The following is a 106,278-nucleotide window of genomic DNA, read 5'->3' as shown; positions in this document are numbered from 1 at the left end:
GGCGTCAACGACGCGGCCGCGCTCGCCCAGGCCGACCTGGGCCTGGCCATGGGCACCGGCACGGACGCCGCCATCGAGGCGTCCGACCTGACCCTGGTCAGGGGCGACCTGCTGGTGGCCGCCGACGCGATCAGGCTCTCCCGCCGGACGCTCGGCACGATCAAGGGCAACCTGTTCTGGGCCTTCGCCTACAACGTCGCCGCCCTGCCGCTGGCCGCGCTCGGCCTGCTCAACCCGATGATCGCGGGGGCCGCGATGGCCTTCTCCAGCGTGTTCGTGGTCAGCAACAGCCTGCGGCTACGCCGGTTCAGGTGACCGCCAGGGCCCTGCGCTGAGCCCATCTGACGGCCGGTGCCATCGCGGCGCCGGCCGTCATGAACGCCAGCCCCAGCAGCAACCAGCCGACGGTCCCGCCGTCGAGCACGAGGGTGGTGAGCACGGCGGGGCCGAGCATCCGCGCCACGGCCGTGCCGGTGCCGAAGAAGCCCTGGTACTGGCCCTGCCTGTCATCCGGGGCCAGGCCGAAGCCGATCTCCCAGGCCCCCGCGGCCAGCAGCATCTCCCCCGCGACCTGCAGACAGCCGGCCGCGATCAGGAAGACCCAGCCGTGCGGGCCGAGGGCGAACACCGCGCAGGCGGCGAACAGCACGACACCCGCCCGGCGGACGGCCGTGGACGCGTCCCGCAGGTCGCGCACCCGGCGGGCCACGCGTACCTGGAAGAGCAGCACACTGCCGGTGTTGAGCACGAGCAGCACCGAGACCATCCAGGCCGGCCCGGACGTGCGCTGCGCGATCCACAGCGGCGCCACGAGGCTGAGCAGCGGCATGTAGAACAGCATCACGGCGTTGATCACCGTGACCAGCGCGTACGGCCGGTCCCTGAGCACGGCCAGCCGCGGCCCCGGCGCGGCGGGCGCGGGCCGCACGGCGGGCAGCCTGAGCAGGACCAGCGCGGCCACCAGGAAGCTCAGGGCGTCGACCGTGAACACCGCCATGTATCCGGCACGGGTGCCGACGGCCAGCGCGACGCCGCCCAGCGCGGCCCCGACGGCCATGCCGCCGTTGAGCGTGGACTGCAGCACCGCCCGCACGACCGTGCGGCGGGCCGGCTCGACCAGCCCGGCCAGCAGCGCCTGCCGGGCCGCCGACAGGCCGGTCTGCGCGGTCCCGTAGAGGCAGGCGACCAGCAGGAACAGCGGAAACGAGCGGACGAACACGAACGAGCCGGCCGCCACCGCGGTGGTGAGCGCGAGCAGCACCGCCACGCCGCGCGGCCCCCGCCGGTCGGCCAGGTGCCCGAGCGGCACCCCCGCCACCGAGCCGACCGCCCAGCCCAGCGTGAGGCCGAGGCCGATCTCGGTGGCCGACAGCCCCACGACGTCGGCGAAGTAGAGCGCCGAGGTGACCAGGTACGCGCCGTCGCCGATGGAGTTGGCGAGCTGCGCGGCGGCGAGCACGCGCTGGGTTCTCATGACTTGTATGACTCCGGGGTCATCCGGGTGGCGACGCCCATCCTGTTCCAGGCGTTGATGGTGGCCACGGCCACGGTCAGCGCGGCCATCTGCTGCTCGTCGAAGTGCGCGGCGGCCTGCGCCCAGACCTCGTCGGTGACGTCGTCGGTGGACAGGCGGGTGGCGGCCTCGGTGAAGGCCAGGGCGGCGCGTTCCTGCGGGGTGAAGAACGGGGCCTCGCGCCAGACGGCCACGGCGTGCAGCCTGGCGTCGCTCTCCCCCGCCTGCTTGGCGTCGGAGCTGTGCATGTCCACGCAGTAGACGCAGCCGTTGATCTGGCTGGCGCGCAGCCGTACGAGTTCGAGGAGGGGCTTGGGGAGGGTGCTCTGGGCCACGAACCGGTCCAGGCCGGCCATCGCCTTGTACGCTTCGCCGGCGAACTTCCCGAGTTCCATGCGTTCGGTCATATGCCCATCTTGGCCGTACTCTTGTCCCGACATAAGCTCCAATTTCCGCCAAGTTGATTGGGCCAAGTTGGACGTTCACATCAGCCTTCAAGGGCGCGGTGACCTGGCCGCACAGGTCTACCGGCAGCTGCTCGACGCCATACTCGACGGGCGTCTGCGCTCCGGCGAGCGGCTGCCGCCGACCAGGGAGCTGGCCGGCCGGCTGGAGATCTCCAGGAACACGGTGGCGGTGGCCTACGACCGGCTGGTGGCCGACGGCTTCCTGGTCGGCCGGGCGGGGGCGGGCACGTTCGTGTCGGCCGAGCCGGTGCGCGGCCGGGCCGCGCCCAAGGGGGTGGTCAGGCCGCGGGCGTTCTGGCGGGAGCTCGGGCAGACCGCCGAGGTGCCGCCCGCCCGGTACGACTTCCGCGTCGGCGTGCCGGACGCGCGGCTGTTCCCGATGGAGACCTGGCGCAGGCTGGTGGCCAGGGAGCTGCGGGTGGGGCTGGCGACGTACGAGCCGTCGTCCGGTTATAAGCCGCTACGTGAGGCTATTTCGCGTCATATCGGGATCAGTCGGTCGGTGCATGCGGGGCCCGACGACGTCCTGATCACCAACGGGGCTCAGCAGGCCCTCGACCTCATCGGACGCGTCCTGATCGAGCCCGGGACGACCGTCGCCGTCGAGGAGCCCGGCTACCCGCCCGCCCGCCGGCTGTTCCGCTCGCTCGGCGCCCGCGTGATCGGCGTGCCCGTGGACGCCGAGGGCCTGGACGTGGCGGCCATCCCCCGCTCGGCGAGCCTCGTCTACGTCACGCCCTCGCACCAGTTCCCGCTGGGCACGCCCATGTCGCTGGCCCGCCGCGCCGCCCTGCTCGCCTGGGCAGAACGCCGCGCCGCCGTGGTGATCGAGGACGACTACGACAGCGAGTTCCGCTTCGGCGAACGCCCGCTCGAACCCCTGCAGAGCCTCGACCGGTCGGGCCGGGTGATCTACGTGGGCTCGTTCTCGAAGACCCTGCTGCCCATGCTCAGGCTCGGCTTCCTCGTCGCCCCCGCCTCGCTCGGCCCGGCCCTGTGCGCCGCGCGACAGCTCTCCGACTGGCACGGCGACATGCCCACGCAGGCCGCCCTGGCCCGTTTCATCGACGAGGGCCTGCTGGCCAGGCACATCAGGAAGGCGACCCGCGAGTACGCCGCCCGGCACGAGCTGGTCACCGCGGCGCTGGCCGGGGACGAGCGGCTGCGCCTGATCCCGTCCGCCGCGGGCCTGCACGTGTGCGCCCGCCTGGCCCCCGGCGTGTCCCTGGGGCCCGTGCCGGACCTGGCCGTCGAGCAGCTCGACGCCTACTGCGGAGAGACCCCGGCGCAACCGGGCCTGGTGCTCGGATACGGCGCGATCGGGCCGCGCGACATCGGCCCCGGCCTGCGCCTGCTCACCGACAACCTCAGGACGGCGACGCCCGGTCAGTAGTCGCGCCGGCTCCAGAACCGCCGCGCCCGGTCCCCCGTCAGCTCCGGATCGTCCGGTGGCGACGGCTGCTGCACGATGACGACGGTCGTCTTGGCGTGCCGGGCGCAGTACATGCTGGTGGAGGGCAGCAGGATCCGGCTCAGCAGCCGCCGCCGGCCCCGGCCGAGCACCAGCAGGTCGCCCTCGCGGGCCAGATCGACGAGGTGGTAGCCGGGGTCGCCGACCTTGCTGAGCGTCGCCACGCGCAGGTCGTCGGGCACGCCCCCGGCGACGTCCTCGAACACGCCCGCGATCACCTCCGCGCAGCGGGACTCCTCGCCCTGCCGGATGGCGTGCTGCACGGGCAGCGCCTCGGGAAAGGGATGGACGGGCGCACGACTGACGTGAACGGCCACCAGGGCCATCCGGTGCAGCCTGGCCGCGCCGATGGCCCAGGCGAGTGCCCAACGCGAGGCCGGGGACTCGTCCACCCCCACGATCAGCCTCACACCGCCAGGCAGATCCTGTTCCACGGTGCCTCCTGGAAATGAAGTACGACCATAGTGCGCCAACCGGCCAGTTACCGGGAGGTGGCACTTTGCGAACTCTGGAGTCCCCCGCGAGCCCGGGCGTAGCATGCGGGGGTGGAACGAGGGTGGGTGCAACCCCGTCCCGCCCTCGACCGGCGGCTCGACGGGGCGCTTACGCACAGGCTCACCACGCTCGTGGCCTCTACAGGCTACGGGAAGTCGATCGCGCTCGCCGGTTGGAGCCACGCCGTGGGCGGCGTTCTGCACCTGCTCGGGCCCGCCGACCGCGACCTGCCGACGCTGGCGGGCTCGGTGGCGTCGGCGCTGGCCGAGGCCGTCCCGGGGTTGCCCGCCGACCTGCTGGCCGCGGCCGGGGCGCCGCTCGGCCCCGACGCCGACGAGCTGTCCAGGGCCGCCGCGCTGGCGGGCGCGCTGGCCGAGGCGCTGGCCCGGCGGCTGACCAGGGGGCTGGCGCTGGTCTTCGACGGCGTCGACGCGATCACCGGCGCGCCCGGCTCGGTGCGTTACGTCGAGACGCTGGTCCGCGCCGCGCCCCGGCACCTGCACCTGGTCACCGCCTCGCGGGCGCCGCTGCCGTTCCCGACGGCCCGGCTGCGCCAGGACCACGAGGTGCTCGACCTCGACGCCACCGACCTCGCGCTCACCCCGTCCGAGAGCGCGGCCTGGGCCAGGGAGCGGCTGGGCGAGCAGGGGGCGGGCATCGCCGCCAGGCTGCACGAGGCGTGCGCGGGCTGGCCGGCCGCCGTCCAGGCCGCCCTCGACGCGCTGGCCCGGGAGGAGCCGGCGAGCTGGCCGCGTACCGCGGCGAGCCTGGCCGCCAACTCGGCCACGCTCGAACACCTGACGCTGGCCGCGTTCAAGGACCTGCCGGCGGGCATGCGGGAGCTGCTGCGCGCGGCGACCGTCCTGCCGGTGCTGACGTCCGGACTGGCCGCCACGCTCGGCGCGCCGCCCGACACGCTCGCGGCCCTGACCAGCCGCGGCCTGTTCATCGAGGCCGACCAGGACGGCCACCGGCTGACCACGACCAGCAGGCACGTCCTGGCCAGGCACGCCCCGCTCGACCGGCACGAGGCCCACGACGTGGCCGCCGTCGCCGCCCGCTGGTACGTCGAGCACGACCAGCCCGAGCTGGCCCTGCGCGCCGCCGTCGCGACCGCCCACCCCGACCTGGCCGCGTCGCTGCTCAACTCCCACGGCCCCCGCCTGGCCGAACGCGGCGACGTGATCGCGGCCCTCGACCTGCTGCCCGAGCAGGCCAGAGGCTCGCCGCCGATGCTCAGGCTGGCCGGCATCGCCGAGCAGAACCGCGGCCACTGGACCCGCGCCCACGATCTGCTGGCCCGCGTCGCCGACGGCCCCGCCTTCGACGCGTTCGTGGCCAGGCGGCTCGGCTTCATCGACCACCTGCGCGGCGACCTCGACGCCGCCATGACGATGTACGCCAAGGGGCACGCCTACGGCTCGCCGCCCGCCGACGCCGCCATGTGCGCCGCCTCCATGGCCTCGGTGCTGTGGCTGAAGGGCGACCGGGCGGGCTGCGCCGAGCTGGCCGACCGGGCGCTGGAGCAGGCCGGCGGGCTCGGCGACCCCGGCGCGCTGGCGATGGCCAACACGGTCCTGGCCATGCTCGCCGCCCTCGACGGCGACCGCCGCGCCAACGACGCCTACTACCTGCGCGCCCTGGAGTACGCCGAACGCGCCGGCGACGTCGTCCAGCTCATCAGGATCCGGGCCAACCGGGCCTCCCGCCACCTGGACGAGGGCGCCTACGCCGAGGCGCTGGCCGAGACGGAGGCCGCGAGCAGGCTGTGCGACCTGGTGTCGTTCGCGCCGTACGCCGCGCTCAACGTGGCCAACCGGGCCAAGGCGCTGGTCGGGCTCGGCCGGTTGGAGGAGTCGGCGATCGACGCCGCCGACGCGGTGGCCAGGTGGGAGGCGATGGGGTCGCGGCTGGTCAGCGTCGGGCTGGTGCGGCTGGGCGAGATCCACGCGCTGCGCGGCGACCGCGGGCAGGCGGCCGCCGTCTACCGCCGGGTGATCGCCGAGACCGGCCCGCTGGGCGAGGTGCAGACCCGCTCCAACGCGCTCAACGCGCTGGCCGAGCTGCTGGCCGAGGACGATCCCGAGGAGGCGGCCCAGGTGGCCGAGCAGGCGCTCGCGTACGCCGGCGGCATCGCCGGGGTCTCCGCGCGGGTGGCCGCGGCGCACGTGGCCCTGGCCGCCGGCCGTCGTGACGAGGCCGCCCGGCTGGTCGGCGAGACCGAGCCGATCGCCGTGGAGCGCAGGGACCACGCGGCCCAGGCCGTGCTGCACGAGCTGCGCGCCCGGCTCGACGGCGATCCCGCGCAGGCGGACGAGGCGGTGCGCAGGTGGGCGGCGCTCGGCGACCCGATCGGGCGGGCCAGGGCCGAGCTGGTGCGGGCGGCCCTGTCCGACCCGGTGAGCGGGGGCGAGGTGGCCGTACGGGTGCGCGAGCGGATGCACGCGATCGGCTGCCGGGCGCTCGACGACCGGATCGACGAGCTGATCGCCCGCGCGGCGCCCGTGCCGGGGGCGGCGGTGGTGATCGAGACCATGGGAACGTTCCGGGTGCTGCGCGGCGCGGTGCCGGTCCCGCGTACGGCCTGGCAGTCGCGCAAGGCCCGCGACCTGCTGAAGATCCTGGTCAGCCGCCGGGGCGGCGCGATCAGCAGGGAGCGGCTGGTGGAGATCCTCTGGCCCGAGCAGCGCGACGACGCGGTCGGGCTGCGGCGGCTCAACGTCATGGTCTCCACGCTGCGGGCGGTGCTCGACCCGGCCCACGAACGGCCCGCCGACGACGTCGTGGTCTCCGAGGAGGGCGCGCTGCGCCTGGACCTGACGCACGCCGACGTCGACGTGGAGCGCTTCCTCGACCTGACCGCCGGAGCCGTGCGGCTGGAGCAGGCGGGCCGCGCCGCCGAGGCGCTGGAGCGGTGGACGGCGGCCGAGAGCGCGTACGGCGGCGAGTTCTGCGAGGAGGACCCCTACGCCGACTGGGCGGTGGGCCTGCGCGAGCAGGCGCGGCTGGCCTACGTGCAGGCCGCCGCCCGGCTGGCCGCGGCGCGCACCCGCGAGCGGCGCTACGACGAGGCCGCCCGCTACTGGCTGCGCCTGCTGGAGCGCGACGGCTACGACGAGCGCGCTCACCTGGGCCTGGTGCGCGCGCTCGACCTGGCGGGCCGGCGCGGCGACGCCCGCAGGCGCTACCACCTCTACGCCGAGCGCATGCGGGAGTTGGAGGTCGAGCCCGCGCCCTACCCCACCTGAACCAGACCTGAACCGTCCGGGGTGATGGTGATCAGATGAGGACGGTCATCGTACGGCTGGTCGAGCCCGAGCAATCCGGCGGCCAGCTCCGCGGGCTGCTCGAAGAGGTGGGGGGCGAGCCGGTGCCGTTCAGCGGCGCCGACGCCGTGATCACCCTGTTGCTGAACGCGGCCGGCCTGAACCGCGATCCCGCCTGAACCTCGCGCGAACCTCGGCTCGCCACCATCTGTGGTGAGAGGAGGCACGATGAGCGAGCAGCTGGGGAGTGGATGGCCGTTCGTCGGGCGAGGGGGATCGATCGCGACCGTGCGCGCGGCGCTGCGGTCGGGAGCGGGCGCGATGATCGCCGGTGAGGCGGGCGTCGGCAAGAGCAGGCTGGCCGCGCAGGCGCTGGCCGGTCTCGACGGGTACGAGGTCGTGCGCGCGCTGGGCACGGAGACCGCGTCGATGATCCCGTTCGGGGCGTTCGCCCATGTGTTGACGGGGCCGCCGCAGGGCGGCGAGAACCTGCTGCGCTGGGCCGCGCGGCACCTGCGCAGGGGAGAGGGAGAGCTGCTGGTGAGCGTGGACGACGCCCACCGGCTGGACGCGGCGTCGGCGGCGCTGGTGCACTACCTGGCCGCGGGCGGGGAGGCAAGGGTGCTGGTCACGGTGCGTACGGGCGGCCCGCTGCCCGCGCCGGTGGCCGCGCTGTGGAAGGACGAGCTGCTGACCAGGGTCGAGCTGCCGCCGCTCGGCCGGGACGAGGTCGGCCAGGTGCTGGCGGGCGCGCTCGGCGGCGAGGTGGCGGAGGGGACCGTCCGGCGTCTGGCGGCCGTCACCAGCGGGAACGTGCTCTACCTGCGCGAGGTCGTCCATGCCGGGCGCACGTCCGGCTGCCTGGCCGAGAGCGGCGGCGAGTGGCGCTGGCGGGGCGAGCTGTCGCTGACGACCCGGCTGCGCGAGCTGGTCGCCGCCCGGATCGGCCACCTGGACCAGGACGAGCGGGAGGTGCTGGAGCTGGTGGCGTACGGCGAGCCGGTGGGCGCGGAGCTGCTGGTCGCGCTGACCTCGCCGCGCGCGGTCGAGCGGGTCGAGGCCCGTGGCCTGGTCACGGTCGCCGGCGACGGCAGGCGCGAGCAGGTACGCCTCGGCCACCCCCTGTACGGCGAGGTGGTCCGCGGCGACTGCGGCACCCTGCGGGCCAGGCGGCGGCTGCGGACGCTGGCCGAGGCCCTGGAGGCCGGCGGCCTGCGGCGGCGCGAGGACGAGCTGCGCGCGGCCGTCTGGCGGCTGGACAGCGGGTCGGCCGCCGCGCCGGAGATGTTGTTGTCGGCCGCGGGCCTGGCCTGGGCCAGGCGTGACCCGCGGCTGGCCGCCCGGCTGGCCAGGGCCGCGATCGAGGCGGGCGCGGGCGTGGCGGCGGTCGCGCTGCTCGGCCAGGTGCTGATGGTGCTGGGCGACCAGGACACGGCGCTGACGGCGCTGCGGCAGGCGGCCAGGACCGCCGTCACCGAGGGCGAGCGCGCCCAGCACGCCTTCAGCCTGGGCATGAACCTCGCCTGGGCGGGCGCGGACGCCGAGGCGTGCCGGGTGCTCGACCTGGCCGCCGGGTCGCTGACCGAGCCGGCCTGGCGGCAGGAGGCGCACGTCTACCGGGGCGTCGCCGACTTCTTCGCCGGCCGGCTGGCCGGAGCCGCGGACGCGCTGGCGCGGGCGCGCGCCTGCGAGCCGACGACCGTGCGCGGCGCGGCGCACGCGGCCGCGCTGGAGTCCTGGACCGACGCCTACGCCGGGCGCACGGAGAGCGCGCTCGCCGTGGCCGATCGGGCCCTCGCGAGCCGGGACGACTGGGATGACGACGCCCCGTACGCGCTCCCGGCGCTGCTGGACGCGCGCTGCGCCGCCCAGGTGTTCTCCGGCCGCCTGGACGCGGCGGCGCGGACGGCCGCGGAGGGCATGGAGCCGGCGGCGGCCGAGCTGTCGGTGTCGGGGTTCGGGGCGTACCGGTCGATGGTCGCCAGGCTGCGCGGCGACGCGGCCGGCGCGGCCCGCTGGGCCAGGCAGGACGCGGCCCGGCTGCCTCCCGGGACGCCGTACCGGGGGCGCTGCCTGGCCGAGCTGGCCCACGCGCGGGCGCTGCTGGGGGAGACGGCGGCGGCGCGGGCCGCGCTGGCCGAGGCCGAGGGGCCGGCCTCGCGGTGGGCGTTCACCCGGCAGCCGGTGTTGCAGGCCGCGGTGTGGGTGACGGCCTCGGCGGGCGACCTGGACCAGGCGGTGAGCCTGTGCCTGACGGCCGCCGGGCTGGCCGAGCGGCACGAGCAGTCCGGGTACCTGATGTTCGCGCTGCACGACCTGGTGCGGCTGGGCACGCCCGCCCTGGCGGCCCGGCGGCTGGCCGCGCTCGCCGAACGGGTGGACGGGCCGCTGGCCGGACTGTTCGCCCGGCACGCGCGCGCCGCGGGCGACCCGGCCGAGCTGCGGGACGTCGCCGCCGAGTTCGACCGGCTCGGCCTGGTCCTGTACGCCGCCGAGGCCCTCGCCCAGGAGTCGGCGGCCCACCGCCGGGACGGCCGGGGCACGCTGGCCAGGGGTGCGCAGACCAGGGCGTGGGCGCTGGCCAGGCGGTGCCCGGGGGTCTCGACGCCCGCGCTGGTCGAGCTGGCCACGCCGGAGCTCACGCCGCGGCAGCGGGAGATCGTCAAGCTGGCGGCGGCCGGGTTGACGAACCGGCAGATCGCCGACCGGCTGACGCTGTCCACCCGTACGGCGGCCAACCACCTGCAGGCGGCCTACGAGAAGCTGGGGGTCAACGACCGCACGCAGGTGGGCCGCCTGCTGGCGGCGCTTTAAATAAGGCTCAGGAGGCCGTCGTACAGGGGCTGGCGGTCGTCGTCCGTCATGGCCCTGTACGGGTCGGCGGCCCGCCGGTTCGTCTCGGCCTCGATCGCGGCCCGGACGGGACCGTCCCTCAGCGCGACGATCCCGGCCGCGGTCAGCCCGGCCGCGCGCCAGGACTCGGCGTGCGCGTCGGCCCGGTGGTAGCGCAGCGCGGCGAGCCGGTTGAACAGCAGCAGGCCGGCGGGGGCGGCGTCCGGCTCGTACGGCGGCGCCATCACCTCCAGGGCGCCGCCCGGCACGCGTACGGCCCGGTCGAGCACCCCGCCCACCGACCCGGCCAGACCGGCCACGTCACGGCCCGCCCAGACGCGGCCGGCCGCCTGGGCGTGCGCGGCGTACAGGCCGTCCACGAAGGCCCGTCCCTCGGGGGTGAGCCGCAACGCCCCGCCGGCGTCCCGTTCGAGCGTGCCCTCGCGCAGGTGGACGCCGACGCCTTCGGTGACGTCGCCGTACCGGTAGACGGCGGCGAGCGCGGCCGTGGTCACCGGGCGCAGCGGGAGCACGAAGCGCAGGTCGTTGAGCAGGCCGCAGGTCAGGCCGGAGCGTTCGGCCAGGTCCAGGACGGCCCTGCCGGCGGCGGCGTGCACCTCGACGTGGGCCGCGTCGATGACGGGGGCGATCGCCGCGGCGAACTCCTCCAACCCCTGAAATTTCGGCATTGAGCGTCATTATGGCGCTGAATCCGTAGCTCATCAGCAGGAAACCGTAATCGCCTGGCTCCAGGGTGAGGTCAACCGTCCGGCGTCCGCCGGTGTTCTTCCACCGCCCGGTTCCTCCCTCCCCTGGAGTCCCTGATGTCCCTCCGTCCTCGCTGGGCGGCCCTGCCCGTGGTGCTGGTCGCGGTGTTCATGACCACGCTCGACTTCTTCGTCGCGAACGTGGCCGTGCCTTCGATCCGCGCCGACCTGGGAGCGGGCGACGCGGCGAGCCAGTTCGTGGTCGCCGGTTACGGGCTGGCGTACGCGGCGGGCCTGATCGTCTCCGGGCGGCTCGGCGACCTGTACGGGCCGCGCCGCCTCTTCGCCGCCGGGCTGGCCCTGTTCACGCTCGCCTCGGCGGCCTGCGGCGGCGCGCCGGACGCCGCCGCGCTCGTGCTCGCCCGGGTAGCGCAGGGCGTCGCGGCGGCGCTGCTCGCGCCGCAGGTCCTGACGCTGATCGGGACGCTGTTCCCGGGCGCGGGCCGGGCCAGGGCGTTCGGCTGGTACGGCACGGTGGTGGGCCTGGCCGGGATGAGCGGCCAGGTCGTGGGCGGACTGGTGGTGGCGGCCGACCCCCTCGGGCTCGGCTGGCGGGCGTGCTTCCTGGTCAACGTGCCGATCGGCCTGGCGGCGCTGGCGCTGACCGGGCGGCTGGTCCCCCGCGTCGCCGGGGCCGGGTCGCGTGCGGGGCTGGACCTGCCGGGCGCGGCGCTGGTCGCGGCAGGACTGGCAGGCGTCGTGCTGCCGCTGGTCCAGGGCCGCGAGGAGGGCTGGCCGCAGTGGACGTGGCCGTGCCTGGGCGGCGCGGCGCTGATGCTGGCGGCGTTCGTCCGGCGGCAGCGGCGGCTGGCGGCGACCGGCCGGGAGCCGCTGCTGGACCTGGCGGTGTTCGGCGAGAAGGGGTTCACGGCCGGGCTGGCGGCGGTCGCGCTGCTGTTCGGCACCTCCGCGGGACTGTCGTTCGTGCTCGCCCTGCACCTCCAGGACGGCCTCGGCCTCGGTCCGCTGGCCGCCGGGGCGGTGTGCACCGCGCTGAACGTGGGCTTCTTCCTGGCCTCGCCGCGCGCGGCCCGGGTGCCGCGCCCGGCCGGTCCGCTGGCGTTGCTGCTCGGGCTCGGGCTGCTCCTGCAGGCGGGGGAGTCGCCGTACCTGGTGGCGGGCGCGCTGCTGGTGGCGGGCGCGGGGATGGGGCTGGTCATGTCGCCGCTGCTGTCGTCGGTCCTCGCGTCCGTACGCCGGGAGCGCGCGGGCGCGGCGGCCGGGGTGCTGGGGACCGTGCAGGAGACCGGCGGCGTGCTCGGCGGCACGATCACCGGCGCGGTGTTCTTCGGCTCCCTGGACGCCGGCTGGCCCGCGGCCACCAGGGCGGCCCTGCTCGTGCTCATCGTGGGCGCGCTGGGCGTCCTGGCCCACTCGGTACGCCGCCACCGCCGCCCCCGCCGCCCCGAGCCGTGCCCGGCGATGTCCCTGGAGCCGAACCGCTGACCGCGGGGGCGTCCGGGGCGTCAGCCGTACCGGCCGGCCGTGGGCGGGCACAGGGCGGCGGCCAGGTCGTCGGCCAGGCGCGGCAGTTCGTCGGGCCGCAGCGTGGAGACCGTCAGCCGCAGCGCGGGCGGCGTGCGGACGCGGTTGCGGGCGCCGGGCGCGGCGGCCCAGCCGAGGCCCAGCAGCCGGGTGACGGCGGTGGTCTCGTCGGCGACCGGGACCCAGACGTTGAGCCCGCTGCGGCCGTGCGCCCGCAGGCCACGCGCGGCCAGCGCGTCGATCAGGCCGTCCCGCCGACCGGCGTAGGCGGCGGCCACGGCCGCGGTGTCCACAGCCTGTGCACGCCACAGGTGGGCGACCGCGCGCTGCAGCAGATGGCTGACCCAGCCCGCGGCCAGCCGCTGCCGCCCGCGCAGCCGGTCGAGCGTGACGGGATCGCCGGTGACCAGCGCCAGCCGCAGGTCGGGGCCGAACGCCTTGGCCGTCGAGCGGGTGAGCAACCAGCGGGTGGTCACGCCGGCCAGGGGATGGAGGGGGAGGTCCACCAGGCTCGCGCCGTGGTCGTCCTCGATCAGCACCACGTCGGGGCGGGTGGCGAGCAGGGCGCGCAGGTCCGCGGCCCGCCGGGCGGTGACGGCCGCGCCGGTGGGGTTCTGGGCGCGGGCGGTGATCACCACCGCTCGCACGCCCGCCCGCAACGCCCGGTCCAGCTCGTCCGGCAGCGGGCCCTCGTCGTCCAGGCGCATCGGGACCGGCCGCAGCCCGAGGGCGGCGACCAGGTCGAGCAGGGCCGTCCAGCCGGGGTCCTCGACGCCGATCGCGTCGCCGGGACGAAGGTGGGCGTTCAGGACGCGTTCCACCGCGTCGAGGGTGCCGGAGGTGATCGCCAGCGGTGCGGCGGGCACGCCGTCCGCGCGCAGACGGGCGGCGGCCAGCGAGAGCAGCTCCTCGTCGTCGCCTGTGCCGTACATGGCCGGACGCTGCTCGTGCGCCCTGGCGGCGGCGGCGAGCGCCTCGTGCAGCGGCGGCAGCAGGGCCGGGTCGGGGTTGCCGTGCGACAGGTCGCGCACGCCGGGCGGCGCCTCGACGCGGATCTCCTCGCGGGTCGTGGTGGCCGGGCGCGGCCGGACCCGCGTGCCGCGCCGGCCCGCCGTCTCGACGATCCCGCGCTCCCGCAGCAGCCGGTACGCGGCCGCGGCGGTGTTCGGGCTGACCTCGGCCGTGGCGGCCACCTCGCGCACCGGCGGCAGGTGCGTCCCGGGAGGCAGCAGGCCCGCGGACACCGCGGCCTCGACGCCGGCCGCGATCTCGCTGGCCGTCCCACCGGCGATCCTGTATGTTTCTGACACAAAGTACATTATGTACTAATACAAAGCTCGGCAGGAGGGTTTCGCGTGCTCATTCATCCCTGGGACGCGGCACGGGACGACGACGAGTGGCGCACCTGGCTCGCCACCCGCGACTTCGGCCAGCTGGCCGCGAACGGCCCCGGCGGCGGTCCGCCCGTCGTCGTCCCCACCCACTTCCTCTTCGACGCCGCCGCCGGGGAGGTGCTGCTCCACCTGGCCAGGCCCAACCCGGTGTGGGCGGCGATCGAGCGCGACCCGGCGGTCCTGCTGAGCGTGCACGACGACTACGCCTACATCCCCGGCGGCTGGCGGACGGGCGACCCTGAGACCGGCGTGCCCACCAGCTATTACGCCTCCGTCCAGCTCACCTGCCGGGCCGAGGTGGTGGACGACCCCGAGGGCAAGGCCGAGATCCTGCGCCGCCAGCTCGCCCACTTCCAGCCCGACGGCGCGCACGGCGTCGTGGCGGCCGGCGAGGGTCCGTACCACCGGCAGTTGCCCGGCCTGCGCGGGCTGCGGCTGGCGGTGGTGGAGGCGCGCGCCAAGTTCAAGTACGACGGCCGCCACCCCGTCGAGGTGCGCGAGCGCGTCGCCGGCCTGCTGGCCGAACGCGGCCTGCCGGGCGACGCCGGAGCCAGGGAGCAGCAGCTCAGGCGGATGGCCGAGCGCTGACCCAGGACCCCGCGGCCGAGGTCGGCCGTCACGGACACCAGCATTGGCAGCTCACGTCTCATTGCTCTTAGTATTTGACGACTCACACAGAGCGATGTCGACGGAGAGGGCCCCACATGCAGTCGCCGGACGGTCCGGGCCGGGAGCGGGTGCTCGACTGGGTCGAGCGGGTGGCGGACTTCGTCTCCGACGAGTGGGGGCTGGCCCCGATCACCGGCCGCGTCCTGGGCTGGCTCATGGTCTGCGACCCGCCCGCGCAGACGGCGTCCGACATCGCCGACGCCATCGGCGCGAGCCGCGCGTCCCTGACGACGACCATGCAGCTCCTCACGTCGATCCGGCTCGTCCACAGGCTGCGCAGGCCGGGGGAGCGCAACGTCTACTACCGGATCGAGGACGACGCCTGGTCGAAGGTCCTGCGCCAGAAACTGGCCGCGTTCACGGCCTTCGACGCGCTGGCCGAGGAGGGCCTGCGGCTCGGCTGGACGGACGAGGCCCAGACCGCCCGCATCCGCTCCGCCCACGACTCCATCGCGGCCGTCGCCACCGCTCTCGACAGCCTGTGGAAAACCGACGAGCCTGTGGATAACTAGCCGTCGGCGTCCGGGTACTGGAAGACGTCGTCCAGGGGCACTCGGAACACCCGGGCGATCTGAAAGGCCACCTCAAGAGAGGGTGAATACCGGCCCTGCTCGATGGCGATGACGGTCTGCCGCGTGACACCCACCCGCTGGGCCAGCTCGGCCTGCGTCATCTCCCCGTGCGCGAACCGCAGAGCCCTGATGGAGTTGGTGACCTTGGTCGGTTTGCCCATGCCTACAGGCCCCTCCGGTAGGCGAGCAGCCGCAGCGGGGTGGCCACCAGAGTGGACAGGACGAGTGCGGCGTAGATGGCGTTGGCGATCCAGAAATGGTCGGCTTCCGCCATGGTCAGGCCAAGGGGGACCATCATGGAGGCGGCGAGGACGACGCCTCCGACATGTTGGGCGGAACGGTTGATTTCCCTGTCTCGCACGTCGCTCTTGTGACTCTCGCTGGGCTTCACGATCTCGACCACGATACGGCCCGCGACGGACAGGACGACGCTGATCCCGATCGCCCACGCCATCGGCGCGACATAGGGGACGGCGCTGAGCGGGCCGTCGCCGGCCCGGCTCAGGATGACGATGACGTAGGCCACGTAGGCGCCGGCCGTCGCCACCAGATAGACCCAGGCGCCCTTTTCCTCGTACGACATCACAAGCAGGCAAGGTAAAACGATCCAGACATCGTGTCAATGATTTCAGACTTGTCCACCACTGTGGACAACTGTCCCCAACCTGTGGATAACTTCTCGCCATCTGTGCGGCCGTCCACGGGAGTCCTTTCCGCAGGAGCCCTTCCGCGCGCCGCGCACCTCGCCGCGGGCGAGGCGCGTCGCCGAGGCGAAAAGCCTCCGCCGGGGCGGGCCCGTGCACCATGCTTGCACCTGTCCCAGGACAGGAGGCCAACCTTGCGCTACTTCCTCGAGGTACCCCTCGACGACGGCGGCACCGTGCTCGTGGAGGTCAACGATCAGCCCGGCGACGAGCCGCTTCCCGCCGGACGGGCCCGCGCGGCCGTCGAACGCATGCCGGAGGCGCTGGGCGCGGGCCTCCAGCGCGTCCAGAGCTTCGCCACCGACGTCCTGCGCCGCATGCGGTCATGCCCGGAGCCGCCGGACGTGGTCGCGGTCGAGTTCGGGATGAAGCTGACCGCCAAGGCCGGCGTGGTCGTCGCCGAATCGACCGGGGAGGCGCACCTCAAGGTCACCGCGGAATGGCGGAAACCGGAAGGCGGCTGACCCGGCCTTCCCGCCAAGCCTGGTCAGGTCACGCCTTGATGGCCGTGCCCTGCGCCGAGACCAGCCGCCAGCCCCCGTCGGGGGCGACGGCGTACACGTGCGTGTACCGGCTGCCGGCGCTGAACGTGCTGCCATCGGGGTTCGTGAAGTTCATCCCCGTACGCCCCACGATGATCCCGACGTCCCCGATCACCCGCACGATGGCCTCGTCCGGGAACGAGTCGATCTTCGGGAACCGCAGGTTTCCCGACTTCACCAGGTCGAGCAGGACGTCCTTGCCGGCGACCGCCCCGTCCTCGACCCCCACCAGGACGAAGTCGTCCGCCAGCAGGTCCGTCAGGCGGTCGTGGTCGTTGGCCACCAGGGCGTCGAAGAAGCTCTGGTCCAGCTCGACCAGGGTGGTGCGGTGGGTGCTCACGGGCGTCGTCCGTTCTCGTCGATGTGCGGGCCACGAGGGTAGACGTTGACGCCGGTGGCAAGGTCAAACCGTCAGGCCGCGAACCGCTTCAGCAGCAGCTCCAGCCTGCGTTCGTGCTGCTCGGCCGGCAGCCGCTTGCCGCGCATGAGCGTGACCAGCCCGTGCAGGGCGGCCCAGTAGGTCTCGGTGAGCAGGGGCAGGTCCTCACCCTCGCTGGCGTGCGGGCGCAGCCCCTCGACCAGCTCGCCGAACGCCGCGTGCAGGGCCGGGGGAGCCTCCGGCGTGGCGAACGGCAGGTCGACGTTCTGGCTGAAGATGACGTCGTAGAGCGCCGGACGCCGCTCGGCGAACGCCGTGTAGGCCGCGCCCACGGCCGCGAGGGCGCTGCTGGCGTCCGGAGCCGCGGTACGGGCCGCGCGCAGCTCGTCCGCGAGGATCACGCAGCCCTCCACGGCCACGGCCGCCATGATCGCGCCCTTGCCCTTGAAGTGGCTGTAGAGCACCGGCTGGCTGTACTCGATGCGCTCGGCCAGCCGCCGCGTCGTCACCGCCTCCCAGCCCTCCGCCTCGGCCAGCTCGCAGGCGGCCGTGATGATCAGCTTCTCGCGTTCCGCACGTTCGCGCTCCCGGCGCGCCTGAATCGACATGCTCCCGATCCTAGCATCGCTAGCGCTTCTGTCATCGTTCTGCTAGCGTCGTCCTCGTTCCTAGCAACGCTAGCTCCTGGAGACGGACATGCTCACCACCCTTGCCTACGGCCTCGCCATCGCCCTCAACCTGCTGGTCGTGCTCATCGGCGCCCGCTTCCTGTTCGTCCCGGTCGCCGCGGCCGCCGGATACGGCGTCCCCGCCAAGCAGGACGGCGACCGCGCCTACCTGACCATCAAGGGGCTGCGCGACGGCACGTACGGGCTGCTCGGCCTGGCCCTGCTGGCCTTCGTCGGCGCCCGGGCCGAAGCCTGGTTCATGCTGATCGTCGCGCTGCTCCCCCTGGGCGACACCCTGATCGTGCTCCGCAACGGCGGCACCAAGGCGGTCGCCTTCGGCGTGCACTTCGCGACCGCCGTCGCCCTCCTCGTCAACGCCGCCCTGCTCTTCGCCGTGTGACCCGGCGATCCCGGAGCTACCCCGCCGTCGCCGTCCGTACGTCCCGCTCGATCTCCCGCCGGGACGTGCGCAGCGGCGAGAACCACATGACCACCGGACCGGCCAGCATCCCGGCCGAGAACACGACCAGCGTGCCGCGCATGCCGATCACGCCGGCCAGCGCCCCGGCGAGGACCGCGCCGACCGGCGTGGCGGCCCAGGTGAGCCAGCGGGACGTGGCCGCCAGCCGTCCCTGCATCTCCCTGGGCGTCAGGAGCTGCCGCAGACTGCGCTGGGTGCTCTGGAAGACGAGCGTGACGATGATCATCAACGTCCACGAGACGCCCACCACGAGCTGCCCGGCCGGTCCCGGCCCCACCAGCCCGATCGACCCGCTGCACACCGGGTACGCGAAGGCGGCCCCGAGCAGCACGCGCGGCATGCCGTACCGGTCGGTGAGCGGCCCCGCGATCGCCCCGGCCGCCAGCCCGCCGGCCATGCTCACCCCGAACACCAGGCCGGTCGCCAGTCCCGACCAGCCGAGCTCCCGTACGACGTAGTTGACCTCCAGCGCGCCCAGCCCGGCGAGGCAGAAGCTGACCGTGGCCATGTAGAGCACCAGCGGCCCGATCACACGATGACGGACGACGTACCGCAGCCCCTCCCCGATCTGCTCGCGCAGCCGAGGGGCCCGCTCCTTCCGCTCCGGCCCGGCCTCCGGCGACCGGATCAGCGCGAGCGCGAGCGCGCCTGCCAGGTAGGACAGCGCGTCGGCGAGCACCGCCTTGGCCGGCCCGAACAGCGAGATCAGCACCCCGCCGACCGGCTGCCCCGCCATCCCCGCCACCGTGACCGTGCTGGTGAGCTTGGCGTTCCCCGCCATCAACCGCTCGGGCCCGAGCAACGTCAGCGGGTACGTCTGGTAGGCGGGCGTGAAGAACACCTCACACGTCGCCACCACCAGCGCCACGGCGTAGAGCTGCCCCAGCGTGAGCCCTCCGGTCACGGCCGCCAAGGGGATCGTCCCCATCGCGCACCCGGACACCAGGAACGTGACGATCATCACCGGCCGCTTGCGCCACCGATCGCTCAGGGCCCCCGCCGGTAACGACGCGAACAACACCGGCAACCGCCGCGCCGCCGCCAGCAGCCCGAGCTCCACCGGCGAGGCGTCCAACATGAGCCCCGCGACCAGGGGTAACGCCAGGTAGGAGATCTCGTTCCCGAACGAACTGGTGGTCTGGCTGCTCCACAGGAGCACGAAATCCCGCTGCCGCCACAACGACCCCGCCCTCGACATCCGCGACATTCTGCCACCGAGCCTGGGGTTCCGGCGCTAACTCGCCAACCACCCGAAGTCCGGCGCCGGGACGTCGAGGACCGTCCCTTCACGGATGTGCCAGCATCGTGCCTGGCCGCGCTCGTCGGTGAGCACGAAGACTCCCCGCGGCCGGTCCCCGTCCTCGTCCACCGGCGGCAGGGCGGCCAGTCGTTCGACCTTGGCCCGGATCTCGTGCAGCGCGCCCTCTCGGACGTCGCCGCCGTAGAACAAGTAGAGCGTCCAGTTGAAGGGTTTCGCCGGCCACGCCCAGCCGCCGGAGTAGGGGTCGTCGTCCCCGATGATGCGCTCGGCGTCCGGCTTCTGAGCGAACCCCAGCTCAACCCACCCTCTGACCGAGACGTACATCCCCATGCAGCCGATCCTACGAAGCGAGCCGCCGTCGATCAGGGGCCGCGTTGCCGTCAATGCTGACTCTGCGGCGGCTTCCAGATGAGAACGGCCCATCTGGCCCCCTTGGGCGCCTCCACCTTGACGCTCCGGACAGCCACGTCGTCGGGGATCGTGCTGACGCGCACACCCCCAGGGCCGGCAGAGCATTGATGAGGAAGCTGAGTTTCGCCGACGCGGACAAATATCGTCCCGCTTGCTCGCACGCAGTCGACCTCCAGGCGAAACGATGTGCCCATCCTGAGTTTCGTGGACCAGCGGTCACTCCGCCCCTCCTCATCGACCTGTCGAAGCAACACCTTGCCTTTGGCGCTTTTCGCAAGGTCTGCGAGCGGGCGATCCACAGGGCGGGGATCGATCACGAAGCGAGGTGACGGTTCTGCCTGCCGTCCCGGAAACGACATCGCACAACCGGCCATGAGCGACGAGACGACGGCAACGGCCACCACGTATGTGCGCATGCCACCCCTCAGTTGATCAAGCCGCGACAAGGCTACGCCAGCACCACCAGCCCCTCGTAGGCAGTGTGGACGTCCACGCGAGGAGGCCGGGTACTACGCGCCGGGCAGGACCATCGTGGCGGCTCATCCCGACGGCGTGCCCTCCGGCGCCTACACCGGTCTCGTGGACGAGGCCATCCCGATCGACGCCGGCATGTACCGGAACCCCGCACGCCTGGACGTGACGCTCCAGAAATACAGCAAGTAGGAGGCGAGTCCGCACGCCCCCGCCGTTTCACCCGAGTAGGTCCTCAGCCGGGTGCGGCCGTGGAGGATCGGGGATCGAGTGACGGACCGTCCGACCCGCCACTATTCAACCCAGCCCGCAATTCCCCACGCCAAGCGCCGCCCGGCTGGCGTCAATGCGAATGGACCCCTGTCACCTGATGATCTCGGCGGCACATTGATGGCGAACACTCAAAAGGCCGTCTCCCGATCTCCGGGAAACGGCCTCTGAACTGAGAAAAACCGTGGGGCTACCAGGACTTGAACCTGGGACCTCTTCCTTATCAGGGAAGCGCTCTAACCGTCTGAGCTATAGCCCCGCGCACACCGAACGGTATCGCATTCCCCTGGGGGAGGCGAACCAGTTGTTCAGACGAGAAAAGCTTACCGTGTCCGACGGGCTGCTCGTGCCGTACCAGCCACCCCGGTACGGCACGAGCCCCCGCCCGAACCTGCTATTCGGCCTCGCTGAACGTCACCTCAACGCCCCCGACCAGGTCGGAGGCGATGTTGTAGATGACCGCACCGAGCGTGGACAGAGCGGTGATCAGCACCACGTTCACGGCGCCGATCAGCGCGGTGTACCCGAGGATGCGCACCGGCTCGAACCACGAGGCGATGTTGATCGGGATCGAGCTCTGTCCCTGCTCACCCTTGCCGAGCTGGTTGACCAGGTCGACGAGTGAGTCGAACACCCCCAGGGCCGACAGCACGCCGTACAGGACGGCCACTGCCACGAAGAGCACCACGAAGCAGACCAGTGACACCACGAAGCTGAACTTCATGGCCGACCACGGCTCGATGCGGCGCAGCACCAGGTGTGCCTTGCGGGGCAGCCTGGACCCCGCGTTGTTCGACGACTTCTTCTTGGGCATCTCGACGGGCGGAGGTGCCTCGCTGGTGAGCGACGGACGGATGCGCACCGTCTCGTTGCCCTCCGCCTGCGGCTCGTCCTTGGAGCGGGGCTGAGCGGCGGCGCCCTTCGCGGGCGTCCTGTCCTGCTCGCCGTCAACCGAACTGAAGATCTCCGGCTCAGCGGACTTCTTCGGCTGCTGTCCGTTACCCGACGCCGCCTGGGCTCTGGCGGTGCCACCCTGGGCGCTCATGACTTACTCTCCTCCCCCGTCTTCCTCATTCTCCACCGGAGTCTCCAACGACTCCGCGTTCCGGGCGAGGGCAACCACGCTGTCGCCTTCGGCGAGGTTCATCAATCGCACTCCCATGGTCTGGCGGCCGGACTGCTTGATCTCGCCGGCACTCGTCCGGATCACCCCGCCGGCGGACGTGATCGCGAAGACCTCGTCCTCTGGGTTGACCATGACGGCTCCGACCAGCTTGCCACGGGAACTCACGATTTTCGCAGTCAGCACGCCCCTACCGCCACGTCCTTGAACTGGATACTGCTCCACTGGCGTCCGCTTTGCGTACCCAGCCTTCGTGGCGATAAGCACATCTTGACCGTCGGCGATGCGATTCATGGCGAGAAGTTCGTCTCCTTCGAGGAACCTCATGCCGATGACACCGCTGGTCGCGCGGCCCATGGGCCGCAGCGCCTCGTCGGAGGCGGTGAACCTGATCGACTGCGCGCCCTTGGAGACGAGCAGCAGATCGTCGGTCTCGGAGACCAGGCGGGCGCCGATGACCTCGTCGTCCTCGCGCAGGTTGATCGCGATCAGACCGCCCGACCTGGGGGAGTCGTACTCGGACAGGCGCGTCTTCTTGACCAGGCCGCTGCGTGTGGCGAGCACCAGGTAGGGGGCGACGTCGTAGTCGCGGAGGTCGAGAACTTCCATGACTGTTTCGTCGGGCTGCATGGCCAAAAGGTTCGCGAGATGCATGCCACGGGCGTCACGCCCGGCATCAGGCAGCTCGTACGCCTTGACCCGGTACACCCGGCCCTTGTTCGTGAAGAACAGCAGCCAGTGGTGCGTCGTGGTGACGAAGAAGTGGTCGACGATGTCGTCCTGGCGCAGCTGGGCGCCGCGGACGCCCTTGCCGCCCCGCTTCTGCGCCCGGTAGAGGTCGGTACGGGTGCGCTTGGCATAACCGCCGCGGGTGATCGTGACGACGATCTCCTCCTCGGCGATGAGGTCTTCGATCGACATGTCGCCGTCGTAGGCGATGATCTCGGTCTTGCGCTCGTCGCCGTAGCGGTTGACGACCTCGGTCAGCTCGTCGCCGATGATCTCGCGCTGGCGGGCCTCGCTGGCCAGGATCGAGTTGTACTCGGCGATCTGGGCCATCAGGGCGTCGTACTCGTCCTGGATGGCCTGCCGCTCCAGGGCGGCCAGCTTGCGCAGCTGCATGTCCAGGATGGCCTGCGCCTGGACCTCGTCGATCTCCAGGAGCCCCATGAGGCCCTGCTGGGCGTGTGAGGCCGACTCCGAGGCCCGGATGAGGGCGATGACGTCGTCGAGCCGCTCAAGGGCCCTCAGCAGGCCGCGCAGGATGTGCGCGCGCTCCTCGGCCTTGCGCAGCAGGTAACGCGTCCGGCGGACGATGACCTCGACCTGGTGGGCCACGTAGTGGCGGATGAACTGGTCGAGCCGCAGCGTGCGCGGCACGCCGTCGACCAGCGCCAGCATGTTGGCGCCGAAGGTGTCCTGGAGCTGGGTGTGCTTGTACAGGTTGTTGAGCACGACCTTGGCGACCGCGTCGCGCTTGAGCACGATCACCAGGCGCTGACCGACCCGCGAGGAGCTCTCGTCGCGTACGTCGGCGATGCCCGTGAGCTTGCCCTCGCGCACCAGCTCAGCGATCTTCAGCGCCAGGTTGTCCGGGTTGACCTGGTACGGCAGCTCGGTGACGACGAGCGCCTGCCGGCCCTTGTCCTCCTCGACCTCGACCACCGCGCGCATGGTGATCGAGCCGCGCCCGGTGCGGTACGCGTCCTCGATGCCCCGGCGTCCGACGATGAGCGCCTTGGTCGGGAAGTCGGGCCCCTTGACCAGCCTGATCGAGGCTTCCAGCAGCTCCTCGTCGTCGGCCTCGGGGTTCTCCAGGTACCACCTGACGGCGGCCGAGACCTCGCGCAGGTTGTGTGGCGGGATGTTGGTGGCCATGCCGACCGCGATGCCGCCCGAGCCGTTGACCAGCAGCTGCGGGAACCGCGCCGGCAGGACGTCGGGCTCCTGCGACTTGCCGTCGTAGTTCGGGCGGAAGTCGACGGTGTCCTTGTCGATGTCGCGCAGCATCTCCATGGCGATGGGCGCGAGCTTGCACTCGGTGTACCGCATCGCGGCCGCCGGGTCGTTGCCCGGCGAGCCGAAGTTGCCCTGCCCGTCGACCAGGGGATAGCGCAGCGACCACGGCTGGGCCAGGCGGACCAGCGCGTCGTAGATCGAGGTGTCGCCGTGGGGGTGGTAGGTGCCCATCACGTCGCCGACGACGCGGGCGCACTTGAAGTAGCCGCGGTCGGGACGGTAGCCACCGTCGTACATCGCGTAGAGCACCCGCCGGTGCACCGGCTTGAGGCCGTCGCGTACGTCCGGCAGCGCCCTGGACACGATGACGGACATCGCGTAGTCCATGTAACTGCGCTGCATCTCGGACTGGATGTCCACCGGTTCGATGCGGTCAGCCGGGGGAGTGGTGTTCACGTCCGTCACAGGTTCAGGTCCTTCTTAAACGTCGAGGAAGCGAACGTCGCGCGCGTTGCGGATGATGAAGTCGCGCCGCGCCTCGACGTCCTCGCCCATGAGCACGCTGAACAGGTCGTCGGCCTGGGCCGCGTCGTCGAGCGTGACCAGGCGCAGCAGTCGCGTCGCCGGGTTCATGGTGGTCTCCCAGAGCTGGCCGGCGTTCATCTCGCCGAGGCCCTTGAACCGCTGGACGTTGTCCCGCGGGCGCGGGTCTGCCTTGCCCTGCGCGATGCCGTCGTTGATGACCGCGTCGCGCTCGGCGTCGGAGTAGGCGTAGGAGGCGTCCTCGCCCTTCCGGTCCCACTTGATCTTGTAGAGCGGCGGGCAGGACAGGTAGACGTGCCCGGCCTCGATCAGCGGCCGCATGAACCTGAACAGCAGCGTCAGCAGCAGGGTGTTGATGTGCTGGCCGTCGACGTCGGCGTCGGCCATCAGGATCACCTTGTGGTAACGCAGCTTGGCGATGTCGAACTCGTCGTGCACGCCGGTGCCCAGGGCGGTGATGAGCGCCTGGACCTCGTTGTTCTTCAGGACCTTGTCGATCCGCGCCTTCTCGACGTTGAGGATCTTGCCGCGGATGGGCAGGATCGCCTGGAAACGCGAGTCGCGGCCGCCCTTGGCCGAGCCGCCGGCCGAGTCGCCCTCGACGATGAACAGCTCGCACTTCTCCGGGTCGTTCCACTGGCAGTCGGCCAGCTTGCCGGGAAGGCCGCTGCCGGACTCCAGGAGCGACTTGCGCCGGGTCAGGTCGCGGGCCTGGCGGGCCGCCAGGCGGGCGCGGCTGGCCTGCAGCGACTTGTTGATGATGTCCTTGGCCTCGCCGGGGTTGCGCTCGAACCAGTCGCGCAGGTGGTCGTTGCAGGCCTTCTGCACGAACGACTTGGCCTCGGTGTTGCCCAGCTTGGTCTTGGTCTGGCCCTCGAACTGCGGGTCGGACAGCTTGACCGAGATGATCGCGGTCAGGCCCTCGCGGACGTCCTCGCCGGAGAGGTTGTCGTCCTTGCCCTCCTTGAGGAACTTCTGCTCGCGCGCGTAGCGGTTGACGATGGTCGTCAGCGCCGCGCGGAAGCCCTCCTCGTGGGTGCCGCCCTCAGCCGTGTTGATCATGTTGGCGAACGTGTAGACCGACTCCGAGTAGGAGTTGTTCCACTGCATGGCGATGTCGACCGCGATGCCGTCGCCCTCTTCCTCGAAGGCGACGATCGACGCGTGCGCCGCCTCCTTCTTGGCGTTGAGGTGCTTGACGAAGTCGGCCAGGCCGCCCTCGTAGTGGTATTCGACCGTGTGGGGCTCGCCGTTGACGTGGTCGGGCCGCTCGTCGGTGAACGTGATCGTCAGGCCCTTGTTGAGGAAGGCCGTCTCCTGGAACCGGCGCGAGAGCGTCTCGTAGTTCCAGGTGGTGGTCTCGAAGACGTCGGGATCGGGCCAGAACGTGATCGTCGTGCCGGTCTCGTCGGTCTCCTCGCCCTGGGCCAGCGGCGCGGTGGGCTTGGAGTGCTCGTAGCGCTGCCGCCAGTAGTGGCCGTTCTGCTTGACCTCGACGTCCATGGCGGTGGACAGCGCGTTGACGACGGCCGAGCCGACGCCGTGCAGGCCGCCGGAGACCGCATAGGACTGGCTGTCGAACTTGCCGCCCGCGTGGAGCGTGGTCAGCACGACCTCGACGGCCGAGCGCTTCTCCACGGGGTGGATGCCCGTGGGGATGCCACGGCCGTTGTCGACCACGCGCACGCCGCCGTCGGCCAGCAGCGAGATGTCGATCCTGGTGGCGAAACCGGCCAGCGCCTCGTCCACCGCGTTGTCCACGATCTCGTAGACGAGGTGGTGCAGGCCGCGCTCACCGGTGGAGCCGATATACATACCCGGGCGTTTGCGAACCGCCTCAAGTCCTTCGAGTACGGTGATTGAGCTAGCGTCGTAGGACAACTGCGAAATCCTCCTGCCGCGGACACGCGGCGGGGGAGGCCGTCAACTTCATGCTGCCCCTACCGTGCCCGTCACCGTCGTGAGTGCCCCGATGCGCGGTCACCCGGGGGAGTCGGCTTACTGCCGGGGTGACACGCAAGCGGACGTGTCCGGAATCCTTTTTCATTCTACCGCTTCCCGGAGCCCGTGGTGGCAATACACGCGCCTGTGATGCGCCCTAGCTCGATTTGCCCCCCACTCAAGCATCCCCCCTTCGGAAAGGGGGCTTATCGCGTCTGCGGCTGTCTGATCGCCCCCGGCGCCTAACCATAGGTGTCGCCGGGGCCCCTGCTTCCGGTCACCCGCAAACCCCCTGTGGGCCGGGGTGCGTTCTGCGGCCCCCTGACCTTGACCTTTGTCACCGAACCGTCACCCAGCTCCTCGTTGAGCCTGCGGATGAGGGTGCGCGCGAGCAGCCTGACCTGCGTCGCCCAGGCCGTGGAATCGGCCGCGATGAGCACCTCGCCCTCGTCGAAGGACTCCGGCCGGGTGTGGGCGGCCAGGTCGGGGCCGACGATCTCCTTCCACCGGCCGAACACCGCGCCGACGGCCGCCGAGCGTTCCCAGCCGCGGTCGGCCAGCAGGTCGGCGATGGCCCGGCCGAAGAGCTGGGGATCGCCGGCCTCCCGGCGCGGGCCGGCCTTGCGCCTGGGCTCGCGGCGCGGGAGCTGGCCGCGCTTGGCCGCGTCGGCCTTCGCCTGCGCGAGCTTCTCCCTCGCCATGGCGGCCCCCCTGGCCGCCGCGTTGTGCTGCTCATCGGACACGGGTCACGCTCCCCTCAGCGACATCGAAACGGGCCCCCGCCAGCTCCTTCGGCACGTCGTCGGGCACGGCGGCGGTGATCAGCACCTGTTCGGCCGGCGCGACGATCTCGGCCAGCCTGCGCCGGCGCTGGCTGTCGAGCTCGGCGAACACGTCGTCGAGGATCAGCACCGGGTCGCCGCCGTCGGCCCGCAGCAGGTCGTAGGCGGCCAGCCGCAGCGCCAGCGCGAACGACCACGACTCGCCGTGGCTGGCGTAGCCGCGGGCGGGCAGGTCGCCGAGGCCCAGGATCAGGTCGTCGCGGTGGGGACCGACGAGGGTGACGCCCCGTTCCAACTCGGCCTGGCGGACCTCCGACAGCCGGTCGCGGAGCTGCTGTTCAAGGGTTTTCCCCAAGTCTGTGGATAACGTCTGCGCCTCGGGAGATCCCCGCTCACCGGCGACTTCGTCCTCCGCGCCGTCCCCACCTGTGGACAACGTGCTGCGGTAGGCCAGCGTCGCGGGGGCGCTCGTGGGGGCCAGCGCGGCGTAGGCCCCGGCCACCAGCGGGCGCAACGCCTCGATGAGCTCCAACCGCGCCCGCAACAGCTCCGCACCGTGCCTGGCGAGGTGGGCGTCCCACACCTCCAGCGTGCTCAGGACGTCGCCGGCGCCCGCCGCGGCGAACGCGGTGTCGCTCTCCGCCCGCCGGGCGCTCCTGCTGCCCCTGCGGGCCTGCGCGGCCGTGCGCAGCAGGGCGCCGCGCTGCTTCAGCACCCGGTCGTAGTCGGCCCGGACCCCGGCGAACCTCGGGGCCCTGGCCACGAGCAGGTCGTCGAGGAAACGGCGGCGCTCCGACGGGTCGCCCTTGGACAACGCCAGGTCCTCCGGCGCGAACAGCACCGTGCGCAGCAGCCCGATGACGTCGCGCGGCCTGGACACGGGGGAGCGGTTGAGCCGCGCCCGGTTGGCCTTGCCCGGGTTGATCTCCAGCTCCACCAGCGCCCGCCGGTCGTCCCTGTGGACGGCGCAGCGCACGATCGCCCGCGCGGCACCCCGCCGCACCAGCGGCGCGTCGTTGGCCACGCGGTGGCTGGAGTGCGTCGCGACATAGCCGAGGGCCTCGACCAGGTTGGTCTTGCCCTGGCCGTTGGGCCCGACGAGAGCCGTGACGCCCGGTTCCAGACCGAGCTCCACGGACGCGTAGGACCTGAAGTCGGTCAGCGAGAGGTGGGCGACATGCACCCCACGAAGGTTAGTCCGCCGCGGGGGCCGCCCGTGTCACCGGCTTGCCGTCCTGTGGAAAACCTCGGGCTTCCCCGGACGGCCTGTGGACCACCGGCCGGACCGACCGGCCGGACCCCGGCTGGGCTGGTCGGCCGGGCTACTCGGCTTCGCGCGGCGGGGCCACGTCGGCGCCGGGCGAGTCGGCGCCCTTGCCGGTGCTGCCCTCGGTCGAGGTGATCGCGTGGCCGCCGAACTGGTTGCGCAGCGCGGCGACGACCTTCATCGCGGGGGAGTCGTCCTGGCGCGAGGCGAACCGCGCGTAGAGGGCCGCGGTGATCACCGGCAGCGGCACGGCGTGGTCGACGGCCGCCTGGACCGTCCAGCGGCCCTCGCCGGAGTCCTGGGCGTAGCCGCGGAGCTGGTCGAGGTGCTCGTCGTCGTCGAGCGCCCGCACCATCAGGTCGAGCAGCCAGGAGCGGATGACGGTGCCGGTGCGCCAGCTGCTGAAGGAGCCCCTGACGTCCTTGACGACGTCGGACGCCTCCAGAAGCTCCCAGCCCTCCGCGAACGCCTGCATCATGCCGTACTCGATGCCGTTGTGGACCATCTTCGCGAAGTGGCCGGCGCCGACGTCACCGGCGTGGACGAAGCCGTCCTCGCCCTCGGGCTTGAGCGTCTCGAAGATCGGCATGAGCCGGTCGACGTCGGCCTGATCGCCGCCGCACATGAGGGCGTAGCCGTTCTGGAGCCCCCACACGCCGCCGCTCACGCCGCAGTCGACGAAGCCGATGCCCTTCTCGCGCAGCTCGGCGGCGTGCTTCTGGTCGTCCACATAGTGTGAATTACCGCCGTCGACGACGATGTCGCCCTCGTCGAGCAGCTCGCCGAGCTCGTCGACCGTCTGCTGGGTGGGCTTGCCCGCGGGAACCATGACCCAGACCGCGCGCGGCGCGGACAGCCGTTCGACCAGCTCCTTCAGGCTGGCCACGTCGCTGATGCCGGGGTCGCGGTCGTAACCGACCACCTCATGGCCGCCGCGGCGCAGCCGCTCGGCCATGTTGCCGCCCATCTTGCCCAGTCCCACCATGCCGATCTGCATGACGCTCCTCTACCCCCTTGTCAGGCTTCCATCATCCCCGATGACGGGATCAGCCCGACAGGCGGATGGGCATGATCAGGTAACGGTAGTCCGTACCTGCGCCTTCGTCCACAGGCTTGCCCCCGGTGAGGATGGCGGGTTTGGTCGAGGTCGTCATCTGCAGGCGCGCCACGTCGGAGTCGATCGCGCCGAGCCCCTCCAGCAGGAACTGGTGGTTGAAGGCGATGTTCATCTCCTCGCCCTCGTAATCCACAGGCAGTGCCTCGACGGCCTGCGCCTCGTCGCCGCTGCCGGCCTCCAGCACGACCTCGCCGCTCCTGAACGCCAGGCGTACGGGGGTGTTGCGCTCGGCGACCAGGGCCACGCGCTTGACCGCCTCGACGAACGGGCCTGTGGACAGGTCGGCGCGCGCGGAGAACTCCGTGGGCAGCAGCGAGCGGTACTTGGGGAACTCGGGGTCGAGCAGCCGCGTCGTGGTGCGCCGGCCCGCGCTGGAGAAGCCGATCATGCCCTCGCCGGTGCCGCCGGCCGAGCTGAGCGCGATCTCCACCTCGGCGCCGGTGGTGCCGAGGGCCTTGGCGGTGTCGGCGAGCGTCTTGCCGGGGATCATCGCGATCGCGGCGAAGTCGGGCTGGCCCGGCTGCCACTTGAGCTCGCGCACGGCGAGCCGGTAGCGGTCGGTGGCGGCGAGCGTGACGGTGTCGCCCTCGATCTCCATGCGCACGCCCGTGAGCATCGGCAGCGTGTCGTCCCGGCCCGCCGCGACGGCGACCTGGCTGACGGCGGAGGCGAACACATCGCTGCCCACCCGCCCGGCGGCCGGCGGCATGGCCGGGAGCGACGGGTAGTCCTCCACAGGCATGGTCAGCAGGGTGAACCGGGCGCTGCCGCACGTGACGACGGCCTTGGCGCCTTCCACCACGAAGTCCACAGGCTGTGCGGGAAGCGCGCGGGTGATCTCGGCGAGCAGCTTGCCCGAGACCAGGACGACGCCCGCCTCACCGGTGTGGAGTTCGAGCGTGACCTCGGCGGAGACCTCGTAGTCGAACCCCGACAGCTTGAGCTGCTGGCCCTCCGTCACCTCCAGGCGCATGCCGGCGAGCACGGGCACCGACGGGCGCGCCGGGAGACTGCGTGCCGTCCATGCCACCGCCTCAGCGAGGACGTCTCGCTCGATTCGGAACATCACGGTGATCAGCCTCCTGGGTTCGTCGTTGATTCAAGTGTTCACTCTCCCGCACCGCGGTTCGGGGAGAACCCCTCTATGGGTCTTTGATTTTCTTAGTAAGAGAGATAAGAGGTCATCACACTAGGGGCTGTGGGAACTGTGGACAACTGATGTCCTCGCAGCTCAGTGCCCCTGTTTTCATCCACCGAGGGTGTGGGTGACGCCTGGGGGAAACTTCGCCGCCTGGGGATGAAGTTTCGTCGCCCACAGGCCGTCCCCAGATCATGGGGTGTTCATCCACCGGTTATCCACGAGGTTTCCACAGGTTGTCCACGGGGTAAGAGGGGGCCTTCTGGAGTCCCAGATCGACTGTTCACAGGCCGTCCACACGTTATCCACGAGTCATCCCCAGGTTCTCCTCAGGATGTCCCCAGATTCGTCCCCAGCCCTTGTGGGTGGATTTTTCCCGGCATTGGTGGTCGTACCGACGCGCCGATTTTGCGTTTCCGCTGGTCCACAGTGTTTTCCACAGGCTGTGTACGACCATCAAGATCCACGCTTGCTCTGTTTGATACGCATTGTCAGCTCGTTGACCTGGTTGTACATCGACCTGCGCTCGGCGATGAGCGACCGGATCTTGCGCTCGGCGTGCATCACGGTGGTGTGGTCGCGGCCGCCGAACTGCTGGCCGATCTTCGGCAGCGACAGCTCGGTCAGCTCGCGCGCCAGGTACATGGCGATCTGCCGGGCGTTGACGAGAGCGCGGCTGCGCGAGGTGCCGCACAGGTCTTCGATGCTGATGCCGAAGTAGTTGGCGGTCTCGGTCATGATGGCCGCGATCGTGATCTCGGTGTCGGACTCCGAGGTGATCAGGTCCTTCAGCACGACCTCGGCGAGCTGCAGGTCCACACCCTGCCTGTTGAGGCTGGCGAACGCGGTCACCCTGATCAGGGCACCCTCCAGCTCGCGGATGTTGGTGGAGATCCGGCTCGCGATGTACTCCAGCACCTCGGGCGGCGCGGCCAGGCCCTCCTGGATGGCCTTCTTCCGCAGGATCGCAATGCGGGTCTCGAGCTCGGGCGGCTGGACGTCGGTGATCAGGCCCCACTCGAACCGGTTGCGCAGCCGGTCCTCCAGCGTGATGAGCTGCTTGGGCGCGCGGTCGCTGGAGATGACGATCTGCTTGTTGGCGTTGTGCAGGGTGTTGAAGGTGTGGAAGAACTCCTCCTGCGTCTGCTCCTTGCCCTCCAGGAACTGGATGTCGTCCACCAGCAGGATGTCGATCGCGCGGTAGCGGCCGCGGAAGCCGTCGGCCTTGTGGTCGCGGATGCTGTTGATGAAGTCGTTGGTGAACTCCTCCGAGCTCACGTATCTCACCCGGGCGCCGTCGTACAGGCTCTGCGCGTAATGCCCGATCGCGTGCAGCAGGTGGGTCTTCCCCAGGCCGGAGTCACCGTAAATGAAGAGCGGGTTGTACGCCTTCGCGGGGGATTCGGCCACCGCCACGGCCGCGGCGTGCGCGAACCGGTTGCTGGCACCGATGACGAATGTCTCAAATGTGTACTTCTGGTTGAGCCGGGCCGGCTCGCTCGGCTTGTTGCTCTTCGCTTCCCAGCGATTCGGCGCCGGCTCCGGCGCTTTCTCCACAGGCGGTGTGTACGGCTGCACCTGTTCAAAAGAGAACGAAGGCTGTGGATATTCGGTGGACGCCGGAGGCTGCTCGGGCTGTGGAGAATAGAACTGCGGGGGCTCGGATGCCTGGTAGTGCTGGGGTTGCACCGGCTGTGTGTAACGCGGCTGGCTATCCACACTCTGGGGATAAGACACATTCACAGGCTGTTGATGGGTGTCCGGCAAAGGCTGTTCGGGAGCCGTGGTGTCGATCATCACGGCCAGCCGCATCGTCATCCCCAGTTCCTGGGACAGCGCGTGGGCCACCAGCGGGCGCAACTTGCCCTCGATGAGGTCCTTGAGGAAATCGTTGGGGACGCCGAGCACGATCGTGTCGTCCGCGAGAGCGATCGGACGGACCATCGACAGCCAGGTGCGCTGCTGGATGGGCACGTTCTCGTTGAGGAAGTTGCCCAGGGCCCTCGCCCATACCGTGCCGAGGTCGACACCACTCATGGTGCGGCTCCCCTCCTTCCTCTCGCGGCCCCCCGCGATCGTTTATCCACATGACTGTGGTCGCCCCGAGCGGTCGGCGACCCCTTCGTCCACAGCGTGGCGGCAGGGCTTCGTACCCAGGTCCTCCACAGGAGATCCACAGGCTGTGCACGGTGTTTCCGGTGGTCCAGAAGGGCCGACAGTATCCATGTGCACAGCTGTGTTCAAGACGTTGTCCACAGCGTAGTGGCACCTGGATGCACAAACTGTGGACGCGGGCCCGGCGGTGGAAAAGTCGCCTGTGGATCAGTGGATAACCCGTTCAGTTTGACCTGGGACGCCGTTGGCCCGTAACGTACGACGGTCGGCTTGCCACGCGACGGCTATTTCGCGTGCCCTCGCTCCCACGGCAGGCCAGCCATGTGTGTATAAGCGCCCCTGGGCGCACCTTCAAGCCTGGAGCCCACCCGTGAGCAAGCGTACTTTCCAGCCGAACAACCGTCGCCGCGCGAAGACCCACGGCTTCCGGCTGCGGATGCGCACCCGGGCCGGTCGCGCCATCCTCGCCGCCCGTCGCCGCAAGGGCCGCGAGAAGCTGTCGGCCTGATCGACCCGCGCCCGAAGTCCGGCCCGTCGGTGTACCTCGCCGACGGGCGTTAGGCGTATACGGTGCTGTCCCGTCAATCCCGCATGCGGCGCGGGGACGAGTTCGAAGCGGCGGTCCGGCGCGGAAAGCGCGCCGGACGCCCCACTTTGGTGGTGCATCTCAACCTTTCTGGGGAAGAGACACCTCTGGTTGGTTTCGTGGTGAGCAAGGCCGTTGGTGGCGCGGTGACCCGGAACAAGGTCAAACGACGGCTCCGACACCTGATGCGCGACCGTCTCGACCGGCTGCCGCGAGGTAGCCTGCTGGTGGTACGCGCCAATCCACCGGCCGCGTCTGCGTGCGTCGAGCAACTGGCCGCCGAGCTCGACGCCGCGCTGGATCGTTTGCTCAGGCGGCGCGAGTCCTCGACGGGTGGACACAGATGACGGAGCAGCCGCAAGGGATGCCGGGCCTCGCCGCCCGGGCGCTGATCATCCCCATTCGGTTCTACCGGGCTTTCATCAGCCCGATGCTCGGTCCACGCTGCCGGTTCTACCCGTCGTGCAGCGCGTATGGGCTCGAGGCGATTGCCGTACATGGGGCATTGCGCGGCACATGGCTGACTGTCCGGCGCATCGGGCGGTGCCACCCATTCCATCCCGGAGGTATAGACCCGGTGCCCCCACGCCCGGTCCGGTCCCACGAAACGCAAGGGAGCTAGCTCGGTGGAGCTGTCCTGGCTCAATTGGCTGTACACGGCCGTCGCCCAAGTCATCACCTGGATCCACCAGGTCTACAGCACTTTCCTCGACCCCAACAGCGGGTTGACCTGGGCGCTGACCATCGTCACGCTGACCGTCTGCATGCGGATCCTCATCTTCCCGCTGTTCCTCAAGCAGATGCGGTCGTCGCGGAAGATGCAGGAGCTGGCACCGAAGGTCCAGGAGCTCCGCAAGCGCTACAAGAACGACAAGCAGCGCATGAACCAGGAGGTCATGGCGCTGTACCAGGGCGCGGGCGCCAACCCCCTCGGTGGCTGCCTCCCCGTCGTGGCGCAGTTCCCGATCTTCATCTCGATGTTCACCGTGCTGCGGGCCATCGCCGCCGACCAGGCCAAGTTCGGCATGTCGCAGGAGCTGGTCGACAGCGCCAAGCACGCGCTGATCATCAACGCTCCGCTGCCCGCCACGTTCTTCGAGGCCCCTGACATCGCCCAGAAGGTCGTCATCGGCTGCTTCGTGGCGATCAGCTCGCTGACCACATTCCTCACCGTCCGGCAGAGCGTGACCCGCTCGATGGCGCAGATGCCGGACAACCCCATGGCGCAGCAGCAGAAGATCCTGATGTACATCTCGCCGCTGTTCGCCTTCTTCAGCCTCAACTTCCCGCTGGGCCTGATCCTCTACTGGGTCACCACCAACCTGTGGACGCTGGGCCAGCAGCACTGGTTCTACAGCCGGCACCCCATGCCGCAGTTCGACGCCAAGGGCAACGCCATCCCCGTGACGCCCAAGCCCGGCCTCGTGGCCAAGATGCGCAAGACCACTCCGGCAGAGGAGGCCCCTCCCGCCGCTCCGGAGCCTAAGATCATCAGGCAGCAGCCCAGCCGCCAGTCCCGCAGCAAGCGCACCGGCAGCAAGAAGTCTTGAACACGAAGGAGAGGCCGGCGATGACCGAGGCCGAGCAGGAGAAGGCTCCTGATCTCAACGCGCTTGAGCAGGAAGGCGAGATCGCTGCCGACTACGTCGAGGGCCTTCTCGACATCGCCGACATCGACGGCGACATCGACATGGACGTCGAGGGCGACCGCGCCATGGTCTCCGTCGTGGGGCTCAAGGGCAACGAGCTGGTCGGGCCCGCGGGGGAGGTCCTGGAGGCGCTGCAGGAGCTGACCCGGCTGGCCGTCCACCGGCAGACCGGGGAGCGGTCGCGGCTCATGCTCGACGTCGCCGGCTACCGCGAGCGGCGCCGGGCCGAGCTGAGCAAGCTCGGCACCGAGGTCGCCAACCAGGTCAAGGAGAAGGGTGAGCCGAAGGCGCTGCACCCGATGACGCCGTTCGAGCGGAAGATCGTCCACGACGCGGTGGCGGCCGCCGGGCTGCGCAGCGAGTCCGAGGGTGAGGAGCCGCAGCGGTACGTGGTGGTCCTTCCCGCCTGAAACGTGCATGGTGAGCCGGTTCGGCCGTCTGTCGGCGCTTGGTTGCGCTGATGGGCGGCCGTTTCCGTATCTATAGCTGTACGTACGGGATGCGGGGGTTGTGTGGGCCGCTGACGGGTTCGCGGGCTTGCCTCCGTGCTTGTGCGGATCGACCCCTGTTCCTTGTATGTGGAGCGGTGTTCGGCGCGTTTGTGCGCTGGCGTTTGGGTTCGTTGCTGTTAGCGGGGAAGCGCGGGGTTTTGTGCGTTGGCCTTGGTGTTCGTCCCGGAAGATGCCTCTGAGTGTTTCTTTCGGGCGATATGTGCTTTATATCGTTTGTAGGGGATTTGGTGTCGAGGGTGGATCAGGAGGGTGCGTGGCGGCGCGCTCGACCGTCCCTCACATGCCAGCCCGCTAGTCTTCCAGTGTGATCTCACATCTAGCCTTGGGTGGACACCGCCCCTAGAACGTCGAGACCTCCACCGTCGAACGCCCACCGGCATCACCGCCGAGCAGGCAACCTGAGTACGAACACCACCTGAAACTGAGAAAGGGCCAGCATCCAGTGAGCGAAGAGCTTCCGGCGCCGCCGGACATAGCGCGGGACGTCTTCGCCGGGGAGGCATGGGATCGCGCGAACGCGTTCGCCGCGCTGCTGGCGGGCCCGGGCGTCGTCCGGGGACTGCTGGGGCCGCGTGAGGTGCCGCGTATCTGGGATCGCCACCTGCTCAACTGCGCGGTGGTCGCCGAGGCCGTGCCGCCGGAGGTGCGGCTGGTGGACATCGGCTCGGGGGCGGGACTGCCGGGACTGGTGCTCGCCATCGTCCGCCAGGACATCGAGGTCACGCTGCTGGAGCCGTTGCTTCGCCGTACGGTGTTCCTGGAGGAGTGCGTCGAGGCGCTCAAGCTGGACAACGTCGAGGTGTTGCGCGGGCGGGCCGAGGATCTGGCGGGGGAGCGGGAGTTCGACGTCGCCAGTGCTCGGGCGGTCGCGCCGCTCGACCGGCTGCTGAAATGGGCCATGCCTCTTCTGCGTGAGGGCGGCGAGCTGATAGCCATGAAGGGGGAGCGAGCCGCCGGCGAGCTCGCCGAGGCGGAGTCCCAATTGCGGGCCTGCGGGGCCCGAACGGCCGAGCTTGTGACCGTCGGGCACGGTAAGGTCGAGCCGCCTGCAACATTGGTTCGGGTGGTAGCGGGTCGCGCGCCGGAGCGAGCCAGGCGGCGACGAAGGAGGTGACGGTTGTGCCAGTCGCGTCTTGCGGTCTTGGCTGGCCGGACAGCCGTCTGTCCGAGAGCCCAACCGGGGTTGGATGGCCCGAAATGGGCGTGTCGCAACAGCAAATTCCCGGCACCGGCACACCACTGGTTGAAAGGATGGCCAACGTGACCCAGACCCCCCTGAACCCCGGTGATTCGCCGTTGGTACGAGAGGCGCTCAGTTCAGTGGTTTCACGTGAAACACCTGCCACCACCCAACCGGCCGTCACCCAGCCGGCCGCCACCCAGAGGGGCGGCACCAGCGGCGACGGCGACAACGCCTGGCCTCGGCCGGCGAAATGCAGAATGATCGCGGTGGCCAACCAGAAGGGCGGCGTCGGCAAGACCACCACCTCGGTGAACATTGCCGCGGCCCTGTCGATGCACGGCCAGCGCGTCCTCGTGGTGGACCTCGACCCGCAGGGCAACGCCTCGACGGCCCTGGCCACCGAGCATCGCGGTGACGTACCGGATGTCTACCAGGTGCTCGTCGACGATCTGCCCATGGTGGAGATCGTCAAGCAGGTCCCCGAGATGCCGAACCTCTACTGCGCGCCCGCCACGATCGACCTGGCCGGTGCGGAGATCGAGCTCGTCTCGCTGGTGGCGCGGGAGGCCCGGCTCCGGCGGGCGCTGGCGGCGTACGAGGCGGAGTTCGACTACATCGTCATCGACTGCCCGCCGTCCCTCGGCCTGCTGACGGTCAACGCCCTGGTCGCGGCGGAGGAGGTCATGATCCCCATCCAATGCGAGTACTACGCGTTGGAGGGCCTCGGGCAGCTCCTCAGGAACGTCGACCTCATCAAGGCGCACCTGAACCCGGCTCTGCGGCTCTCCACGATCGTCCTGACGATGTACGACGGACGTACCAGGCTGGCCTCGCAGGTCGCCGACGAGGTGCGGTCGCACTTCGGGGAGACGGTGCTGAAGACGGTCATCCCGCGTAGCGTCCGGCTGTCGGAGGCGCCCAGCTATGGGCAGTCGGTCATGACGTACGATCCGGGGTCGAGCGGGGCGATGGCGTACATGGACGCGGCCCGGGAGATCGCCCACCGCGCCACCGTGGCCTGACCTCTGGCCGCTTGCGGGTCTTTTTTGGGTACGGCTTGAGGGCGTGGATTCCCATGCCCGTGCTCCGGTGTTCCTCCGCCAGGTTGGTGCGGTGGACTCCGGTGGTGGGTGGTCTCGTTCGGCGCGAGTCGTGAGTTGGGCAGATTTGTAGCCGTGTCGGCGTAAATCCCACAGGACTGTGTGTGGCGTGGCGGCACCCCGCTGGGCCCGCAACGGTAACCTCTCCTGGAGTGACCGGAATCGACCGGCTGGATGAGGAGACGCAGTGAGTCAGCAGCGGCGGGGATTGGGCAAGGGACTCGGGGCGCTCATCCCGACCGGACCCATCGTTGACGGCCCGGGTGCGGCGCCCGCTCCCTCGAACGGTTCCACGGTCGAGGCAGGCCCGAAGCCGATCGCTGGAGCGTATTTCAAAGAGGTCGCGCTGACCGCGATCGTGCCCAACCCTCGTCAGCCGCGTGAGGTGTTCGACGACGAGCGCCTCCAGGAGCTCGCCGACTCCATCCGCGAGGTCGGCCTTCTGCAGCCGATCGTGGTGCGCTCCGTGGGTGGCGGCCAGTACGAGCTGATCATGGGGGAGCGGCGTTGGCGGGCGTGCCAGCAGGTCGGTCTTGACCCGGTCCCGGCGATCGTCCGGAACACCCAGGACACCGACCTCCTCCGGGACGCGCTCATCGAGAACCTCCAGCGCGAGCAGCTGAACGCTCTGGAAGAGGCGGCCGCCTATCAGCAGTTGCTGGACGACTTCCAGGCGACCCACGAGCAGCTGGCCAGCAAGGTGGGGCGCTCTCGATCGCACATCACCAACACGCTGCGGTTGCTCAACCTCCCGCCCGAGGTTCAGCTCCGCGTGGCCGCCGGCACCATCAGCGCCGGGCACGCTCGCGCTCTGCTCGGCCTGAGCAATGCGGAGGAGCAGGTTGAGCTGGCCAAGCGCATCGTGGCGGAGCTGCTGTCCGTGAGGGCGGTGGAGGAGATCGTCGCCATGGGCAGTGCGAAGGCCGCTCAGAAGGCGCCGCGGGAGCGGCCGGCGCCCAAGCCTACGGCTCCTGGCCTGACCCATCTGGCGGACCGACTCTCCGATCACTTCGAGACGAAGGTCAAGGTCGACCTGGGGCGGCGTAAGGGGCGGATCGTGGTGGAGTTCGCGACGATCGACGACCTTGAGCGCATCATCGGGACGATGGCGCCTGAGGCGGCACGGGCGATGCGGGAGCGCGAGGACTGACCTTGCCTGTTTCACGTGAAACCACTCCCCGTTTCACGTGAAACCACTTCGCTTCCTCCGGCCTTCTCTTCTCTTCGGCTCTCTCCTCTTCTCTGTGCGCCGGTGTCCCGTCTTGCTTCGTCTTGCAGGTGTGTCCGCAGGGTTGCGCCGTGGGTGCTGTGGGCGGGGCAAGCGTGATAGCCGGTCAGGCTGCCGCCTTGAGGTCTCGCCAACTCGCTCCAGCTCGCCGGACTCTCTGCCTCTAGCTCCGCGGCTCTCCGGACTCTCCGCCTTCCGGCTTCCGGGCCTTGCGGCTTCCGGGCTTTCCGGCCCTCCGGGCTCCCTGGCCTCCCGGCTCTCTGGGCTGCCCGGTTCTTCGGGCCTCCGGCCCTCCGGGCTCCTCGGCCTCCCGGCTCTTGGGCTCCCCGGTTCTCCGGCCTCCCGGCCCACCGAGTTCCCCGGCTTGCCCGCCCTGGCCTTTCGGCCCCTCGGTTCGGTCGGCTCTCCGGGCTGGCCGGCTCCCCGGATTGTGTCTAGCTCGGTCAGTGTCATGTGATGGCGCCGGATCGCGGCGACCGTCGGATAGCGGGCGAACCCGGCCAGGAACAGTGCCAGCGTCGCCGTCTGCGCGAAGGCCGAGTCCTACCACGCGGGAGGCGGCGTACTGAGAGTCCTTCGCCTGGACGGGCGCGGGCCCCGGAACCTCCGTGACTGGAGCGTGAGCCGAGATCGCCTTCGCCGGCCACCCAGCCACCCAGCCGCCCGGTGGCTCCGGTTACCTCGGAGCGGCGTGGCTGTGGTCGCCCTGGAGGTGTTGTTTGGTCTTGGACGCTAGGGGCCGCTGTTGAGCCTCGGTCGCTTCGCGGGCCGGGGCGTGGGCGGTTGGGCCCTCCACGCCCGCGCCCCACGGCCCGCGCCCCGCGCCCCCGGCCCGCGCCCCACGTCCCGCGCATCCGCTCGTGGATGGGTGAGTGGGCGTGTTTCACGTGAAACGGCGTCGGCGGTTAGAGGGCGGCTGCCTTGTGGAGGGCGGCTAGGAAGCCGTCCACGTGTTCTTCGGTGGTGTCGAAGGCGGTCATCCAGCGGACTGTGCCTGCGGTCTCGTCCCAGTAATGGAAGAGGTAGTTCTGCAGGAGGGCCTGAGAGGTGGCGTGCGGGAGGGTGGCGAAGACGGCGTTGGATTCCACGGGGTGGGTGAGGGTGACGCCGGGGATGTCCGCGAGGCCGTTCGCCAGGCGGAGGGCCATCTGGTTGGCGTGGGAGGCATTGCGGCGCCACAGATCGTCGGTCAGGAGAGCGGAGAGCTGGGCTGAGACGAAGCGCATCTTGGAGGCCAACTGCAGTGACTGGCGACGGAGGTAGGGGACTGCGTCCGTCAGGGACGGGTCCAGGACGACCACCGCTTCGGCGGCCATGGCGCCGTTCTTGGTGCCGCCGAAGCTGAAGACGTCCACGCCGACGTCCGTGGTGATGGCCTTCAGGGAGCAGTTCAGGTGGGCGGCGGCGTTGGCGAGGCGGGCACCGTCCACGTGGAGGCGTAGGCCGGAGGCGTGAGCCGTTTCGGCCAGGGCGGCGATCTCGGTGGGGGAGTAGCAGGTGCCCAGCTCGGTCACCTGGGAGATGGAGACGACCGTCGGTTGGGGCTCGTGGTGCTGGCCGATGAGGTGGAGGTGGGCCTTGATGTCGTCCGGGTGGAGCTTGCCCTGGGGGGTGGGGATCGTTCGCAGCTTCACGCCCAGGAGGCGTTCCGTGGCGCCCGTTTCGTGGGTGGCGATGTGGGCGGTGTCGGCGCAGAGGATGGCGTCGTAGCGTCCGAGCATGAGGGCCAGGCCGACCATGTTGGCGCCGGCTCCGTTGAGTACGGCGAAGCCTTCCGCCGCGGGGCCGAACGTTTCCTTGATTTTGTGCTCGAAGGTTGAGGTCCAGGTGTCGTCGCCGTAGGCGGGGGCGTCTCCCTGGTTGGCGGCGGTCATGGCGTTGAGGATGTCGGGGTGCACGCCTGCGTGGTTGTCGCTGGCGAAGCTCTTCGGGTGGGCGGGATTGATCGGCACACCGTAAGGCTATGCAAGGCGCTGATGCTGAGGCCGGGAGGGGCGGGGGTGCTGGGGATGGTTCTCGCCGTTGCCTCGTGGCCGGGCGCGACCAGGCGGTCGTAGCGGGCGCCGTGCTCCTGCTGTCGTTGGTGGTGGTGGTGCCTCCCGGCGGCATGCGCCGATGCTTCAAACGCTGGCCGTCGTCGGGAGCTCTGGGGCGGTGCGGCTGGGACCGGTCGCCTGTGCGGTACGGCAGCGGATGGTGCGCGGGGGCAAGGGGGGGGCCGGTGGGCGAATCCATGGCTGCTCTTCATGGGGTAGCGGTCGCAGTCAGTCGCGATATCGAGAAAAGGCAGGGACGCCGCGTCGGAGAGGAAGGCGGCCGGTGGGGGAGAGGAAGTGCGGTGACGTCGGAGGCATGCGGTTCCGGCACTCGGGGGGATGGAACAGCACCACGCGGAGCAGGAGAGCGCTCGTTGCCTGGCGGACGACGAGAGCTGTCGTGGGGGATAACGGGAGGCGCAGCACCAGGGACGAGAGAGTAGTAGCTGCCGCAGGGCGGAGGCGAGAGCGGTCGGCTTCTGACGGATAAGGCGGCTGTCGTGCCGCGGACGACGGGCCGCGCCCGCGGCACGACAAGAGGGCAGCAGCCGCGCGGCGGCGAAGAACAGCAGCCGCGCGATGGCGGAGAACAATCACCGCGCGGCGGCGAAGAACAGCACCGCGGTAGCGAAGAACGGCCTCCGCGTGGTGGAGCGGACGCGCAGGGGGAGAAGTGGGCGAGGAGAGGGGTTAGAGGCGGGGGCGGTGGGCGGCGTTTTGGAGGAGGGTGCGGCAGAGGTCGCCGAGGTCGCGCCCCGCTGCCTCCGCCGCCATCGGCAGCAGCGACGTCTCCGTCATCCCCGGCGCCACGTTCACCTCAAGGAAGTGCGGGTCGTCGGACGCGTCCACGATCAGGTCGGTACGGGAGATGTCCCGCAGCCCCAACGCCGTGTGCGCCGTCACGGCCATCCGGGCGCAGGCTTCGGCGGCGGCCGCGGAGAGGCGGGCGGGGGCGAAGAACTCGGTGTGCCCGGCGGTGTAACGGGCGGCGTAGTCGTAGACGCCGGCGTCGGGGACGATCTCCACAGCGGGCAGCGCCACGGGCCCCTCACCGAGGTCGACGACCGAGACCGACACCTCGACGCCCTCGACGTACCGCTCGATGAGGGCGGTGTCGCCGTAGGCGAAGCAGCCGACCATGGCGGCGGGCAGCTCGTCGGCCGTACGGACGATGGACGCGCCGAGCGCCGAGCCGCCGCGGGCGGGCTTGACGAACAGGGGGAGGCCGAGCCGGTCGATGATGCGGCCGAGCACGACGGTGGCGCCGAGGTCGTGGAAGGTCTCCCTGGGGAGGGTGACGGACTCGGGGGTGCGCAGGCCGACCGAGCGTACGACGGCCTTGGCGGTGGGCTTGTCGAAGGCCACGCGGCAGGCGTCGGGACCGGCGCCGACGTAGGGCACGTCGAGGAGTTCGAGCACGGATCGGATCGCGCCGTCCTCGCCCGCGCCGCCGTGGAGGGTGACGAACACCGCCTCGGGCGGGTCGGCCAGGATGGCGGGCACGAGGGAGGCGTCGGTGTCGCGGGCCTCCACGTCGATGCCCGTGGCGCGCAGCACCTCGCTCACCCGGCGGCCGGAGCGCAGGGACACCTCCCGCTCATAGGAGAGGCCCCCGGCCAGCACGAGCACGTGGCCCAGATCGCTCATCACATCTCCTCCGCTGATCGTACGCGTCCAACCGTACCGGCGGCTGGCGGCGAATGGTGTAGGTGAGGCCCGCACACGAGTACGGCCGGCGTCCCCGTCCCCGGGGAGCGCCGGCCGTACCGAGGAAAGCTAGGCCAGTTCGGGCCCCGGCGTGTCAACGCCGGCCCGCTCGGGACCGGAGCCGGTGCCGAACATGTCCCGGAGCTGCATCTCCTGCTCGATCACCCCGGACAGGCGCCGGACGCCTTCGCGGATGCGATCGGGCTCGGGGAAGCAGTAGGACAGTCGCATGTGCCGGGCGCCGCTGCCGTCGGAGAAGAACCCGGTGCCGGGCACGAACGCCACCCGCTCGGCCACGGCCCGCGGCAGGATCGCCTTGGAGTCGAGCCCTTCGGGCAGGGTCGCCCAGACGAAGAAGCCGCCGGCCGGCCGGGTCCAGGTGACCTCGGGCGGCATGAGGGCCTCCAGGGAGTCCAGCATGGAGTCGCGCCGCTCGCGGTAGAGCTCCTTGAAGGACTTGATCTGCTCCCGCCACGGCTGCGTGGCCAGGTATTGGCCCACGGCGAGCTGCGTGAACACCGAGTGCGACAGCACGGCCGACTCCATGGCCAGGATCAGCTTGTCGCGGATGGCGTGCGGCGCGAGTGCCCAGCCGACGCGGAAGCCGGGGGCGAGCGTCTTGGAGAACGACCCCAGGTAGACCACGCCGTCGGGGTTGTCGGCGCGCAGGGCGCGCATGGGCTCGCCGTCGAAGCCGAGCAGCCCGTACGGGTTGTCCTCGATGATGAGGATTCCGGCACGCTGGCAGATGTCGAGCACCTGCTGCCGCCTGGCCAGGTTGAGCGTGACGCCGGCCGGGTTCTGGAAGGTCGGGATCGTGTAGAGGAACTTGACGGGAGCTCCGGCGGTCTCCAGCGCGTAGATGGTCTGGGCCAGCGATTCGGGCACGATGCCCTGATCGTCCATGGCGATGTGGACCACTTTGGCCTGGTAGGCGGAGAACGTCCCGAGGGCCCCGACGTACGAGGGGCCTTCGGCGAGCACGACGTCGCCCGGGTCGATGAAGATCCGGGTGATCAGGTCGAGCGCCTGCTGTGAACCGACGGTGACGACGACGTCGTTCGCCCCGGCCTCGATCCCCTCCAGCCGCATGACCTCGCAGATCTGCTCGCGCAGGTGCGGGTCACCCTGGCCGGAACCGTACTGCAGCGCGACCGTGCCGCGCGTGGTGACCAGGTCGGAGACCAGCTGGCCGACCATGTCGAGGGGGAGCGCCGTGACGTACGGCATGCCGCCGGCGAGCGAGACCACCTCGGGTCTCGACGCGACGGCGAAGAGAGCTCGGATCTCGGAGGCGACCATCCCGGTAGCTCGCGCGGCATACCGGTCGACGTAGGCGTCGATGCGCGACCCTTGGGTCGCGGGTGTCTGACCGTGATCCAGCTCTTCCGTCACGGCCCACCTCCTAGGTGTCATATCGGACCGAAATACCAGATTACGCCAGTCGGACATGTCCTTCGTGACCGGGCTCGACCGTCGTGGTATCCGCTGGCTCCATCTTCACTGAGCTACCATGCCACCAACGGACGCGGTTTTCGCGCGCTTTTCTGGGTCGACGATAGGGGCCGTAGTTGTCGCGCCGGCTGGTCAACATAACCCTGGACAATCTCGAAGATCTGCCTCGCCGCTGCCGGCGGTGCGTGTTCTGGGAGCTCGATCCCGTCAGCGGCGAGCGTGCCATCCATTCCGGCGACTCCGGGCTGGAGAAGGAGGCCTGGATCTCGGGCACGCTGCTGGAATGGGGGAGCTGCGGGAAAATCGTCTATGTCGACGGGGTTCCGGCCGGGTTCGTCCTCTACAGCCCGCCGCTCTACAGCCCGCGTTCGCTGGCCTTCCCCACCTCGCCGGTGAGCGCCGACGCCGTGCTGCTGATGACGGCCCACATCATCCCCGAGTTCTCGGGCGGCGGGCTGGGCCGGATGCTGATCCAGGGCGTGGCGAAGGATCTGACCCGGCGCGGGGTGAAGGCCATCGAGGCGTTCGGCGACCTCAAGTGGGAAGAGCCTAGTTGTGTAGTTCCTGCTGAATACTTGCTTTCTGTGGGTTTTAAGACGGTTCGACCGCATTTGCGATTTCCGCGCCTGCGTTTGGAGCTGAAGAGCGCCATCTCGTGGCGTGAGGACGTCGAGGTGGCCCTCGAACGCCTTCTGGGGTCCATGAGCCCGGAGCGCGCCCTTCGTCCCGTCTGACGGCCCTTGGGGGCCGAAGAAGGGCATACGAAAGCCCCCCGCGGGCATCGCCGCAGGGGGCTCTCACATGAGGGCGACTAGATGATGCCGTCGAGCTCGCGCAGCAGCATGGCCTTCGGCTTGGCGCCGATGATCTGCTTCACGACCTCGCCCCCCTTGTAGACGTTCATCGTGGGGATCTGGAGCACGCCGTACTGGCGGGGAACCTCGGGGTTCTCGTCGATGTTCAGCTTGACGATCTCGAGCTTGTCGCCGTGCTCGTTCGCGATCTCCTGCAGGATGGGCGCGACCTGACGGCACGGGCCGCACCACTCGGCCCAGAAGTCGACCAGCACGGGCTTGTCGCTCTTGAGGACCTCGGTCTCGAACGTGGCGTCGGTAACTGCCTTCACGGTGCGCTCCTTACTTCTCGTTGTTGGCCAGCCAGCGCTCGGAGTCGAGCGAGGCGGCACAGCCGGTGCCGGCCGCGGTGATGGCCTGGCGGTAGGTGTGGTCGACGACGTCGCCGGCCGCGAACACACCGTCGATGTTGGTGGCGGTCGAGGGCGAGGCGACCTTGACGTACCCGTCCTCGTCGAGTTCGACCTGGCCCTTGACCAGGTCGGTGCGCGGGTCGTGACCGATGGCCAGGAACAGCGCGTCGGTGGCCAGCTCGCACTCTTCGCCGGTCTTGACGTTGCGCAGCTTGACCGCCTCGACCTTGGTGTCGCCGAGCACGTCGACGACCTCGGAGTCCCAGACGAACCGGATCTTCTCGTTGGCGAACGCGCGCTCCTGCATGATCTTGCTGGCGCGCAGCTCGTCACGGCGGTGGACGACCGTCACCATGCGCCCGAACCGGGTCAGGAACGTCGCCTCCTCCATGGCGGTGTCGCCGCCGCCCACGACCACGATGTCCTTGTTGCGGAAGAAGAAGCCGTCGCAGGTGGCGCACCAGGACACGCCGTGGCCGGACAGGCGCTTCTCGTTCTCCAGGCCGAGCTCGCGGTAGCCCGAGCCCATGGCCAGGATCACCGACTTGGCGTAGTAGGTGTCGGTGTGGGTCTTGACGACCTTGGGGTTGGCCTCCAGGTCGACCTCGACCACGTCGTCGGCCACCAGCTCGGCGCCGAAGCGCTCGGCCTGCTTGCGCAGGTTGTCCATCAGGTCGGGGCCCATGATGCCGTCGGGGAAACCGGGGAAGTTCTCCACGTCGGTGGTGTTCATGAGCGCACCGCCCGCCGTCACGGAGCCCTCGAAGACCAGCGGCTTGAGTTCGGCGCGCGCGGAGTAGACGGCCGCGGTGTAGCCCGCAGGGCCCGACCCAATGATGATCACGTTACGAACGTCGCTCAACGCTCCCACGCCTTCCTCGTCTGCTGTTTGCTTCGGGCTCAACAGATCCTAGGCCGCGCTGATTCCCGGCCCTGCCCGCGAAACGAAAGAGCCCGCCGAAGCGGGCTCTGACGTGGGCTTTCGATTACCAGCGGCCCAATGTGGGCTTGCGCAGGTTCTTGCAGTTGAACGGGTCGACGATGTCGATGCGCAGCTTCTTGGCGGCCTGGTCCTTCCAGGAGGCCACGATCAGCGCCTCCTGGCCGTTGTACTGGCCCTGGTCGACCGCGAACGTCTTCAGCTTCGAACGGGCCGCCACCTTGCCGACGCATCGGTCGACCCTGGCGGTGTCCGTGGGGCCTTCGAGGGCCGGCGCGGCGCCGAAGTACCCGAGCAGCGGCTGGCGCAGCTCCCGGTCGCTGTAGTTGTAGTTGCTGTCGGTCAGCGCGTAGGCCCTGGCCCGCTGGTGGGGCTTCGACGGTGTCACCGGCTGCGCCACCGTGGGCCCGGACGAACCGCCCGGCCCGCTCCCGCCGGCCAGCAACCCGCCGGAGACCGCCAGCGTGCCGACCACCACCGCGGCCGCCGCCGACGCCGCCACGGCGGGCATGGCCCACCTGCGCCGCCGTGCCGACCTGGTCTGGGCCGGGACGATCGTGCCGTCGTCGGAGACCACGCCGAGACGTACCGGCTCGGGCGTCTCCGCCGCCGGCTGCTCCCACGGGGAGTCCCGCATGAGCCTGTCCCAGTCAGGTGCCTCCACGAGGTCGACGCTCCCTCGGCGGGACTCCGCCTCGGCGGCCAGCGCCTTGTCGATGCGCAGTGCGACGCCCATCGGCATGGCCGGTGTTGGGGTCGCCGCGAGCACCTCGCGAACCGCCGCCAGGTCTGCCAGCAGCTCCCCACAGGGGTCGCAGACCGCGAGATGCTCGCGGACCCGGCGTGCCGTCGCGGCGTCCAAGAGACCCTCTGCCAGCTCGGCTAGGACCTCAAGATCGTAGTGCGTATCACCCGTCACGAAGTTCTGCTCCCTTCGCGGATGAGACGCGATTGAGGTCCGAACGGTTCCGCAGATGCGAAAGAATTGGGGCAAGTTTCGCGCGACCCCTCGCGCATCTGCTCTTCACGGTGCCGCTGGGCACCTGAAGCACCTGAGCTGCGTCTTCGACGGAATACCCCATCATGTCCACGAGCACGAGAGCCGCCCGCTGGTCGGCGGGCAGCAGTTTCAGAGCGGCCGAAACCTCCATCGAGACCTCGCGCTCGACGGTCTGGTCGGGGAGCGGGCTGTCCCGCTCGGCGGCCTCGATCAGTTCGTCGTCGGCCACCGGACGGACGGACTTGCGCCGCATCCGGTCGAGGCAGGCGTTGACGACGATGCGGTGGAGCCAGGTGGTGACGGCCGCCTCGCCTCGGAACGAGGCGGCCTTGCGATATGCGGAGACGAACGCGTCCTGAACGGCGTCCGCCGCCTCGTCAGGGTCACCGAGAGTACGCAGCGCCACCGCCCACATGCGGTCACGGTGCCTTTTGACGATCTCGCTGAACGCGTGTGGATCCCCGTTGATGTGCGCGGTGAGCAGCTCGGCGTCTGTGATTGCCGGCCGCTCCGCTGGTGAGGGTGTCTCGGGTGGGGAGTTCACAAGAGAGATTCCTGATTTATGCCGATCCGGGAGAATGCACCACTACTTCATAGATGGTGCCACGAAACTGGCCCGCATCTGCCGGAACGCGCGTAAACCAGATCAAAACGTACCGACCGCTTGCTGAGTCCTCGGGGGTCAGGGTGGTCTTGCCCGAGGCGCTCTTCTGGGTCGCCACGGTCTTGAGCGAGCCGAGCTCGGGGGAGTCGCCGACCTTCAGCTCGACGCTCGCGCCGTCGGCCTTGCCCAGCGTAGCCACCACGTCGCTGATCTGCATGGACTTGCCCATGTCGAGCAGCAGGCCGACGCCCTTCTTGAGGTTTCCCAGCTCGGCGTTGCCGTAGCTCTGGGTCGTCCAGGCCGTGCTGGGCTTGCCGTCGATGGCCAGCTCGGCGATGTCGGACTTCTCGTCGCCGTCGTCGCCGAGCGGGTCGAAGCCCTTGGCCTTGTCGGCCTTGACGGCCTGGACCGAGGCCGAGGCGGAGGACTTGCCGGTGGTCGGGCTGACCGACGCCTCCGGGGTGGCGGGGCTGCCGAGGCTGCGGCCGATCGTCCAGGCGCCGACGCCCACGGCGGCGATGACGAGCAGCACCACCAGCGTCATCAGCACCCGGTTGAGCACGCTGCCGCCGCCCTGGCTGGGCGGCCGGCGCGGCACGGGCGGCGGGGGCGGCATCGTGCGCTGCTGCCGGTGGGCGATGTCGAGGCCCTCGGTGTGGGAGGCGGAGGCGACCGCCGGCGTCGAGGGGTAGGAGATGGCGATCGGCATGGGCCGGGCCACGTCGGCCAGCGCCTCGGCGACCTCCGACGGGCTCGACAGCGCGCCCTGCCCCTTGCGCGACTCGGGAAGGCAGGCGCGGACGGTGACGGTGTCCAGATAGTTCGGGACGCCGGCGGTGACCTGCCGCGGCGAGCAGAAGTGCCCGTCGATCATGGGAGCGGCGGGCAGGCCGCCCTCCTCCTCGTCACCGGGCCAGTGGCCGGTCAGGCCGGCGTAGAGCAGCCTGCCCAGCCCCTCGGCGTCGTCGAGGGCGGGCTGGTCGGTGGTGAGCCCAGACAGCGCGGCGTCGACGGCCACGCCGAGCACCTTGACCGTGTTGCCCGTCGTCCAGATCAGGTGGGACGGGCGCAGGCACAGGTGGTAGAGCTTGGCCTCGTGAGCGTGCGCCAGCGCCTCGGCGGCCTCGGCCACCAGGCCGGCCGCGCGTTCCGGCTCCAGCGGGCCGGCGGCGAGCAGGTCGGTCAGCGACTCGCCGGTGACCCACTCGCTGACCACGTAGGAGTGCTTGTCGTCCTCGGCCGCGTCGAACACCTGCGTCAGGCGCGGGTCGGTGAGCCGGCTCGCCGCACGGGCGGCGGTGACGACCTCGTGCACGCGCGGGAAGTCGGGGCCGAACGTGTGCACCGCCACCGGGCGGGCGAGGATCTCGTCGATCGCCTTCCACAGGGTCGCGCCGTCGGACTCGCTGACGCGGTCCTCCAGCCGGAAGCGCTCGGCCAGTCGGGTGCCGGGTTCCACGGCCGACGTGCTCACAGGCTCTCTCCGCTAGGCCGATCGGGCGTGCTCATGACTCGACTCACCTGCGTGGTGGTGTCCCACGTAGGCACGCTATGCCGGGTGGATCCGCCCACGCCCCTCCTGCTTCCATTCGCGCGTGTCGGGCACCATGGTAGTGCCGAGTCGATTCCCCCCGCGTTCTTTGCCAACGGGAAACTCGTCAGCCGTCGTGGTCAAGTCCGTCCATATGCCGGATTTCCCAATTACTACCGACCTACGCGTCTGGCGACCATACCAACGAGTGAGTTGACCTCCGCTATGCGCATCCTGTGGGCGACGGCGAGATAGAGCAACAGTCCCAGCCCACCACCCACGGCCAGGACAATCAGCGAGTTGACGAAACCCAGACCACCGAACAGCTGAGTGACCACCCAGACGGTGAGCAGCCCCAGCAGGGCAGTGGGCAGCGACGCCAGGTACATCCTGGTCAGCGCCGTGCCGATGGTCCAGCCGCCCAGGCCCTGGACGCGGCGGCTGGCCAGCGTCCAGGCCAGGACCGCGCCCAGCCCGTACGCGACGGCGTACGCCAGCGCCAGGCCCATCACCGCGTAACGGGCGGGCAGCAGCACGAAGAAGATCACCATGAGCAGCGCGTTGACCGCGGTCGTGCCGGCCCCCACGAACACCGGCGTACGGGTGTCGCCGAAGCTGTAGAACACCCGCAGCAGGAGCTGGAACACCGCGAACGGCACCAGCGCCAGGCCGTAGACCTGCAGCACGTTCCCGATGTAGACGGCGTCGGCGACGCTGTTGGCGCCGTGGCCGTAGATCGGCACGGTGACCGCCGGGCCGAGCACCATCAGCAGCAGCGAGACCGGCACCATGAGCGAGCAGATCAGCCGCACGCTCGACCCGAACTCGCTGCGCACGTCGTCGAGCCGGCCCTCGCCCACCGCCCGGCTCATCCGGGGCAGCATCGCCGTGATCACCGACACCCCGATGATCCCGTACGGAAGCTGGAAGAGCTGGAACGCCAGCGTGTACGGGCTGATGCCGTGGCCGGCCACCTCGTTGCCCGCCGAGCTGGCCAGGTTGGTCGTCAGCATGAACCCGAGCTGGGTGACCACCACGTAGCCGATGGTCCAGACCCCGGCCCTGCCCATCTCGCCCAGCCGGGCGTTGCGCACGTCGAAGCGCGGGGTGAACGAGAACCCCACCCGCTTCAGCGCGACGATCAGCACCACCGCCTGGGCGACGATGCCCGCCGTGGTGCCGAGACCGAGCAGCGCGAGGTCGCCGGTGGTTACCGCCTCGATGTCGGACCCGCTGCCGACCACGGCGTAGGCCACGAACACGCAGATGACGACCAGGTTGTTGAGCACCGGCGCCCACATCGGAGCGCCGTAGCGGTCGCGGGTGTTCAGGATGGCGCCGGCGACCGCGCCGATGCCGAAGAAGGCGAGCTGCGGCAGGATGAACCGGGCCAGCATGACCCCGGTCTCGAACTTGATGCTGCCGCGGTCCCAGTCGGTGTAGAGGTCGATGAGCAGCGGCGCGCCCAGCACGGCCAGCGCGGCCACCACGACCAGCACGGCGGTGGCCAGCGTCAGCAGGCGCTGCTCGTAGGCCCGGCCGCCGTCGGCGTCGTGCTGCTGCGCCCGGACGATCATCGGCACCACGACGCTGCTCAGCACGCCGAGCAGCAGCAGGTCGAGGATGCTGTACGGGATCGCGTAGGCCGCGTTGTAGGAGTCGCCCAGCGCCGCGGTGCCGATGGCGTAGGCCAGCACCATCGTGCGGGCGAACCCGGTGACCCTGGACACCATCGTGCCCGCCGCCATGATGGCGCTGGCCCGCAGCATGCGGCTCATACGGTCTCACTCTCCCGGGATCTGCCCGCTCGCGCGAGCCGTCGCTCCGACCGGCGGCGCAGGATCCGCGTCACGACGGCGGCGAGCATCACCGTCAGCGCGGCGCCCACGATGACCAGGGCGATGCCGGTGTAGCCGGTGGTGCGGATGGTCAGTCGCTCCGGCTTGCCGTAGGGCAGGCCGTCGATCGTGCGCAGTTGCACGGTGACGGTGGCGTCGCCGCTGGTGGTGGCGGTCATCTTCACCTGCAGCGTGCCGCTCTGGTTGCCGCCGATCACCAGCGGCTCCTCCGACACGGGCTCCTCGATCTGCAGCCGCCCGCGGTCGTTGGACCTGACGTCGATGTGCAGGGTGACGGGCTGGTCCAGCGAGTTCTTCACGCTGATGGGCACCACGCCGTTGCTGCCGGCGAGCGTGCGCGGCGCGTCGGTGATCTGGATCTTGTCGATGCGCTCGTCCACGGCCGTGCCGACGAGCTTGGTCACCGCGCGGCCGGCTCGGGTGTTGTTGCGCCAGGCCGACGAGGTGAGCCTGAGCACCGCGGCGTCGAAGGCCGAGGGCGCCTTGGTCCCGGCGACCGAGGCGGTGACGGAGGCGGTGAGCTGCGCCTGCGTGGCCACCTCCTTGACGGGGGCCAGGTACTTGGCGCTCAGCTCCTCCTTGCGGTCCTGCTCGGTGTAGGTGAGCCCGGCCCGTGGCGTGGCCGCCTTGCTCGGCTTGATCGAGTCGAGGGTGGTCATCGAGAGCCACGGCAGCTTGCGCGCGGTCTTCAGCAGGCTGGTGACCAGCGTCGGGTTGGGGTCCCAGCGGCGCGACGGCGCGACGACCAGCGACCGCGGCTCGACCTGCCCGGTCTCGGCGGCGATCATCGCGGTCTCGGCGATGAAGCGCTGCGTGCTGAGCAGGACCGTCGTGGGCGCGGTCGGCTCGAACAGCCGGCTCAGCTCGGCGTCGGCGACCAGCGCCTTGACCGGCCCGGCGACGCTGTCGAGGGTGGCGACGGCGTCGGGCGTGTGGGCGACGGGCGGCTGCGGCGGCAGGTTGGTGGAGTTGAGCAGGACGGTGGTGACCTTGCCGGGGCTGACCGCGAGCAGGTCGAGCGCGTCGGCGTCGAGCACGCCCGCGGGCGGCCAGTTGATCGAGGTCTGCGCGTTGCGGTTGAGCAGCGCCCTGGCGGTCTGGCCGCCGAGCTCGATCGCCCGGCCGGGCTGCGCGTCGAGCCCCTGATGGGCCAGCGCCGCCACGTCGGGGTCGCCGTAGGGGGTGGCGATGACGGGGGAGTCGGCCAGCGCCGTGCTCATGGTGGACAGCCAGGTGCCGGCGGTGTCGTTGGCCGGCTTGCCGTCGGTGGCGTCCTTCGTCTTGACGTGGTAGCCCTTGGTCATCGCCTTCAGGTCGTCGAGCAGCGACGGCTCGACGAACCAGGTGACCTCCTTGGGCGCCGTCTGCGCGATGCGGGCCAGGTCGGCCAGGCGGCCCTTGCCGCTGAGCGACTGGCTCAGCTTGTCGTCGACGAACAACGTCTCGTCGTAGCCCCGGTGGGGCTGGTCGATGACGGGCAGGGCGACGGCCAGCTTGTTGCGCGGCAGCTTCGGCGTGGTGGGCGGGGCATAGGTGAGGAACGTGCGCTGCGCCGAGATCGGCACTTCGTTCTGGGAGACGTCGACGGCGATCCGGTAGACGCCGAACGCGCGGTAGCCGAGCTGGATCGGGGTCGCCGTGAACGTCCAGGTGGCCTGCCCGCCGACGGCCAGGGCCGGGATGTCCATGGCCGAGGTGCGGGAGACGTTCGCGGGCAGCGTGGCGTTGTTCTGGTCGATCTGGTACGCCGCCATGGAGGCGCGGTCGTAGAAACGTTCGCTCGTGTAGCGCAGGCGTACACGGAGGGGGCCGAGCGCGGTTCCGGTGTCGTTGCGGACCGTGCCGGTGAACTTGATCTCGTCGGTCGGGCTGCTCGTCACCTGCGGCGTGATCGAGGTGATGGAGACCGAGAGCGACTCGCGCGCCGCCTCCACCGTGGCAGCAGAGTTCGGCGCCGCCGCCACCATGGGGGCGAGCGACGCGACGGACATCACGGCGAGCAGCGCGACCTTACGGATCACACGCATGCCAGAGCTGGGGTACGACGGCGCACGCCCGCAATGGTACGGGTTCAGTGCCGCGGCGCGACCGCCTCGCGTGTTCCCCGCGGTCGGGGCGTACGCAGGTCGACGGTCTTGCCGGTGAGGAGATTCAGCAGGTCGAGCGCACGAAGACAGAGCGCGGTGTGCCGTTCGCCGGTGGCGGTGAAGACCGCCATGTCGTCGGCGACGAGCCGGTCGTCGATGAGCACCGGCAGCGTCTCCGGCAGCAGCAGCGGGCAGACGAGCCTGTCGGTGTAGTCGGTGGCCGAGTTGACCAGGAAGGCCGGCGCCGGCCGCACCTGGCGGGCGCCCAGCAGGCCCCCGACGACGCCGGGCTGGGGCGGGGTCGCCGCGGTGGCGACGACGGCGACGACGACCTCGCTGCCGATCCTGGTGGCGACGTCGAACACGGTGACCACGACGCACCGCCCGGGCTCCGCGGAGACCGTCTCCGGCAGTTCCTCCGCGCAAGTCATGGGGCGCGGAAGGCGTACGATCTCATGATGGACCTGGTGTGCGAGGAGCCAGCGGTGGATCGCGAGGGCGTCCTTCATGAAGTCCTCCTCCGTCTCGCCCTGTTCCATGGCCCCCGACGGTCCCCAGACCGAAGGTAACCCGGACCTGATGTGGCTCGGGGGATATGTTCCGGAATCGAAGGACCGACAGGGTTTGTCCGACTCAACAATGACCGAAAGCCAGCAGCGGGCGATGCACGACCTGTTCCGCAAGATCGCACCGGTGGCCGACGAGCTCGGCCGCCTGTTCGCCGACCACGGCCACGAGCTGGCCCTCGTCGGCGGCCCCGTGCGCGACATCCTGCTGGGCCGCGTCGGCAACGACCTCGACCTGACCACCGACGCCAACCCCCACAGGGTGCTCGACGTCGTCCGGGACTGGGCCGACTCCGTGTGGACGATCGGCATCGACTTCGGCACCGTCGGCCTGCGCAAGGGCAACTGGCTGATCGAGATCACCACGTACCGGAGCGAGTCCTACGACCCCAAGTCGCGCAAGCCCGAGGTCGCCTACGGCGAGACGCTGGAGGCCGACCTGGAGCGGCGCGACTTCGCGGTCAACGCGATGGCGGTGCGCCTGCCCGGACACGAGTTCGTCGACCCCTACGGCGGCCTCGACGACCTGCGCGCCAAGCGGCTGCGCACGCCCGGCACCCCCGAGCGCTCGTTCGCCGACGACCCGCTGCGCATGCTCCGGGCCGCCCGGTTCGCCTCCCAGCTCGGCTTCGGCGTCGACCGGGCCGCCCTGGCGGCGATGACCGCGATGGCCGAGCGCATCGAGATCGTCTCGGCCGAGCGCATCCGCGACGAGCTCGACAAGCTGATCTGCGGCGCCAACCCGCGCGAGGGCCTGCGCCTGCTGGTGGAGACGGGCCTGGCCGCCCACGTGCTGCCCGAGCTGCCCAAGCTGCGCCTGGAGATCGACGAGCACCACCGGCACAAAGACGTCTACGAGCACACGCTGACCGTCCTCGACCAGGCCATCGCCCAGGAGGAGGACGGCAAGCCCGACCGGATCCTGCGCTGGGCCTCGCTCATGCACGACATCGGCAAGCCCAAGACCCGGCGCCACGAGGCCGGCGGGCGGGTGTCGTTCCACCACCACGAGGTCGTCGGCGCGCAGATGACCAAGAAGCGCATGGCCGAGCTGAGGTTCCCCAAGGACGTCGTGGCCGACGTCTCCCACCTGGTCGAGCTCCACCTGCGCTTCCACGGCTACGGCACGGGGGAGTGGACCGACAGCGCCGTGCGCCGCTACGTGCGCGACGCCGGCCACCTGCTCGACCGCCTGCACAAGCTGACCAGGGCCGACTGCACCACCCGCAACAAGCGCAAGGCGGCGGCGCTGTCGCGCACCTACGACCAGCTCGAAGAGCGCATCGCCCGGCTCGCCGAGGAGGAGGAGCTGGCCAAGATCCGGCCCGAGCTCGACGGCAACGAGATCCAGGCCGTGCTCGGCGTGGGCCCCGGGCCCGTGGTGGGCCGGGCCTACAAGTTCCTGCTCGACCTCAGGCTGGACAAGGGCGTGCTCGGCAAGGAGGCGGCCACCCAGGCGCTGCTCGACTGGGCGAGGTCAAACGGCCTGGGAGCGTGACGCCGACGTCGTGACCATCCGGTAGGCCAGCGCCGCGAGGGGGTAGCCGACCGTGATGATCACGACGGCCGCGTACGACTTGCCATTGGGCGGCAGGATCGCCGCCGAGAGCGCGGCGGCCAGCACGTACATGCCGTTGAAGAGCATGTCGTAGAGCGAGAAGGCGCGGCCGAGATAGGCGTCCTCGACGTCGCGCTGGACGGTCGTGTCGGCGCAGATCTTGACGCTCTGCCCGGCCACGCCCAGCACGAAGCCGGCCACCGGCAGCCCCCACGTCTGGAACGGCAGGACGAGCGCGCCCGCCAGCACGCCGGCCGAGGACAGCGCGATGACCACCCAGGGGCCGATGCCGAACCGCTCGGTCGCGTACGGGGTGATGATCACCGCCAGGAAGTAGCCGAAGCCGGAGGCGGCCACCACCAGGCCGATCCCGCGCAGGGCGGCGTCGGAATCGCCGTCGGTGAAGTAGTAGCGGTAGAGGATGATGCCGAGGGCGGTGGCCATGCCGTACAGGAAACGGTGGGCGGCCATCGCGCCCATGGTCGCCGCCGCTTCGCGGTGGCGCGCCAGGTGGCGGGCGCCGTCGACCAGGCCCACGACCACGTTGCGCAGGGCCTCGCGGGCCTGCGGCTGGTGAGGGTCGTAGGAGGGGCCGAGCAGCGCGCGGTCCATCGTGCGGGCGACCAGGGCGCTCAGCCCGAACATCACGCCGGACACCGCCAGCAGCAGCCCGATGCCCCGGTCGCCGTCGCCGAACACCTCGCGCAGCAGGAACCCGACGCCCGCGCCGACGAACGTGACCACGGTGCCGCAGGTCGGCGTCACCGCGTTGGCCGCCATCAGCCGGTCGGACGGCACCACGTGCGGCAGCGAGGCGCCGAGCGCGGCCAGGAAGAACCGGTTGACCCCGAGCACGCCGAGCGCGGCCGCGTAGAAGACGGGATCGGGCGCGTCGGAGGCGACCAGCGCCGCCGCGACCAGCAGCAGCCCGCCGCGCACGAACGGCGCTGTGACCAGGATCTGCCGCCGCGACCACCGGTCGATGAACACCCCGACGAACGGCCCCAGCACGCTGTACGGCAGGAACAGCACGGCCAGGCCGGCGGCCACCGCCAGGGCCGTCGTCTGCTTCTCGGGGCTGAAGAAGGCGAAGTTCGTGACGCCGAACTGGAAGATCCCGTCGGAGAACTGGGAGACCAGCCGCGTGCCGAACAGCCGTCGGAAGTCACGGCCTTGGAGGACGACGCGGAGATCGGCGACGAATGACACCCCGTCAGCCTAGCCGGGCGCACCGCGGCATAGGATGCGCCGAGGTGGCCGGGCGGGTTCCGAACGCGCATGACGATCTCGTACGCTTCATAGCGTGACGACCGAGGAACACGTTGTGCTGGTCGACCGCGAGGGGCGCGCGCTTGGCACCGCGCCCAAGACGTCGGTGCACGGCCGGGAGACCCCGCTCCATCTAGCCTTCTCCAGCTACGTCTTCGACCCGGAAGGCCGCGTGCTGCTCACCAGGCGGGCCAGCCACAAGATCACCTGGCCCGACGTCTGGACCAACAGCTGCTGCGGCCACCCGCTGCCGGGCGAGGCGCTCGGCAGCGCGGTCATCCGCAGGCTCTCCTACGAGCTGGGCCTGGATGCCGGGAGCGCCGATCTCATGCTGCCCGGTTTCTCCTACCGCGCCGTCATGGGCAACGGCATCGTCGAGCACGAGCTGTGCCCGGTCTACCGCGTCACGGTCGACGCCCCGGTGGCGCCCAACCCCGACGAGGTGGGCGAGGTGCGCTGGATGCCGTGGAAGGAGTTCGCCGAAGGCGTGCGCAGCGGTCTGCTGGCGATCTCACCGTGGTGCAGGGAACAGGTGCCGCTGCTCAGCGAGCTGGGCGCCGACCCGATGAGCTGGTCTCCCGCCTCCGACGACGAACTGCCCCCCGCCGCGCGCGGCTGAAGCCGCGGCCGCGAGGGGCCCACAGGTCAGCGCTCGACCTCGCCCCTGATGAACTTCTCGACGTACTCGCGGGCCTCGTCGTCGGAGTACTGCTCCGGCGGCGACTTCATGAAGTACGACGACGCCGACAGGATCGGGCCGCCGATGCCCCGGTCAAGAGCGATCTTGGCCGCGCGCACGGCGTCGATGATGATGCCGGCCGAGTTGGGGGAGTCCCAGACCTCCAGCTTGTACTCCAGGTTCAGCGGGGTGTCGCCGAACGAGCGGCCCTCCAGGCGCACGTACGCCCACTTGCGGTCGTCGAGCCACGGCACGTGGTCCGACGGGCCGATGTGCACGTCGGCCTTGCCCATCTCGTGCGGGATCTGCGAGGTGACCGACTGCGTCTTGGAGATCTTCTTCGACTGGAGCCGGCTGCGCTCCAGCATGTTCATGAAGTCCATGTTGCCGCCGAAGTTGAGCTGGTACGTGCGCAGCAGCTCGACGCCGCGGTCCTCGAACAGCTTGGCCAGCACGCGGTGCGTGATGGTGGCGCCGACCTGGGACTTGATGTCGTCGCCGACGATCGGCACGCCGGCCTCGGTGAACTTCTCGGCCCACTCGGGGTCGGAGGCGATGAAGACCGGCAGCGCGTTGACGAACGCCACCTTGGCGTCGATGGCGCACTGCGCGTAGAAACGGTCGGCCTCCTCCGAGCCCACCGGCAGGTACGACACCAGCACGTCGACCTGGTTGTCGCGGAGCACCTTGACCACGTCGACGGGTTCCTCGTCGGACTCCTCGATGATCTCGCGGTAGAACTCGCCCAGACCGTCGAAGGTGTGGCCGCGCAGCACGGTCACCCCCGTCGGCGGCACATCGGTGATCTTCACGGTGTTGTTCTCGCTGGCGACGATCGCCTCGGACAGGTCGCGGCCGACCTTCTTGGCGTCCACGTCGAAGGCGGCGACGAACTCGACGTCACCCACGTGGTAGTCACCGAACTTCACGTGCATCAGGCCCGGCACTCGCGCGGCCGGGTCCGCATCCTTGTAGTAGTGGACGCCCTGGACCAGCGAAGACGCGCAGTTGCCGACACCGACAATGGCCACGCGAACCGAACCCATCGCACTCGCTCCCTTACTCATCAGTTGACGTGGTATCTCTCTCGGGCCCTTCCGAGGCCCGCCGCTCCGTGGCGATCAGCTCGTTCAGCCAACGCACCTCGCGTTCGACCGACTCGAGCCCATGGCGCTGCAGCTCCAGCGTGTAGCTGTCGAGCCGCTCCCTGGTACGGGCCAGCGCCGTGCGCACGCTGTCGAGGCGCTCCTCCAGGCGGCTGCGGCGGCCTTCGAGGATGCGCAGGCGCACCTCGGCCTCCGTGTGCCTGAAGAAGGCGAAGTGCACACCGAAGCTCTCGTCCTCCCAGGCTGACGGGCCGGCCTGGGTCAGCAGCTCCTGGAGGCGTTCCTTGCCCTCCGCGGTGAGCTTGTAGACGATTTTCGACCGGCCGCCGACGATCGTGGCGGGAGCGGGCTGCTCCTCCACGATGAGGCCCTGGGCCAGAAGTGATCGCAGACAGGGGTACAGCGATCCATAGGAGAACGCACGGAACATGCCCAGCAGGGCGTTGAGCCGTTTGCGCAGCTCATAGCCGTGCAGCGGCTGTTCGTGCAGCGACCCGAGCACGGCTAGCTCCAGAACTCTGCCTTGTCCGCTGGCCACTGGAACCGCCCCCTCTCGCGTCGATGTATCGAGTCGATACATCCAGAGGATACGTCGATTCGCTATAAGGCCGCAATCAAAGGATTTGCCAAGCCGTTGGGATGAATCGGTAAAACGCCGTAGTCTGGCGCTCATGTGGTCACAGCGGAGGGTGGTGGACTACGGCCTCGCCAAGCGGGCAGCGGTCCGTTCCCTGGAGGTGGGCCGTGCCTCGCGCGGGGACCTCTGTGACGCACAGCCGTACCTCCTTCGCGCGGCCCGCGTGTTCGGCGAGCCGACCGAACGTCTCTGCCCGGTGTGCGAGAGGGAGAACGTCACCAACGTGACCTATGTCTTCGGCGATTCGCTGGGGCGGCATGCCGGTCAGGCAAAGGCCACGTCAGAGCTTGTCGAAATGGCCCATGATTACGATGAGTTCCGGGTGTACGTCGTCGAGGTCTGCCAAGGTTGTTCCTGGAACCACCTGACGGTCTCGTTCGTCCTCGGCAACGGACCGCCAGACCTCGTCGGCCAACCGTGAACACCGAGGGCGGCGAGTCACCTCACGCCCATACGCCGTTTTTATCCGACGACGATGCGAGGACGTGTGAGTAACAGCATGAATGAGGGGACGGCCCGCCCGGGAAGGCGCCGTCGCTCCAACTCATCCCGTTCTGTGCCCCCAGGTTCTCCTCCCCAAACCGGCGATTCCGATTGGGGTGCTTCGCAGCAGCAGCGTCGTCCTGAAGCCGCTTATGAGCAGACGGGTGCGATGTCCGCGCAGCCGTACGGCGACCCCGCCTCCGGGCCGCAGCCCCAGCGCGGGGCGCCCCAGGGGCGCGAGGAGCCGGCGCCGCGCGGCCGCTCCCGGGCCCGGCAGGACACGCGTTCGCTGAGCAACCAGGAGACGATGGTCAGCGACGCGCCGCCCAGGCGTTCGCGCAGGGCGAGCGGGCAGGGCGAGCCGCCCGAGCCGCCGGGCCCGCCCGGCCGGCCCGACGGGAAGCGCGGCGGCTGGCGCCGGTTCGTGCCGAGCTGGAAGATCGTCGTGGCCAGCGTCGTCGTGCTGGCGGCCGGCATCTTCGGCATGATCATGGTCGCGTACAACCTCACGCCGGTGCCCGAGGGCACGCAGGCGTCGGCGGTGGCGCAGCAGAGCACGCTCTACTACCGCAACGGCAAGGTCCTGGCCAAGCTCGGCGTGCCCCGGCAGACCGTCACCATCGACAAGATGGCCCAGACCGTCAAGGACGCCACGGTCGCCATCGAGAACAAGACGTTCTACGAGGACTCCGGCGTCTCCATCTCGGGCATGGCCCGTTCGGTGTGGATGACCGCCACCGGCCAGCAGCTCCAGGGTGCCTCGACCATCACCCAGCAGATGGCCCGCGGCTACTACGACGGCCTCAGCCAGGAGGTCTCCGTCAAGCGCAAGCTCAAGGAGATCTTCGTCGCGGTCAAGCTCAACCAGTCGCTGAGCAAGGAAGAGATCCTCGCCCGCTACCTCAACACCGTGAACTTCGGCCTCGCCTACGGCGTCGAGGCCGCCTCGCAGGCGTACTTCGGCAAGAACGTGCACGCCAAGGACCTGACCCCCGAGCAGGGCGCCTACCTGGCCGCCCGCATCCAGCGCCCGAGCTGGGGCCCCGACGACCCCGGCCTGCGCGAACGGTGGAGCACCACCATCAAGTACATGGCCGAGCAGTGGCCCGACAAGTACGGCGACCTGCCGGCGAAGGCCAAGTTCCCCAAGGTCTACAAGGGCGACACCAAAGAGGTCTACGCGGGCCTGCGCGGCTACATGATCACGCAGGTGCTGGAGGAGCTGAAGCAGCGCAAGCTCACCCCTGACATGGTCAGGAGCGGCGGCTACCAGATCACCTCGACCTTCGACGAGAAGCTCATGAAGGCCGCCAAGACGGCGGTGGAGACCGAGCTGGCGACCAGGTCGAAGGAGTACCACGCCGGGCTGGCGGCCGTCGATCCGCGGAACGGCCGCGTCCTGGCCTTCTACGGCGGCTCGAACTTCCTCACCGACCCGTTCAACGAGCCCTTCGACGCCAACAAGCAGGCCGCGTCGGCGTTCAAGCCGTACGTGCTGGCGGCCTGGCTGCAGGCCGGTTACTCGCTCAAGAGCTACGTGCCGGGCAACCAGACCGTGCCGAAGGTCATCCCCGGCCAGCAGAACGGCGGTTTCCGCAACAGCCACAACGTCGGCCAGGCCGTCGACGTGGTGAAGGCCACGGCCCAGTCCGTCAACACCGCGTACGTGTCGATGGCGTACAAGCTGCCCAGGAAGCTCGACGAGGTGAAGGAGCTCGTGGAGAACGCCGGGTTCGACAAGGGGCGCATGGACCAGGACGTCAAGGAGCACCAGTTCCAGTTCGCCATCGGCAGCGCCCTGGTGAAGCCGGTGGAGCAGGCCGCCGGATACTCGATCTTCGCCAACGGCGGCAAGTACACCAAGTACCACGTGGTCCAGGACGTCAAGCTCAACGGCCAGGTCGTCTACCCTGAGCAGCGGACCTCGACCAGGGTCATCGACGCGGAGGTGGCCGCCGACGCGACGACCGCCATGCAGGAGGTGCTGAGGAGCGGCACCGCCGCCGGCCAGGGCCTCGGCAACCGGCCCGCGGCCGGCAAGACCGGCACCAACAACGACGAGAAGGAAGCCTGGTTCGTCGGTTACACCCCGCAGATCTCCACGGCCGTCGGGTTCTACCGCGAGCAGTGCGTGACCAAGAAGGGCACAGTCGTCCAGCCCCGTCACTCGAACTGTCCCGTGACCCCTGACGAGAAGAAGCCGAGCAAGAAGTACGGCCCGAACAACCCGTACACCAGGGCCAAGGAGGTCTCGCTCGGCTTCGAGGGCGCCGGCCCGCCCACCGCGACCTGGCGGCGGTTCATGCTCGCCGCCCACGAGGGCAAGCCGATCGAGCAGTTCCCGCAGAAGGCCGACATCGGCCTGCCGGAGAACATCGTGGAGCGCCCGGTGCCGACGCCGACGCCGACCGCCACGAACCCGTTCGACGACGGCGCGGACAACCCCTTCGACGACGGCGGTGACCAGAACTGCCTGGCCGCGCCGTGCAACGACGACAGCGGCGACGTCACCGACGACTCGCAGGACACCGGCATCCCCGAGGCCGACGACCACGGCATCCTGAGCGGCGGCGGAGGCGGCCGGGCGCCCGACTCCCGGCCGACGGGCAGCTCGCAGATGAGCGCCCGGCACGAGGAGTGGTGACCACGACCGAGGCACGCGTCCCGCTGGCGGCGCGTGCCGTGCCGTACCTGCCCCTGGGGCTGATCGCCGCCCTGGGGGCCGTCCTCGGCTACGTCGTGCGGCTGCCGTGCCGCACCGGCGGGTGGAACGACCAGGTCCAGACGTACACGAACTTCTGTTACACCGACATCTACCCGCTGTACTTCGACCGGCAGCTCGCGACCCAGAACCCGTACTTCGCCGACGTGCCGTTCGACAAGCAGGTCGAGTACCCCGTGGTGCTCGGCGAGGTGATGCAGGCCATCGCCTGGATCTCGCGGAAGCTGGAGCTCGACCAGGTCGCGCAGGCCGTCCGGTTCTACGACCTCACGGTCCTGCTGCTCGGCGTCTGCCTGGTGGCCGGCGTCCTGCTGATGGCGGCGGTGGCCGGGCCCGCCCGCCGGTGGGACGCGCTGTGGTACGCGATCTCGCCGGCCGTGATCCTGGCCGCGTACATCAACTGGGACCTGGTCGCCGGCGCGCTGTCGATGGGCATGCTGCTGGCCTGGGCGCGCAGGCGGCAGGTGCTCGCGGGCGTGCTGCTCGGGCTGGCGATCGCGACCAAGTTCTACCCGCTGATGTTCCTCGGCGCGCTGTTCCTGCTCACGCTGCGGACCGCGCGCTGGCGGCCGTTCCTGGTGACGGTGGGGTCGGCCGCGGGGGCCTGGCTCGTGGTGAACGTGCCCTTCATGGTCTTCGCCTGGGACGGCTGGCGCCGGTTCTACGTCTTCTCCCAGGAACGCGGGATCGACTGGGGCTCGCCCTGGCTGTTCTTCCAGCGCAAGGGCTGGGGGATCCTCGGCGAGGCCGACGTCAGCACGCTCGGCATGGTGACGCTGGCCGCGCTGTGCCTGGGCATCGCCGTGCTCGCGCTCACCGCGCCGCGCCGGCCCCGGCTGGCGCAGCTGTGCTTCCTCGCCCTGGCCGCGTTCATGATGACGAACAAGGTGTGGTCGCCGCAGTTCGTGTTGTGGCTGGTGCCGTTCGCGGTGCTGGCCAGGCCCAGGTGGAAGCCGCTGGCGTTGTGGCAGCTCGCCGAGGTCTGGTACTTCGCGGCGATCTGGCTCTACCTGCTCGCCCAGCCCCCGCTCAGCAGGGACGACCTGGGCATCGGGGACAACACGTACTTCACCGCCGTCTGGGGACGGGTCATCACCATCGGCATCATGATGGCGTTCGTCGTCCGTGACATCCTGCGTCCGGACCGGGACGTGGTGCGCCAGGACGGCATCGACGACCAGGCGGGCGGGGTGTTCGACGACGCCCCCGACCGGTTCGTGCTGAAGACAAGATGATCACCCGCTCGGCCGCTCGGGACGCGCTGCTGCTGTGGCTCGGATCGCGGGCCGGGCTTCTGCTGTCGACGCTGCTCGGCCTGACCCTGGCCGAGTACGCCGGCAAGTGGCGCCAATGGGACGCCGGCCTGTTCCTCACCATCGCCCAGTACGGGTACGACGGCGAGCCGGGCAAACCACGCGACGACGGCCTGCCCGCGTTCTTCCCCGGCCTGCCGGTCGTGCTGCGGGCGGTGCATCTCGTGGTGCCCGACTGGGCGATCTGCGGGCTGCTGATCTCGCTGGTCGCCGGGGCGGTGGCCATGGTCGCGCTGGCCCGGCTGGCCGAGTTCGAGGGCGCGACCGGCTGGATGGCGGTGCTGGCGCTGCTGCTGTTCCCGATGGCCGTGTTCCTGGCGGCGGGCTACAGCGAGTCGCTGTTCCTGGCCTTCGCGATCCCCGCCTGGCTGGCCGCCCGGCTCGGACGCTGGCCGCAGGCCGTCCTGCTGGCGGCGGGGGCGTCGTGCGTGCGGATCACCGGGCTGTTCCTGGCGGTCGCGCTGGCGGTGGAGTTCGTCAGGAGCAGGGAGTCGTGGCGGCGGGCCGGCTGGCTGGCGGTGCCGTTCCTTCCGCTGGCGGCGTACTCGTTCTACCACTACCGGCGCTCGGGCGACTGGCTGGCGTGGAAGCACGCGCAGGAGGCCGGCTGGGGACGCGACTTCGTCTGGCCCTGGGAGGCGTGGCGCACGACGTGGAACTCGGCCATGGGCACCGACGACTTCGCGGTGGCCTTCCGCATGGAGATCGCCGGGGCCGTGCTGGCGGTGGGCGTGCTGGTGTGGCTGCTGGCGCTGCGCAGGTGGAGCGAGGCCGTCTACTGCGGGTTGCAGGCGGCGGCGCTGATGACCTCGGCGTACTACCTGTCCATCCCGCGCTCGCTGCTGCTGTGGTTCCCGCTGTGGGTCCTGGTCGCCAAGGTCGCGACCAGGAAGCCGTGGGTGATCGTGCTGTACGCGGTGATCTGCGGGCCGCTCATGTACCTGAACGCGGCCCGCTTCCTCACGGGCGCCTGGGCGGGCTGAAATCTCTACCCGTTTCTTCGCCTCGGTAATCCAGGGAAGTTATCCACAGGCTGTGTGTTTTCGGCCGGGAGACGTTCAGAGGTTCTTGCGCAGGAACGCTATGTCGTCGGCCTGGCCCTCGCCCGGCGTCTCCACCACGACCGGCGCGCCCGCCGCCCGGCAGACCGCGAGGATCAGCTCCGGGTCGATCTTCCCCTGACCCAGGTTGGCGTGCCGGTCGGCGCCGGAGTCGAAGTCGTCGCGCGAGTCGTTGCAGTGGACGAGGTCGATGCGGCCGGTGATCGCCTTGACCCGCTCGACCAGGTCGACCAGCTCCTCGCCGCCCGCGTGCGCGTGACAGGTGTCGAGGCAGAAGCCCACGTCGAAGCCGTCGAGCGCGTCCCACAGACGGGCGATGCGCTCCAGCTTGCGGGCCATGGCGTTGCCGCCGCCCGCGGTGTTCTCGATGAGCACGGGGATCGGGCACTCCATGCGCTCGAACACCTTGCGCCAGTTGTCGAAGCCCACCTGCGGGTCGTCGCTCTTGTTGACGTGGCCGCCGTGCACGACCAGGCCCTTGGCGCCGATCCCCGCGGCCGCCTTGAGGTGCTGTTCGAGCAGCTTGCGGCTGGGGATCCTGATGCGGTTGTTCGTCGTGGCGACGTTGATCAGGTAGGGGGCGTGGATGTAGACGTCGACGCCCTCGACCGGCTTGTCCGGCAGCACCGGCTTGGCGTAGCCCTGCGGGTCGCCGAGGAAGAACTGCACGACCTCCGCCCCGACCCGTTCGGCGTGAGCGGCGGGATCGTCCTGGTCGACGTGAGCTCCGATACGCACCATGTCAAGGAGCTTATCCGTTTGGCGCAACGGCCTCCGGGAAGACGCCCGGCACCCCCTACCCCCGAGGAGAGCGCACATGACACGCTGGCGGCTGCGGGCGCTGATCTTATTGGTCTACGTGATCGTCGGAATCTACGTCGCCTGGCTCCACGACTACATCACCCCGGGTCTCCTCCGGGACGTCGCCGAGGCCCTGCTCGCGGTGTTCCTCTGGTTCCTGGTGCTGCTCGGCATCGACCTGCACATCGGCAGGTGAGTCACATATACCCGACGGCCCCGGCGTCACCGGGGCCGTCGGCCGGGTGCGGGGCCCGTCAAGGATGCGGCAGGAAGCCGCCGTGGGCGATGCCGAGCACGGCCCCCACGAACGAGGCCACCAGGCCCACGATGTTGACCGAGCGCTGCGGCGTGGTCACCGAGATGTACTGCGAGTAGAGCCCGGTCCCGAAGCCGAGCGTGCCGATCCAGGACGAGATCACGTGGGCGGCGGGGAAGAACGCGGCGACGAACGCCACGAGCCCGCACACCAGTGTCGCGATCGCCAGGCCGTTCTCCACCGGGTGAGAGCGTCCGTCGGTGTTGAGCGTGAGCCTGAACCGCTCCCTTTCGGAGGGATGAAGCACATGTGGCACAGCCGCCACCCCCTTGGTTTCCTACAGGCCTTCCCACCTACTCGTGGCTGGTAACCTGGGCAGCGCTGCGTTGTGATGGGTGACCCATCGCCCCGGGGCGCCGAAATGGGGCGCCGCGGCCTGACGTCAGCGTCCTCCTGTCACGGCAGAGTGTCGTGACCGCAAAAGTCCAGAGGAGGTTGGAGTCCCGCATGCGTCGTTACGAAGTAATGGTCATTCTGGACCCTTCGCTCGATGAGCGCACTGTCGCGCCGTCCCTCGACCAGTTCCTCACCGTGGTCCGCAACGACGGCGGCACCGTGGAGAAGGTCGACGTCTGGGGCCGTCGCCGTCTCGCCTACGACATCGACAAGAAGTCGGAAGGCATCTACGCCGTCATCGACCTGTCCGCGGAGCCCGCGACGGTCAAGGAGCTCGACCGCCAGATGAACCTCAACGAGGGCATCCTGCGCACCAAGGTCCTGCGCCCGGACGTGCACTAGCCACAGGAAAGCCGCGAAGCGGGCCGTCCCCCCGGGAGGCGGCCCAACGAGCGGGTTTCTTGTTGACGACCACCGGCTTTTTGTCGGAGAGCACCCGTACTCTGAGCCGTAATCCAAGCGAAGGCGTGCAGGAAGGCGAGCGCTAGCCATGGCAGCAGGCGACACCGTAATCACCATCGTCGGCAACCTTGTCGACGACCCGGAGCTGCGCTTCACCCCGACGGGTCAAGCGGTGGCTCGATTCCGCATCGCGTCCACTCCGCGGTTCATGGATCGCCAGACCAACGAGTGGAAGGATGGCGAAAGCCTCTTCCTGACCTGCAACGTGTGGCGGCAGGCGGCGGAGAACGCCGCCGAGAGCCTCCAGCGCGGCATGCGGGTCATCGTGCAGGGGCGGCTCAAGCAACGGTCTTACGAGACCAAGGAAGGCGAGAAGCGCACGGTCTATGAGGTCGAGGTCGACGAGGTCGGCCCGTCCCTGCGCAACGCCACGGCCAAGGTCAACCGCACCACCCGCCAGGGTGGCGGCGGTGGCGGCGGCTTCGGCGGCGGTCCCGCCGACGACCCGTGGGCCTCTGCCTCGCCCGCCCCGCCCCAGGGCGGCGGCTACCAGGGCGGTGGCGGCGGCTTCGGCGGCGGCGGTGGCGGCAACCAGGGCGGCGGCTTCGGCGGCGGCAACGACTTCAGCGACGAACCGCCTTTCTAACACCTGTCCACAAGCCCGAGTCCATTCCCGCCCGAAAGGCGGGGCTCTGAGAGGAGCACCACGATGGCTAAGCCGGCACTGCGCAAGCCCAAGAAGAAGGTTTGCCTGTTCTGCCACGACAAGATCTCATACGTCGACTACAAGGACACGGCGCTGCTGCGGAAGTTCATCTCCGACCGCGGCAAGATCCGTGCGCGCCGGGTGACGGGCAACTGCACCCAGCACCAGCGCGACGTGGCGACCGCGATCAAGAACGCCCGTGAGGTGGCTCTGCTGCCTTACACGAGCACCGCGCGCTAAGGAGGTCTGTCGACATGAAGCTCATCCTCACCAACGAGGTCTCCGGCCTCGGCGCCCCTGGCGACGTCGTCGAGGTCAAGGACGGCTACGGCCGTAACTACCTCATCCCGCGCGGCTACGCCATGCGCTGGACGCGTGGCGCCGAGCGCCAGATCGAGACCATCAAGAAGGCTCGCGACGCTCGCGAGATCCGCGACCTCGGCACCGCCAAGGAGGTCGCCGGCCAGCTCGGCGCCCTGCGCGTGCGGCTGTCCACCCGCGCGGGCGAGTCGGGCCGGCTGTTCGGCTCGATCACCACGGGCGACATCGCCGACGCCGTCAAGGCGGCCGGCGGCCCGATCCTCGACCGCCGTCGCATCGAGATCCGCAACCCGATCAAGAGCGTCGGGTCGCACAAGATCACCGTCAAGCTCCACCCCGAGGTGTCGGCGTCCGTCGACGTCGACGTCGTGGCCGGCTGACGAACGCTGATCAAGCCCCTCTCCGCCAGGAGAGGGGCTTTTTCGTGTTCCGGGCGACCGGCTGCCACGGCGACGCGTTCCCCGGCGGGGCCGGCTGACCTGGTGACCTGCGCACTTAATCCCTATCGGGGCAGCGTAGAATGCCTGCGTTCTTTGTGTGTGTTTCCCCCTGGAGGCTCTGCCATGGCCCGTTCCACGATGCTGCTCGCGATCGGTGTGCTCGCGGTAGGGGCCGTCGCATGTGCCCCGGCCGACCAGCCGGCCGCCACGGCGACCGGTCCCGCCGCGACCGGCTCCACGGCGGCCGACGCCTGCGCCAAGGACCAGCTCAAGCTCGTCAACGGCGGCAAGCTGACGGTCGGCACCGACAAGCCGGCCTACGAGCCGTGGTTCAAGAACGACGACCCGAGCAACGGCCAGGGGTTCGAGAGCGCGGTGGCGTTCGCGGTGGCCGGTGAGCTCGGCTTCGACCGGACCGAGGTGGAGTGGAGCACGGTCAAGTTCGACTCCGCGTTCGCACCCGGGGCCAAGCAGTTCGACTTCGACGTCAACCAGGTCTCGATCAACCCCGACCGCGCCAAGGCCGTCGACTTCAGCAAGGGCTACTACACGGTCAAGCAGGCCGTCGTGGCGATCAAGGGCAGCAAGTTCGCCGAGGCCAAGAGCGTGGCCGAGCTCAAGGACGCCAAGTTCGGCGTCCAGGTGGGCACCACGTCGCTGGCCGGCGTGAAGGACGTCGTCAAGCCCTCCGCCGAGCCCAACGTCTACAACGACCAGGTCGACGCCGTGAACGCGCTGAAGAACAAGCAGGTGGACGCGATCGTCGTCGACCTGCCCACCGCGTTCTACGTGACGGCCGCCCAGGTGGAGAACTCCAAGATCGTCGGCCAGTTCAGCTCGACCGGCGGCACGCCGGAGGAGTTCGGGCTGGTCATGGAGAAGGGCAGCGCGCTCAAGCCCTGCGTCGACAAGGCCGTCGACTCGCTGAAGTCGAAGGGTGAGCTGGCGAAGATCGAGCAGGAATGGCTGGGCTCGGCGGCGGGCGCGCCCGAACTGTCGTGAGCCCGACCAGTAAGCCCGTGAGCGAGCACGTCCCCTCGCAACGGCAGCTTGAGCGCGAGCGCGTCCGCCGATCACGGGCGCGCCGCTCGGCCTCGATCGCGACGGCCTCGACGATCGTGTTCATCGTCCTGGTCGCCGTCCTGGTCACGAACTCGCCCGGATGGCCCCGGGTACGGGAGGCGTTCTTCGCGCCCGAATGGTTCGTCGCCGCGCTGCCCAAGGTGCTGGAAGGGTTCCTGCTCAACATCAAGATGTTCCTGATCGCCGAGCCGCTGATCCTGATCGTCGGGCTGCTGGTGGCGCTGGCCAGGGGCATCACCGCGCCCGCGTTCTTCCCGATCAGGGCCCTGGCCACGCTCTACACCGACGTCTTCCGCGGCGTGCCGACGATCCTGGTCATCTACCTCATCGGGTTCGGGCTGCCCGCGCTGCGGTTGCAGGGCATCCCGACCGACCTGGCGACGCTGGGCGTGATCGCGCTGACGCTGTCGTACGGCGCGTACGTGGCCGAGGTGTTCCGCTCCGGCATCGAGTCGGTGCATCCGAGCCAGATCGCCGCCGCCCGCTCGCTGGGCCTGAGCCACGTCAAGGCCATGCGGTTCGTGGTGCTTCCGCAGGCCACCCGCCGGGTCGTGCCGCCGCTGCTCAACGACTTCGTCTCGCTGCAGAAGGACACCGCCCTGGTGGCCACGATCGGGCCGCTGGAGGCGCTCAGGCAGGCCCAGATCATCGCCACCAGCAAGTTCAACTACACCCCCTACCTGGTCGCCTCGCTGGTGTTCATCCTGCTCACGATCCCGATGGCCAGGTTCACCGACCACCTGGCCGCCCGTACGCGCAGGAGGCGTGGCGCATGAGCCTGCTGACCATCGAAGGGGTGTGGAAGAACTTCCACGGCCACAGCGTGCTGCGCGGGATCGACCTTGAGGTGCAGCCGCACGAGGTCGTCAGCCTGATCGGCGCGTCCGGGTCGGGCAAGTCCACCCTCCTGCGCTGCGTGAACCTGCTGGAGACCGTCGACGACGGCGCCATCCACCTCGACGGCCAGGAGATCACCGACCCCCGCGTGGACGTCGACGACGTGCGCAAGCGGCTCGGCATCGTCTTCCAGGCGTTCAACCTGTTCCCGCACATGAGCGTGCTCGACAACATCACGCTCGCGCCCCGGCGGGTGCTCAGGACGTCCAAGGAACAGGCCGAGGAGCAGGCGCACGAGCTGCTGGCCAGGTTCGGGCTCGCGGCCAAGTCCGGCGCTTACCCCGACCAGCTCTCGGGCGGGCAGCAGCAGCGGGTGGCGGTCATCCGGGCGCTGGCCATGCAGCCCAGGCTGATGCTGCTGGACGAGGTCACCTCGGCGCTCGACCCCGAGCTGGTGGTGGAGGTGCTGGGGATCGTCAGGGAGCTCAAGGAGTCGGGGATGACGATGATCCTCACGACCCACGAGATGAGCTTCTGCCGCGACATCTCCGACACCGTGTGCTTCCTCGACGGCGGGGTGCTGGTGGAGAAGGGCCCGCCGGAGAAGATCTTCGCCGCGCCGGAGCAGCCGCGCACCAGGGAGTTCCTGCGCAGCGTGCTCGAATCCGGACGCCTCTAGCGACGGTGACGGCCCCGGCCGGGTTCGGCCGGGGCCGCCCGCGGGGTGGCCAGCAGGCTGTGGCGGCGGCCGTACAGAAGGTAGACCAGGAGGCCGAAGGCCATCCACAGGACGAACCACGCCCAGGTGAGCAGGCGCAGGTTGAGCATCAGCCACAGCGTGGCGACCAGCGACAGCGCGGGCAGCAGCGGCGAGAGCGGCACGCGGAAGCCGCGTTCCAGGTGCGGCATGCGCCGCCGCATCACGATCACCCCGGCCGCCACGAACAGGAACGCGAAGAGCGTCCCGATGACGACCAGTTCCTGCATGGTGAGCACCGGGACGAACTCGGCCAGCACGATCGCGATGAACCCGATCACCAGCGTCACCCGCGACGGGGTGTGGTACTTGCGGCTGACCGTGGCCAGGCCGCGCGGGATCAGCCCGTCGCGGGCCATCGAGAACAGCACCCGCGTCTGACCCACGATCAGCACCAGGATCACGGTCGTCAGCCCGAGCACCGCCCCCGCGTCGATGACGTGCACCATCCAGTCCACGCCCACGGCACGGAACGCGCTGGACAGCGGGGCGTCCCCACTGATCTTGGTGTACGACACCATGCCCACCATGACCAGCGCGACCGCCAGATAGATGACCGTGGCGATCACCAGGCTGCGGATCATGCCCTTGGGCACCGACTTCGGCGCGTTGACGCTCTCCTCGGCCGAGGTCGCGACGATGTCGAAGCCGATGTAGGCGAACGCGATCGCCGAGGCCGCGGCGAAGACGCCGAACCAGCCGAAGGCCATGCCGTGCCCGGCGAAGAGCTCGATGATGGTCTGCGGACGGACGGGCAGGGCCTTGGGCTCGACGTAGAAGTCGCCGTAGTTGGCCACGTCGATGTGGGTCAGGCCCACGACGATGACCGCCCCGATGGCCAGCAGCTTGGCCGACACCATGATCCACAGCGCCCGGAGCCCCACCCGCGCGCCGACGGCCACGATGCCCGTGAGCAGCACCAGGATGACCAGGACGAGCACGTCGTCCGCGCCCTGAGGCACCCGCACGCCGAAGTCGGCGACCGCCTTGACCGCGATGGACGCCCACGCCCTGGCCACCACCGCGGCGGCGAACTGCAGCTCCAGGATCAGCGCCCAGCCGATGATCCAGGCCCAGACCTCGCCGAAGATGACGTACGTGAAGGTGTAGGCGCTGCCCGAGGTCGGCATCGTGGACGACAGCTCGGCGTAGCACAGGCAGGCGAGCAGGCACGCGATACCGGCGATCATGAACGAGAGGATCACGCCGGGACCGGCCATGGTGTGGGCCTGCTCGCCGGCGATGCTGAAGATGCCGGCGCCGATGATGACGCCGAGCCCGAGAACGACGAGGTCGGCCGGGCGGTAGACCTCGGGCAGGCTGTGCCGGGCGCCGGTGCGTAACCCGGTCGCCTCTGACGGTGGCAGTCGTCGAAGAATCGTGGACACGGAACACCCCGCTCAGGGAACTCGCCCACTCTGTCTCACCACTTGGACAACGGCAAGCACAGGACGATTACGGTGACCCGGCGTCCGGGCGTGCGCAGGGGGGACGCGGCTGGTCGGATCGGCTACGCGCCGGTCACCAGCCAGGCCGTGCCGGCCGCGCGCCGCCCGAGGGTGATCAATCGGGCGATCATCCACACCCCGAGCGCGCACCAGAGCGCGACCACGCCGAACCCGGCGGCCAGGAACGCCGCCGGGAGGTACGCCAGCGTCGTCCACACCCCGGCCCAGGCCAGGTAGCGCTGGTCGCCCGCGCCGATCAGCACGCCGTCGAGCACGAACACCACGCCGCAGATCGGCTGGAACAGCGCGACCGGCCACAACACGGCCAGGAGCTCGCCGGTCACCGCCGGGTCGGCGCCGAACAGGCCGGGCAGCAGCGGCCTGGCCGCCACGACCACCACGCCGAGCGCCAGGCCCGACCACAGGCCCCACTGCATCATCCGCCTGGTCGCGGCCCTGGTGGCCACCGTGTCCCCGGCGCCGAGCGAGCGTCCGGTGATGGCCTGGCCGGCGATCGCGATCGCGTCCAGGGCGAAGGCCATCAGGTTCCACACCTGGCCGGCGATGGCGTACGCGGCCAGTTCGGCCTGGCCCATCCTGGTGGCGACCACCGTGCCCACGATGAGCACGATCCGCAGGCACACCGTACGGATGAGCAGGGCGAAACCGGCCGTACCGGCCTGCCGGACGCCCGCCAGGTCGGGCATGAGCGGCGTGCCGAGCCGTCGCGCGCCCCTGACCACCACGACCAGGTAGACGGCCGCGCCCAGCGTCTGGGCCAGCGTGGTGCCCCAGGCGGAGCCGGCGATGCCCCACTGCAGCCCGAGCACGAACCAGGCGTTCAGCGCCGCGTTCAGCGCGAACGAGCCCACGGCCACCACCAGCGGCGTGACGGTGTCCTGGAGACCGCGCAGCACCCCGGTGCCGGCCAGCACGACCAGCATGCCGGGCGCGCCGAGCAGGCTGATCCGCAGGTACGTCACGGCCAGCGCGGCCTGGTCGGGACCGGCTCCGAAAAGGTCCACCATGGCCGGCGCGAGCGGCCAGCCCAGGGCGATGAGCACGACGCCGATGGACAGGGCGAGCCAGATGCCGTCCACGCCGTTGCGCATGGCCCGCGTGTGGTTGCTGGCGCCGCTCTGCCGCGCCACGGACGCCGTCGTGCCGTAGGCCAGGAAGACGCAGAGGTTCACCAGCGTCGCCAGGACGGCCCCCGCCACCCCCAGCGCGCCCACGGCCGTGGTGCCGAGGCCGTGGCCGACGATGGCGTAGTCGGCCAGCAGGAAGAGCGGCTCGGCGACCAGCGCGCCGAACGCCGGCAGCGCGAGCCGCAGAATCTCCCGGTCCCGGGGTGTAATGGGCATTTGTCTATTATGGCCATTACACGGCGTGTCGGGCCAACTTTCTTTCCTCCACAGTCGGTGGACACTGTTTGCCCAGGTCAGACGATGATCGGTGCATATCCGAAAGAGTTATCCCCAGGCTCGTCCACAGAGCTTTCACACCCTGAGCGCGATAGTGCACAGCTCACCCACAGCGTTGTCCACAGGCCGCGTTGCCCTCACGCGCCGAACGAGCGAAACTGTCACACCGGTCGGCTACAAGTGGGGGTGGTGCGACCGCCTGCAAGGTTGTTCGAGGGGGCGCGGTGAGCATTGACGAAGAGGGCGGCGGAGGCCCCGGTTTCGAGCGCACCCCGCCGCACAACATCGAGGCGGAGCAGTCGGTGCTCGGCGGCATGCTGCTGTCGAAGGACGCCATCGCCGACGTCGTCGAGATCCTGCGGTCCGACGACTTCTACCGGCCCGCCCACCAGATGGTCTACGACGTCATCACCGACCTCTACGGCCGCGGCGAGCCCGCCGACGCCGTCACCGTCTTCGACGAGCTGCAGAAACGCGGCGAGATGGCCCGGGTGGGCGGCGCCGCCTACCTCCACACGCTCACGGCGGTCGTCCCCACGGCCGCCAACGCCGGCTACTACGCCAAGATCGTGCGCGAGCAGGCGATCCTGCGCCGTCTCATCGAGGCCGGCACCCGCATCGTCTCCTTCGGCTACGGCGGCCAGAACGAGGAGGTCGACGACCTCGTCGACCGCGCCCAGGCGGAGATCTACAAGGTCACCGAGCGCCGCACGTCGGAAGACTACGCGCCGCTGGCCGACATCATGCCGGGCGCCCTCGACGAACTGGAGGCCATCGGCAGCCGCGGCGGCCAGATGGTCGGCGTCCCGACCGGCTTCCAGGACCTCGACCAGCTCACCAACGGCCTCCACCCGGGCCAGATGATCGTCGTGGCCGCCCGCCCGGCCATCGGCAAAAGCACCCTTGGTCTAGATTTCGCACGATCTGCGGCGATCAAGCATGGAATGACCACTGTCATCTTCTCGCTGGAGATGTCCCGCAACGAGATCACCATGCGTCTGCTGTCCGCCGAGGCCAGGGTCGCCCTGCACGCGATGCGCTCGGGCATGATGGGCGACGACGACTGGACCCGCCTCGCGCGCAGGATGAGCGAGGTGGCCGAGGCGCCGTTGTTCATCGACGACTCGCCCAACATGTCGATGATGGAGATCCGGGCCAAGTGCCGGCGGCTCAAACAGCGCAACGACCTGCGGTTCGTGGTCATCGACTACCTCCAGCTCATGAGCTCGCCGAAGAAGACCGAGAGCCGCCAGAACGAGGTCTCGGAGATCTCCCGTGCCATCAAGCTGCTGGCCAAGGAGCTGGAGGTGCCGGTCATCGCCATCTCCCAGCTCAACCGAGGCCCCGAGCAGCGCACGGACAAGCGCCCGGCGGTCAGCGACCTTCGCGAATCGGGCTGCCTGACCGCCGCCACCCGCATCATGCGCGCCGACACCGGCGCCGAGGTGTCGATCGGCGAACTGCTGGAGAGCGGCGCGCGGGACATCCCGGTGTGGTCGCTCGACGAACGGCTGCGGCTCGTGCCGCGCACGATGACCCACGCCTTCCCGAGCGGGGTCAAGGAGGTCTTCCGCCTGCGCCTGCGCTCGGGGCGTGAGATCGAGGCCACCGCGAACCACCCCTTCCTGACCTACGACGGCTGGCGGCCGCTGGGTGAGCTGACCACCGGGTCCCGGCTGGCGGTTCCACGTCACGTTCCGGCCCCGCAGGGCCTCCAGGAGTGGTCGGAGGCGGAGATCGTGCTGCTCGCGCACATGATCGGCGACGGCTCCTTCGTCAAGCGCCAGCCGATCCGCTACGCGAGCACGGACGAGGCCTGCCTGACGGCGGTCACGCGGGCGGCCGAGCACTTCGGGATCAGTGCCGTCCGCGACGAGTACGCTGCCGCACGGGTCACCACCTTGAGGTTGCCGGCTCCCCACCGGCTGACGCACGGCAGGCGCAACCCCGTCGCCGCCTGGCTGGACGGCTTGGGGCTCTTCGGGTTGCGGAGCCATGAGAAGTTCGTCCCTGATGGGGTCTTCTCCCTGCCCAAGAAGCGGATCGCGCTGTTCCTGCGGCACCTGTGGGCCACCGATGGCTGTGTGTGGTGGGACGCGAAGAGCGGTCAGTCGAGGATCTACTACGCCTCGACGAGCCGCAGGCTGGTGGACGACGTGGCTCGGCTGCTCCTCCGGTTCAACGTGATGACCCGCGTGAAGGAGGTGCGGAAGGACGGTCACAGGCCCGGATACCAGTTGGCCGTCTACGGTGCCGAGAACCAGCTGCGGTTCCTGGACGAGGTGGGCGTGCACGGCGAGCGGTCGGCGCAGGCGGACGCGTCCGCGGGCCGGCTGCGGGAGATCAAGGGCAACACCAACCTGGACACGGTTCCCCGCGAGATCTGGGACCGCGTGCGCGGCGTGCTGTCGGAGCGCGGAATGACTCACCGGGAGTTCTCCGCCCGGCTCGGTACCCAGTTCTGCGGCAGCACGTCGTGGAAGCACGCGCCGAGCCGGGAACGTCTGGGCAAGGTGGCTTCGATCCTCGACGACGCCGACATGGAGATGCTGGCGACGAACGACGTGTTCTGGGACGAGGTCGCATCCATCGAGAGCCTGGGCGATCAGCCGGTGTTCGACGCCACGGTCCTCGGCACCCACAACTTCGTCGCCAACGGCATCGCGGTGCACAACAGCATCGAGCAGGACGCCGACATGGTCATCCTGTTGCATCGTGAGGACGCCTACGAGCGGGAGTCCCCCCGGGCCGGTGAGGCCGACCTGATCGTGGCCAAGCACCGTAACGGCCCCACTGCCACGGTGACCGTGGCCTTCCAGGGGCACTACAGCCGTTTCGTGGACATGGCCCAGCACTGACCCCGAAGAACCGCGAAAGCCGGGTCAAGGTGTGACAAAGCAGACAGCGCGGAAGGGATGGCGATCGATCACCGGGGCGCTTTACCCGATGACTGAAGCAAAGGGGAGAACGCCATGACCATCCTGATCGCCTACGACGGCTCGGCCGACTCGCGCAGCGCCATCGAGTTCGCCGCCAAGCACCTGGCCGCCCAGCCGGCCGTCGTCGTCACCGTGTGGGAGCCGCTGCTCGTGCAGGTCAGGAAGCACCCGCTGGCGGCGGGGGCGATCTCCCCCGAGACCGAGACCGAGGGGCAGGCCCAGGCCGAGTACTACGCCAAGGAGGGCGCCGAGCTGGCCACCGCCGCCGGGCTGCCCGAGGTGAGCCACCGCGCGGTCGCCGACAACGAGTCGATCTGGAAGACGATCGTCGACGTGGCCGACGAGCTGGACGCCTCGCTCATCGTGACCGGTTCGCGTGGCCTGGCGGGGGTCAGGTCGGTGCTGCTCGGCAGCGTGTCCAACCATGTGCTGCACCACGCCCGCCGGCCGACGCTCATCGTTCCGCCGGCTGCGCAGCCGAAGGCGTGACGCAGCAGACCTTGGGCGGGGACAGCCGGGTGTCCATACGACGGGCGCCCGGTCCCTCCTCGCCGAGCCGGTCGCGGGGGTTGGCCACCGGGCACCGGTCGAGCGACAGGCAGCCGCAGCCGATGCAGTCGGTCAGGTCGTCGCGCAGCCGCTGAAGTTGTTCGATGCGGTCGTCGAGCTCGCCGCGCCAGGCGGCCGACAGCCTGGCCCAGTCCTCCCGGGTGGGGGTGCGCCCGTCGGGCAGCTCGGAGAGCGCGTCCTTGATGGTCGCGAGGGGGATGCCGAGGCGTTGCGAGAGCCGGATGAAGGCGACCCTGCGCAGCGTGTCGCGGTGGTAGCGGCGCTGGTTGCCCGCTGTGCGGCGGCTGGCGATGAGCCCCTTGGTCTCGTAGAAGTGCAGCGCGGAGACGGCCACGCCGCTGCGTTCGGCGAGCTGTCCGACCGTCAGTTCTCTGCTGTTCCAGGCGACCATACCTGAAGCTTACTTGAGGGTTCGTTCGAAGAACGTCTCCAGCACGACGACGGTCTGGGTGCCGGTCACGCCGTCCACCTCGAAGATCTGGCGCAGGACGTCCTGGAGCTCTTTGGTGCTGGACGTGCGCACCTTGAGCAGCAGCGACGCGGGCCCGGCGATGACGTGGGCCTCCTCGACGGCGGGGATGCGCGCCAGCAGGCCGGCGCTGTCGCCCATCCAGCTCGCGCCGTCGACCAGCACGTAGGCGGTCACCGTGCGGCCGAGGGCGGCCTGGTCCACCTCGATCGTGGTGCGCCTGATCACGCCGCGCTCGCGCAGCTTGCGCACGCGTTCGTGCGCGGCCCCGCTGGACAGCCCCACCGCCTTGCCGAGCGCGGCGTACGACTGCGTCGCGTCCTCCAGCAGCAGGCCGATCAGTGTCCTGTCGATGTCATCCACAACCGAATGCTATCTGGCGAAATGTAGTGATGGTCGAATGGCGTATGGTGGCCGCCATGGACACGATCCCCACCGAGTTCGAAGTTCTGGACGAGCGCTTCGCCACGATCGGCGGCGACGACCGGATCGAACGCCTCCACACGGGCACCCGTTGGGCCGAGGGCCCGGTCTACTTCCCGGCCGGCCGCTTCCTGGTCTGGAGCGACATCCCCAACGAGCGCATGCTGCGCTGGGACGAGATGACCGGCGCCGTCGGCCCGTTCCGGCAGCCGTCCGGCTACACCAACGGCAACACCCTCGACCGCGAGGGCCGGTTGATCTCGTGCGAGCAGGGCAACCGCCGCGTCACCCGCACCGAGCCCGACGGCTCGATCACCGTCATCGCCGACCGCTGGCAGGGCAAGCGCCTCAACAGCCCCAACGACGCGGTCGTGCGCTCCGACGGCTCCGTCTGGTTCACCGACCCCCCGTACGGCATCACCAGCAACTACGAGGGCGTCGTGGCCGAGCAGGAGATCGACGGCTGCCACGTCTACCGCGCCGACCCGGTGACCGGCGAGGTGCGCGTGGTGGCCGACGACTTCGTCCGCCCCAACGGCCTGGCCTTCTCCCTCGACGAGAAGCTGCTGTACGTCGCCGACACCAGGGCCAGGCACCTGCGCGTCTTCGAGGTGCGCGAGGACGGCACGCTGTCGGGCGGCCGGATCTTCGCCGAGGGCACCCAGGCCGACAACTTCGACGGCATGCGCCTCGACGACACCGGCCGCGTCTGGGCCGCGGCGGGCAAGGCGCTGCTCTGCTACGACCCCGACGGCACCCTGATCGGCCGGCTCAGGCTGCCGGAGTTCACCGCGAACCTGGTGTTCGGCGGGCTGAAGAGGAATCGGCTGTTCATCGCCTCCTCCTCTTCGCTCTACTCCCTGATGACCAACGTCACCGGCGCCCGCCCGGTCTGGGCCCGCCGCTGACGTCCCTACTCCCACCGGAACAGCCGCACGGCCAGGCCCCCGAACACCGCCAGCCCCGCGGCCATCACCACCAGGTGCAGGAGCTGGGGGCTCTGCCCCGCCCAGGTGTCCTTGAGCGCCTGGGCGAACGGCCCGGCCACGGAGAAGTCGCTGACCTTGCGCAGGGCGTCCGGCATCATCTCGCGCGGCAGCCACATGCCGCCGACGAACATGAGCGGGAACATCACCGCCGAGCCGATCCCCGAGGCCGCCTTCCCGTTGGGCGCCAGCGCCGCGATCACCAGGCCGATGGCCATCAGCGCGGCGGTGCCGAGCAGGAAGACCAGCACGAACCCGAGCCACTGCCTGGGCGCCGACGTCCCGAACGCCGCCATCCCGGCCACGATCAGCACGACCGTGGACACGGCCCCGACGGTCAGGTTGATCAGGAGCTGGACGGTCAGCAGCCGTCCGGGGTGCACCGGCGTGGTGGACATGCGCCTGAGCACGCCCTGCTCCCGGTAGCCGGCCAGCACGGTGGGCAGCACGCTGCAGGCCAGCGTCAGCAGCGCGAGCAGGGTCATCATGGCCGGCATGTGGGCGTCCACCGACCGCAGTCCGGAGGCGTCGGGTTTGGTCATGTCCGGCACGCTGAGCCCCAGCACCAGCAGCAGGCCGACCGGCAACCCGATGGTGAAGATCATGAACGGCCAGTCGCGCAGGTGCAGCTTGGCCTCTACGAGCAGGATCTTCGTCATGACAACTTCCTTCCGGTGAGCGCGAGGAACGCGTCGTCCAGGGTCGCCTGCTCGATGCGCAGGTCGGCGGGGATGATCTGGTGCTGTGCCAGGGCCAGCGTGACCACGTGGGCGAGGTTGCCGGTGCCGGACACCGAGACCTGCCCGCCGTGCCGGACGACCTCGCGCACCTCGGGCAGCGCCAGCAGCACGGCGTCGTCCAGCGGGCCGGAGGGGCGGAACCGTACGTGCTGCTCGGCCTCCACCTGGGCGATCAGCCCCGCGGGCGTGTCGGTGGCCACCACCTTGCCCGCGTCGATGAGCGCGAGCCGGTCGCAGAGCCGCTCGGCCTCCTCCATGAAGTGGGTGACCAGCACGATCGTCACGCCCGAGTCGCGTACCTGCTCGACCAGCTCCCAGGTGTCCCTGCGGGCCTGCGGGTCGAGGCCGGTGGTCAGCTCGTCGAGCACCGCCACCCGGGGCCGGCCCACCAGCGCCAGCGCGACCGACAGCCGCTGCCGCTGGCCGCCGGACAGGCTCTTGAAGGCGGCGTCCCGCTTGTGCGCCAGGCCGACGTGTTCGAGCAGTTCCCGCCAGTCGGCCGGGTCGGGGTAGAAGGAGGCGTACAGGTCCAGGGCCTCCCACACCTTGATCTTCTCCGGCAGCGCGGCGCTCTGCAGCTGCATGCCGAGCACCTGGCGCAGCTCGTCGCGGTCGCGCCGCGGGTCGAGGCCGGCCACGCGTACGGTGCCGCCGTCCGCCGGGCGCATGCCCGCCACGCACTCCACGGTCGTGGTCTTGCCGGCGCCGTTGGGGCCCAGGATGCCGAAGATCTCGCCCTCGGCGACCTCGAAAGACACGTCGTCCACCGCGAGGTGGTTCGGATACTGCTTGCGCAGGTTCCTCACTTCGATCACCTTCATGGCATCGACGCTAGGAGCTGCGGGTTTTCCGGGGAATCTCGGTAGATGCCGAGCAAGGGTGTATCTAGGTGCAATGTCCCCGGCGGGGATGTTGGCGCAGACTAGGGGCATGCTGCAACGGTTCGGGCAGGTCGCGGTCTTGTTCGCGCTGCTGCTGGTCGAGGTGGCGCTGATCCCCTTGGCCGGCGCCATGATCACGCTGTCGTTCGCGCTGGGGATGGTCTTCTTCTTCCCGTGGCAGGCCAGGCTGGTCAGGCGGACGGCCGAGCGCCACCGCCACCTGCTGCGCGCCTGGACCGGCGTCGAGATCGAGGCGCCCTACCTGCCCGAGCCGCCGCCGCCGGTCCCCATGGCCGACGGCCTCTACCGCGTCGACCGCACGCTGTACAAGTCGCCGCGCATGCCGGCCTGGAACGACCGGTTCAAGTGGCTGCTCACCGACCCGGCGACCTGGCGCGACACGCTCTGGCTGACGCTCGACCCGATCGTCAAGATCGGCCTGCTGCCGCTGTTCGTCCTGCTCCCGGCGCGCGGCCTGCGTCTGTACGCCCTCACCGTCCGCCTCCTGCTCGGCGCCACCTCCGCCAGCCGCCTGGCCGTCCAGATCACCCATCTCCGGCAGGTGCGCAACCTGGCCGCCGACTCCCAGGCCGCCGAGATGCGCAGGATCGAACGCGACCTGCACGACGGCACCCAGGCCCGGCTGGTGGCCATCGGCATGACGCTGGGCGCGGTCGAGCAGCTCATCGACGACAACCCGGCCGCCGCCAAGGCCCTGCTGGCCAAGACCAGGGACGCCTCCGCCGAGACCCTGACCGAGCTGCGTACCGTCATCCGCGGCATCCACCCGCCGGTGCTGGCCGAACGCGGCCTCGCCGACGCCGTGCGCGCCCTGGCCATGGACAGCCCGCTGCGCGTCAAGGTGGACGTCGAGCTGCCCCACCGCCTGGAACCCCCGGTGGAGGCGGCGGCCTACTTCGCGATCAGCGAACTGCTCGCCAACGCCGCCCGGCACAGCGGCGCCGAGTCGGTGGCCATCGACATCAGCGTCAACGGCGCGGCCCTGCGCGTCACCGTCAGCGACGACGGCATGGGCGGCGCCGACCCGGCCAAGGGCAGCGGGCTGACCGGCATCGAACGCCGCCTGGCCGCCTTCGACGGCGTGCTGGCCCTGCACAGCCCGCCGGGCGGCCCCACCACCGTCACCCTGGACGTCCCGCACGTCCTTCCCGACCAGGCCGAGCAGGCGAAACTGCCGCCCAGGAAGGCCGCCACGATCGCCGTCCTGTACGCCACGGCCTGGTGCCCGCTGTTCCCCCAGGGCCTCGTCACGGCCATCTTCAAGGCGTTCCACATCGACGAGCGCAGCTGGTTCCTCGCCCTGTACCTGCCCGAGCCCCTGCAGTGGCCGGTGATCGTGGCCAACATCGCCCTCGGCACGCTCATGTACATTGCGGCCATGCGCATCCGGCTCGTCCACAACAGAAGCCTCGTACTCGGCCGCGTCGGCGGTCTGGGGCCCTGCTGATGCAGCGGGTGCTCGTCGCCGAAGACCTCTACCTGCTCAGGGACGGCCTGGTCCACCTGCTGCAGGCGCACGGGTTCACGGTCGTCGCCGCCGTCGAGAGCGGGCCGGAGCTGCTGAAGGGCCTGCTGGAGCTGCGTCCAGACGTCTCGGTCGTCGACGTACGGCTGCCGCCCACGTTCACCGACGAGGGCCTTCAGGCCGCGCTGGCCGCCCGCGCGCAGATCCCGGGGCTGCCCGTCCTGGTGCTGTCGCAGCACGTCGAGCAGCTCTACGCCCGCGAGCTGCTGGCCGACGGCTCGGGCGGCATCGGCTACCTGCTGAAGGACCGGGTGTTCAACGCCGAGCAGTTCGTCGACGCCGTGCGCAGGGTGGCCGAAGGCGGCACCGCGATGGACCCCGAGGTGATCGCCAAGCTGCTGGCCAGCAACGCCAGGAACGAGCCGCTGGCCGCGCTCACGCCCCGCGAGCGCGAGGTGCTGGAGGCCATGGCGGAGGGCCGCTCCAACGCCGCGATCTCCCAGCGGCTCTTCCTCAGCGAGAGCGCCGTCGCCAAGCACACGGCCGGCATCTTCGCCAAGCTCGGCCTGGCCCCCTCCGACGACGACAACCGCCGCGTCCTCGCCGTGCTCGCCTACCTGAACAGCCGCGCCTGATCCCACCAGGCTCATGGTGCACAGGGCGCTCAGCCGTGCCCGGACACAGCCGGAGTTGTCGGTGGGAGCGGCTATTTTCATAGAGGCACGGCGCGACGAAAGGGTGGATCCTCGTGAAGATCCGGGTTAACCGCGATGTACTGGCAGATGCGGTGGCATGGGCCGCCAGAGTCCTGCCCAGCCGCCCGGTGGTGCCCGTACTCTCCGGGTTGTTGCTGGAGGCGGGCGACGAGCTGAGCCTGTCCGCCTTCGACTACGACGTCTCCGCGCGCGCCCTGGTCGACGCCGACGTGGTCGAGTCCGGGAGCGTGCTCATCCCCGGCCGCCTGCTCGCCGAGATCAGCCGCAGCCTGCCCGCCGAAGACGTCGAGATCGTCACCGAAGGCGCCGAGGCCGTGCTGACCTGCGGAAGCGCTGAGTTCGGGCTGATCACGATGCCGGTCGAAGACTTCCCGGCCCTGCCCACGATGCCCCCGAGCATCGGCGCGATCGGCGGCGGCGTGTTCGCCTCCGCGGTGAGCCAGGTCGCGCCCGCCGCCAGCCGCGACGACACGCTGCCGATGCTCACCGGCATCCGGGTCGACATCGAGGGCGAGTCCGTGGCGATGGCCTCCACCGACCGCTACCGCATCGCCGCCCGCGACTTCGCCTGGCGTCCGGCCGCTCCCGACGTCGCCGTCTCGGCCATGGTGCCGGCGAAGGTGCTGGTGGAGGTGGCCAAGTCGCTGCGCGGCGGCGAGGTGTCGGTCGCGATGGGCGACGGCGTGGCCGGGTTCGAGAGCGTCGGCCGCAGCACCACCGTGCGCCTGCTCGACGAGCAGTTCATCGACTACCGGGCCAGGCTGACCTCCGACTGGTCGATCAGGGCCGACGTCGCGGTGACCCCGTTCGTCAACGCGATCAAGCGGGTGGCCCTGGTGGCCGAGCGCAACACCGCGATCCGGCTGTCGTTCTCGCAGGGCCAGGTGCTGATCCAGGCGGGCGGCGGCGACATCGGGCGCGGCACCGAGGTGGTCCCGTGCGAGCTGCGCGGCGACGACATCCAGATCGCCTTCCAGTCGCAGTTCCTGCTCGACGGCCTGACCGGCATCGAGAGCGAGCTGGCCAGGCTCAACATGGAGTCGCCGACCAGGCCCGCCCTCATCCAGGACGTGCCGGGCGACGCCCAGCCCGCCTTCCGCTACCTGGTCATGTCGCTGCGCCTGACCTGAGGTCGCCTGACCCGAGCCGTCACTCCGCCGCGTCCGTCTGCCGCTCGGCGACCAGCTTGAAGACCCTCTTGAACTCCGCGTACGCCTGCTCGCCCACGGCCCGTGCGTGCGCGGCCTCCATCTCGGCGATGATCGCGTCCGACTTCGCCATGTGGTCCAGCGCCTTGTCCGTCGGCACGATCAGCTTGGCCCGCCGGTCGGCGGGGTCGGGCTGCCGCTCCACGTAGCCGAGCGCGACCAGCTCGTCCACCAGCGTGCCGATCACCTGCTTGTGCTGCCCCGACTGCGCGGCCAGGTCGGTCGCCCTGCTGCCCTCCTCGTCCAGGTAGGCCAGCACGGCGCCGTGCCGCGGCCGCAGCCCCGGATGCCCCTGCTCGGCCAGCTTGGCGAACAGGTCGCGCTGCAGGGCGAAGAGCGTGCGCCCCGCCAGGACGCCGAGGTCTGGTTCGTCCTGCTTGCGATGACTCCTGCGCACGGGTGGCCCTCCCAATTAGTCACTGATTTTGACTGTCACTGATTCTTACTATATTGTCGTGCCATGACCACGACAGTGGAACTCACCAGATTCAGAGTGTCCCCGGAACGCGCCGGCCAGTTGCTGGCGGCCCGTCCGGGCATGCTCGCCGACTTCGCGGCCGACCGCGCCGGCTTCCTCGGCGCCCGGCTGGTCCGCCTGTCGGACGACGAATGGCTGGACATCGTCGACTGGCGCTCGGGCGACGACTTCGCCGCCTCCCGTGCCAAGGGCGCAAACCTGCCCGGCATCCAGAAGTTCTTCGACCTGATCGACGAGTTGATCTCCGCAGAAGAGGGGACATTGCGATGACCATCCTGATCACCGGTGCCACCGGCACCGTCTCCGGGGCCGTGCTGAAGTCGCTGGGCGACCTGAGCGACGTGCGCGTCCTGGTGCGCGACGCGGCCAGGGCCCCCGAGGGCGTCGAGGTGGCCGTCGGCGACCTCGACCAGCCCGCCACGCTCGACGCCGCCTTCGAAGGGGTCGACACCCTGTGGCTGCTGACCGCCATGGGCCCCCAGGCGCCCCATGCGAGCATGAACGCCCTCTGGGCGGCCCGGAAGGCCGGGGTGCGGCACGTCGTGCGCCTGTCGGCCATCGGAGCCGCCCACGACGCCCCCACGCGCAACGGCCGCCTGCACGCCCTGTCCGACGTCGAGCTGGCCGCCTCGGGCCTCGACTGGACCGTCATCCGCCCGGCCTTCTTCATGCAGAACCTGCTCGGCTCGGTCGCCGGCGACACCCTCTACGGCGGCACGGGCGACGGCCGGATCGGGCTGGTCGACGTCCGCGACATCGGCGACTTCGCCGCCGCGGTGCTGCGCGACCCGGCGCCGCACAAGGGCCGCATCTACACGCTCACGGGCCCGGCCAGCATCTCGCTGGGGGAGGCGGCCGGCGCCCTGACCGACGTCTACGGCACGCCGATCGCCTACCAGCCGGTCGCCCCCGACGACGCCTACCGCTCGATGCTCGACGCCGGCATGCGCGAATGGGACGCGGCCGTCACCAGGGAATACCTCACGGCGTACGCCGCGAACTGGGGCGACCTCACGACGACGGCCTTCACCGACGTGACCGGGCGCCCTGGCCGCAGCTTCGCCGAGTTCGCCAAGGACCATGCGGCCGAGCTGCGCCCCGCCGCATGAGGGCCGGTCAGGAGTCGGTGAGGGCGATGAGGATGTGCTCCATGCACGCGTGCCCGGCCCGCTCGGCCGCGGTGGCGTCGCCGGCGGCGATGGCGCGGGCGATGGCGTCGTGCGGGATGTAGCTCTTGTTGAACGACGTGCCCGCGGCCGTGATGCTGGCCCGCAGAGCCGCCGAGAAGTCCTCGTAGAGGTCGATGAGCACGAGGTTGTGGGTGGCGTGCGCGACCGCCATGTGGAAGGCGAGGTCGGCCTCGACGAAGAAGTCGGGGTCGTCCAGCTCCCAGGCGCGGTCGCGTTCGGCCAGCGCGGCCTCGATGCGGCGGATGTCCTCGTCGGTGCGGCGGGTCGCGGCCAGCCGGGCGGACTCCACCTCCAGCGCGCGCCGCACCTCAAGGATCTCCAGCTGCTCGGCCTGGCGCAGCCGGCGCAGCATCGCCCCCGACAGCTCACTGGTCGCCCGGACGTAAGTGCCGTCCCCCTGACGGCACTCCAGCAGCCCGGCGTGCGTCAACGCGCGCACGGCCTCGCGAACGGTGTTGCGTCCCACTCCGAGTTGCTCGGCGAGCACGGTCTCGGTGGGGATCTTGCCGTTCATCTGCCACGACCCTGAGGTGATCTGCTCCTTGAGCTGATCGATCACCTGGTCGACGAGCGAAGCCCGCTGCGCCGTACGCAGACTCACAGTCCGCCTCCTCCGGGGAAACCAATCATCCTATGAGTCAATGACTGGTCGACCCTAATTATTCCAGACTCAAAAGTCCAAATCTGGAGCTCCCGGAGGTTCAGTGCGCGACCGTGGCCTCGACCGTCACCCCTGCCAACGCGGAGCGAACTCCGGCAGCTTCAAGGGCTTTACGATATGCGGCGGTCTGCTGTGCCCTCGCCCCGACCCTGCCGTAGAGGTCACCCAGCTCGCGCCAGCAGCGGGCGGCCGGCCTGTCGGACCCGAACACCGGACGGTCGAGCGAGTCGAGCAGCTCGTGCGCGGTACGGAGCTGCGTCATGGCACTGCCGTCGAGGTCGAGCGCGACGGTGGCGAGCACGAGGTTCGCCTCGGCCGGCGTGGTGCCCGAGCCGTCGTGGGCCAGCCCCAGCGCCGTGGTGGCCAGCTCGGCGGCGCCCGCCTGGTCGCCAGCCCGAAGCCGCACCCGAGCATGCGCGACCAGGCTCTCGCCGTGCTCGCGGACGCTGCCGGGGGAGGACGCGAAGGCCCGCGACGCGGCGGCGGCCAGCCGCTCGGCCTCGTCGAGCGGCGCGGTGACCAGCCTCGACCAGTGCATCGCCGCCCGCGCCAGCTGCAGCGCGAGCCGGGACTGACGACCGGCCATGATGGCGTCGTCGGCCAGGCGCACGGCCAGCGCGGAGTCCTCACCGGCGGCGGCGGCGGAGCTCGCCTGCCACAGGGCGTGGATCTCCTCGGAACGGTCCATAACTTCAGGAACGCCGCTGTTGTCCAGCACCCGCTTGACGTACTCGAGCTCGGGGGAGTCGCCCTGACGCTCGCTGCGCGCCTCGACCAGAGCGGTGGCCAGGTCGACCGCGATCTCGCCCTGCGAGATGGACAGCCGCTCGGCCTGCTCCAGCGCGGACGCGGCCAGGTCGCGGGCCCGCAGCCGGTCGCCGGCCCGCTGGTAGCAGCGGCTCAGCGCGATCGTGAGCGGCAGGTCGGCCAACCGCTCGGGATGCGCGGCGGCCTCCCTGCGCAGCCGTTCGAACGCCTCTACGGCCTGGCCGAGACGCCCCTGCGCCTCCAGCGCACGGGCCCGGCCGAAGCGGGCGTGCGCGGTGAGCATGGCGTTCTCCTCGTCGGCCGCCTTCACGATCTCCGTGAAGCGGTCGGCCGCCACCGCGGGGTCGCCGTGCTGCAACTCCAGCTCGGCATGGCGAAGACCCAGCTCGGTGTCGATGCGCTGCCGCGGCTCGATGCCGTGCAGGAGGAACTCGGTGGTGCACCCCAGCCGCTCGGCGAGGAGGCGGGCCACGACAGGAGTCGGCGTGCGCTTGCCCGACTCGATGAGCGAGACATAACTGTCAGACAGGTCGGGTCCGGCCAACTGGGCCTGGGACATCCGCCTGTTCAGCCGCAGTCCACGGACGCGGTCACCGATGGTTCCCTGACTCGGCATCTCATCTCTCAAGGCGGGGAAGGGTCAACAACACGCAATGATTGCATGAAGTAGCCGAATCTGGTATCCCCGCGTGAAGAATTTGCCACGCGGAGTTTAATCGTCGCTGTCGTCCTTGCTGGGGAAAAGCATCTGGCAGACCTCCAGGTAGAGGGTCTCCGGATACGGAATGTACTCGACCGTTGACAGAGCCTGGTCCTGACCAGCGGACTCAAGGATGAACTCGCCGTAACCGAGCATGCGCCCCAGGAGAGACCGCTGGAAGCTCATGTCGGTGACCTTGCCGAGCGGCATCATCGCGACCTTGCGCGTGATCAGCCCGGTGGTGAGCAACATCCGCTTGGACGTCACCACAAAGTAATCGACCGACCACTCGGCGACTTTCCACACGAAGCGCACGAGCAGCAGCAGCCACAGCCACCACACCACGACGAGCGCCGTGCCGCCGGACTCCCCGCCACCGAAGAACTTGCTGAGGAGCCCGGCGATGACCAGGCCGCCGAAGACCTCGGCGACCGGGCGCAGCAGCACGGCGGGATGACGCCGCACCATGATGACCTGTTGTTCGTTGGGGAGGAGGTAGCGGTTGACCGACGACGGAGCAGAGTCCCCGTGGGTCACCAGTCTCATGCGAGGTTGTTCACAAATTGGGCCAGAGAGTCGGCCGCGTTGAACACCGTGTCGAACGCCCCCTTCACCGCGTCTGCGGCATCAGCTGGTCGTGCGAACAGGTAGTACGCCACAAATGCGATACCACCGTATGTGAGGACTTTTTTGACCTGCACTGTCGCCTCCGTGCCACTAACCCACTCCACCCGCCGTATACATTACCCACCCGGTAGCCGGGGTAAAGGTAACTTGGCGGGTTAGTTTCGATCTTGGATTGGCTCTTGCTCAGCCACGTTCGCTGGCGACCAGCGCCAGGACGTGAAGGTGCTTCCGGGCGATGCGCTCCACAAGGCTCGGATGCGCATAGCCGGTGACCTCCAGCGCGCCGTAGTGCGCTGCTTCCACACAGCGCGTTACGGTGGTGGAGGAATGCACGCCGGCGAACTCGTCGCGCAGCGCGGCCTCGACCTCCGCGTACGGGGTCGGGTCGGCCTCGGTGTGCTCGCTCATGCGCCCTCCTGTGCTGGTCGCATGAGACGGGGCGCTGCTGTTGCCGGTCGGTCGCTCGTTCACGAGGACTCCTCGGCACCGGGCATGTCGCTCATCGTGCTTCCCCCACGCGCATGCGGAAGTTCCCTTCCTGTCTCTTCGTACCCACCCAACCACAGTATGTAACGAAGTGACGACCCAGCGTAAGGAGAAGGGGAGCCGATGGAAGGGTCAGACCACGCCGTAGAGGCGGTCGCCGGCGTCGCCGAGGCCGGGGACGATGTAGCCGTTCTCGTTGAGCCGCTCGTCGAGGGCGGCGGTGACCACGCGGATGGGCCTGCCGGAGCCGGCGAACACCTTGTCCATGTACGCCAGGCCCTCGGGGGCGGCCAGCAGGCAGATCGCCGTGACGTCGACCGCGCCCCGGTCGAACAGGAACTGCACGGCCGCGGCCAGCGTGCCGCCGGTGGCGAGCATCGGGTCGACGACGAAGCACTGACGCCCGGACAGGTCGTCGGGCAGCCGGGTGGCGTACGTCTCGGCCTGGAGGGTGGACTCGTTGCGGATCATGCCGAGGAAGCCGACCTCGGCGGTGGGCAGCAGCCGGGTCATGCCGTCGAGCATGCCGAGCCCGGCGCGCAGGATGGGCACGACCAGCGGCTGGGGCTTGGCCAGCCGCACGCCGTGGGCGGGGGAGACCGGGGTCTGGACGGTCACGTCGGTGACCCGGACGTCGCGCGTCGCCTCGTACGCCAGCAGCGTCACCAACTCGTCCGCGAGCCTGCGGAAGGTCGGGGAGTCGGTGCGGACATCGCGCAGCGTGGTGAGCTTGTGAGCCACGAGCGGATGGTCGACGACGAGGGTTTCCATAGCGCCCAACGGTATCCGGTGGACGGAGTGGTGGCATCCCGGGCCTTTGGTTTTGATCACAATTTGGTCGGAGAAGCACACGCCGCGTGGCCTGTTCTGGAACGATTGGGGTCTGGTGCGAACCTGTCGTGTCAGAGGCTCGGGTGGGGATGGCGATGACAGACGAAGATGCGCTCGACTTCGCCATAGTGATTTACCGCGAGGACGAGCGGTGGCACGCTGAGCTGCTGCCCGTCACGCTCACGTCCGACCTCGACGGCCTGATCCAGGCCCTCAGGCAGCAGCCGAGCGAGAGCGGCACCATCGGCCTGATCGCCGTCGGCGACGAGTTCTTCGTGGCGCTGCGCGTGCTCGGCGAGCGGGTCGACGTCTTCCTGTCCGACATCGCCGCCTCCTGGGACTTCCCGCTCGCCCGCCAGGTGCTGCACTACCTCGACGTGCCGGTCCCCGACGAGGAGGAGCTCGACGAGATCCTCCAGGACGAGGAGACCGTGCTGCCGGCGGGAGATCTGTCGATCTTCGCCGATCTCGGATTGGACGAGATGGAGCTGGGCATCCTCTCCGGCGACATCGATCTCCTCCCCGAAGATGTGCTGTCCAGCATCGCCGCGCGGCTCGGCTTCTCCGAGCCGTTCGAGCGTGCCATCGAATCGGTCTTCGGCTGAACCCCCCTGGAGTGCGGGCATGGCGTCCAACACCTTCTCTGCGGCTTTTGTCAGGACTTCCGACGGCTGGACCGGCGCCGAGGTCGATCTGCGCGACGCGGAGATCGTCGACGACTTCGGTGACGCCGTCATCGAGACGCTGGGCCTGACGGGCGACGAGCTGGCCCTGCTCTGCGTCGAGGTCGAGGACGAATGGTTCGCCATCGCCCGCTACCGCGGCGAGGACGAGCCCCGGGTGTTCCTGTCGGACGTGCACGCGATCGCCTCCAACAGCATGGGCGAGCTGTTCGCCGAGTTCGCCGGCGTGGCCCCCGACAAGGAGGGCAACGGGCTCGGCGTGCGGCCCGCCGGTGACTTCGAGCTGCTCGGCGACCTCGGCGTGAGCTCGGAGGAGCTGCTGGAGCTGAGCATGGAGGAGGGCCTGCTGCCCGCCGACGTCCTCTCGGTGATCGCCGAACGGCTGTCGTTCGCCGACGAGCTCGACCGGCTGCGTTGACCCACGAGGAAGCGATGCGGCTGGCCCTGGCCGAGGCCGTCGCGGCCGGCGGCAGGGGCGAGATCCCCGTCGGCGCCGTCGTGCTCGGCCCGCTGGGCGAGGTGCTGGCCGCGGCGGGCAACGACCGCGAGTCCGCCGCCGATCCCACCGCGCACGCCGAGGTGCTCGCGCTCAGGCGGGCCGCCGCGCTGCGCGGGCAGTGGCGGCTGAGCGGCTGCACGCTGGTCGTCACGCTGGAGCCGTGCACGATGTGCGCGGGCGCGTCCGTGCTCGCCCGGGTCGACCGGATCGTGTACGGCGCCGTCGACGCGAAGGCCGGCGCCGTGGGCTCGCTCTGGGACGTCGTGCGCGACCGCAGGCTCAACCATCGGCCCGAGGTCGTCATGGGCGTATTGGCCGAAGAGTGCTCTGCCGTCCTCAAGGAGTTCTTCGCTACTCGGAGAATCCGGTAAGCTCGTCCGCGGTGGTGTCGCCTAGTGGCCGAGGGCGCACGCCTCGAAAGCGTGTGATGGGGCAACTCATCCGTGGGTTCAAATCCCACCACCACCGCCAACGGGCCTCCGACGACCTCGGAGGCCCTTTTCTTTTGCCCTCAGGGCTGCTGGGTGGGCCCGTCGGTCGACGGATTCAGGTTGAGCTGGATGTCCGGCGGGCTGTCCTCGACGACCTGCGTCTGGACCGTCTCGCCGCCGCGGGTCTCCGGACGGCCGTCGTCGGTCAGGACGAAGAACAGCGCGCCGCAGGCGCTCAGGAGCAGCAGCGGCAGCCCGATGGCCAGCAGCACGATCAGGTTGCGATTGTCGAGCGGCCCGGGCTCCTCGACGTACTCGTGCGCCGGCGGCTGCGAGTAGTAGGACGGCGGGCCGTATCCGGGTGGCGGCCACGACCCGTGTGGCGGTGGATACGACACGGCATTCTCCGAATGATGTTGAAAGACGCGGACGTGACACACGGCACGTCGATCAGGTTGACACATGAAAAAGGGAGCCGCGAATGGCGGCTCCCTTTTCCGGCGCGTTTCAGTTGGGCAGATCCAGGACCCTGGCGTGCAGGATCGACCGTTGGTGCAGGGCCGCGCGCAGGGCCCGGTGGAGGCCGTCCTCCAGGTAGAGCTCGCCCTGCCACTGCACGACGTGCGGGAACAGGTCGCCGTAGAAAGTGGAGTCAGCGGCGAGCAGCGAGTGCAGGTCCAGCATGGCCTTCGTGGTGATCAACGAGTCGAGCCGGACCTGCCTGGGAGGGATCTGCGCCCACTCTCGGTTCGTCAGACCGTGTTCGGGATAAGGGCGTCCGTCGCCGACGAGCTTGAAGATCACCCACCTCATTTTAGGAGAGAATTCGACCTGCTGCGTTGTCCGGAGCTATCGGCCCAGCTCAGACTGTTCACAGTCGCCCGGCCGGCCGTTTTGGTAGCCGCGCTGGAAGGCGTTGACGCGTTGCTCGGACGAGCCGTGCGTAAACGATTCGGGATCGATTCTGCCGCTCGTGCGTTGCTGGATTCTGTCGTCGCCCACGGCGGCCGCGGCGTCCAGGGCCTCGGCGATTTCCGTCTGGGTGAAGGCCTTTTCGTAGAAGCCGGTGCGGACGGCGTTGTGCGCCCAGACGCCGGCGTAGCAGTCGGCCTGGAGCTCGACGGGGACCGAGCTGCCGGTGTCCGACTGGAGGGCCCCGCGCAGGTCCTGGACGTGATGGCCGTATTCGTGGGCGATCACGTACGCCTGGGCGAAGGGGCCGCCCTTGGCGCCGAACTGGCTGTGGAGCTGGTCGAAGAAGCTCAGGTCGAGGTAGACGCGCTGGTCGCTCGGGCAGTAGAACGGCCCGACGGCGGAGCTGGCCGCGCCGCAGCCGGTACGGAGGCTGCCGGAGTACAGGATCGTCTTCGACGTCCGGTAGTCGGGGATCTCCTGCTTCCAGTAGTCCTGGATGCTGTTGACCACGCCCACGACGCGGCACTTCTCCGACTGGTCGGCGTCCTTGCCCGTCTTGCACTCCTCGGCGAGTTTGGCCGGGGGTTGCTGCTGCGCCGGCTCGGCGTCGCCGCCACCGCCGCCGCCCAGGTTGTTGAGCACGAACACCAGCACTAAGGCGATCAGGCCGACGATGCCGCCGCCCCCGAGGACCATGCCGCCGGGGAAGCCGCCGCCCGAGAACCCGCCACCGCGACCGCCGACGTCCTCGACCTGCGACGAGTCGAGGTTGACGTCGTCCTTGAAATCCATATCTGACGTCCCTTCTGGGTGCTGCCCGCTAGAGAGCTTCCCCAGGAAGGCCCCTAGATGCCATCCGAGAAGGTGTCACATCTGTCCGGGAGGCCGCTGTCGTACCCGACGCTGAACCACTTCTCGCGTTGCTGGGAGGTGCCGTGGGTGAACGCGTCGGGCGTGACGCGGCCCTGCGAGCGGCGCTGGATGCTGTCGTCGCCGACCGCCGCGGCGGCGTCGAGGGCCTGGTTGATGTCGGACTGCGAGAACGGCTCGCGGTAGAAGCCCGTCTTGACCGCGTTGTGCGCCCAGACGCCGGCGTAGCAGTCGGCCTGCAGTTCCAGGCGCACGGACGCGCTGCCGGCGCCCGGCCTGCTGTTGTTGCCCACCTTGTCCATGGTGCCGAGCAGGTTCTGGACGTGGTGGCCGTACTCGTGGGCGACCACGTACGCCTGGGCGAACGGGCCGCCCTCGGCCCCGAAGTCGCGCTGGAGCGTGTCGAAGAAGGCCAGGTCCAGGTAGACCTTGCGGTCGGGCGGGCAGTAGAACGGGCCCACGGCCGAGTCGGCGGGGCCGCAGCCGGTGTTCACGGCCCGGGAGAACAGCACGGTCTTGGCCGGTGTGTACTGCTTGTCGCGTTCCTTGAACTCCTGCCGCCAGTAGGACTGGATGCTGTTCACCGTGCCGACGATCCGGCAGTCCTCCGACTGGTCGGCGTCGGCGCCCGTACGGCAGCGGTTGGCCAGGTTGCCGCTGGGGGAGAGCTGGCCGGGGGCGCTCGGGTAGCGTCCGCCGCCCTGCTCGCCGCCCTCGTCGCCGCTGAACGGCGTGGGGGCGAGCTTGAACAGGAACAGCCCGGCCACCGCCAGGACCAGCAGCAGGCAGCCGCCGCCACGGCCGCCGATGGGCAACATGCAGCCGCCGCCCGGCATCCCGCCCCAGCCGCCGCCCCGGCCGGGCTGGGGGCCGGAGGCCCGGACGTCCTCGACCTGTGAGGGGTCGAGTGGCGCGTCGTCGTCGAACTGCATGCCCTCTGTCATCCCCCGTAGTCAGGCGATTACGCAAGGCAATATGCGGGACAGTGATTTTCTGCGATTTGTCAGTCAATCTGCCGCTATGACGGGTGGCTTGGTGGGGATCGCGCTGGCGTCCCTGGGGCGGCGCCTCGGTCTTCAGTCGCGTGAGCTGGCGGTCTATCGTCCGCGCCGGCTGTACGCCATGGGGCTGTCCTGGCCGGGCTCTACTGGCTCACCTGGGCCCTGAAGCGCTCGTGGGCCGCCTGCTTGGAGATGCCCATGGCCTCCCCGATCTCCGCCCAGGAGGCGCCGTTGTCCCGCGCCCCGGCGACGGCCTGGTCGAGCAGCGTCCGCTGCCAGCTCTCCACCTGGGACAGCAGGGTGAGCGCCGCCAGCGGCCGGTCGGCCGCGAGCTTGACGACCTGCTCGCACAGCAGGTTCGACTTCGTCACCAGCCAGCTGGGCGGGGCGGCGGCGAGCAGCGGCGGCGTGTGCCTGCTCCACCACCGGTACTCCGCCTCCTTGGCCCCCTCCGGCGTCGCCGGATACCGCCGCCGATCGGTCCATCCGCACGAACAGGCGGCCTGGTACCCGACGAACGTCCTGGTGAAGGCGCTGGACGAGGAGGCCAGCTCCCCGTCGGGCAGAACGGGCGCGACGAACCCCTCGTGCCCGGGAAGATCGGCAATGCTCAAAGTCATGACCGTCAAGATATCCTGACGATTCCAGCTCTCGCCACCTCTTCCGCGGCGCCGGAGGGCCCGTCAGGCTCCGTCGTCGGGGTTCAGCGTCTCGGCCACCTGGCGATGCACCCGGGTGAGGACGACGACCAGCACCACGAGGATGCCGTCCAGGATCAGCACGGACAGCAGCGGCTGCACGCCTGACGCGACCGGCTCAGCGCCCGGGTCGCCTGGCGACCAGCACCTCGGTGGTCAGCCGCTGCTCCCACCGGCCCGCGGGGTTGCCGGCGAGGAGCGCCCGTCGCAGTGCCTCGACGAAGGCGGGCAGACGATCGCCGAGCCTGGCGGGGCAGCTGTAGGAATAGGAGAGCTGGAGCCCGATCAGGCCGTCCACGTCCCACGTCAGCCGTCGGCTGAACACCCGGGACTCCAGGCTGCCGAAGGGTGAGGCGGCGAGCACGCCGCTGTGGTGCTCGCCGGTGGCGTGGAACGAACTGGCGGCGGTGTGGATCTCGAGGCCGAACTCCTCGCACACCCGTCTCTCGATCGGCTGCCACGGTTGCGCGTCGGGCTGCCACGGTTCACCCTGCTGCCTCGCGGGGCCGACCAGCGCCACCACGCCGCCGGGCGGCAGCAGCCCGTCCAGCTCCACCAGCACGGACCGGCGGTCCATCCAGTGGAACGACCGCCCCATCACCACATGATCGAACGGCGGCAAGGCCCTCAGACCGGTCGAGTCACCACGCAGCCAGACGATGTTCCCGACACCCCCGGCCAGCCGCCTGCCCTCCGCCAGCATCTCCCGCGCCGGATCGACGGCGAGCACGGCCTTCGTCCGCCGCGCCAGGGGGATCGCGATCGTCCCGGGGCCGCAGCCGAGATCCAGCACGCGGCTGTCCGCGCCGAACGTCTTGGCCAGGTGTTCCGTCGTCGCCTGCCCGTGGCCGGGACGGTATCTGGCGTAGTACGGCGCAGCACTGCCGAACAGGTCCTCCATGAACCGGACCCTAGAAGACCGGCCGGCCGAGGCGTCCGAAGAACGACAGAAGGGCCATCCCGTTGACCTGGGATGACCCTGCTTTCCAAGTCTGTGGACTTTCGTTCACCGCCGGTCATGGGTTTCCAGCTGCGGCGTCAGCTCTGTTACCGATTTCGGTGCACGTCCCTGTACCAGGGGTGAATTGAGACCGGGAATGAGACTGCGGAACAGAATCCGGCTGTGCATCCAAGCGTCATGACTTGCTCTTTCTGCCATGCAGATGCAGTCACTAGTCTGATCCCGGCCGTTGATCGACATGGATACGAGGTGCGTCCGGTGGGTGCCAGGTCCCTGGTTGTTGGTGCGAGTTTGCTGTTGGCCGTCGGTTCGCTGAACCTGCCGGCGGGAAGCGCGGCATCGGAGGTTGTTCGCGCGGAGGGCAATTCATCTGCGGCTGATATCCCTCCCTTGGGTACGCAGATCGGTGACTCGTTCAAGGGGCACACGGGTCCCGTACTGGCCTTGGCCGTCGGCAAGCGCAGTGATGGCACGCCTGTCGTCGTCTCCGGCGGTTTTGACAAGACCATCCGCATCTGGAACCTGAACACTGGAAAGCCCATCGGAAAGCCCCTGAGAGGGCATCGCCAGGAGGTATACAGCCTGGCGATCGACAAGCGTAGTGACGGCACCCCGGTCATCGTCTCCGGTGGTGAAGAAGACGGCAGCGTACGGATCTGGAACCTGGACACCGGCAAACCGATCGGGAAGCCCCTGGTGTTGGATCGCAGCATCACGTGGGGGGTGGCGACGGGGAGGCTTCGAGACGGTACCCGGGTCATTGCCGCCACGCGGACGGACGACGTATCCGTCGTCGCCCTGTGGAATCTGGACACAGGTAAACACATCAAGAGGACCTTCGACGAGTTCGCCACGACCAATACCTTGGCAACCGGGAAACGTAGCGATGGAACACCTGTCGTCGTCACTGCGAATGCTGAGGGACGGACGCGTATCTGGAGCCTAGGGACGGGAAAACCGCTCAGCGGACCTCTGTACAGCTGTCATGAATGCCAGTCCAGGGCCTTGGCGACGGGGAAGCTCCGGGACGGCACACCGGTTGCCATCTCCGCGAACACCGACTATCCGTTGCCGGATGAAGACACACCCGACGGCCAGATCTGGATGTACAACCTGAACACGGGAAAGCCTGTCGGGAAATCCATCCGAACCCCCGCAACCAGGTTCGCCGGCATGGCAGTGGGGCAGCGCCGTGACGGCTCCACCGTCATCGGGTACGGCGACGACTCTGGCAACATGTCGGTCTGGGACTTGGACACAGGAAAGGCAGTGGGAGAGCCCTTCACTGCTCATTCCGGCACGATCTTCACTGTGGCCTTGGGCAAGCGAAGCGACGGGACCCCTGTCTTGGTCACCGGTGGCTGGGACAGGGCGATACGAGTCTGGAGCCTAGGATCCTAGGCACAAGCGGAGCGCGCCAAGGCTCGCCAGCTCTGGATAGAGGGGGACCGCGTCTTCGCCACTGCGGCTGGTCGTCCGTCACCCCCTGCTCGCTTCCGCCGGAGTCAGGGAGTTCCCTGGCGAACGGTCATGGCCATCATGGGGTGGTGCAGCAGCGGCATGGCGCACCGGTACCAGCACGTCACCGACGGCATCCGGAGCACAGTTGGCCAAGCAGGTTGATGGTCTTCTCTGGGAGGACGAAGGACTTAAGCAACCACTGGCTCTAGCAAGGCGGCTGCGTCAACAAGCGGGATGCAGCCGCCTTGTGATGAGACGGCTACTCCATGACCGAATGGAGTAGACCTACGATTGCGATGCCTGCTGGCACACCCACTGTCGGAGTCGCCCAAATCGACAGGACGGCCCCAGCAGTGGCGGCAAGGCTGAGGATTAGCACCCACCTCTGTTGCAACCGAGGAGGCTCAGCTTTGGGGCTTGACCGGGGAGCGTCCCGTCGCTCGCTAAGCCAGCCCATATCTGGCCTTAATCCCTAAGACGTCTCGCTGTGCATGCGCGCACAGGCGTCTATCCTGCATGTAGTTCTCCTCCCGAGAGTTCATCAGCGACCTTTGGTTGGGGACAAGAGGCCCAGCGATGCACAGCAGGAGTGGCTGCTCCTGCTTCGCTGGGTCTCTTTCGTGCCGCTCGTCATCAACGCGGAGCGGTTGCTCCGGACAGTACTTACGGATGGGGCGCTACGCAAGCAATTCCCATGAAGTTAGTACTACGTACCTCATGTACTTTCCCCATTCGGGCTCAGTATGCTGGCACTGAGCTCGAAGGACGTCTGTGGAGACCTCGATGGAGGAGAAGCGATGGCTGAAGTAAGTGCCGAGGTGATCGCGGCACAGCGTGTCCGGGAGCTTCGTCAGGCGTTCGGTTGGACCCAGCAGTATGTGGTGGAGCGGCTGCGGGCATTCGATGTTGTCCTCGACCAGTCCTCTGTGGCTCGGATCGAGAATGGCTCACGACTGATCCGTTTGAGCGAAGCCATCGCCTTCGCCCGAGTCTTCGACGTGACCATCGAGCGGCTGGTATCCGTTCGGCCCGACTCCGAATCGCTCTCCTCCCTAGAGCGTCGAATCGACGTTCTAGAGGCCGAGGTGGCAGAAGCTGCACGGGCAGCGGAGGAAGCTGCTGAGAGTGTGAGAGCGCATCGAGCTGCGGCAGAGGAAGCAAGCAAGAGGGAGGTCGAAGCCCGATCTCAACTCTCTCTAGCGCAAGGTGCGTTGAGGGCTCTACAGGTTGAACTACGGGCTGTGCATGCTCTACGGGCCGGCGGTGAAGTGCATCTGGTCGGTGATGCCAAGCAAGGCGAGTTGGTGCACGTTGGCACAGGGCAGCTGTTCGTGCACGACTCTCCCGAGACCATCCTCACTCCGCGTGAAGAGGAGGTGCTCAACCTGATCGCGGATGGCCTGACTTACAGTCGGGTTGCGGCCACGCTGGCTGTGTCAGTTCGAACGGTGGAGACCCACGTAGCGAACATCCGCAAGAAGCTCGGAGTCTCCTCTAGGAGAGAGCTCGAACAGGTCGATTACGCCGTAGCGCACCGGGGTGAGAAGGGGGCGCGCTAGGCGGAGCGATGACCTCAAACGGGGCTGGAACGGCGGAAGGGGTGTGCCGTGATCTCGGCACACCCCTTCGGAGCTGGCGGAGGATAGGGGATTTGAACCCCTGATAGGTTGCCCTATACACGCTTTCCAAGCGTGCGCCCTCGGCCACTAGGCGAATCCTCCGCCGACGAGCTTACCGGACTTCCGGCACTGCGGTGACCGCGATTTTTCCAGGACATGCTCAACCCGAACCGTGGAGCGAGCACTGCTGAGGCCGGTTAGACTGTCCAGGGACCCCTCGCGCGGCGTCATCCTGTGAACCTCCCCAGGGCCGGAAGGCAGCAAGGATAAGCGGGCTCTGGCGGGTGTGCGGGGGGTCTCTTCGTTGAGAGCCCCCTCGCAGGCGGGATGGTCGCATGAGCCTTGCGCTTTACCGCAAGTACCGACCCGGGACCTTCGCCGAGGTCAAGGGTCAGGAACACGTCACAGATCCGCTGCGACAGGCGCTGCGTACGGGCCGCATCAACCACGCGTACCTGTTCAGCGGCCCCCGCGGATGTGGCAAGACCTCCAGCGCGCGCATTCTCGCCCGCTCTCTCAACTGCGAGCAGGGCCCGACGCCCGACCCCTGCGGCACCTGCGAGTCGTGTGTGGCGCTCGCCCCGACCGGCCCCGGCCACCTCGACGTCATCGAGATCGACGCGGCTTCCCACGGTGGCGTCGACGACGCGCGTGACCTGCGCGAACGTGCCTTCTTCGCGCCCGTGTCGGCGCGCTACAAGATCTACATCATCGACGAGGCGCACATGGTGACCCGCGAGGGTTTCAACGCGCTGCTCAAGCTCGTCGAGGAGCCTCCGCCACACCTGAAGTTCATCTTCGCGACGACCGAGCCGGAAAAGGTCATCGGCACCATCAAGTCGCGTACGCACCACTACCCGTTCAGGCTGATGCCGCCGGCCACGCTCAAGGCGTTGATGGAGGAGATCCTCACCTCCGAGAGCGTGCCCTTCGAGCCGCCCGCCCTGCCGCTGGTGGTCCGCGCGGGCGCCGGCTCGGCCCGTGACTCGCTCTCCATCCTCGACCAGCTCCTCGCCGGCGCCGAGGACGACGGCATCACCTACGCCAAGGCCGTCTCCCTGCTCGGCTACACCGACGGCGACCTGCTCGACGAGGTCGTCAACGCGTTCGCAGCGCGCGACGGCGGCCAGGTGTTCCAGGCGGTCAACCGGGTGATCGAGGGCGGCCACGACCCGCGCCGCTTCGCCTCCGACCTGCTGGAGCGTTTCCGTGACCTGGTGATCCTGGCCAACGTGCCCGAGGCGGCGTCCAGCGGGCTGCTCGACCGTCCCGCCGACGAGCTGGAGCGGCTGGTGGGGCAGGCGTCCTCGATGGGGCCGGCCGAGCTCACCCGTGCCGCCGAGATCTTCAACGCGGGGCTCACCGAGATGCGCGGCGCCACCTCGCCGCGGCTGCTGCTCGAACTGATGTGCGCGCGCGTCCTGCTGCCGGGCGCCTCGCAGGGCGAGGCGTCCCTGCTCGCCCGGCTCGAACGTCTGGAGCGCGGCGGCACGGTCGCCCAGATGGCCTCCAGGGCGGGCGCGGTGACGATCCCGCGCCCGGCTGCCCCGGGCGGCGGCCACGACGTGCACGTTCCCGTCGCGCCCCCGGCTGTTTCCGTCGGTACGGCGGCGCCGGTCGGCGACGCGGCGGTTCCTGAGCCTGCGACGCCCGTCGCGAGCAACGGTTCCGCCGGTGGTCACGGGCCGGCGGGCGGCGGGGCCGACGACTGGCCCGAGCCCGTACGTCCCGGTTCGGCGGCGGCTCCGGTCTCCGACGCGCCCGCACCCGCTGCTCAGGCACCCGTCGCCCAGGCTCCCGCGGCGGCAGGCCCGGTCGCGGGCGGGGCGGCCGGCATGCAGCAGCAGTGGCCCGCAGTGCTGGCCGCGCTCAAGCAGCGCAGCATCGTGGTCTGGGCCAACGTCAGTACGAACGCCCAGGTCGTGGGCGTCGAAGGCAACCTGGTCACGCTCGGGTTCAGCCAGGTCGGCGCGATGAAGAACTTCACCGGCGGCGGCAAGGACGCCGTCGTGGCGACGGCGCTCGGCGACGTGCTCGGCGGCACCTGGCGGGTCGAGGCGGTGGTCGGTGGCTCTCCGGCGCCCCAGGCCACCCGCGGCCCCGCACGCCAGCAGCCGCCGTCGGGCGGCCACGGCGCCCCGGCCCCGCAGGCGGCCCCGGCCGCCGGCCAGGCGACGACCAGCCCGCAGGGCGGTACGGGCGTCCACGCGACCTCCCAGGGGCGGTCCGGCTCGCACGGCGGCTCCCAGGACGATCAGGGCTCCCAGGACCCGGGCCAACCTCCGGCCGCCGCGCCCGCGCGTCCGGCCACCGAGTCCGCGCGCCCGACCACCGACGAGTCGTGGCCCGACGCGCCCGACGACCTCAGCCCCGGTTCCCCGCCGAGCCCCGACCCCACCCAGACCGTGACCGCCCGGCAGCCCGCCGCCGCGCCGGTCGGAGCGGGGCTGGCCGCCGCGCGGTCGGCCGCCAAGGCGGCCGCTCAGGCGGGTCCGCGCACCCCGGCGTCGCGCGCGGGTGGCACGGCGGCGTGGCCGAGCGCGATCCCCGGCCGTGACAAGGCCGCCGACGCCGACGACGTCGACCCGCTGAACGACGCCGATGCCGACGTCGACGCCGTCTCCGGCATGGCCCTGCTGCAACGCGAGCTCGGCGCCCAGGTCATCGGCGAGATCGACCACACCTGACCGGAGGCTCCCCTCCGGACGGATGTCACGGGAAGAGGCGGGCGCGGGCGGCGGCCGAGCGGGGGTCCGTCGGCGGAAGGGCCGACAGGCGTTCCAGGATCTGGTAGTCGTCGCGGCCGTTGGGGGTCTGGGCGTAGATCCACAGGTCGTCGGCCGAGCCGTGGCGCAGGAGGCAGGCGCGTACCTGGGCTTCGAGCTCCTCGCGTTCGCGCCGGATGTCCGGCGACTCCGAGCGCGGCAGGAGCGGCCCGGGGTAGGCGGCGGCCAGCGCTGCGGTGTCGCCCGAGTCGAGGAGCCGGCGAACGTCGAGGAAGTCCGCCTCGACCGGGCACACCAGCCGGTACGGCTTCGCCGCCAGCACCTCCCCGAGCTGACCGCGCAGCCGATGGATCTCGGCCCGGATGGTGACCGGGTTGCCGTCGTCGCCGTAGAGGTGGAACGAGAGCTGGTCGGCCGACAGGCCCTGGGGGTGCAGGGCGAGGAGGGCGAGGATCTCGGCGTGGCGCAGTGAGAGCTGACGCGGGCGTTCGCCCAGGTCGGCCGTCGGGGTGCCCTCGCCGAGGCAGGTCAGGCGCAGGGTGGGCGGCGTCGCGGACGGCGTGTCGCGCAGGAGGTAGCCCTCGCAGAAGGGTTCGAGGAAGGCGACGCTCCCGTCACGCAGGATCATGCGCTGGCCGGACAGGGGAAGCCGGTCGCCGAGCCGGCCCATGGGATCGCCCGAGATGACCCGGCCCGTGGGCGACAGCAGGATGCCGCCCCGGTTGCGCAGCGACTCGTAGCGGCGGCGCAGGCGTTCGTCGCGCTCGTGCATCTGTACGGCGAGCTGCGACTCGGCGAGCTTGGCCGTCGCGCTGACCAGGGCGACCGTCGCCGGATGCAGGGACCGCGCGATGCCGCTGACGTCGACGCAGCCGATGACGTTGCCCGACTCCGGATCGCTGATCGGCGCCGCGCTGCACGACCAGACGTGCAGCACCCGCATCAGGTGTTCCTCGGAGTAGACGTGCACCGGCCGGCCGGTGGCGAGCGCGGTGCCGATGCCGTTGGTGCCGGCCATGTACTCGCCCCAGTGATGGCCGTCGGCCAGGCCCACCTGGTCCGCATTGCGCAGGATGCCGCCTTTGCCCTCACGCCAGAGCACGCGCCCGTCACGGTCTGTCACGATCATGACGTGGTCGGCTTCGTCCGCCAGGCCGGAGAGCGTCTGGGCGAACAGGGGCAGCAGCGGCCGCAGCGGATGAGCCTCGCGGATCTCGACGACGTCGGCGGACTCGCAGACCAAAGGGGCGCTGCGGCCGTCCGGGTCGATCCCCGCCGCGAGCGATCGCCGCCACGAGGCCGTGATCAGGGTGCGGGGCGAATCGGGCGAGCTCTGCCCGGTAGCCGCCGCTTCGTGTGCTCCGCGTAGAAGGCGGGAGTACGCATCGAGATGGCCGTAACTCATCGGTCACTCCAAGTAGTCAACAACGAGCATCCGTCCTGGCGGCGATATGCGCAAGCTGTTCAGGGGGATTGCGTAGGGTGATTGAATGAACGCAACGTGTGTGCAACGTTGGGCGCACTACCGTTCCGAAACACGCGTCGGCGTGGTGCGGCCGCTCCGTCCGACGTGATGGCCGGGTCTCGGACACTGGAGGGGGGCCGAGATCCGGCCATGACAAAGGTCCGTGACGAATGCCTGGAGGGAAACATGGGGAGCCCTCCCAGTACATGACGCCGCCCAAACACCGTAGGCTCGTGGCAGTCAAGAACCGGAGCCACGAGGAGCGCACGACGGTGAACCCAGGGGATGTCAACCTGCAGCAGCTGCTGGAGCAGGCTCAGCTCATGCAGCAGCAGCTTGTGAGCGCCCAGCAGGAGCTCAACGACGCGCAGATCGAGGGCTCGTCGGGCGGCGGCATGGTCACTGCCGTCGTCAACGGCTCAGGTGAGCTGCTCGAACTCAAGATCGACCCGAGCGTGATCGACGCGGCCGACCCGCAGGACACCGCCGACACGATCGCCGACCTGGTGATCGCGGCCGTCCGCGACGCGGTGCGCGCCGCCGCCGACCTGCAGCAGGAGAAGCTCGGCCCGCTCGCCCAAGGTCTGGGCGGCGGCGGACTCGGACAGCTGCCAGGGTTCTAGGCATGTACGAAGGGGTCGTCCAGAACCTGATCGACGAGCTCGGCATGCTGCCCGGCGTCGGTCCGAAGAGCGCGCAGCGCATCGCGTTCCACCTGCTGGCGGCCGATCCGGCCGACGTCAGGCGGCTGGCGCACGCGCTGCTCGAAGTCAAGGACAAGGTGCGCTTCTGCCGGGTGTGCGGCAACGTGGCCTCCGAGGAGGAGTGCCGCATCTGCCGCGACCCGCGGCGCGACACGCACGTCATCTGCGTGGTCGAGGAGTCGAAGGACGTCGTGGCGATCGAGAAGACGCGCGAGTACCGCGGCACGTACCACGTGCTCGGCGGCGCGATCAGCCCGATCGACGGCATCGGCCCCGACGACCTGCGCATCCGCGAGCTCATGACACGCCTGGCCGACGGGCGGGTCACCGAGCTCATCCTCGCCACCGACCCCAACCTCGAAGGCGAGGCGACCGCTACCTACCTCGCCCGTCTGGTCAAGCCGATGGGCATCAAAGTGACACGACTCGCCAGCGGCCTGCCGGTGGGCGGTGACCTCGAGTACGCCGACGAGGTGACCCTGGGCCGTGCTTTCGAAGGACGGAGGCTCCTGGATGTCTGATATGTGGGATGTGCTGGCCGAAGAGATCGCCGCGCACGCGCAGAACTACGTCGACGGCCTGACCAGGGTCGCCGGCGGTGAGGGCGGCGACGCGATCTGGTCGCTGCTCCTGGTGGAGGTCGCGCAGGTGAGCCTGGCCGGCGCCAAGCTCGGCGCCAACCGCGACGTGATCCTGTCGGGCAACTACGAGCCGCCGATGAGCGAGGACCCCGACATCGACGGCGTGCGCACGGCGCTGGCCGAGCGGCTGGAGGCGGTCGACGACTACGCCGAGGTGTTCGATCCGTACAAGGACACGTCGGTCACGCCGTACCGGCTGTCGGACGACCTGACCGCGGTGGCCGCCGACCTCATCCACGGGCTGCGGCACTTCCACGCCGGCCGTCCGCACGAGGCGTTGTGGTGGTGGCAGTACTCCTACTTCAACACCTGGGGCAACCACGCGGGCGCGGCGATGCGCGCGCTGCAGGCCCTCGCCGCGCACTCGCGGCTCGACGTGGCGGAGGAAGCCACCACAGTGTGATGATCATCCACATAGTGGTATGAACCATCAGGCCCATCAGAGGCCCCCAGTAGACTGGCAGTTCACAGTCCAGACCGGGAGACTCTCGTGGCGCTCGTTGTGCAAAAGTACGGTGGTTCGTCCGTCGCCGACGCGTCCTGCATCAAGCGGGTCGCGCAGCGGATCGTCGCGACGAAAAAAACCGGCAACGACGTGGTCGTGATCGTCTCCGCGATGGGCGACACGACGGATGAGCTGCTCGACCTGGCCGAGCAGGTGTCGCCGCTGCCTCCGGGCCGCGAGCTCGACATGTTGCTGACCTCCGGAGAGCGCATCTCGATGGCCCTGCTGGCCATGGCGATCGCCAATCTCGGCCACGAGGCGCGCTCGTTCACCGGCTCGCAGGCCGGCGTGATCACCGACTCCACCCACGGCAAGGCGCGCATCATCGACGTGACGCCGGGCCGCATCCGTGAGGCGCTCGACCAGGGTCACATCGCGATCGTGGCCGGGTTCCAGGGCGTCTCGCAGGACACCAAGGACATCACCACGCTGGGCCGCGGCGGCTCCGACACCACCGCGGTCGCGCTCGCGGCGGCCCTGGAGGCCGACGTCTGCGAGATCTACACCGACGTCGACGGCATCTTCACGGCCGACCCCCGCATCGTGCCCGTCGCCCGCAAGATCCCCAAGATCTCGTACGACGAGATGATGGAGATGGCGGCCTGCGGCGCGAAGATCCTGCATCTGCGCTGCGTCGAGTACGCTCGGCGGTTCGACCTGCCGATCCACGTACGCAGCTCGTTCAGCACCACGGAAGGCACGTGGGTCGTCTCCGACCCTTACACCGAAGGAACCGAGATGGAGCAGCCGATCATCTCCGGCGTCGCGCACGACCGGAGCGAGGCCAAGATCACTGTTGTCGGGGTCCCCGACAAGGTCGGCGAGGCTGCCTCGATCTTCAAAACGCTGGCCGACGCCGAGATCAACATCGACATGATCGTCCAGAACGTCTCGGCCGCGGCCACGGGCCGCACGGACATCTCCTTCACGCTGCCCACGGCCGACAGCCAGGTGGCGCTGACCGCGCTGAAGAAGATCCAGGGCCGCATCGGCTACGAGTCGCTGCTCTTCGACGACCAGATCGGGAAGGTGTCGCTGATCGGCGCGGGCATGCGCTCGCACCCCGGCGTCACGGCGACGTTCTTCGCGGCCCTCGCCGACGCGGGGGTCAACATCGAGATGATCTCCACCTCGGAGATCCGCATCTCGGTGATCGTCGAGCAGGACGGTGTCGACGCGGCCGTGGCGGCCGCCCACCGTGCCTTCGATCTCGACGCCGACCAGGTCGAAGCAGTGGTGTACGGAGGTAGCGGACGATGAGCAGCAGGCCCAATCTCGCCCTGATCGGCGCCACCGGCGCCGTGGGCACCGTCATGCGGGACATCGTGTCCAGCCGGGAGGACATCTGGGGCGAGATCCGCCTCGTCGCCTCCCCGCGCTCGGCGGGCAAGGTGCTGAGCGTGCGCGGTCAGGACGTCGTGGTCCAGGCGCTCGCGCCCGAGGTCTTCGACGGCATCGACATCGCCATCTTCGACGTGCCCGACGAGGTGTCGGCCGTGTGGGTGCCGATCGCGGCCGAGCGCGGCGCGATCGCGATCGACAAGTCCGGCACGTTCCGCATGGAGCCCGACGTGCCGCTGGTGGTGCCCGAGGTCAACCCGCTCGACGCGCGGCAGCGGCCCAGGAACATCATCTCGACCCCCAACTGCACCACGCTGTCGATGATGGCGGCCATGGGCGCGCTGCACGCCGAGTACGTGCTCAAGGAGCTCGTCGTCGCCTCCTACCAGGCGGTGTCGGGCGCGGGCGTGGCCGGCTCGGCCCGGCTCTACGACGAGGTCGAGGCCCTGGCCGGCGACCGCTCGCTCGGCCAGACGGCCGGCGACGT

At 69.9% G+C, this 106,278-nt stretch carries 107 protein-coding genes, 3 tRNA genes, 1 other RNA gene and 1 pseudogene (1 of these 112 cut by a window edge); 55 read left to right on the top strand and 57 right to left on the bottom strand.

Annotation, left to right across the window (positions count from 1 at the left end; translation table 11 throughout):
* Positions 1 to 315: pseudogene (locus AB0J71_RS06835) on the top strand (heavy metal translocating P-type ATPase); the annotation flags it as partial.
* Here the strand turns inward: AB0J71_RS06835 and AB0J71_RS06830 are convergent.
* Both AB0J71_RS06830 and AB0J71_RS06825 read right to left on the bottom strand, forming a co-directional pair.
* The gene (locus AB0J71_RS06830) at positions 308 to 1,474 is read right to left on the bottom strand and encodes an MFS transporter (RefSeq protein ID WP_364413133.1); all 1,167 of its coding nucleotides are present in this window, start codon (positions 1,472 to 1,474) and stop codon (positions 308 to 310) included. The pseudogene AB0J71_RS06835 and the gene AB0J71_RS06830 sit on opposite strands and share 8 nt — an antisense overlap.
* Positions 1,471 to 1,920, bottom strand: a complete 450-nt coding sequence (locus tag AB0J71_RS06825; protein WP_352328679.1) for a carboxymuconolactone decarboxylase family protein — start codon at positions 1,918 to 1,920, stop codon at positions 1,471 to 1,473. Before AB0J71_RS06825 ends, AB0J71_RS06830 begins: the two co-directional genes overlap by 4 nt.
* 67 nt (positions 1,921 to 1,987) lie before the next feature.
* Here AB0J71_RS06825 and AB0J71_RS06820 point away from each other — a divergent pair, with 67 nt between their 5' ends.
* Positions 1,988 to 3,373, top strand: coding sequence for a PLP-dependent aminotransferase family protein (locus tag AB0J71_RS06820; protein ID WP_352328677.1), 1,386 nt, complete (start codon positions 1,988 to 1,990; stop codon positions 3,371 to 3,373).
* On the opposite strand, the gene AB0J71_RS06815 is transcribed toward AB0J71_RS06820, so the two are convergent.
* Entirely contained in the window at positions 3,367 to 3,885 is a 519-nt protein-coding gene (locus AB0J71_RS06815; RefSeq protein ID WP_364388717.1) for a universal stress protein, read from the bottom strand. The two genes, AB0J71_RS06820 and AB0J71_RS06815, sit on opposite strands and share 7 nt — an antisense overlap.
* A 111-nt stretch (positions 3,886 to 3,996) precedes the next feature.
* Here AB0J71_RS06815 and AB0J71_RS06810 point away from each other — a divergent pair, with 111 nt between their 5' ends.
* Genes AB0J71_RS06810 through AB0J71_RS06800 form a run of 3 tightly spaced genes read left to right on the top strand, consistent with a single transcriptional unit; the run spans position 3,997 to position 10,026 of the window.
* The gene (locus AB0J71_RS06810; RefSeq protein WP_364413131.1) at positions 3,997 to 7,194 is read left to right on the top strand and encodes a BTAD domain-containing putative transcriptional regulator; all 3,198 of its coding nucleotides are present in this window, start codon (positions 3,997 to 3,999) and stop codon (positions 7,192 to 7,194) included.
* A gap of 35 nt (positions 7,195 to 7,229) precedes the next feature.
* The gene (locus tag AB0J71_RS06805; protein WP_185844989.1) at positions 7,230 to 7,391 is read left to right on the top strand and encodes a hypothetical protein; all 162 of its coding nucleotides are present in this window, start codon (positions 7,230 to 7,232) and stop codon (positions 7,389 to 7,391) included.
* Positions 7,392 to 7,440: 49 nt separating this feature from the next.
* Complete coding sequence (locus AB0J71_RS06800; RefSeq protein WP_364413129.1) at positions 7,441 to 10,026, top strand: LuxR C-terminal-related transcriptional regulator; 2,586 nt, start codon at positions 7,441 to 7,443, stop codon at positions 10,024 to 10,026.
* Here AB0J71_RS06800 and AB0J71_RS06795 read toward each other — a convergent pair.
* Positions 10,023 to 10,733: a hypothetical protein gene (locus AB0J71_RS06795; protein ID WP_352324575.1), complete on the bottom strand. Its 711-nt coding sequence runs from the start codon at positions 10,731 to 10,733 to the stop codon at positions 10,023 to 10,025. The two genes, AB0J71_RS06800 and AB0J71_RS06795, sit on opposite strands and share 4 nt — an antisense overlap.
* Positions 10,734 to 10,868: 135 nt before the next feature.
* Here AB0J71_RS06795 and AB0J71_RS06790 point away from each other — a divergent pair, with 135 nt between their 5' ends.
* Complete coding sequence (locus AB0J71_RS06790) at positions 10,869 to 12,257, top strand: MFS transporter (protein WP_364413127.1); 1,389 nt, start codon at positions 10,869 to 10,871, stop codon at positions 12,255 to 12,257.
* Positions 12,258 to 12,277: 20 nt separating this feature from the next.
* On the opposite strand, the gene AB0J71_RS06785 is transcribed toward AB0J71_RS06790, so the two are convergent.
* Entirely contained in the window at positions 12,278 to 13,615 is a 1,338-nt protein-coding gene (locus AB0J71_RS06785; RefSeq protein ID WP_352324573.1) for an aminotransferase class I/II-fold pyridoxal phosphate-dependent enzyme, read from the bottom strand.
* 36 nt (positions 13,616 to 13,651) lie between these two features.
* Here AB0J71_RS06785 and AB0J71_RS06780 point away from each other — a divergent pair, with 36 nt between their 5' ends.
* Complete coding sequence (locus tag AB0J71_RS06780; protein ID WP_364413124.1) at positions 13,652 to 14,278, top strand: FMN-binding negative transcriptional regulator; 627 nt, start codon at positions 13,652 to 13,654, stop codon at positions 14,276 to 14,278.
* A 116-nt stretch (positions 14,279 to 14,394) separates the two neighbouring features.
* On the top strand, positions 14,395 to 14,871 hold the full coding sequence (locus AB0J71_RS06775; RefSeq protein WP_352324571.1) for a transcriptional regulator: 477 nt from the start codon (positions 14,395 to 14,397) through the stop codon (positions 14,869 to 14,871).
* Here AB0J71_RS06775 and AB0J71_RS06770 read toward each other — a convergent pair.
* Positions 14,868 to 15,092 carry a helix-turn-helix transcriptional regulator gene (locus AB0J71_RS06770; RefSeq protein WP_352324570.1) on the bottom strand — a complete coding sequence of 75 codons (225 nt, stop codon included), beginning with the start codon at positions 15,090 to 15,092 and terminating at the stop codon, positions 14,868 to 14,870. The two genes, AB0J71_RS06775 and AB0J71_RS06770, sit on opposite strands and share 4 nt — an antisense overlap.
* A gap of 2 nt (positions 15,093 to 15,094) precedes the next feature.
* Entirely contained in the window at positions 15,095 to 15,514 is a 420-nt protein-coding gene (locus AB0J71_RS06765) for a hypothetical protein (protein WP_352324569.1), read from the bottom strand.
* Between the two features lie 255 nt (positions 15,515 to 15,769).
* Between AB0J71_RS06765 and AB0J71_RS06760 the strand changes: the two genes are divergently transcribed.
* Positions 15,770 to 16,099, top strand: a complete 330-nt coding sequence (locus tag AB0J71_RS06760) for a CU044_2847 family protein (protein WP_364413122.1) — start codon at positions 15,770 to 15,772, stop codon at positions 16,097 to 16,099.
* 28 nt (positions 16,100 to 16,127) lie between these two features.
* Here the strand turns inward: AB0J71_RS06760 and AB0J71_RS06755 are convergent, their stop codons facing one another.
* Positions 16,128 to 16,517 carry a nuclear transport factor 2 family protein gene (locus tag AB0J71_RS06755; protein WP_352324567.1) on the bottom strand — a complete coding sequence of 130 codons (390 nt, stop codon included), beginning with the start codon at positions 16,515 to 16,517 and terminating at the stop codon, positions 16,128 to 16,130.
* A gap of 71 nt (positions 16,518 to 16,588) precedes the next feature.
* Positions 16,589 to 17,164, bottom strand: a complete 576-nt coding sequence (locus AB0J71_RS06750; protein ID WP_364413120.1) for a TetR/AcrR family transcriptional regulator — start codon at positions 17,162 to 17,164, stop codon at positions 16,589 to 16,591.
* Between the two features lie 88 nt (positions 17,165 to 17,252).
* Between AB0J71_RS06750 and AB0J71_RS06745 the strand changes: the two genes are divergently transcribed.
* On the top strand, positions 17,253 to 17,624 hold the full coding sequence (locus tag AB0J71_RS06745) for a DUF4267 domain-containing protein (protein ID WP_352324565.1): 372 nt from the start codon (positions 17,253 to 17,255) through the stop codon (positions 17,622 to 17,624).
* 16 nt (positions 17,625 to 17,640) lie between these two features.
* On the opposite strand, the gene AB0J71_RS06740 is transcribed toward AB0J71_RS06745, so the two are convergent.
* From AB0J71_RS06740 to AB0J71_RS06730, 3 genes are read right to left on the bottom strand one after another with little or no spacing between them, the layout of a single operon-like run.
* Entirely contained in the window at positions 17,641 to 18,903 is a 1,263-nt protein-coding gene (locus AB0J71_RS06740; RefSeq protein WP_352324564.1) for an MFS transporter, read from the bottom strand.
* 36 nt (positions 18,904 to 18,939) lie between these two features.
* Positions 18,940 to 19,296 (bottom strand): hypothetical protein, encoded by a 357-nt coding sequence (locus AB0J71_RS06735; RefSeq protein WP_352324563.1) that lies wholly within the window; start codon positions 19,294 to 19,296, stop codon positions 18,940 to 18,942.
* Positions 19,297 to 19,346: 50 nt separating this feature from the next.
* Positions 19,347 to 19,793, bottom strand: coding sequence for a hypothetical protein (locus AB0J71_RS06730; protein ID WP_364413118.1), 447 nt, complete (start codon positions 19,791 to 19,793; stop codon positions 19,347 to 19,349).
* 115 nt (positions 19,794 to 19,908) lie between these two features.
* Here AB0J71_RS06730 and AB0J71_RS06725 point away from each other — a divergent pair, with 115 nt between their 5' ends.
* Positions 19,909 to 20,040 carry a hypothetical protein gene (locus tag AB0J71_RS06725; RefSeq protein ID WP_352324561.1) on the top strand — a complete coding sequence of 44 codons (132 nt, stop codon included), beginning with the start codon at positions 19,909 to 19,911 and terminating at the stop codon, positions 20,038 to 20,040.
* A 263-nt stretch (positions 20,041 to 20,303) separates the two neighbouring features.
* Here AB0J71_RS06725 and AB0J71_RS06720 read toward each other — a convergent pair.
* From AB0J71_RS06720 to dnaA, 9 genes are all read right to left on the bottom strand, one after another.
* A tRNA-Ile gene (locus AB0J71_RS06720) sits at positions 20,304 to 20,377 on the bottom strand.
* Between the two features lie 135 nt (positions 20,378 to 20,512).
* The gene (locus tag AB0J71_RS06715; protein WP_352324560.1) at positions 20,513 to 21,163 is read right to left on the bottom strand and encodes a DUF3566 domain-containing protein; all 651 of its coding nucleotides are present in this window, start codon (positions 21,161 to 21,163) and stop codon (positions 20,513 to 20,515) included.
* 3 nt (positions 21,164 to 21,166) lie between these two features.
* Entirely contained in the window at positions 21,167 to 23,665 is a 2,499-nt protein-coding gene (gyrA, locus tag AB0J71_RS06710; protein WP_352324559.1) for a DNA gyrase subunit A, read from the bottom strand.
* 15 nt (positions 23,666 to 23,680) lie between these two features.
* The gene (gene gyrB / locus AB0J71_RS06705) at positions 23,681 to 25,624 is read right to left on the bottom strand and encodes a DNA topoisomerase (ATP-hydrolyzing) subunit B (RefSeq protein ID WP_352324558.1); all 1,944 of its coding nucleotides are present in this window, start codon (positions 25,622 to 25,624) and stop codon (positions 23,681 to 23,683) included.
* Positions 25,625 to 25,926: 302 nt separating this feature from the next.
* A complete protein-coding gene (locus AB0J71_RS06700; protein ID WP_352324557.1) occupies positions 25,927 to 26,427 on the bottom strand; it encodes a DciA family protein in 501 nt (166 codons plus the stop codon).
* Positions 26,417 to 27,649 carry a DNA replication/repair protein RecF gene (recF, locus tag AB0J71_RS06695; protein ID WP_352324556.1) on the bottom strand — a complete coding sequence of 411 codons (1,233 nt, stop codon included), beginning with the start codon at positions 27,647 to 27,649 and terminating at the stop codon, positions 26,417 to 26,419. The genes AB0J71_RS06700 and recF overlap by 11 nt, the downstream gene beginning before the upstream one ends.
* A 139-nt stretch (positions 27,650 to 27,788) precedes the next feature.
* Positions 27,789 to 28,730: a phosphogluconate dehydrogenase (NAD(+)-dependent, decarboxylating) gene (gene gnd, locus AB0J71_RS06690; RefSeq protein WP_352324555.1), complete on the bottom strand. Its 942-nt coding sequence runs from the start codon at positions 28,728 to 28,730 to the stop codon at positions 27,789 to 27,791.
* 49 nt (positions 28,731 to 28,779) lie between these two features.
* Positions 28,780 to 29,919: a DNA polymerase III subunit beta gene (gene dnaN, locus AB0J71_RS06685; protein WP_352324554.1), complete on the bottom strand. Its 1,140-nt coding sequence runs from the start codon at positions 29,917 to 29,919 to the stop codon at positions 28,780 to 28,782.
* A gap of 525 nt (positions 29,920 to 30,444) precedes the next feature.
* The gene (gene dnaA, locus AB0J71_RS06680) at positions 30,445 to 32,025 is read right to left on the bottom strand and encodes a chromosomal replication initiator protein DnaA (protein ID WP_352324553.1); all 1,581 of its coding nucleotides are present in this window, start codon (positions 32,023 to 32,025) and stop codon (positions 30,445 to 30,447) included.
* 448 nt (positions 32,026 to 32,473) lie between these two features.
* Between dnaA and rpmH the strand changes: the two genes are divergently transcribed.
* The 8 genes from rpmH to AB0J71_RS06640 all read left to right on the top strand — a co-directional run bounded on the left by rpmH (position 32,474) and on the right by AB0J71_RS06640 (position 38,283).
* The gene (gene rpmH, locus AB0J71_RS06675; RefSeq protein WP_043614899.1) at positions 32,474 to 32,611 is read left to right on the top strand and encodes a 50S ribosomal protein L34; all 138 of its coding nucleotides are present in this window, start codon (positions 32,474 to 32,476) and stop codon (positions 32,609 to 32,611) included.
* Between the two features lie 62 nt (positions 32,612 to 32,673).
* Positions 32,674 to 33,036 (top strand): ribonuclease P protein component, encoded by a 363-nt coding sequence (gene rnpA / locus AB0J71_RS06670; RefSeq protein WP_364388738.1) that lies wholly within the window; start codon positions 32,674 to 32,676, stop codon positions 33,034 to 33,036.
* A 17-nt stretch (positions 33,037 to 33,053) separates the two neighbouring features.
* Entirely contained in the window at positions 33,054 to 33,311 is a 258-nt protein-coding gene (yidD, locus tag AB0J71_RS06665) for a membrane protein insertion efficiency factor YidD (RefSeq protein WP_352322972.1), read from the top strand.
* A gap of 4 nt (positions 33,312 to 33,315) precedes the next feature.
* A complete protein-coding gene (gene yidC, locus AB0J71_RS06660) occupies positions 33,316 to 34,239 on the top strand; it encodes a membrane protein insertase YidC (protein ID WP_352322969.1) in 924 nt (307 codons plus the stop codon).
* 20 nt (positions 34,240 to 34,259) lie between these two features.
* On the top strand, positions 34,260 to 34,748 hold the full coding sequence (locus AB0J71_RS06655) for a R3H domain-containing nucleic acid-binding protein (protein ID WP_352322968.1): 489 nt from the start codon (positions 34,260 to 34,262) through the stop codon (positions 34,746 to 34,748).
* 544 nt (positions 34,749 to 35,292) lie between these two features.
* A complete protein-coding gene (rsmG, locus tag AB0J71_RS06650; protein WP_352322967.1) occupies positions 35,293 to 35,964 on the top strand; it encodes a 16S rRNA (guanine(527)-N(7))-methyltransferase RsmG in 672 nt (223 codons plus the stop codon).
* A 326-nt stretch (positions 35,965 to 36,290) separates the two neighbouring features.
* A complete protein-coding gene (locus AB0J71_RS06645) occupies positions 36,291 to 37,055 on the top strand; it encodes a ParA family protein (protein WP_364413116.1) in 765 nt (254 codons plus the stop codon).
* A gap of 265 nt (positions 37,056 to 37,320) precedes the next feature.
* Complete coding sequence (locus AB0J71_RS06640; protein WP_364413114.1) at positions 37,321 to 38,283, top strand: ParB/RepB/Spo0J family partition protein; 963 nt, start codon at positions 37,321 to 37,323, stop codon at positions 38,281 to 38,283.
* A 983-nt stretch (positions 38,284 to 39,266) separates the two neighbouring features.
* Here the strand turns inward: AB0J71_RS06640 and AB0J71_RS06635 are convergent.
* The 3 genes from AB0J71_RS06635 to AB0J71_RS06625 form a co-directional block, all read right to left on the bottom strand.
* On the bottom strand, positions 39,267 to 40,313 hold the full coding sequence (locus AB0J71_RS06635; protein ID WP_364413112.1) for an aminotransferase class V-fold PLP-dependent enzyme: 1,047 nt from the start codon (positions 40,311 to 40,313) through the stop codon (positions 39,267 to 39,269).
* A gap of 774 nt (positions 40,314 to 41,087) precedes the next feature.
* Positions 41,088 to 42,044, bottom strand: coding sequence for a D-alanine--D-alanine ligase (locus AB0J71_RS06630; protein WP_352322963.1), 957 nt, complete (start codon positions 42,042 to 42,044; stop codon positions 41,088 to 41,090).
* Positions 42,045 to 42,173: 129 nt separating this feature from the next.
* Positions 42,174 to 43,406: a PLP-dependent aminotransferase family protein gene (locus AB0J71_RS06625; protein WP_352322971.1), complete on the bottom strand. Its 1,233-nt coding sequence runs from the start codon at positions 43,404 to 43,406 to the stop codon at positions 42,174 to 42,176.
* Between the two features lie 269 nt (positions 43,407 to 43,675).
* Here AB0J71_RS06625 and AB0J71_RS06620 point away from each other — a divergent pair, with 269 nt between their 5' ends.
* Positions 43,676 to 44,293, top strand: coding sequence for a GNAT family N-acetyltransferase (locus tag AB0J71_RS06620; protein ID WP_352322962.1), 618 nt, complete (start codon positions 43,676 to 43,678; stop codon positions 44,291 to 44,293).
* A 77-nt stretch (positions 44,294 to 44,370) separates the two neighbouring features.
* Here AB0J71_RS06620 and trxA read toward each other — a convergent pair whose 3' ends face one another.
* The 8 genes from trxA to AB0J71_RS06580 form a co-directional block, all read right to left on the bottom strand.
* A complete protein-coding gene (gene trxA, locus AB0J71_RS06615; protein WP_352322961.1) occupies positions 44,371 to 44,685 on the bottom strand; it encodes a thioredoxin in 315 nt (104 codons plus the stop codon).
* A gap of 10 nt (positions 44,686 to 44,695) precedes the next feature.
* Positions 44,696 to 45,628 (bottom strand): thioredoxin-disulfide reductase, encoded by a 933-nt coding sequence (trxB, locus tag AB0J71_RS06610; protein ID WP_352322960.1) that lies wholly within the window; start codon positions 45,626 to 45,628, stop codon positions 44,696 to 44,698.
* A 124-nt stretch (positions 45,629 to 45,752) separates the two neighbouring features.
* Positions 45,753 to 46,625 (bottom strand): zf-HC2 domain-containing protein, encoded by an 873-nt coding sequence (locus AB0J71_RS06605; protein ID WP_364413110.1) that lies wholly within the window; start codon positions 46,623 to 46,625, stop codon positions 45,753 to 45,755.
* Positions 46,615 to 47,250: an RNA polymerase sigma factor SigM gene (sigM, locus tag AB0J71_RS06600; RefSeq protein ID WP_352322958.1), complete on the bottom strand. Its 636-nt coding sequence runs from the start codon at positions 47,248 to 47,250 to the stop codon at positions 46,615 to 46,617. The genes AB0J71_RS06605 and sigM overlap by 11 nt, the downstream gene beginning before the upstream one ends.
* Positions 47,251 to 47,266: 16 nt before the next feature.
* On the bottom strand, positions 47,267 to 48,784 hold the full coding sequence (locus tag AB0J71_RS06595) for a protein kinase family protein (RefSeq protein WP_352322957.1): 1,518 nt from the start codon (positions 48,782 to 48,784) through the stop codon (positions 47,267 to 47,269).
* 230 nt (positions 48,785 to 49,014) lie between these two features.
* Positions 49,015 to 50,619 (bottom strand): murein biosynthesis integral membrane protein MurJ, encoded by a 1,605-nt coding sequence (gene murJ / locus AB0J71_RS06590; protein ID WP_352322956.1) that lies wholly within the window; start codon positions 50,617 to 50,619, stop codon positions 49,015 to 49,017.
* Positions 50,616 to 52,727 (bottom strand): DUF6049 family protein, encoded by a 2,112-nt coding sequence (locus tag AB0J71_RS06585; protein ID WP_352322955.1) that lies wholly within the window; start codon positions 52,725 to 52,727, stop codon positions 50,616 to 50,618. Before AB0J71_RS06585 ends, murJ begins: the two co-directional genes overlap by 4 nt.
* 44 nt (positions 52,728 to 52,771) lie before the next feature.
* Positions 52,772 to 53,326: a YbaK/EbsC family protein gene (locus AB0J71_RS06580; protein ID WP_364413108.1), complete on the bottom strand. Its 555-nt coding sequence runs from the start codon at positions 53,324 to 53,326 to the stop codon at positions 52,772 to 52,774.
* 100 nt (positions 53,327 to 53,426) lie between these two features.
* On the opposite strand from AB0J71_RS06580, the gene AB0J71_RS06575 reads away from it, so the two are divergent.
* Complete coding sequence (locus AB0J71_RS06575) at positions 53,427 to 54,851, top strand: CCA tRNA nucleotidyltransferase (protein WP_352322953.1); 1,425 nt, start codon at positions 53,427 to 53,429, stop codon at positions 54,849 to 54,851.
* Here the strand turns inward: AB0J71_RS06575 and AB0J71_RS06570 are convergent.
* Complete coding sequence (locus tag AB0J71_RS06570) at positions 54,831 to 56,120, bottom strand: MFS transporter (RefSeq protein WP_364413107.1); 1,290 nt, start codon at positions 56,118 to 56,120, stop codon at positions 54,831 to 54,833. The genes AB0J71_RS06575 and AB0J71_RS06570 overlap by 21 nt on opposite strands.
* Positions 56,121 to 56,214: 94 nt before the next feature.
* Between AB0J71_RS06570 and idi the strand changes: the two genes are divergently transcribed.
* Positions 56,215 to 56,799, top strand: a complete 585-nt coding sequence (gene idi, locus AB0J71_RS06565) for an isopentenyl-diphosphate Delta-isomerase (protein ID WP_364413106.1) — start codon at positions 56,215 to 56,217, stop codon at positions 56,797 to 56,799.
* Between the two features lie 26 nt (positions 56,800 to 56,825).
* Here idi and AB0J71_RS06560 read toward each other — a convergent pair whose 3' ends face one another.
* Positions 56,826 to 57,905: an inositol-3-phosphate synthase gene (locus tag AB0J71_RS06560; protein WP_352322950.1), complete on the bottom strand. Its 1,080-nt coding sequence runs from the start codon at positions 57,903 to 57,905 to the stop codon at positions 56,826 to 56,828.
* A gap of 13 nt (positions 57,906 to 57,918) precedes the next feature.
* The gene (locus AB0J71_RS06555) at positions 57,919 to 58,503 is read right to left on the bottom strand and encodes a PadR family transcriptional regulator (protein ID WP_352322949.1); all 585 of its coding nucleotides are present in this window, start codon (positions 58,501 to 58,503) and stop codon (positions 57,919 to 57,921) included.
* 133 nt (positions 58,504 to 58,636) lie between these two features.
* Between AB0J71_RS06555 and AB0J71_RS06550 the strand changes: the two genes are divergently transcribed.
* The 4 genes from AB0J71_RS06550 to AB0J71_RS06535 all read left to right on the top strand — a co-directional run bounded on the left by AB0J71_RS06550 (position 58,637) and on the right by AB0J71_RS06535 (position 64,103).
* Positions 58,637 to 59,023 carry a DUF5318 family protein gene (locus tag AB0J71_RS06550; protein WP_352322948.1) on the top strand — a complete coding sequence of 129 codons (387 nt, stop codon included), beginning with the start codon at positions 58,637 to 58,639 and terminating at the stop codon, positions 59,021 to 59,023.
* A gap of 231 nt (positions 59,024 to 59,254) precedes the next feature.
* A complete protein-coding gene (locus tag AB0J71_RS06545) occupies positions 59,255 to 61,729 on the top strand; it encodes a transglycosylase domain-containing protein (RefSeq protein ID WP_352322947.1) in 2,475 nt (824 codons plus the stop codon).
* Positions 61,726 to 63,042, top strand: a complete 1,317-nt coding sequence (locus AB0J71_RS06540; protein ID WP_364413104.1) for a glycosyltransferase 87 family protein — start codon at positions 61,726 to 61,728, stop codon at positions 63,040 to 63,042. The genes AB0J71_RS06545 and AB0J71_RS06540 overlap by 4 nt, the downstream gene beginning before the upstream one ends.
* Complete coding sequence (locus tag AB0J71_RS06535; RefSeq protein WP_352322945.1) at positions 63,039 to 64,103, top strand: mannosyltransferase family protein; 1,065 nt, start codon at positions 63,039 to 63,041, stop codon at positions 64,101 to 64,103. The genes AB0J71_RS06540 and AB0J71_RS06535 overlap by 4 nt, the downstream gene beginning before the upstream one ends.
* A gap of 75 nt (positions 64,104 to 64,178) precedes the next feature.
* On the opposite strand, the gene AB0J71_RS06530 is transcribed toward AB0J71_RS06535, so the two are convergent.
* On the bottom strand, positions 64,179 to 64,922 hold the full coding sequence (locus AB0J71_RS06530; protein WP_364413102.1) for a deoxyribonuclease IV: 744 nt from the start codon (positions 64,920 to 64,922) through the stop codon (positions 64,179 to 64,181).
* A 76-nt stretch (positions 64,923 to 64,998) separates the two neighbouring features.
* Between AB0J71_RS06530 and AB0J71_RS06525 the strand changes: the two genes are divergently transcribed.
* Complete coding sequence (locus AB0J71_RS06525; protein ID WP_352322943.1) at positions 64,999 to 65,178, top strand: hypothetical protein; 180 nt, start codon at positions 64,999 to 65,001, stop codon at positions 65,176 to 65,178.
* A gap of 58 nt (positions 65,179 to 65,236) precedes the next feature.
* Here the strand turns inward: AB0J71_RS06525 and AB0J71_RS06520 are convergent, their stop codons facing one another.
* Positions 65,237 to 65,554 carry a hypothetical protein gene (locus tag AB0J71_RS06520; RefSeq protein ID WP_352322942.1) on the bottom strand — a complete coding sequence of 106 codons (318 nt, stop codon included), beginning with the start codon at positions 65,552 to 65,554 and terminating at the stop codon, positions 65,237 to 65,239.
* A gap of 191 nt (positions 65,555 to 65,745) precedes the next feature.
* Between AB0J71_RS06520 and rpsF the strand changes: the two genes are divergently transcribed.
* The 7 genes from rpsF (at position 65,746) to AB0J71_RS06485 (ending at position 70,162) form a co-directional block, all read left to right on the top strand.
* Positions 65,746 to 66,036 (top strand): 30S ribosomal protein S6, encoded by a 291-nt coding sequence (rpsF, locus tag AB0J71_RS06515; protein WP_026214314.1) that lies wholly within the window; start codon positions 65,746 to 65,748, stop codon positions 66,034 to 66,036.
* Between the two features lie 148 nt (positions 66,037 to 66,184).
* Complete coding sequence (locus AB0J71_RS06510) at positions 66,185 to 66,742, top strand: single-stranded DNA-binding protein (RefSeq protein ID WP_352322941.1); 558 nt, start codon at positions 66,185 to 66,187, stop codon at positions 66,740 to 66,742.
* A gap of 63 nt (positions 66,743 to 66,805) precedes the next feature.
* Complete coding sequence (gene rpsR / locus AB0J71_RS06505; protein ID WP_020543048.1) at positions 66,806 to 67,042, top strand: 30S ribosomal protein S18; 237 nt, start codon at positions 66,806 to 66,808, stop codon at positions 67,040 to 67,042.
* A gap of 14 nt (positions 67,043 to 67,056) precedes the next feature.
* Positions 67,057 to 67,503, top strand: coding sequence for a 50S ribosomal protein L9 (gene rplI / locus AB0J71_RS06500; protein ID WP_352322940.1), 447 nt, complete (start codon positions 67,057 to 67,059; stop codon positions 67,501 to 67,503).
* 183 nt (positions 67,504 to 67,686) lie between these two features.
* Positions 67,687 to 68,565 (top strand): ABC transporter substrate-binding protein, encoded by an 879-nt coding sequence (locus AB0J71_RS06495; RefSeq protein ID WP_352322939.1) that lies wholly within the window; start codon positions 67,687 to 67,689, stop codon positions 68,563 to 68,565.
* Between the two features lie 17 nt (positions 68,566 to 68,582).
* On the top strand, positions 68,583 to 69,422 hold the full coding sequence (locus AB0J71_RS06490) for an amino acid ABC transporter permease (RefSeq protein WP_352322938.1): 840 nt from the start codon (positions 68,583 to 68,585) through the stop codon (positions 69,420 to 69,422).
* Entirely contained in the window at positions 69,419 to 70,162 is a 744-nt protein-coding gene (locus AB0J71_RS06485) for an amino acid ABC transporter ATP-binding protein (RefSeq protein ID WP_352322937.1), read from the top strand. Before AB0J71_RS06490 ends, AB0J71_RS06485 begins: the two co-directional genes overlap by 4 nt.
* On the opposite strand, the gene AB0J71_RS06480 is transcribed toward AB0J71_RS06485, so the two are convergent.
* Positions 70,159 to 71,628 carry an amino acid permease gene (locus tag AB0J71_RS06480; RefSeq protein ID WP_364413100.1) on the bottom strand — a complete coding sequence of 490 codons (1,470 nt, stop codon included), beginning with the start codon at positions 71,626 to 71,628 and terminating at the stop codon, positions 70,159 to 70,161. The two genes, AB0J71_RS06485 and AB0J71_RS06480, sit on opposite strands and share 4 nt — an antisense overlap.
* Before the next feature lie 122 nt (positions 71,629 to 71,750).
* The gene (locus AB0J71_RS06475) at positions 71,751 to 73,052 is read right to left on the bottom strand and encodes an MATE family efflux transporter (RefSeq protein ID WP_364413098.1); all 1,302 of its coding nucleotides are present in this window, start codon (positions 73,050 to 73,052) and stop codon (positions 71,751 to 71,753) included.
* A gap of 284 nt (positions 73,053 to 73,336) precedes the next feature.
* On the opposite strand from AB0J71_RS06475, the gene AB0J71_RS06470 reads away from it, so the two are divergent.
* Both AB0J71_RS06470 and AB0J71_RS06465 read left to right on the top strand, forming a co-directional pair.
* Positions 73,337 to 75,970: a replicative DNA helicase gene (locus tag AB0J71_RS06470; RefSeq protein WP_364413096.1), complete on the top strand. Its 2,634-nt coding sequence runs from the start codon at positions 73,337 to 73,339 to the stop codon at positions 75,968 to 75,970.
* A gap of 114 nt (positions 75,971 to 76,084) precedes the next feature.
* Positions 76,085 to 76,540, top strand: a complete 456-nt coding sequence (locus AB0J71_RS06465; RefSeq protein WP_352318473.1) for a universal stress protein — start codon at positions 76,085 to 76,087, stop codon at positions 76,538 to 76,540.
* On the opposite strand, the gene soxR is transcribed toward AB0J71_RS06465, so the two are convergent.
* Positions 76,506 to 77,012 carry a redox-sensitive transcriptional activator SoxR gene (gene soxR / locus AB0J71_RS06460; RefSeq protein WP_352318471.1) on the bottom strand — a complete coding sequence of 169 codons (507 nt, stop codon included), beginning with the start codon at positions 77,010 to 77,012 and terminating at the stop codon, positions 76,506 to 76,508. The two genes, AB0J71_RS06465 and soxR, sit on opposite strands and share 35 nt — an antisense overlap.
* Before the next feature lie 9 nt (positions 77,013 to 77,021).
* Positions 77,022 to 77,453, bottom strand: a complete 432-nt coding sequence (locus AB0J71_RS06455; RefSeq protein WP_352318469.1) for an Lrp/AsnC family transcriptional regulator — start codon at positions 77,451 to 77,453, stop codon at positions 77,022 to 77,024.
* A 56-nt stretch (positions 77,454 to 77,509) separates the two neighbouring features.
* Here AB0J71_RS06455 and AB0J71_RS06450 point away from each other — a divergent pair, with 56 nt between their 5' ends.
* Positions 77,510 to 78,421 carry an SMP-30/gluconolactonase/LRE family protein gene (locus AB0J71_RS06450; RefSeq protein ID WP_352318467.1) on the top strand — a complete coding sequence of 304 codons (912 nt, stop codon included), beginning with the start codon at positions 77,510 to 77,512 and terminating at the stop codon, positions 78,419 to 78,421.
* Positions 78,422 to 78,426: 5 nt separating this feature from the next.
* Here the strand turns inward: AB0J71_RS06450 and AB0J71_RS06445 are convergent, their stop codons facing one another.
* Positions 78,427 to 79,158: an ABC transporter permease gene (locus AB0J71_RS06445; protein ID WP_352318465.1), complete on the bottom strand. Its 732-nt coding sequence runs from the start codon at positions 79,156 to 79,158 to the stop codon at positions 78,427 to 78,429.
* Complete coding sequence (locus AB0J71_RS06440) at positions 79,155 to 80,060, bottom strand: ABC transporter ATP-binding protein (RefSeq protein WP_364413094.1); 906 nt, start codon at positions 80,058 to 80,060, stop codon at positions 79,155 to 79,157. The genes AB0J71_RS06445 and AB0J71_RS06440 overlap by 4 nt, the downstream gene beginning before the upstream one ends.
* Positions 80,061 to 80,169: 109 nt before the next feature.
* On the opposite strand from AB0J71_RS06440, the gene AB0J71_RS06435 reads away from it, so the two are divergent.
* The 3 genes from AB0J71_RS06435 to dnaN (AB0J71_RS06425) all read left to right on the top strand — a co-directional run bounded on the left by AB0J71_RS06435 (position 80,170) and on the right by dnaN (AB0J71_RS06425) (position 83,452).
* Positions 80,170 to 81,588 (top strand): histidine kinase, encoded by a 1,419-nt coding sequence (locus AB0J71_RS06435; RefSeq protein ID WP_364413092.1) that lies wholly within the window; start codon positions 80,170 to 80,172, stop codon positions 81,586 to 81,588.
* Complete coding sequence (locus AB0J71_RS06430) at positions 81,588 to 82,241, top strand: response regulator transcription factor (protein ID WP_352318460.1); 654 nt, start codon at positions 81,588 to 81,590, stop codon at positions 82,239 to 82,241. The genes AB0J71_RS06435 and AB0J71_RS06430 overlap by 1 nt, the downstream gene beginning before the upstream one ends.
* Before the next feature lie 113 nt (positions 82,242 to 82,354).
* A complete protein-coding gene (gene dnaN, locus AB0J71_RS06425) occupies positions 82,355 to 83,452 on the top strand; it encodes a DNA polymerase III subunit beta (RefSeq protein WP_364413090.1) in 1,098 nt (365 codons plus the stop codon).
* A gap of 19 nt (positions 83,453 to 83,471) precedes the next feature.
* On the opposite strand, the gene AB0J71_RS06420 is transcribed toward dnaN (AB0J71_RS06425), so the two are convergent.
* Positions 83,472 to 83,927, bottom strand: a complete 456-nt coding sequence (locus AB0J71_RS06420; RefSeq protein ID WP_352318456.1) for a helix-turn-helix domain-containing protein — start codon at positions 83,925 to 83,927, stop codon at positions 83,472 to 83,474.
* 63 nt (positions 83,928 to 83,990) lie between these two features.
* Here AB0J71_RS06420 and AB0J71_RS06415 point away from each other — a divergent pair, with 63 nt between their 5' ends.
* Positions 83,991 to 84,278 (top strand): antibiotic biosynthesis monooxygenase, encoded by a 288-nt coding sequence (locus AB0J71_RS06415; RefSeq protein WP_352318454.1) that lies wholly within the window; start codon positions 83,991 to 83,993, stop codon positions 84,276 to 84,278.
* Positions 84,275 to 85,117 (top strand): SDR family oxidoreductase, encoded by an 843-nt coding sequence (locus AB0J71_RS06410; protein WP_364413088.1) that lies wholly within the window; start codon positions 84,275 to 84,277, stop codon positions 85,115 to 85,117. The genes AB0J71_RS06415 and AB0J71_RS06410 overlap by 4 nt, the downstream gene beginning before the upstream one ends.
* Positions 85,118 to 85,124: 7 nt before the next feature.
* On the opposite strand, the gene AB0J71_RS06405 is transcribed toward AB0J71_RS06410, so the two are convergent.
* From AB0J71_RS06405 to upp, 5 genes are all read right to left on the bottom strand, one after another.
* A complete protein-coding gene (locus AB0J71_RS06405; protein ID WP_352318450.1) occupies positions 85,125 to 85,799 on the bottom strand; it encodes a FadR/GntR family transcriptional regulator in 675 nt (224 codons plus the stop codon).
* Positions 85,800 to 85,899: 100 nt separating this feature from the next.
* Positions 85,900 to 87,243, bottom strand: coding sequence for a helix-turn-helix transcriptional regulator (locus tag AB0J71_RS06400; protein ID WP_352318448.1), 1,344 nt, complete (start codon positions 87,241 to 87,243; stop codon positions 85,900 to 85,902).
* A 96-nt stretch (positions 87,244 to 87,339) separates the two neighbouring features.
* A complete protein-coding gene (locus AB0J71_RS06395; protein WP_352318446.1) occupies positions 87,340 to 87,873 on the bottom strand; it encodes a PH domain-containing protein in 534 nt (177 codons plus the stop codon).
* A 264-nt stretch (positions 87,874 to 88,137) separates the two neighbouring features.
* Entirely contained in the window at positions 88,138 to 88,362 is a 225-nt protein-coding gene (locus tag AB0J71_RS06390) for a hypothetical protein (RefSeq protein WP_352318442.1), read from the bottom strand.
* 210 nt (positions 88,363 to 88,572) lie between these two features.
* Positions 88,573 to 89,211 carry a uracil phosphoribosyltransferase gene (upp, locus tag AB0J71_RS06385; protein ID WP_352318440.1) on the bottom strand — a complete coding sequence of 213 codons (639 nt, stop codon included), beginning with the start codon at positions 89,209 to 89,211 and terminating at the stop codon, positions 88,573 to 88,575.
* A gap of 155 nt (positions 89,212 to 89,366) precedes the next feature.
* Between upp and AB0J71_RS06380 the strand changes: the two genes are divergently transcribed.
* The 4 genes from AB0J71_RS06380 (at position 89,367) to AB0J71_RS06365 (ending at position 90,924) form a co-directional block, all read left to right on the top strand.
* On the top strand, positions 89,367 to 89,876 hold the full coding sequence (locus tag AB0J71_RS06380; RefSeq protein WP_352318439.1) for a tRNA adenosine deaminase-associated protein: 510 nt from the start codon (positions 89,367 to 89,369) through the stop codon (positions 89,874 to 89,876).
* Positions 89,877 to 89,895: 19 nt separating this feature from the next.
* Complete coding sequence (locus AB0J71_RS06375; protein WP_352318437.1) at positions 89,896 to 90,372, top strand: tRNA adenosine deaminase-associated protein; 477 nt, start codon at positions 89,896 to 89,898, stop codon at positions 90,370 to 90,372.
* On the top strand, positions 90,369 to 90,824 hold the full coding sequence (gene tadA, locus AB0J71_RS06370; RefSeq protein ID WP_352318435.1) for a tRNA adenosine(34) deaminase TadA: 456 nt from the start codon (positions 90,369 to 90,371) through the stop codon (positions 90,822 to 90,824). The genes AB0J71_RS06375 and tadA overlap by 4 nt, the downstream gene beginning before the upstream one ends.
* A gap of 10 nt (positions 90,825 to 90,834) precedes the next feature.
* A tRNA-Ser gene (locus tag AB0J71_RS06365) sits at positions 90,835 to 90,924 on the top strand.
* A gap of 40 nt (positions 90,925 to 90,964) precedes the next feature.
* Here the strand turns inward: AB0J71_RS06365 and AB0J71_RS06360 are convergent.
* The 6 genes from AB0J71_RS06360 to AB0J71_RS06335 form a co-directional block, all read right to left on the bottom strand.
* Complete coding sequence (locus AB0J71_RS06360; RefSeq protein WP_364413086.1) at positions 90,965 to 91,282, bottom strand: hypothetical protein; 318 nt, start codon at positions 91,280 to 91,282, stop codon at positions 90,965 to 90,967.
* A gap of 109 nt (positions 91,283 to 91,391) precedes the next feature.
* Positions 91,392 to 91,688 carry a type II toxin-antitoxin system VapB family antitoxin gene (locus AB0J71_RS06355; RefSeq protein ID WP_352318431.1) on the bottom strand — a complete coding sequence of 99 codons (297 nt, stop codon included), beginning with the start codon at positions 91,686 to 91,688 and terminating at the stop codon, positions 91,392 to 91,394.
* A gap of 45 nt (positions 91,689 to 91,733) precedes the next feature.
* Positions 91,734 to 92,591, bottom strand: a complete 858-nt coding sequence (locus AB0J71_RS06350; RefSeq protein WP_352318429.1) for a neutral zinc metallopeptidase — start codon at positions 92,589 to 92,591, stop codon at positions 91,734 to 91,736.
* 53 nt (positions 92,592 to 92,644) lie between these two features.
* Positions 92,645 to 93,613 (bottom strand): neutral zinc metallopeptidase, encoded by a 969-nt coding sequence (locus AB0J71_RS06345; protein WP_364413084.1) that lies wholly within the window; start codon positions 93,611 to 93,613, stop codon positions 92,645 to 92,647.
* A 200-nt stretch (positions 93,614 to 93,813) separates the two neighbouring features.
* Positions 93,814 to 94,290, bottom strand: a complete 477-nt coding sequence (locus AB0J71_RS06340) for a hypothetical protein (RefSeq protein ID WP_364413082.1) — start codon at positions 94,288 to 94,290, stop codon at positions 93,814 to 93,816.
* A 196-nt stretch (positions 94,291 to 94,486) separates the two neighbouring features.
* Positions 94,487 to 95,269: a class I SAM-dependent methyltransferase gene (locus tag AB0J71_RS06335; RefSeq protein WP_364413080.1), complete on the bottom strand. Its 783-nt coding sequence runs from the start codon at positions 95,267 to 95,269 to the stop codon at positions 94,487 to 94,489.
* A 351-nt stretch (positions 95,270 to 95,620) separates the two neighbouring features.
* Between AB0J71_RS06335 and AB0J71_RS06330 the strand changes: the two genes are divergently transcribed.
* Positions 95,621 to 96,730: a hypothetical protein gene (locus AB0J71_RS06330; protein WP_364413078.1), complete on the top strand. Its 1,110-nt coding sequence runs from the start codon at positions 95,621 to 95,623 to the stop codon at positions 96,728 to 96,730.
* Between the two features lie 857 nt (positions 96,731 to 97,587).
* Positions 97,588 to 98,349 (top strand): LuxR C-terminal-related transcriptional regulator, encoded by a 762-nt coding sequence (locus tag AB0J71_RS06325; RefSeq protein ID WP_352318420.1) that lies wholly within the window; start codon positions 97,588 to 97,590, stop codon positions 98,347 to 98,349.
* 74 nt (positions 98,350 to 98,423) lie between these two features.
* Here AB0J71_RS06325 and AB0J71_RS06320 read toward each other — a convergent pair.
* Positions 98,424 to 98,511 (bottom strand) — tRNA-Ser (locus tag AB0J71_RS06320).
* A 106-nt stretch (positions 98,512 to 98,617) separates the two neighbouring features.
* Between AB0J71_RS06320 and ffs the strand changes: the two genes are divergently transcribed.
* Positions 98,618 to 98,713: signal recognition particle sRNA small type (gene ffs, locus AB0J71_RS06315), an RNA gene on the top strand.
* A 31-nt stretch (positions 98,714 to 98,744) separates the two neighbouring features.
* On the top strand, positions 98,745 to 101,096 hold the full coding sequence (locus AB0J71_RS06310) for a DNA polymerase III subunit gamma and tau (RefSeq protein WP_352318419.1): 2,352 nt from the start codon (positions 98,745 to 98,747) through the stop codon (positions 101,094 to 101,096).
* Between the two features lie 25 nt (positions 101,097 to 101,121).
* On the opposite strand, the gene AB0J71_RS06305 is transcribed toward AB0J71_RS06310, so the two are convergent.
* On the bottom strand, positions 101,122 to 102,540 hold the full coding sequence (locus tag AB0J71_RS06305) for a GAF domain-containing protein (protein WP_364413076.1): 1,419 nt from the start codon (positions 102,538 to 102,540) through the stop codon (positions 101,122 to 101,124).
* A 332-nt stretch (positions 102,541 to 102,872) separates the two neighbouring features.
* Here AB0J71_RS06305 and AB0J71_RS06300 point away from each other — a divergent pair, with 332 nt between their 5' ends.
* The 5 genes from AB0J71_RS06300 to AB0J71_RS06280 all read left to right on the top strand — a co-directional run.
* Positions 102,873 to 103,223 carry a YbaB/EbfC family nucleoid-associated protein gene (locus AB0J71_RS06300; protein ID WP_125640519.1) on the top strand — a complete coding sequence of 117 codons (351 nt, stop codon included), beginning with the start codon at positions 102,873 to 102,875 and terminating at the stop codon, positions 103,221 to 103,223.
* Positions 103,224 to 103,225: 2 nt separating this feature from the next.
* On the top strand, positions 103,226 to 103,825 hold the full coding sequence (gene recR / locus AB0J71_RS06295) for a recombination mediator RecR (protein ID WP_352318415.1): 600 nt from the start codon (positions 103,226 to 103,228) through the stop codon (positions 103,823 to 103,825).
* A complete protein-coding gene (locus AB0J71_RS06290; RefSeq protein ID WP_352362187.1) occupies positions 103,818 to 104,348 on the top strand; it encodes a DUF5063 domain-containing protein in 531 nt (176 codons plus the stop codon). The genes recR and AB0J71_RS06290 overlap by 8 nt, the downstream gene beginning before the upstream one ends.
* An 87-nt stretch (positions 104,349 to 104,435) precedes the next feature.
* Complete coding sequence (locus AB0J71_RS06285) at positions 104,436 to 105,710, top strand: aspartate kinase (protein WP_352318411.1); 1,275 nt, start codon at positions 104,436 to 104,438, stop codon at positions 105,708 to 105,710.
* Positions 105,707 to 106,278, top strand: partial view of an aspartate-semialdehyde dehydrogenase gene (locus tag AB0J71_RS06280; protein WP_352318409.1) — the 5' portion only. Its footprint extends 490 nt past the window's final position; only the first 572 of its 1,062 coding nucleotides appear in the window; it begins with the start codon at positions 105,707 to 105,709; its stop codon lies off the right edge, out of view. Before AB0J71_RS06285 ends, AB0J71_RS06280 begins: the two co-directional genes overlap by 4 nt.

Origin of the sequence: Nonomuraea sp. NPDC049637 (assembly GCF_040675235.1) — a bacterium.
Lineage (GTDB): Bacteria > Actinomycetota > Actinomycetes > Streptosporangiales > Streptosporangiaceae > Nonomuraea.
This window is presented reverse-complemented; position numbering and strand designations above follow the sequence as displayed.

Bases quoted from the DNA above. Each gene is read 5' to 3' on its own strand.
- AB0J71_RS06435 (WP_364413092.1), top strand. From the start codon at position 80,170: ATGCTGCAACGGTTCGGGCAGGTCGCGGTCTTGTTCGCGCTGCTGCTG.
- AB0J71_RS06340 (WP_364413082.1), bottom strand. From the start codon at position 94,290: ATGACTTTGAGCATTGCCGATCTTCCCGGGCACGAGGGGTTCGTCGCG.
- AB0J71_RS06495 (WP_352322939.1), top strand. From the start codon at position 67,687: ATGGCCCGTTCCACGATGCTGCTCGCGATCGGTGTGCTCGCGGTAGGG.
- AB0J71_RS06535 (WP_352322945.1), top strand. From the start codon at position 63,039: ATGATCACCCGCTCGGCCGCTCGGGACGCGCTGCTGCTGTGGCTCGGA.
- rpsR (WP_020543048.1), top strand. From the start codon at position 66,806: ATGGCTAAGCCGGCACTGCGCAAGCCCAAGAAGAAGGTTTGCCTGTTC.
- AB0J71_RS06345 (WP_364413084.1), bottom strand. From the start codon at position 93,613: ATGACAGAGGGCATGCAGTTCGACGACGACGCGCCACTCGACCCCTCA.
- upp (WP_352318440.1), bottom strand. From the start codon at position 89,211: ATGGAAACCCTCGTCGTCGACCATCCGCTCGTGGCTCACAAGCTCACC.
- AB0J71_RS06740 (WP_352324564.1), bottom strand. From the start codon at position 18,903: ATGTCGAGGGCGGGGTCGTTGTGGCGGCAGCGGGATTTCGTGCTCCTG.
- AB0J71_RS06560 (WP_352322950.1), bottom strand. From the start codon at position 57,905: ATGGGTTCGGTTCGCGTGGCCATTGTCGGTGTCGGCAACTGCGCGTCT.
- AB0J71_RS06475 (WP_364413098.1), bottom strand. From the start codon at position 73,052: ATGCCCATTACACCCCGGGACCGGGAGATTCTGCGGCTCGCGCTGCCG.
- AB0J71_RS06585 (WP_352322955.1), bottom strand. From the start codon at position 52,727: ATGCGTGTGATCCGTAAGGTCGCGCTGCTCGCCGTGATGTCCGTCGCG.
- AB0J71_RS06750 (WP_364413120.1), bottom strand. From the start codon at position 17,164: ATGTCGATTCAGGCGCGCCGGGAGCGCGAACGTGCGGAACGCGAGAAG.
- AB0J71_RS06625 (WP_352322971.1), bottom strand. From the start codon at position 43,406: ATGGTCGCCTCCGAGATCCGAGCTCTCTTCGCCGTCGCGTCGAGACCC.
- AB0J71_RS06800 (WP_364413129.1), top strand. From the start codon at position 7,441: ATGAGCGAGCAGCTGGGGAGTGGATGGCCGTTCGTCGGGCGAGGGGGA.
- AB0J71_RS06785 (WP_352324573.1), bottom strand. From the start codon at position 13,615: ATGTACTTTGTGTCAGAAACATACAGGATCGCCGGTGGGACGGCCAGC.
- rpsF (WP_026214314.1), top strand. From the start codon at position 65,746: ATGCGTCGTTACGAAGTAATGGTCATTCTGGACCCTTCGCTCGATGAG.
- AB0J71_RS06395 (WP_352318446.1), bottom strand. From the start codon at position 87,873: ATGAGACTGGTGACCCACGGGGACTCTGCTCCGTCGTCGGTCAACCGC.
- AB0J71_RS06655 (WP_352322968.1), top strand. From the start codon at position 34,260: ATGACCGAGGCCGAGCAGGAGAAGGCTCCTGATCTCAACGCGCTTGAG.
- AB0J71_RS06830 (WP_364413133.1), bottom strand. From the start codon at position 1,474: ATGAGAACCCAGCGCGTGCTCGCCGCCGCGCAGCTCGCCAACTCCATC.
- AB0J71_RS06730 (WP_364413118.1), bottom strand. From the start codon at position 19,793: ATGCGCACATACGTGGTGGCCGTTGCCGTCGTCTCGTCGCTCATGGCC.
- AB0J71_RS06410 (WP_364413088.1), top strand. From the start codon at position 84,275: ATGACCATCCTGATCACCGGTGCCACCGGCACCGTCTCCGGGGCCGTG.
- AB0J71_RS06465 (WP_352318473.1), top strand. From the start codon at position 76,085: ATGACCATCCTGATCGCCTACGACGGCTCGGCCGACTCGCGCAGCGCC.
- AB0J71_RS06335 (WP_364413080.1), bottom strand. From the start codon at position 95,269: ATGGAGGACCTGTTCGGCAGTGCTGCGCCGTACTACGCCAGATACCGT.
- AB0J71_RS06715 (WP_352324560.1), bottom strand. From the start codon at position 21,163: ATGAGCGCCCAGGGTGGCACCGCCAGAGCCCAGGCGGCGTCGGGTAAC.
- AB0J71_RS06380 (WP_352318439.1), top strand. From the start codon at position 89,367: ATGACAGACGAAGATGCGCTCGACTTCGCCATAGTGATTTACCGCGAG.
- AB0J71_RS06765 (WP_352324569.1), bottom strand. From the start codon at position 15,514: ATGTCGTACGAGGAAAAGGGCGCCTGGGTCTATCTGGTGGCGACGGCC.
- AB0J71_RS06325 (WP_352318420.1), top strand. From the start codon at position 97,588: ATGGCTGAAGTAAGTGCCGAGGTGATCGCGGCACAGCGTGTCCGGGAG.
- AB0J71_RS06400 (WP_352318448.1), bottom strand. From the start codon at position 87,243: ATGCCGAGTCAGGGAACCATCGGTGACCGCGTCCGTGGACTGCGGCTG.
- AB0J71_RS06485 (WP_352322937.1), top strand. From the start codon at position 69,419: ATGAGCCTGCTGACCATCGAAGGGGTGTGGAAGAACTTCCACGGCCAC.
- AB0J71_RS06825 (WP_352328679.1), bottom strand. From the start codon at position 1,920: ATGACCGAACGCATGGAACTCGGGAAGTTCGCCGGCGAAGCGTACAAG.
- AB0J71_RS06525 (WP_352322943.1), top strand. From the start codon at position 64,999: ATGACACGCTGGCGGCTGCGGGCGCTGATCTTATTGGTCTACGTGATC.
- AB0J71_RS06805 (WP_185844989.1), top strand. From the start codon at position 7,230: ATGAGGACGGTCATCGTACGGCTGGTCGAGCCCGAGCAATCCGGCGGC.
- AB0J71_RS06530 (WP_364413102.1), bottom strand. From the start codon at position 64,922: ATGGTGCGTATCGGAGCTCACGTCGACCAGGACGATCCCGCCGCTCAC.
- AB0J71_RS06440 (WP_364413094.1), bottom strand. From the start codon at position 80,060: ATGAAGGTGATCGAAGTGAGGAACCTGCGCAAGCAGTATCCGAACCAC.
- AB0J71_RS06430 (WP_352318460.1), top strand. From the start codon at position 81,588: ATGCAGCGGGTGCTCGTCGCCGAAGACCTCTACCTGCTCAGGGACGGC.
- AB0J71_RS06770 (WP_352324570.1), bottom strand. From the start codon at position 15,092: ATGGGCAAACCGACCAAGGTCACCAACTCCATCAGGGCTCTGCGGTTC.
- gnd (WP_352324555.1), bottom strand. From the start codon at position 28,730: ATGCAGATCGGCATGGTGGGACTGGGCAAGATGGGCGGCAACATGGCC.
- AB0J71_RS06580 (WP_364413108.1), bottom strand. From the start codon at position 53,326: ATGGAACAGGGCGAGACGGAGGAGGACTTCATGAAGGACGCCCTCGCG.
- AB0J71_RS06645 (WP_364413116.1), top strand. From the start codon at position 36,291: ATGATCGCGGTGGCCAACCAGAAGGGCGGCGTCGGCAAGACCACCACC.
- AB0J71_RS06575 (WP_352322953.1), top strand. From the start codon at position 53,427: ATGACCGAAAGCCAGCAGCGGGCGATGCACGACCTGTTCCGCAAGATC.
- AB0J71_RS06350 (WP_352318429.1), bottom strand. From the start codon at position 92,591: ATGGATTTCAAGGACGACGTCAACCTCGACTCGTCGCAGGTCGAGGAC.
- AB0J71_RS06775 (WP_352324571.1), top strand. From the start codon at position 14,395: ATGCAGTCGCCGGACGGTCCGGGCCGGGAGCGGGTGCTCGACTGGGTC.
- AB0J71_RS06415 (WP_352318454.1), top strand. From the start codon at position 83,991: ATGACCACGACAGTGGAACTCACCAGATTCAGAGTGTCCCCGGAACGC.
- AB0J71_RS06510 (WP_352322941.1), top strand. From the start codon at position 66,185: ATGGCAGCAGGCGACACCGTAATCACCATCGTCGGCAACCTTGTCGAC.
- AB0J71_RS06545 (WP_352322947.1), top strand. From the start codon at position 59,255: ATGTCCGCGCAGCCGTACGGCGACCCCGCCTCCGGGCCGCAGCCCCAG.
- AB0J71_RS06550 (WP_352322948.1), top strand. From the start codon at position 58,637: ATGTGGTCACAGCGGAGGGTGGTGGACTACGGCCTCGCCAAGCGGGCA.
- rplI (WP_352322940.1), top strand. From the start codon at position 67,057: ATGAAGCTCATCCTCACCAACGAGGTCTCCGGCCTCGGCGCCCCTGGC.
- AB0J71_RS06450 (WP_352318467.1), top strand. From the start codon at position 77,510: ATGGACACGATCCCCACCGAGTTCGAAGTTCTGGACGAGCGCTTCGCC.
- AB0J71_RS06445 (WP_352318465.1), bottom strand. From the start codon at position 79,158: ATGACGAAGATCCTGCTCGTAGAGGCCAAGCTGCACCTGCGCGACTGG.
- AB0J71_RS06745 (WP_352324565.1), top strand. From the start codon at position 17,253: ATGCTCACCACCCTTGCCTACGGCCTCGCCATCGCCCTCAACCTGCTG.
- AB0J71_RS06790 (WP_364413127.1), top strand. From the start codon at position 10,869: ATGTCCCTCCGTCCTCGCTGGGCGGCCCTGCCCGTGGTGCTGGTCGCG.
- AB0J71_RS06630 (WP_352322963.1), bottom strand. From the start codon at position 42,044: ATGAGCGATCTGGGCCACGTGCTCGTGCTGGCCGGGGGCCTCTCCTAT.
- yidD (WP_352322972.1), top strand. From the start codon at position 33,054: ATGCCGGGCCTCGCCGCCCGGGCGCTGATCATCCCCATTCGGTTCTAC.
- AB0J71_RS06310 (WP_352318419.1), top strand. From the start codon at position 98,745: ATGAGCCTTGCGCTTTACCGCAAGTACCGACCCGGGACCTTCGCCGAG.
- AB0J71_RS06390 (WP_352318442.1), bottom strand. From the start codon at position 88,362: ATGAGCGAGCACACCGAGGCCGACCCGACCCCGTACGCGGAGGTCGAG.
- murJ (WP_352322956.1), bottom strand. From the start codon at position 50,619: ATGAGCCGCATGCTGCGGGCCAGCGCCATCATGGCGGCGGGCACGATG.
- AB0J71_RS06795 (WP_352324575.1), bottom strand. From the start codon at position 10,733: ATGCCGAAATTTCAGGGGTTGGAGGAGTTCGCCGCGGCGATCGCCCCC.
- AB0J71_RS06290 (WP_352362187.1), top strand. From the start codon at position 103,818: ATGTCTGATATGTGGGATGTGCTGGCCGAAGAGATCGCCGCGCACGCG.
- AB0J71_RS06305 (WP_364413076.1), bottom strand. From the start codon at position 102,540: ATGAGTTACGGCCATCTCGATGCGTACTCCCGCCTTCTACGCGGAGCA.
- recR (WP_352318415.1), top strand. From the start codon at position 103,226: ATGTACGAAGGGGTCGTCCAGAACCTGATCGACGAGCTCGGCATGCTG.
- AB0J71_RS06375 (WP_352318437.1), top strand. From the start codon at position 89,896: ATGGCGTCCAACACCTTCTCTGCGGCTTTTGTCAGGACTTCCGACGGC.
- dnaA (WP_352324553.1), bottom strand. From the start codon at position 32,025: ATGAGTGGTGTCGACCTCGGCACGGTATGGGCGAGGGCCCTGGGCAAC.
- soxR (WP_352318471.1), bottom strand. From the start codon at position 77,012: ATGGTCGCCTGGAACAGCAGAGAACTGACGGTCGGACAGCTCGCCGAA.
- AB0J71_RS06735 (WP_352324563.1), bottom strand. From the start codon at position 19,296: ATGGGGATGTACGTCTCGGTCAGAGGGTGGGTTGAGCTGGGGTTCGCT.